Origin of the sequence: Virgibacillus sp. 6R (assembly GCF_001895305.1) — a bacterium.
GTDB lineage: Bacteria > Bacillota > Bacilli > Bacillales > Amphibacillaceae > Virgibacillus > Virgibacillus pantothenticus.
In genome coordinates this window covers 1095760-1211102 of record NZ_CP017762.1, presented here as the reverse complement: position 1 = coordinate 1211102, position 115343 = coordinate 1095760, and the positions used below count along the sequence as shown (strand labels likewise).

At 37.1% G+C, this 115343-nt stretch carries 76 protein-coding genes, 14 tRNA genes, 3 rRNA genes and 4 pseudogenes (2 of these 97 only partly in view); 67 read left to right on the top strand and 30 right to left on the bottom strand.

Going from position 1 to position 115343, the window contains the following annotated elements; genetic code table 11:
• A protein-coding gene (gene kynU / locus BKP57_RS05500) for a kynureninase (RefSeq protein ID WP_072741127.1) crosses the window boundary here: on the bottom strand, positions 1-1017 show its 5' portion. The gene continues 255 nt to the left of window position 1, outside the view; 1017 of the gene's 1272 nt are visible here — the first part of the coding sequence; it begins with the start codon at positions 1015-1017; the stop codon falls past the left edge of the window.
• A 365-nt stretch (positions 1018-1382) separates the two neighbouring features.
• Between kynU and BKP57_RS05495 the strand changes: the two genes are divergently transcribed.
• From BKP57_RS05495 to BKP57_RS05465, 7 genes are all read left to right on the top strand, one after another.
• Positions 1383-2942, top strand: a complete 1560-nt coding sequence (locus BKP57_RS05495) for a Na+/H+ antiporter NhaC family protein (RefSeq protein WP_072741126.1) — start codon at positions 1383-1385, stop codon at positions 2940-2942.
• 137 nt (positions 2943-3079) lie between these two features.
• Positions 3080-4249, top strand: coding sequence for an aminotransferase class I/II-fold pyridoxal phosphate-dependent enzyme (locus tag BKP57_RS05490; protein WP_050351598.1), 1170 nt, complete (start codon positions 3080-3082; stop codon positions 4247-4249).
• A gap of 4 nt (positions 4250-4253) precedes the next feature.
• The gene (locus BKP57_RS05485; protein ID WP_072741125.1) at positions 4254-5918 is read left to right on the top strand and encodes a thiamine pyrophosphate-dependent enzyme; all 1665 of its coding nucleotides are present in this window, start codon (positions 4254-4256) and stop codon (positions 5916-5918) included.
• Positions 5919-5936: 18 nt separating this feature from the next.
• Entirely contained in the window at positions 5937-7430 is a 1494-nt protein-coding gene (locus BKP57_RS05480) for an aldehyde dehydrogenase family protein (protein ID WP_072741124.1), read from the top strand.
• Positions 7431-7598: 168 nt separating this feature from the next.
• The gene (locus BKP57_RS05475; RefSeq protein WP_050353449.1) at positions 7599-8789 is read left to right on the top strand and encodes a saccharopine dehydrogenase family protein; all 1191 of its coding nucleotides are present in this window, start codon (positions 7599-7601) and stop codon (positions 8787-8789) included.
• Positions 8790-9054: 265 nt separating this feature from the next.
• Entirely contained in the window at positions 9055-9807 is a 753-nt protein-coding gene (locus BKP57_RS05470) for an IclR family transcriptional regulator (RefSeq protein WP_072741123.1), read from the top strand.
• 286 nt (positions 9808-10093) lie between these two features.
• Positions 10094-10405, top strand: a complete 312-nt coding sequence (locus BKP57_RS05465) for a DUF3870 domain-containing protein (RefSeq protein WP_050351594.1) — start codon at positions 10094-10096, stop codon at positions 10403-10405.
• 89 nt (positions 10406-10494) lie between these two features.
• Here BKP57_RS05465 and BKP57_RS05460 read toward each other — a convergent pair whose 3' ends face one another.
• The 7 genes from BKP57_RS05460 to mreBH form a co-directional block, all read right to left on the bottom strand.
• Positions 10495-10920 carry a hypothetical protein gene (locus BKP57_RS05460; RefSeq protein ID WP_232231328.1) on the bottom strand — a complete coding sequence of 142 codons (426 nt, stop codon included), beginning with the start codon at positions 10918-10920 and terminating at the stop codon, positions 10495-10497.
• Positions 10921-11042: 122 nt separating this feature from the next.
• Positions 11043-11309, bottom strand: a complete 267-nt coding sequence (locus BKP57_RS05455) for a CPCC family cysteine-rich protein (RefSeq protein ID WP_050351593.1) — start codon at positions 11307-11309, stop codon at positions 11043-11045.
• Between the two features lie 92 nt (positions 11310-11401).
• Positions 11402-11572, bottom strand: a complete 171-nt coding sequence (locus tag BKP57_RS05450; RefSeq protein WP_050351592.1) for a hypothetical protein — start codon at positions 11570-11572, stop codon at positions 11402-11404.
• A gap of 1256 nt (positions 11573-12828) precedes the next feature.
• Positions 12829-14289: an NAD-dependent succinate-semialdehyde dehydrogenase gene (locus BKP57_RS05440; RefSeq protein ID WP_050351590.1), complete on the bottom strand. Its 1461-nt coding sequence runs from the start codon at positions 14287-14289 to the stop codon at positions 12829-12831.
• 253 nt (positions 14290-14542) lie between these two features.
• A complete protein-coding gene (locus BKP57_RS05435) occupies positions 14543-15748 on the bottom strand; it encodes an acyl-CoA dehydrogenase family protein (RefSeq protein WP_050351589.1) in 1206 nt (401 codons plus the stop codon).
• Positions 15749-16766: 1018 nt separating this feature from the next.
• Positions 16767-17900, bottom strand: a complete 1134-nt coding sequence (locus tag BKP57_RS05430; RefSeq protein ID WP_050351588.1) for a CaiB/BaiF CoA transferase family protein — start codon at positions 17898-17900, stop codon at positions 16767-16769.
• A gap of 881 nt (positions 17901-18781) precedes the next feature.
• Positions 18782-19789 (bottom strand): rod-share determining protein MreBH, encoded by a 1008-nt coding sequence (gene mreBH / locus BKP57_RS05425; protein WP_050351587.1) that lies wholly within the window; start codon positions 19787-19789, stop codon positions 18782-18784.
• 548 nt (positions 19790-20337) lie between these two features.
• Here mreBH and BKP57_RS05420 point away from each other — a divergent pair.
• From BKP57_RS05420 to BKP57_RS05410, 3 genes are all read left to right on the top strand, one after another.
• Positions 20338-21180 (top strand): CAP domain-containing protein, encoded by an 843-nt coding sequence (locus tag BKP57_RS05420; protein ID WP_072741122.1) that lies wholly within the window; start codon positions 20338-20340, stop codon positions 21178-21180.
• Between the two features lie 709 nt (positions 21181-21889).
• Positions 21890-22651, top strand: coding sequence for a lysophospholipid acyltransferase family protein (locus BKP57_RS05415; protein WP_072741121.1), 762 nt, complete (start codon positions 21890-21892; stop codon positions 22649-22651).
• A gap of 108 nt (positions 22652-22759) precedes the next feature.
• On the top strand, positions 22760-23755 hold the full coding sequence (locus BKP57_RS05410) for a glutaminase (RefSeq protein ID WP_050351584.1): 996 nt from the start codon (positions 22760-22762) through the stop codon (positions 23753-23755).
• 157 nt (positions 23756-23912) lie between these two features.
• Here BKP57_RS05410 and BKP57_RS05405 read toward each other — a convergent pair whose 3' ends face one another.
• Positions 23913-25265 carry an alanine/glycine:cation symporter family protein gene (locus tag BKP57_RS05405; protein ID WP_072741120.1) on the bottom strand — a complete coding sequence of 451 codons (1353 nt, stop codon included), beginning with the start codon at positions 25263-25265 and terminating at the stop codon, positions 23913-23915.
• A gap of 241 nt (positions 25266-25506) precedes the next feature.
• Here BKP57_RS05405 and BKP57_RS05400 point away from each other — a divergent pair, with 241 nt between their 5' ends.
• The 5 genes from BKP57_RS05400 to BKP57_RS05380 all read left to right on the top strand — a co-directional run bounded on the left by BKP57_RS05400 (position 25507) and on the right by BKP57_RS05380 (position 28523).
• Complete coding sequence (locus BKP57_RS05400) at positions 25507-25980, top strand: low molecular weight protein-tyrosine-phosphatase (RefSeq protein WP_050349976.1); 474 nt, start codon at positions 25507-25509, stop codon at positions 25978-25980.
• A 12-nt stretch (positions 25981-25992) separates the two neighbouring features.
• Positions 25993-26289, top strand: a complete 297-nt coding sequence (locus tag BKP57_RS05395) for a hypothetical protein (protein ID WP_050349977.1) — start codon at positions 25993-25995, stop codon at positions 26287-26289.
• 116 nt (positions 26290-26405) lie between these two features.
• Complete coding sequence (locus BKP57_RS05390; protein WP_050349978.1) at positions 26406-27230, top strand: YihY/virulence factor BrkB family protein; 825 nt, start codon at positions 26406-26408, stop codon at positions 27228-27230.
• 112 nt (positions 27231-27342) lie between these two features.
• Positions 27343-27756: a YhfM domain-containing protein gene (locus tag BKP57_RS05385; RefSeq protein WP_050349979.1), complete on the top strand. Its 414-nt coding sequence runs from the start codon at positions 27343-27345 to the stop codon at positions 27754-27756.
• Positions 27757-28286: 530 nt separating this feature from the next.
• Positions 28287-28523, top strand: a complete 237-nt coding sequence (locus BKP57_RS05380) for a hypothetical protein (protein ID WP_050349980.1) — start codon at positions 28287-28289, stop codon at positions 28521-28523.
• A 66-nt stretch (positions 28524-28589) separates the two neighbouring features.
• On the opposite strand, the gene BKP57_RS05375 is transcribed toward BKP57_RS05380, so the two are convergent.
• Entirely contained in the window at positions 28590-30488 is a 1899-nt protein-coding gene (locus tag BKP57_RS05375) for a heavy metal translocating P-type ATPase (RefSeq protein WP_050349981.1), read from the bottom strand.
• 736 nt (positions 30489-31224) lie between these two features.
• Here BKP57_RS05375 and BKP57_RS05370 point away from each other — a divergent pair.
• Positions 31225-32103 carry a transporter substrate-binding domain-containing protein gene (locus BKP57_RS05370; RefSeq protein WP_050349982.1) on the top strand — a complete coding sequence of 293 codons (879 nt, stop codon included), beginning with the start codon at positions 31225-31227 and terminating at the stop codon, positions 32101-32103.
• A gap of 119 nt (positions 32104-32222) precedes the next feature.
• Positions 32223-32921, top strand: coding sequence for an amino acid ABC transporter permease (locus BKP57_RS05365; RefSeq protein ID WP_373314170.1), 699 nt, complete (start codon positions 32223-32225; stop codon positions 32919-32921).
• Positions 32922-32997: 76 nt separating this feature from the next.
• Here BKP57_RS05365 and BKP57_RS05360 read toward each other — a convergent pair whose 3' ends face one another.
• Positions 32998-34173 (bottom strand): MFS transporter, encoded by a 1176-nt coding sequence (locus BKP57_RS05360; protein ID WP_072741119.1) that lies wholly within the window; start codon positions 34171-34173, stop codon positions 32998-33000.
• Positions 34174-34664: 491 nt separating this feature from the next.
• Here BKP57_RS05360 and BKP57_RS05355 point away from each other — a divergent pair, with 491 nt between their 5' ends.
• The 12 genes from BKP57_RS05355 to BKP57_RS05300 all read left to right on the top strand — a co-directional run bounded on the left by BKP57_RS05355 (position 34665) and on the right by BKP57_RS05300 (position 48445).
• Positions 34665-35057: an OsmC family protein gene (locus tag BKP57_RS05355; RefSeq protein ID WP_072741118.1), complete on the top strand. Its 393-nt coding sequence runs from the start codon at positions 34665-34667 to the stop codon at positions 35055-35057.
• A 67-nt stretch (positions 35058-35124) separates the two neighbouring features.
• A complete protein-coding gene (locus BKP57_RS05350) occupies positions 35125-35925 on the top strand; it encodes a YfkD famly protein (protein WP_072741117.1) in 801 nt (266 codons plus the stop codon).
• 305 nt (positions 35926-36230) lie between these two features.
• Positions 36231-37538, top strand: coding sequence for a Na+/H+ antiporter family protein (locus tag BKP57_RS05345; protein WP_072742374.1), 1308 nt, complete (start codon positions 36231-36233; stop codon positions 37536-37538).
• A 254-nt stretch (positions 37539-37792) separates the two neighbouring features.
• Positions 37793-38587 carry a delta-lactam-biosynthetic de-N-acetylase gene (gene pdaA, locus BKP57_RS05340; RefSeq protein ID WP_050349987.1) on the top strand — a complete coding sequence of 265 codons (795 nt, stop codon included), beginning with the start codon at positions 37793-37795 and terminating at the stop codon, positions 38585-38587.
• 340 nt (positions 38588-38927) lie between these two features.
• Positions 38928-40505, top strand: coding sequence for an acyl-CoA synthetase MbcS (gene mbcS, locus BKP57_RS05335; protein ID WP_050349988.1), 1578 nt, complete (start codon positions 38928-38930; stop codon positions 40503-40505).
• Between the two features lie 349 nt (positions 40506-40854).
• Positions 40855-42987: an ATP-dependent Clp protease ATP-binding subunit gene (locus BKP57_RS05330; RefSeq protein ID WP_050349989.1), complete on the top strand. Its 2133-nt coding sequence runs from the start codon at positions 40855-40857 to the stop codon at positions 42985-42987.
• Positions 42988-43726: 739 nt separating this feature from the next.
• A complete protein-coding gene (locus BKP57_RS05325) occupies positions 43727-44599 on the top strand; it encodes a ComEC/Rec2 family competence protein (protein WP_050349990.1) in 873 nt (290 codons plus the stop codon).
• A gap of 66 nt (positions 44600-44665) precedes the next feature.
• Positions 44666-45511 (top strand): SPFH domain-containing protein, encoded by an 846-nt coding sequence (locus BKP57_RS05320; protein ID WP_050349991.1) that lies wholly within the window; start codon positions 44666-44668, stop codon positions 45509-45511.
• A gap of 16 nt (positions 45512-45527) precedes the next feature.
• On the top strand, positions 45528-45707 hold the full coding sequence (locus tag BKP57_RS05315; protein WP_050349992.1) for a type II toxin-antitoxin system antitoxin: 180 nt from the start codon (positions 45528-45530) through the stop codon (positions 45705-45707).
• A gap of 810 nt (positions 45708-46517) precedes the next feature.
• Positions 46518-46895: a GntR family transcriptional regulator gene (locus BKP57_RS05310; RefSeq protein ID WP_050349993.1), complete on the top strand. Its 378-nt coding sequence runs from the start codon at positions 46518-46520 to the stop codon at positions 46893-46895.
• Entirely contained in the window at positions 46882-47760 is an 879-nt protein-coding gene (locus tag BKP57_RS05305) for an ABC transporter ATP-binding protein (protein ID WP_306423704.1), read from the top strand. Before BKP57_RS05310 ends, BKP57_RS05305 begins: the two co-directional genes overlap by 14 nt.
• Complete coding sequence (locus BKP57_RS05300) at positions 47744-48445, top strand: hypothetical protein (protein ID WP_072741116.1); 702 nt, start codon at positions 47744-47746, stop codon at positions 48443-48445. Before BKP57_RS05305 ends, BKP57_RS05300 begins: the two co-directional genes overlap by 17 nt.
• A gap of 92 nt (positions 48446-48537) precedes the next feature.
• Here the strand turns inward: BKP57_RS05300 and BKP57_RS05295 are convergent, their stop codons facing one another.
• From BKP57_RS05295 to BKP57_RS05270, 6 genes are all read right to left on the bottom strand, one after another.
• A complete protein-coding gene (locus BKP57_RS05295) occupies positions 48538-49317 on the bottom strand; it encodes an ABC transporter permease (RefSeq protein WP_072741115.1) in 780 nt (259 codons plus the stop codon).
• A complete protein-coding gene (locus BKP57_RS05290) occupies positions 49314-50222 on the bottom strand; it encodes an ABC transporter ATP-binding protein (protein WP_050349997.1) in 909 nt (302 codons plus the stop codon). Before BKP57_RS05290 ends, BKP57_RS05295 begins: the two co-directional genes overlap by 4 nt.
• A gap of 3 nt (positions 50223-50225) precedes the next feature.
• Entirely contained in the window at positions 50226-50426 is a 201-nt protein-coding gene (locus BKP57_RS05285; RefSeq protein WP_050349998.1) for a PLDc N-terminal domain-containing protein, read from the bottom strand.
• Positions 50427-50440: 14 nt separating this feature from the next.
• Positions 50441-51532, bottom strand: coding sequence for a DUF1648 domain-containing protein (locus tag BKP57_RS05280; RefSeq protein ID WP_050349999.1), 1092 nt, complete (start codon positions 51530-51532; stop codon positions 50441-50443).
• A 2-nt stretch (positions 51533-51534) separates the two neighbouring features.
• On the bottom strand, positions 51535-51924 hold the full coding sequence (locus tag BKP57_RS05275) for a GntR family transcriptional regulator (protein ID WP_050350000.1): 390 nt from the start codon (positions 51922-51924) through the stop codon (positions 51535-51537).
• Between the two features lie 472 nt (positions 51925-52396).
• Positions 52397-52810: a helix-turn-helix transcriptional regulator gene (locus BKP57_RS05270; protein WP_050350001.1), complete on the bottom strand. Its 414-nt coding sequence runs from the start codon at positions 52808-52810 to the stop codon at positions 52397-52399.
• A 152-nt stretch (positions 52811-52962) separates the two neighbouring features.
• On the opposite strand from BKP57_RS05270, the gene BKP57_RS05265 reads away from it, so the two are divergent.
• A complete protein-coding gene (locus BKP57_RS05265; RefSeq protein ID WP_050350002.1) occupies positions 52963-53271 on the top strand; it encodes a hypothetical protein in 309 nt (102 codons plus the stop codon).
• A gap of 212 nt (positions 53272-53483) precedes the next feature.
• Here the strand turns inward: BKP57_RS05265 and BKP57_RS05260 are convergent, their stop codons facing one another.
• On the bottom strand, positions 53484-54383 hold the full coding sequence (locus tag BKP57_RS05260) for a TIGR01777 family oxidoreductase (protein ID WP_072741114.1): 900 nt from the start codon (positions 54381-54383) through the stop codon (positions 53484-53486).
• Positions 54384-54711: 328 nt separating this feature from the next.
• On the opposite strand from BKP57_RS05260, the gene recX reads away from it, so the two are divergent.
• Positions 54712-55533 carry a recombination regulator RecX gene (gene recX, locus BKP57_RS05255; RefSeq protein WP_072741113.1) on the top strand — a complete coding sequence of 274 codons (822 nt, stop codon included), beginning with the start codon at positions 54712-54714 and terminating at the stop codon, positions 55531-55533.
• A gap of 154 nt (positions 55534-55687) precedes the next feature.
• Positions 55688-56032, top strand: coding sequence for a YfhH family protein (locus tag BKP57_RS05250; protein WP_072741112.1), 345 nt, complete (start codon positions 55688-55690; stop codon positions 56030-56032).
• A 129-nt stretch (positions 56033-56161) separates the two neighbouring features.
• Here the strand turns inward: BKP57_RS05250 and BKP57_RS05245 are convergent, their stop codons facing one another.
• A complete protein-coding gene (locus BKP57_RS05245; RefSeq protein ID WP_050350006.1) occupies positions 56162-57148 on the bottom strand; it encodes a metal-dependent hydrolase in 987 nt (328 codons plus the stop codon).
• Positions 57149-57748: 600 nt separating this feature from the next.
• Between BKP57_RS05245 and mutY the strand changes: the two genes are divergently transcribed.
• Entirely contained in the window at positions 57749-58828 is a 1080-nt protein-coding gene (mutY, locus tag BKP57_RS05235) for an A/G-specific adenine glycosylase (protein WP_072741110.1), read from the top strand.
• 324 nt (positions 58829-59152) lie between these two features.
• On the opposite strand, the gene BKP57_RS05230 is transcribed toward mutY, so the two are convergent.
• Positions 59153-59359 (bottom strand): hypothetical protein, encoded by a 207-nt coding sequence (locus BKP57_RS05230; protein WP_050350008.1) that lies wholly within the window; start codon positions 59357-59359, stop codon positions 59153-59155.
• 364 nt (positions 59360-59723) lie between these two features.
• On the opposite strand from BKP57_RS05230, the gene BKP57_RS05225 reads away from it, so the two are divergent.
• The 3 genes from BKP57_RS05225 to BKP57_RS05215 all read left to right on the top strand — a co-directional run bounded on the left by BKP57_RS05225 (position 59724) and on the right by BKP57_RS05215 (position 63357).
• The gene (locus BKP57_RS05225; protein ID WP_050350009.1) at positions 59724-59900 is read left to right on the top strand and encodes a gamma-type small acid-soluble spore protein; all 177 of its coding nucleotides are present in this window, start codon (positions 59724-59726) and stop codon (positions 59898-59900) included.
• An 817-nt stretch (positions 59901-60717) separates the two neighbouring features.
• On the top strand, positions 60718-61245 hold the full coding sequence (ntdP, locus tag BKP57_RS05220; protein WP_050350010.1) for a nucleoside tri-diphosphate phosphatase: 528 nt from the start codon (positions 60718-60720) through the stop codon (positions 61243-61245).
• Positions 61246-61602: 357 nt separating this feature from the next.
• Positions 61603-63357 (top strand): ABC transporter ATP-binding protein, encoded by a 1755-nt coding sequence (locus BKP57_RS05215; RefSeq protein ID WP_050350011.1) that lies wholly within the window; start codon positions 61603-61605, stop codon positions 63355-63357.
• 53 nt (positions 63358-63410) lie between these two features.
• On the opposite strand, the gene BKP57_RS05210 is transcribed toward BKP57_RS05215, so the two are convergent.
• From BKP57_RS05210 to BKP57_RS05185, 6 genes are all read right to left on the bottom strand, one after another.
• Entirely contained in the window at positions 63411-63656 is a 246-nt protein-coding gene (locus tag BKP57_RS05210; protein WP_050350012.1) for a hypothetical protein, read from the bottom strand.
• 131 nt (positions 63657-63787) lie between these two features.
• The gene (locus BKP57_RS05205; protein ID WP_050350013.1) at positions 63788-65083 is read right to left on the bottom strand and encodes a glutamate-1-semialdehyde 2,1-aminomutase; all 1296 of its coding nucleotides are present in this window, start codon (positions 65081-65083) and stop codon (positions 63788-63790) included.
• A gap of 282 nt (positions 65084-65365) precedes the next feature.
• On the bottom strand, positions 65366-67288 hold the full coding sequence (locus BKP57_RS05200) for an ABC transporter permease (protein ID WP_050350014.1): 1923 nt from the start codon (positions 67286-67288) through the stop codon (positions 65366-65368).
• Complete coding sequence (locus tag BKP57_RS05195) at positions 67263-68039, bottom strand: ABC transporter ATP-binding protein (RefSeq protein WP_050350015.1); 777 nt, start codon at positions 68037-68039, stop codon at positions 67263-67265. The genes BKP57_RS05200 and BKP57_RS05195 overlap by 26 nt, the downstream gene beginning before the upstream one ends.
• A 142-nt stretch (positions 68040-68181) precedes the next feature.
• On the bottom strand, positions 68182-69183 hold the full coding sequence (locus BKP57_RS05190; protein ID WP_050350016.1) for a sensor histidine kinase: 1002 nt from the start codon (positions 69181-69183) through the stop codon (positions 68182-68184).
• The gene (locus BKP57_RS05185) at positions 69180-69881 is read right to left on the bottom strand and encodes a response regulator transcription factor (protein WP_050350017.1); all 702 of its coding nucleotides are present in this window, start codon (positions 69879-69881) and stop codon (positions 69180-69182) included. The genes BKP57_RS05190 and BKP57_RS05185 overlap by 4 nt, the downstream gene beginning before the upstream one ends.
• Before the next feature lie 471 nt (positions 69882-70352).
• Here BKP57_RS05185 and BKP57_RS05180 point away from each other — a divergent pair, with 471 nt between their 5' ends.
• From BKP57_RS05180 to perR, 5 genes are all read left to right on the top strand, one after another.
• Positions 70353-70778 carry a potassium channel family protein gene (locus tag BKP57_RS05180; RefSeq protein ID WP_050350018.1) on the top strand — a complete coding sequence of 142 codons (426 nt, stop codon included), beginning with the start codon at positions 70353-70355 and terminating at the stop codon, positions 70776-70778.
• Between the two features lie 56 nt (positions 70779-70834).
• Positions 70835-71302 (top strand): thioredoxin-dependent thiol peroxidase, encoded by a 468-nt coding sequence (gene bcp / locus BKP57_RS05175; protein WP_072741109.1) that lies wholly within the window; start codon positions 70835-70837, stop codon positions 71300-71302.
• A gap of 933 nt (positions 71303-72235) precedes the next feature.
• Positions 72236-78286: a discoidin domain-containing protein gene (locus tag BKP57_RS05170; protein ID WP_072741108.1), complete on the top strand. Its 6051-nt coding sequence runs from the start codon at positions 72236-72238 to the stop codon at positions 78284-78286.
• Positions 78287-78708: 422 nt separating this feature from the next.
• Complete coding sequence (locus BKP57_RS05165) at positions 78709-79257, top strand: cob(I)yrinic acid a,c-diamide adenosyltransferase (protein WP_072741107.1); 549 nt, start codon at positions 78709-78711, stop codon at positions 79255-79257.
• A gap of 223 nt (positions 79258-79480) precedes the next feature.
• Positions 79481-79939: a peroxide-responsive transcriptional repressor PerR gene (perR, locus tag BKP57_RS05160; RefSeq protein ID WP_050350021.1), complete on the top strand. Its 459-nt coding sequence runs from the start codon at positions 79481-79483 to the stop codon at positions 79937-79939.
• A gap of 323 nt (positions 79940-80262) precedes the next feature.
• Here the strand turns inward: perR and BKP57_RS05155 are convergent, their stop codons facing one another.
• Complete coding sequence (locus BKP57_RS05155; RefSeq protein ID WP_050350022.1) at positions 80263-80655, bottom strand: YgzB family protein; 393 nt, start codon at positions 80653-80655, stop codon at positions 80263-80265.
• 1059 nt (positions 80656-81714) lie between these two features.
• Between BKP57_RS05155 and BKP57_RS05150 the strand changes: the two genes are divergently transcribed.
• The 19 genes from BKP57_RS05150 to BKP57_RS05055 all read left to right on the top strand — a co-directional run bounded on the left by BKP57_RS05150 (position 81715) and on the right by BKP57_RS05055 (position 91387).
• A complete protein-coding gene (locus BKP57_RS05150) occupies positions 81715-82584 on the top strand; it encodes a nucleotidyltransferase-like protein (protein WP_050350023.1) in 870 nt (289 codons plus the stop codon).
• A gap of 877 nt (positions 82585-83461) precedes the next feature.
• Positions 83462-85026, top strand: a 16S ribosomal RNA gene (locus BKP57_RS05140).
• Positions 85027-85443: 417 nt separating this feature from the next.
• Positions 85444-88361 (top strand): 23S ribosomal RNA (locus BKP57_RS05135).
• A 155-nt stretch (positions 88362-88516) separates the two neighbouring features.
• A 5S ribosomal RNA gene (rrf, locus tag BKP57_RS05130) occupies positions 88517-88632 on the top strand.
• Together the 16S, 23S and 5S rRNA genes with 14 tRNA genes alongside form the textbook arrangement of a ribosomal RNA operon.
• Positions 88633-88655: 23 nt before the next feature.
• Positions 88656-88730 (top strand) — tRNA-Asn (locus BKP57_RS05125).
• Positions 88731-88732: 2 nt separating this feature from the next.
• Positions 88733-88824 (top strand) — tRNA-Ser (locus BKP57_RS05120).
• A 21-nt stretch (positions 88825-88845) separates the two neighbouring features.
• Positions 88846-88920: transfer RNA gene (locus tag BKP57_RS05115), tRNA-Glu, on the top strand.
• 5 nt (positions 88921-88925) lie between these two features.
• Positions 88926-89001: transfer RNA gene (locus BKP57_RS05110), tRNA-Val, on the top strand.
• A gap of 82 nt (positions 89002-89083) precedes the next feature.
• Positions 89084-89160 (top strand) — tRNA-Met (locus BKP57_RS05105).
• A 24-nt stretch (positions 89161-89184) separates the two neighbouring features.
• A tRNA-Asp gene (locus tag BKP57_RS05100) sits at positions 89185-89261 on the top strand.
• A 37-nt stretch (positions 89262-89298) separates the two neighbouring features.
• Positions 89299-89374 (top strand) — tRNA-Phe (locus BKP57_RS05095).
• An 18-nt stretch (positions 89375-89392) separates the two neighbouring features.
• Positions 89393-89477 (top strand) — tRNA-Tyr (locus BKP57_RS05090).
• A 12-nt stretch (positions 89478-89489) separates the two neighbouring features.
• A tRNA-Trp gene (locus tag BKP57_RS05085) sits at positions 89490-89563 on the top strand.
• Between the two features lie 10 nt (positions 89564-89573).
• Positions 89574-89646: transfer RNA gene (locus BKP57_RS05080), tRNA-His, on the top strand.
• A 12-nt stretch (positions 89647-89658) separates the two neighbouring features.
• Positions 89659-89733, top strand: a tRNA-Gln gene (locus BKP57_RS05075).
• Between the two features lie 4 nt (positions 89734-89737).
• Positions 89738-89812: transfer RNA gene (locus BKP57_RS05070), tRNA-Gly, on the top strand.
• A gap of 14 nt (positions 89813-89826) precedes the next feature.
• A tRNA-Cys gene (locus tag BKP57_RS05065) sits at positions 89827-89900 on the top strand.
• Between the two features lies 1 nt (position 89901).
• Positions 89902-89986: transfer RNA gene (locus BKP57_RS05060), tRNA-Leu, on the top strand.
• Positions 89987-90208: 222 nt separating this feature from the next.
• A complete protein-coding gene (locus BKP57_RS05055) occupies positions 90209-91387 on the top strand; it encodes an ISL3 family transposase (RefSeq protein WP_072741105.1) in 1179 nt (392 codons plus the stop codon).
• Positions 91388-91478: 91 nt separating this feature from the next.
• On the opposite strand, the pseudogene BKP57_RS05050 reads toward BKP57_RS05055, so the two are convergent.
• The 3 pseudogenes from BKP57_RS05050 to tnpC form a co-directional block, all read right to left on the bottom strand.
• Positions 91479-91958 (bottom strand): annotated as a pseudogene (locus tag BKP57_RS05050) (tyrosine-type recombinase/integrase); the annotation flags it as partial.
• 58 nt (positions 91959-92016) lie between these two features.
• Positions 92017-93585: pseudogene (locus BKP57_RS21605) on the bottom strand (IS3 family transposase).
• A gap of 96 nt (positions 93586-93681) precedes the next feature.
• Positions 93682-95211 (bottom strand): annotated as a pseudogene (tnpC, locus tag BKP57_RS05035) (IS66 family transposase); the annotation flags it as partial.
• Positions 95212-95851: 640 nt separating this feature from the next.
• On the opposite strand from tnpC, the pseudogene BKP57_RS05030 reads away from it, so the two are divergent.
• The 7 genes and pseudogenes from BKP57_RS05030 to BKP57_RS05000 all read left to right on the top strand — a co-directional run.
• Positions 95852-96640 (top strand): annotated as a pseudogene (locus BKP57_RS05030) (IS110 family transposase); the annotation flags it as partial.
• Between the two features lie 263 nt (positions 96641-96903).
• Positions 96904-97632 carry a 4'-phosphopantetheinyl transferase family protein gene (locus tag BKP57_RS05025; protein WP_198035020.1) on the top strand — a complete coding sequence of 243 codons (729 nt, stop codon included), beginning with the start codon at positions 96904-96906 and terminating at the stop codon, positions 97630-97632.
• A gap of 6 nt (positions 97633-97638) precedes the next feature.
• A complete protein-coding gene (locus BKP57_RS05020) occupies positions 97639-100851 on the top strand; it encodes a non-ribosomal peptide synthetase (RefSeq protein ID WP_072741102.1) in 3213 nt (1070 codons plus the stop codon).
• A complete protein-coding gene (locus tag BKP57_RS05015) occupies positions 100848-103994 on the top strand; it encodes a non-ribosomal peptide synthetase (protein WP_072741101.1) in 3147 nt (1048 codons plus the stop codon). The genes BKP57_RS05020 and BKP57_RS05015 overlap by 4 nt, the downstream gene beginning before the upstream one ends.
• Positions 103972-113556 (top strand): non-ribosomal peptide synthetase, encoded by a 9585-nt coding sequence (locus tag BKP57_RS05010; protein WP_072741100.1) that lies wholly within the window; start codon positions 103972-103974, stop codon positions 113554-113556. The genes BKP57_RS05015 and BKP57_RS05010 overlap by 23 nt, the downstream gene beginning before the upstream one ends.
• Before the next feature lie 5 nt (positions 113557-113561).
• Positions 113562-114875: a beta-ketoacyl synthase N-terminal-like domain-containing protein gene (locus BKP57_RS05005; protein ID WP_072741099.1), complete on the top strand. Its 1314-nt coding sequence runs from the start codon at positions 113562-113564 to the stop codon at positions 114873-114875.
• Positions 114876-114931: 56 nt separating this feature from the next.
• On the top strand, positions 114932-115343 hold the start of the coding sequence (locus tag BKP57_RS05000; protein ID WP_072741098.1) for an acyltransferase domain-containing protein. The gene runs 2621 nt beyond the window's last position; only the first 412 of its 3033 coding nucleotides appear in the window; the start codon lies at positions 114932-114934; the stop codon falls past the right edge of the window.

Here is a 115343-nt window from a genome sequence, read left to right as displayed (position 1 = left end):
TGTAAAGCCGTATTCGAAAAGCTCCTTATCAACAAGCTCCATTAAATATGCAGTTAACTGTAACGATTTCCCCCTAATTGCTTCTATCCCTATTTCGGATATCATCTCTAGAGAGCCAAGCAATGGAGCGGCACTTAATACGTGCGGTGTGCCAATTTGATAAGCGCCAGCATTATTTGCTGGAGATAAGCTATGTTCCATATCAAATTGTTTAGCTTTGTCAGAGCTGAACCAGCCAGCGAGTCCAGGCTTTTTGCTAAAATTTTTTTTATTCACATATAAGCCACCAACGCTCCCTGGTCCACCATTTAAATGCTTATACGTACACCAAAAAGCAAAATCCACCTCCCAATCAGATAATTGATGCGGAATTGCGCCAATCGAATGACATAAATCAAATCCGATTTTGATGCCTTTTTGATGCGCTGCTTTAGTAATTGTTTCCATATCTAAAATTTGACCACTACGGTAAAGCACTCCCGGAAGAATGATTAACGCAATTTCTTCTGTCATCGCTTCCATAATTGCAGAGGTTTGCAATGTGTTGCCATCTGTACTTTGAACTTTTACGAGGTGATCTGTTGGGTCGAATCCTTTTAACTGTAGTTGGCTTTGTAGTGCATAAATATCGGACGGGAAATTCAGCTCATCGGCAAGGATTTTGGTTCTTTTTCCTTCTGGATGAAAGAAACTTGCGGTAAGTTGATGTAAATTCGTTGTTGTTGAGCCAGTAATAATTACTTCTTCCGCATGAGCACCTATTAACGGTGCTGTCATAGCGCCTAGTTTTTCCGATAAATAAAACCACGGGTGCTCCCCCTCTGTCCAGCCATCGATCCCATGTTGTTTCCAGGAAGCCAATAAGTTGTGTAGTGCTGCTTCTGCCCGAGTGGATAACAGGCCTAAAGAATTGCCGTCAAAATAGATCTGGTCGGATGAAGTGTAGAATTCTTCTCGGTATTTGCTTAATGGATCTTGTTCATCGAGTCGTTTTGCTTCGCTAATATCTGTTTTCATCTTTCTCCCTCCATCACATAAATAAAATGCTCACGTATTATTTTAACAAATTTCTGTATGTTTTGGCTTTTTTTTTGAGGTTTTTTAAATTTGGATAGCAAAGGCAGATTTCAGTTATGAAACAATGGATCAAAAAATAAAATAGAATATTAACAATTATCACAAAAAAGTGTAACGTTTTTTGTACTATATTAAAGTGTAAGATTTTTTGGTTTTAAAAAAACGAAGGCATTCGCCATAAGACTTGGCGACAAGCCAAGTTTTTCTAAAAAAGGAGGGGGTGATGAGTTGAATGGCGCTGCTCTTAGATATTTAAAATAAGGCGCAAGTTAAGGTTTTATCTAACATACGAAAGGAGAATCTAAATGGAAGAGACAGTATGGTCATTAATACCGCCGATTATAGCAATTGTCATGGTTTTATTAACGAAGCGGGTACTATTGTCATTGGGAGTTGGTATCCTCGCTGCCGCATTGTTCCTAGGTAAGTTTCAGGTTGGAGATTCTTTAAAGCTCGTTTGGGAGGCGTTTAAAGGGGTGTTTGTTGTAGATGGCGCATTGGATACGTGGAATGTTTTTATCTTGCTGTTTGTGCTAATGCTAGGTATGCTGACGGCTCTAGTAACTATGATGGGCGGGACGCGTTCATTTGCAGAATGGATGATTCGCAGAGTAAAAACAAGAACTGGTGCACAACTGATGACGGTTCTATTTGGAGTCATTATTTTTGTGGATGACTATTTTAACAGTTTAACTGTAGGACAAATTGCTAAGCCGGTTACTGATAAGCAACGCATATCACGTGCAAAACTTGCTTATCTTGTCGATTCAACTTCAGCACCAGTCAGTGTAGTTGCTCCCGTATCGAGCTGGGGAGCTTATATTATTGGTATTATTGGCACTGTATTAGCGACACATCAGGTAACCGAGTACGGTGCTTTTCAAGCATTTTTACAAATGATTCCAATGAATTATTATGTTTGGGCAGCGTTAGGCGTTGTCGTAGTTATTGCAATCAAACAAATTGATTTCGGCCCCATGAAAGTACACGAACAACGAGCGCTGGAAACAGGAGAAGTGTTAAATCCAGCACAAAAAGAAACGATAGATGTAGCCTCTAAACTTCCGGTTAGTGAAGTTAGTAAAAGGCGTGACTTACTCCTTCCGATGATTACATTATTTATCGCTACGATTATCGCTATCTTTGTGGACGGTTTACGTAAAGTAGAGGGTGAAAAAACGTGGATTAATATATTAGGAAGTGCGGATGTATCGTTAGCGCTATTCGTTGGCGGTAGTATAGGTATGGTACTGACGATGATCTTGTTTTATCAGCATATTCGCGCAGGAAAACTTTCGTACAAAAATTTTATAACAGGCGCTATAACAGGCGCGAAATCAATGGTGCCAGCTTTTGGTATTTTAATTTTTGCTTGGGCGATTGCAGCATTAATTAGCCAACTCGGCACCGGTGTTTATTTGGCAAGTGTTGTCGAAGCAGCCAACTTAAGTGTTTATCTCCTTCCGTTGATCGTATTTTTAATGGCCGGGTTTATTGCGTTTTCAACAGGGACATCTTGGGGAGCGTTTGGTATTTTGCTTCCTATTGCTGGGGAAATAGCAGCAACAACGGATGTAACATTAATGTTACCGATATTGGCTGCAGTATTAGCAGGTGCTGTTTTCGGTGACCATTGTTCCCCGATCTCTGATACGACAATTCTGTCATCAACTGGTTCTAGCTGCCATCATATTGATCATGTTACAACCCAAATTCCTTATGCGCTTTTAGCTGCTTGTATAGCCGGTTTGGGGTATATTGTGTTTGGGTTTACAGAAAGTGTTTTATTAGGCTTAGTAATGGTACTTGTTAGCCTCATTGGCTTATTTATTGGGATGCGAAAGAGGAAAGTTACTGAAACATAGACAGAACTATTTTAATAAATAGAAAATTAATATTAAAGATAATTTCAGTATATTGCTAATTGGTAGAACATATCTTATACTGTTAGTAAATAAATGAAATACCATTTCGTATAATGAAATTTATAGGGAGGAATACAATGGTTTTTGTGTCTGAGAAGGTGAAAAATCTTCCCCCATATTTATTTTCTCAGTTTCAGCAACGAAAAGAACAACTTAAGCAAAAGGGCGTAGACGTGATTGATTTAGGAATCGGTTCTCCGGATTTACCAACACCGTCATTTGTCTATGAAGAATTGAAGGAGCAAGTGAACAATCCGCAAAACCATAGATATTCTCCTTACAGTGGGTGTGACGAATTTAAACAGGCAGTGGCATCTTTTTATGCAAAACGATATCAGGTTACTCTTGATCCCAACACAGAAGTTCTTACATTAATTGGTTCCAAAGAAGGGATAGCGAACTTAATTCAAGCAGTTATAAATCCAATGGATAAAGTGTTGGTTCCAGATCCAGGCTATCCAGCTTACCGAAAAGGGGTTCATTTGGCGGGAGGGGTAAGTGTATCATTACCGCTTGATGCTAATAATCAGTACGCACCTTTGTTTGATCAGATTTCCGAACAGGACGCAATAGCTGCGAAATTAATGTTCCTTAATTACCCAAACAACCCGACTGCTGCATATGGAGAATGGGGAACTTATTTGGAAGCGGTTTCTTTTTGTCGGCGATACAATATTTTACTCGCACATGATGCAGCTTATGACCTCGTAACCTTTGGCAATTATAAAGCCCCGAGCGCTTTACAAATTCCAGGTGCCAAAGACTATGTTGTTGAATTAGGGTCATTATCCAAAAGCTTTAATATGACAGGGTGGCGGATCGGGTATATCGTCGGGAATAAGGAAGTTATCGCTGCACTCGCCACTTTAAAAAGCAATATCGACACCTGTCAGTTTATGCCGATTCAAAAAGCAGCGGCAAAGGCGTTACAAAGTGATTTAACTGCTGTAAAGGAGAATAATCTTATTTATGAACAACGGATGGAAAAACTGCATACTGCTTTAGGGAAATTGGGGCTTCACGCTGAAAAACCAAAAGGCACGTTATATCTTTGGGTGCAAGTGCCTAGAGAAGAAAGCTCTCTAACATTTGCTAACCGGTTACTAGAAGAGACCGGCATTATTGTGACGCCTGGAACTGCGTTTGGAGCAAATGGGGAAGGCTTTATTCGGATTTCTTTATCGACACATGCTGAACGTTTAGATGAAGTCGTTCGACGTTTGAGCAAATTGGATGTAAAGAGGTGACAAGGTGGAAATGAGCCATAAAAAAGAAACTGCTGCACAGGCAATTATTCACTGCTTAAGGCAAGCGCAAGTTGAAAAAGTGTTTTGTGTTCCAGGTGAGAGCTATTTACCGGTTTTAGACGCTTTATATGATACCTCATCTATTCAAGTCATCTCAGCACGTCATGAAGGTGGAGCTGCGTTTATGGCTGAAGCGTACGCAAAATCCGCTTTAAAGCCTGGAATTGTGATGGCAACAAGGGGGGTAGGTGCAACTAATTTATCGATTGGTGTGCATACAGCATATCAAGATTCTACGCCAATGGTCGTATTTCTGGGGCAGGTTCATAGCAAATTTATTGGCAAAGAAGGATTTCAAGAGGTGGATTTGGCGCATTATTTTCAACCTATCGCCAAGTGGTCTGTGGAATTAACAGATGCAGATCGCACGGTAGAGATCGTCCAACGAGCATTTCATATTGCGATTTCCGGTAGACCAGGACCCGTAATTATTTCTTTACCAGAAGATGTATTGCATCAAGAAACAATCATAGCGTCACCGCAAACGCCGCTAAGACAAACACCAGTACCATCAGCAACAGAAGTGAAAAAAATGGAGGCGATGTTAAATCATGCAAAGCGACCTGTCATCATAGCTGGGGGAGGGGTGAAGAGTGCACAAGCGGAGGTAGCATTGAAGCATGTTGCGGAACTGTTTCATTTGCCAGTTTTATCCGCGTTTCGAAGGCATGATGTCTTCCCAAATGATCATTTACTTTATGCTGGTCATTTAGGGTTAGGAACACCGAAGTCCGTATTAAAAACAGTGCAACAGGCAGATGTTGTATTAGCTTTTGGTACACGACTATCAGAAGTGACTACCCAAGACTATTCGCTTCTATCTACAGATCAACAACTTATCCACATTGATATTGATTTCAACAGTATTGGGAAAAGCTATTTTCCTGACGTTGCCATAGTGGCTGATATGAAAGAAGCGCTTTTGCAATTACAAACGATGAAATTAACTCCAAATTGGGAAAGATGGGCTTCTGCATGCAATGCACGTTATATTCATGCAAGCAGAATCGATGAGACAGAATCTACACATATGAACACAGAAATTATTTCCTATTTATTAACAACACTGCCAGATAATGCGATAATTACAAATGATGCTGGCAATTTCGCTGGTTGGATTCATCAGTATTATACTTTTACACAGCCTCACACCTATGTTGGACCAACATCAGGTGCGATGGGATATGGATTACCGGCTGCGATAGGGGCTAAGCTTGCTTTTCCAAATCGGGTGGTTGTCGGATTTGCAGGTGACGGTGGTTTTATGATGACTTGTCAAGAATTGGAAACAGCTGTTCGCTATAATATTCCAGTCATATGTCTCGTTTTTAATAATAAGATGTATGGGACGATTCGCATGCACCAAGAAATGCACTATCCACAGAAAGTGATAGCTACGGATTTAGGCGAGGTTTGCTTCAAGGATTTAGCCATAAGTGTGGGGGCGCTTGGTTATCGCGTGACAACGATTCAGGAGTTTAAGGTTGCTTTTGCCGAAAGCTATCAAGCAAAAAAGCCAACTGTAATTGAAATAATGAGTGACCGAGAACAAATATCTGTGTCACAAACAATTACAGACATCCGTGATCGTAACAATCATAAAAAATAAAGTAGGAGGAGATTTGATATGACAACGATTTTACAAACAGATAAGCTGAAAAATTTTATTGCTGGAGAATGGCAGGAAGCAAATCCAACCGTGGCTGTTCATAACCCTGCTACGGGTGAGGAGATCGTACATGTACCTTTGTCAGGGAAAAAAGAAGTTGACCAGGCAGTGGCTGCAGCGAAGCAAGCACAAAAAGAATGGGCATTGGTCCCTGCACCACAGCGGGCTGAGGTTTTATATGAAGTAGGTAATATCATGAAGGAAAGAAAGGAAAGACTGTCGCAGTTATTAACGACGGAGAATGGAAAAGTGTTGGAAGAAGCAAGAGGCGAAGTACAGGAAGGCATTGATATGGCTTTTTATATGGCAGGAGAAGGACGCAGGTTATTCGGGCAAACGACGCCAGCAGAATTAAAAGATAAATTCGCAATGAGCCAGCGCTGTCCTGTGGGTGTAGTGGGAATTATTACACCGTGGAATTTCCCAATTGCGATTGCAACATGGAAGTCATTTCCTGCTATCGTTGCCGGTAATGCTGTCGTTTGGAAGCCGGCTACAGAGACGCCAATCATGGCTTATGAATTGGCAAAAATATTTGCCGAAGCAGGCTTACCGAAAGGGGTGCTTAATGTCGTCTTTGGCAGTGGCGCTTCCGTAGGTCATTCCATGGTTCATCATGACGATATACGCGTGATTTCCTTTACGGGATCAAACAATACAGGCAGAGATATTGCAGCTGCATGTGGAAGCCAATTAAAGAAAGTGTCTTTGGAAATGGGCGGAAAAAATGCGGTGATTGTGTTGGAAGATGCTGATTTAGATCTAGCAGCAGAAGGGATTATTTGGAGTGCTTTTGGAACAAGCGGGCAACGATGTACGGCATGTAGTCGGGTGATTGTTCATGAACATGTAAAAGAGCAGCTGGAAGAACGTTTACTTGTGAAACTGGAGGAATTAACGATTGGAAATGGATTAGATGAATCTGTTAAGGTTGGTCCAATTATTAATCGAGCTGGATTAGAAAAAATTAAAAAGTACGTACAGATTGGTAAAGAAGAGGGGGCTACATTACTAGCTGGTGGCGAAGAATGGGATACAAATGGTGAACTGGATGGCTACTTCTTTACTCCAACAATTTTTACTGATGCCAATGCTACGATGCGCATTACGCAGGAGGAAATATTCGGTCCTGTCGTTTCATTAATTCCAGTAAAGGATTTCGAGGAAGCGATTCAAGTAAATAATCAAGTATCATACGGTCTATCAAGTTCGATTTTCACAAACGATGTGAATCGAGTATTTCGAGCACAGCGTGATTTAGATACAGGGATTGTTTATGTTAATGCCGGAACAACAGGGGCAGAAATCCATCTTCCGTTTGGAGGGACAAAAGGAACTGGAAACGGTCACCGAGATTCAGGTGTGCAAGCACTAGATGTATTCACAGAATGGAAAGCAATCTATGTTGATTACAGTGGTAAACTACAGCGTGCCCAGATCGATATCGAATAACGTGAACGAGTTCAAGGCGGTTAGCAAAGGACAAACGAAAGTGTACCATGAATGGTTTTCCTAATGACACGTGGTCAGTGGAGGTAAGCTCCATCACCTTTAGGGAAACGCTTGTCAAGTTATCCTGGCATATTATTGGGCTTAGTTTTAGAAAAAGGAGTGAATGGAGTGAAAATAGGTGTTTTAGGAGCTGGGCTAATGGGGAAGGAAGCTGCCAGAGATTTGGTGGCTAGCGATGGAGTAACCGCAGTTGGATTAGCAGATATTGATTTATCAAGAGCAAGTAACATTTGTGCTCAATTGCAGTCTGTCAAGCTAACCCCATATCAAGTGAACGCAGCAGACGTTGTTGAATTAGCAAATTATATGAGAAAATTTGATGTGATTATTAATGCGCTGTTTTATTCATTCAATGAAGTAGTTGCTAAAACAGCTATAGAGGTAGGCGTTCATGCAGTGGATTTAGGCGGCCACATTGGGCACATGACTGATAAAGTGTTGGCACTGCATAAAAAAGCACAAGGCGCCGGTGTTACATTAATTCCTGATTTAGGTGTGGCTCCAGGCATGATCAATATTTTATCAGGTTATGGAGCTAGCAAGCTGGATAAGCCGAAAGAAATCAAATTGTACGTTGGCGGTATTCCTGTAAAACCTGAACCTCCATTGGAGTATAATCATGTATTTTCCATGGAGGGTGTATTTGATCATTATACAGATCCATCACTCATTATTCGAAATGGGGCGAAACAGGAAATTCCTTCTTTATCTGAGGTGGAAGCGATTCATTTTGACAGATTTGGTCCATTGGAAGCTTTTCATACTTCAGGGGGAACTTCAACGCTCTCTATTTCTTATCCAGAATTAAAAACACTGGAATACAAAACCATTCGTTACCCAGGACATGCGGAAAAGTTTAAGCTGCTTGTTGACTTGAATTTAACAAAAGCTAATTATCATGTCGATGTGAATGGACGTACCATTTGCCCTCGTGATGTATTATTAAAAGTTTTAGACCCGATTGTTGATTTAGGTGATAAGGAGGATGCTGTATTATTACGGGTACTTATTGCCGGCAAGAAAGCGGACATGAAAACGTCCTACACATATGAAATGACAACTTATAAAGATCCACAAACAAACGTCACTGCCATGGCCAGAGCTACAGCAAATACGATTTCTATCGTTGCACAAATGATTGCCAGTAAAAAGATTGATAGAAAAGGGGTCTATCCGCCTGAACAAATTGTTCCAGGGGATTCCTATATAAAGGAAATGGCAAAGCGTGGTGTGTATATTTCAGAGCGAGAGCAAGTTAATGAACAGAATACGGTTTATTCTCATACAAAAGGGAATTGAGTGTGCTTTGGTAAATGGGTCATATAACCAGTATGTTCATAGTTCAGTTGGATAAAAGAGATGATGGTAGATTTCAGTGGTGGCCTAATCCACCACTGAATCGCTATAAAATAATCCAGTTACACACAACTTAAAGCCTTATTCGTTGACTATGGTGATGAAGGTGCACTTTTTTCGCATGTAATGGTCGTAAAACATCCACGGATTACTAATTTTTAGCACATCAGTAATAATAGGTAGAGAAGGAACAAAGGGAGCTCAATTTATGAATCAAAGTGTTCTAAAAGCATTAACATTACTAGAGCTATTTCAGGATGATATAGAAGTATTATCCCTTAAAGACATAGCTGAACAGGCTGGGATGCCGAAACCGACAACGTATCGATTACTTACTGCTTTAGAACAAAAGGGATATGTATCGAGAGTGAAGGATGAAGAAGGCGGAAAATACCGTTTAGGATTAAAGCTATTAGAATTAGGTAGTTTAGTAGCGAACCGTATAGAAATAAGAGAGATAGCCTTACCATATATGCGAGCTTTGGCTAAAGATTTAAATGAGGTGGTACACTTAGTGGTTGTTAATCATGAACAGGCGACATATATTGAGAAAGTAGAGAGCACGCGGGCTTTACGTCTTTATACGAAGGTTGGAAAAAGTGTTCCGCTATATCTTGGCTCTGGACCAAAGCTGCTTTTAGCTTATTTACCCGAGGAAAAACAGCAGGAAATTGTCCAGCAATCCGAGCTTCGATCGATGCACCGGCTGGTAAAACAAGAAGAACTGTTACAAGAATTGCGGCAGATTAGAGAAAACGGCTTTGCTTATAGTGTTGGTGAACAGGACGAAGATACAACAGGTGTATCTTATCCCATTTTCAATCACCATAGCCAAATGATAGCTGCTCTAGCAATAAGCGGTTTATCCAGCCGTTTTTCAGGGGATAATTTACAACGGATAAAAGAAAAGACAAAACGGGCAGCTGAACGGATATCGAAAAAACTTGGCTATCGATCGTGAATACGAGGAAACCGAGAGGGATGGGAAGAAGGTATATTCCGTATATAAGGTGCTATAAGTCTTTCACTTTAAGAATTGGAGAATCCACACTACAACAAGTCTAAGTGGGAGATAACACTACCGCAATGCCTGCCGGATTCGTTTAAAGACCTTTAGGGCATGCCGTTACGGTACTAACGATCAGTGGGGGATAAATAAGAACTCTCACTGCTGGAAGATTCACTTTAAAACAGGCAAACGAAAAGTTGCTAACATTTAACGCATGATTCATAAGGAGGGGAAGACGTTGAACACTGTTTTTATTGCGGGGCATGCACGTCTACCTTCAGGGATGGCTGCTCAAAGTATTTATGAAACATTAACGATTACTGCTGAAATTGATAAAAAGTATGGTGTGATCGTTACAGCTGGCTGCACACTTGCTACGGATCATGGGAAAAATTTTGTACAGCATTTACTTCGTGGTCATAGTTTACAAGATGGGATTGACAAGCCCGTAGAGATGATTAAAGCACACTATTTAGGTAAGGCAGGAAATGCACTTGCATCTGCTTTAAAAGATTTATATAAACAATATGAGTCTAAAAAGCAAATATAGGCTTTTTAACTTATAGTACTAACAATCAGTGGGGGTGAATGAAAAACCCCACTGATGGAAGACTCACTTTATTTAAGAGTAGCATTTGTTTAATTTAATAAGTCTAAAACGATTTCAGAAATCCTATGTCTCAATACTAATTGAGCTTTTCTAGCTTTTATATTGAAGGATTCAATATCTTTTGTTTGCTCTTCCCAAGTTAATTCAGTTTCTCTTTCTAATTTAACAATTTCATCTTCTATCCAGTTTCTATAATTGCTATAAATATTTGCGGCTTTTAATTCACTGCTAAAAGGATCTGGAACCTGGTAATGTAAATTAGTAAGCCATTTTTGAAAACCTTTTTCTCCTTGTTGATTTATTATTTGATTAAATTCCAAAAGTATTTCTTCTATCAGCTTTTCCGGGAATTTTTCATCTTTCATTTTTTGTTCCAAATGGTGCAAAGTAATGCCAGCTAAATTATTACTTTCTATACCTAAAAAGCTATAAAAGAAATTATCTAGTTTACTCACAAAAAAATACCTCCGTGGATAATTCTAATTAAGATTAAATATAAAAAATGAAATCTGATTATTCGTAACCTGTCACTTTACTTCTTTAAAAGAAGTGCACTTTTTAACAGAGATACTCTCCTCTACAAAAGTCGTTTCCAATTAGTGTCTTTTATGTCTTTTTCATTCGGTATCCTTATAAACTCAATAAACCTTGCTTCACAAGCTCCTACTAAAATAAAGTTTTTTTGTGCTTGCCTTAATGATGGAGTATTAGCTCCTCCTTCATAATCGGGATCAACAAATTGAACAGGATCATCTTCCCAAAAACATATTTCACATAAATCATAAGTACCTGGTGGTTCTTCGTCTAATGTCATATATCCACAACATGGACAAGTATATTTCATATTATCTCTCCGTTACTTTTAAATTAGATAGTAACATCTGCTTATCATCAACTTGGTCTTATTCGAAATAAGATCTTGATATGGCGTAAACTTCAGTCACGAGCTTTAAAACAATCTTCACAGATAAACTTTCCTTCATTTATAAGATACCGTTTAATTTCCGTCATGCCTTTACGTTTTGGCCAACGCATCTTCACAAGCACAACATCCTCATCCCTTATTATTTTCTCGCATAATGAACATTTTGGCTGTTCTCCAAACATTCATTTCACCTCTTAATGATAAAAATGATGATTCAATAGTAACTGTCTATTGCCAAAAAACACGCTTATTAAAGAGAATTATCAAATGATTGACATAGCTTTATGGTGCTTCATTTTTCTTCCACATAAGATAATTGTAGAGTAATTGCCCAGCAAATAATATAGAGAAAAGCAACCCTAAGATAATATTTTCTATTATGCTGAAATCCGAGAAATAATAAATAAATATCATAGCTAAAATTACTATAGGAAATAATATTATTGTTCTAATCATTTTTTGCCGATATGATAATCTAAAGTAGTTGAATTTACATCCTTTATCCACTTTTCCCTTACCTTTAAAAAATACAGTAAATAGAATACAAACGGATAACGAAATAATAATGGGAATCATTAGTTCTCTTAACAACATCTAATACCACTCCAAGTTCATCAGTTTATTAATTTCAACTTATTTCTGCTGTTGGATACATCCTGAATTTATCCCATATATAGGTTGCTGTAAGACACCCGCTTCAGTAATTGGATAATCTTGTACTGCAACAAGTCTAAGTGGGAGATAACAGCACCTAAATGCCCTATTTCGTAACAAGCCTTTAGGTCATATCATACGGTACAAACAAGCCGTGGGGGATGAATAAAAACCACCACTAATTGAAGATTCACTTTATAAGACTGATTATAACATAGCAATAGAATGAAGTTAGAAAAATCTGGCTTGTTGCCAAGTTTTAATGGTGAAGCTATCGTTTTTCTTATACTAAAGCCTAAAGCTTTATACATTTTTATAGTACAAAAGAAAAAGCCCTCGAGCTATCGCTCAACCGAAATTCATCTCCCCCTTACTGTTGGGCTAAGCCCTTCACACACTTGGAGAGGGAGATTTCTTTCAGAGGACCGTTAAATTAAACCTTTTTTATTAGATAAGAAAGCATAAAATGAGGTGCTTGGGGATTACGAAATAACCGAATAGCCACGTCCGCGCATGAGCCCAGCAACGATGCGACTTTAGAAATGCGCCCTACGATAAGACATCATCGGTTCGTCGCAAAGAGGAAGGCCGACTAAAAACGGGCTTGCCGCTCAGGCGTCGGCATACCCCTGTTTTTAGTGGCATGATTCCTAAATCTTTAGTTGATTCGTTCCATTCGCTACGTTGCTAAACGGGCCCTTGCGCCTTTGTTCTTAGTGATTAGTATGCTACATTCATGGAGCTCAGGTTAATTCTTTGTTATATTGCTTGCGTGGGATGCTTTTTAATGGACGGATGATTTAATGCCAAAAGAAATCAGTTTCTTTTCCATGAATTCATCCATACCATGATGTCCGCCCTCCTTACCCAAACCAGACTGCTTTATACCACCGAAAGGCGCTTCTGGAGACGCAGGAAATACATCATTGACCCCAACAATTCCGTAATCAAGCTTTTCAGAGACACGAATAGCAATGCTTGTATTTTCGGTAAAAATATAAGCGGCTAAACCGTAATCGGTATCGTTTGCTTTAGCAATCACTTCTGTCTCGTCAGAGAAGGTTTGAATTGGCAATACTGGTCCAAACGTTTCTTCATGCATAATCTTCATGTCATCTGTTACGTTGGAGAGAATAGTTGGCTCGAAATAATATTCAGATAGCCCTTGTTGATGCCAGCGCTGTCCGCCATATTCGGTTACAGCACCTTTCTCAATCGCGTTATGGACATGTGCTGCTACTTTTTCGCATGCTTGCTGATTAATTAATGGACCGATATCCGTTTCCTTTTCTAACCCATTCCCCAGTTTTAAGTTGGCTATGTTGTGCTTTAATAATTGAACAAAATCAGAAACTACGGATTCATGAACGAATAGCCGATTTGTGCAAATACAAGTTTGCCCGTTATTGCGAAATTTGCTTGCGAGAACGAGTGATGCGGCCTTGTTTAAATCAGCATCTGGAAACACGATGCCAGGAGCATGACCACCCAACTCTAAGGAAAGTTTCTTTACATGTTCGGCGCTTTCTCGCATTAAATGTTTACCAACAGCTGTGGAACCGGTAAAAGTAATTAACCGGACATCTTTATTTGTAAGTAACTGATGACCAATAGCTTGTGCATCCCCTGTTACGAGATTAACTACCCCGTTAGGCATTCCAGCACGTGCAAATATTTTTATAATTTCAATTGCGGATAATGGTGTCTCGGGTGCAGGTTTTAGTACAGCCGTACACCCTGCTGCCAATGCAGGTGCAAGCTTCCTTGTAATCATAGAAGATGGAAAGTTCCATGGCGTTATAGCACCAACCACACCAACTGGCTGTGGAACGACAACCATTCTTTTGGATTTTAGCGACGAGGGAAGCCATTCACCGTAATTTCTGCTTGCTTCTTCTGCATACCATAGTAAAAATTGTGCCGCTCCTTTTACTTCGTCCATTGCTTCACGAAGAGGTTTTCCCTGTTCCATCGTTACGATTTCGGCAAGTCTTTCCACTTCCTCTAGCATAAGCTGATAAGCCTTGTATAGGAAAGTCGAGCGCTCTCTACCGGTTTTCTCACTCCACATTGGAAATGCTTGAAGGGCAGCAGCGATGGCTTGATCCGTTTCTTTTGCTCCTGCATAAGCAACAGATGTAATTGGACTTCCTGTAGCTGGATTATAAACCGTTTCTGTTGCATTTTCGTTGATCTCCTGCCAACTACCATTAATAAAAATACTTTTTGTATAAGCGTTGAACATGAACGTACCTCCTATAATTTTCTGGCTATCATTTGAGGGTAGCCAATGATTTCAAGAAAAGAAACAGGCTGTGAAAGTCCGTTTAGCGCAACTTTTATACCACCATTACGGTATGAAAGCTGCGTTTTTAGATCAGCTTCTAAAAACCATTTGAGTTATATGTGATTTAAGTGATTAACCATGATAACTAACTGGTTCGTTCCTATATATTGGGAACAGTTAACATGTGGTAACAGGTCTATCATATAAACCGTTACTTGATATGAACATTTTCTTCCCAAGCTGGCAGCATTTTATGGAGAGGTTTATCTTTTCGGTAACCAAGTACATATTCTGCCTGCATGATGGTATGAATTTCTCTTGTTCCTTCGTATATGACTGGTGCTTTAGAGTTACGCAAATAACGCTCCACAGGGTATTCATCAGAGAATCCATAAGCACCATGAATTTGCACGGCATCATCAGCTGCTTTATTGGCAAAGTCACAAGCTTGCCATTTAGCTAGTGAAGTTTCTCGAGTGTTTCGCTTGCCGGCATTTTTCAATTCACCTGCCTTGTAAACGAGTAGGCGACTCATTTGTAAGCCTGCTTCCATATTAGCGAGCATTTGTTGGACAAGTTGGTGTTTACCAATCTCTTTGCCAAAGGTTGATCGTTCATGACAATAGGATATACTTGCTTCCAAGCAGGCCATGATCTGTCCAACAGCTCCGGCGGCGACGGTAAACCTGCCGTTATCTAAAGCAGACATGGCAATTTTAAAGCCTTCTCCTTCTTCACCAAGTAAATTTTCCTTTGGAACTTTAATATGGTCAAAAAAGATTTCTCCAGTATTGCCTGACCGAATTCCCAGTTTTCCTTTAATCGCTTTAGAAGAAAAACCTTCCCATTCTCTTTCTACAATAAAGGCAGAAATTCCTTTATGCTTTTCCGAGCGATCTTTTGTGTAGGCAAACACGATAAAATTGTCTGCTGTATCGCATAAAGAAATCCAAGTTTTTTGTCCATTTAAAATATAATAGTCACCTTGCCGGTAAGCAGTGGATTCCATTGCAGCTACGTCTGATCCAGCACCAGGCTCTGTTAATCCAAATGCACCTATTTTTTCTCCTTTTGCTTGTGGGACGAGGTATTTCTGCTTCTGCGCTTCATTTGCCCATTGCAATAAAGTCATACTGTTTAATCCAGTATGGACGGAAACAGCAGTACGAAAAGCAGTGTCTCCTCGTTCCAATTCCTCACAAACAATGGCAAGCGAATTATAATCCATGCCACTTCCACCATATTCTTCTGGAATACATACGCCCATTAATCCTAAATCGGCTAGCTTCTTTATAATAGCTGGATCGAATTTTCCTTTTCGATCCCACTCGGAAATGTAAGGCATGATCTCATTATCCGTAAACTGGCGGACAGTGTTGCGTAACATGTTTTGCTCTTCTGTAAATTGAAAATCCATAAATAAACAGCTCCTTTTAATAAATGAAATAATTACTTGTCATATTTTTGCATTGTTTTTTTAGTAAGATAAGAAACCAGCATGGCTCGCCTAGAGCACAAGCCACCATCTATCATGAAAAAACTTTTGCTTTAATGTTTAGATTCTTAAAATACTGTCTAAAATAAATGAGTTAGATAAGTTAAATAGAGTTGTTTTTTCATACAAAAGTATAAAATGAGGTACTTAGGGATAACGAAATAATCGAATCGCCACGTCCGGCGCATGAGCCCAGCAACGATGCGACTTTAGAAATGCGCCCTACGATAAGGCCTCATCGGTTCGTCACTAAGAGGAAGGCCGACTAAAAACGGGCTTGCCGCCCCAGACGTCGGCATACCCCTGTTTTAGTGGCATGATTCCTTTATCTTTAGTTGATTCGTTCCATTCGCTACGTTGCTAAACGGGCGCCCCGAGCCTTTGTTCCACTATAGGAAAGTATAAGATTTTTTTGGTTTATAGTATAAGAAAAACAAAGGCTTCCGCCATAAGTCTTGGCGACAAGCCAAGTTTTTCTAAAAAGATAAGAAAGTATAAAATTTGTTGCTTTGGGATAAGGGAATAACTGAATAGCCACGTCCGGCTTCAGCGCCCAGCAACTAGGCGACTTCACGAAATCGCCCTACGATAAGTCATCATCGGTTCGTCGCTAAGGGGAAGGCCGACTAAAAACGGGCTTGCCGCCCGACGTCGGCATACCCCTGTTTTTAGTGGCATGATTCCTTTATCTTTAGTTGATTCGTTCCAATCGCTACGTTGCTAAACGGGCGCCCCGAGCCTTTGTTCATAAAATTTATCATTGCGTTCTTTTAATCAAATTATATTTTAGCTGATGTTATGTTTCAGATGCTTTTATTTTATCCCGTATATAAGTTGCTGTAAGACTTCCATTTCAGGAGCAGGATAATCTGTACTGCAATTAAGTCTAAGTGGGAGATAACACACTTTAATGCCCTATTTTGGAAGCGGCATATAAGTTCTAATCCATAATAATTTGATTATGTTCACCTGCATTTGGTGGATGATGACGATAAGAAACAGGGGTGCGTGATAGTTTTAACGGGCTTCCAATCATGTTAATTTCTCCTGCAGTTGGATGAGACATTTGGACGAACATTTCTCTTGCAGCTAGCTGAGGGTCAGCTGCTACCTCGGCAATATTTTGAATCGGACCACATGGGATGGACTGCTGTTTGCATTTCTTCAGCCAGTAGGCAGTCGGCTGTTGTGAAAACAATTGCTGCAGTCGCGGTATTAATTCTTTTCGGTGTGCTACCCGGTCAGGATTTGTTCTAAATTTAGGATTGTCTTTTAAAGACGGTTCGCCAGCAATATCACATAAGGCTTCAAATTGCCGATCATTCCCAGCGGCAATGACCATTTGTCCATCCTTTGTTCGAAAAGTCTGATAAGGGACGATGTTCGCGTGTTGATTACCAAGCTGAGATGGTATTTCTCCTGACATGAAATAATTACTTCCAACATTTACGAGTGCACTAACAGCTACATCGTATAACGCAATATCTAATTTTTGTCCTTGCTGTGAAATAGACCTTTCTAATAAAGCGGCTTGAATGCCAATACATGCATACATGCCAGTTAAGACATCCGTTATAGCAACACCCATTTTTTGTGGTCCTGTCTGTTCATCTCCCGTTATACTCATTAGTCCACTCATAGCTTGAATGATAAAATCATAACCAGGCATATCTTTATACGGACCTGTTTCACCGAATCCGGTAATCGAACAATAAATTAATTTAGGGTTAATTTTGGACAGCGTTTCATAATCTAACCCAAATCGCTCCATCGTCCCAGTACGAAAATTGTTAATGATGACATCGCTATCCTTTACTAGCTGTTTTATTGTTTTAACCCCTTCTCCGGATTTAAGGTCAATGGTAATGCTTTTTTTATTTCGATTGGTGCATAGATAATATGCACTAACCCCATTTTGAAACGGTGGACCCCATTTTCGGGTTTCATCACTTCCACCAGGTGCTTCGACTTTAATTATTTCTGCTCCTAAATCACCCAGAATCATCGTACAGTATGGACCGGCTAATACTCTGGACAAGTCAAGGATTCGAATATGTTCCAAGGCTTTCGCCATGCTTTCCCTCCTTTTACTTAATTAGAATATCTTGCAAAAGCTCTTGTCTTCTTCTGCTACAAATACGTTAAAGCTTCCTACCATTCGATAAAGTATAAAGTAAATCTTCAGTCAACAGGCTCTTTTTTTAACCACCAAAGGTAGTCCTTGTCGTAAGGGTGTGAACGAAAGACTTCTGAATAGAACCTGGCATTTGCACTTACAATTAACATCCATTTATCTTCTAAGCTTCGCCTTATAGCATAAAAAGACAACTATGGTGCCTTTTATATGGGAAGATAAAAAATAAACGTAAAAAAGCCAATTCAAAGTTAAATTACAGGTTAGTGCAATTTAAACATGAACTGGCTTTTACCTGTTGTAACAACTCTGGAATGGAGCTGTGAACAGATTAGGCAGTAAACTGATAGGTAAACGTTTGATAGGAATGTAATGATTTCTTATTTTTCAGTATACAATGAATTGTCGAGATTGTAAACGGTTGCTTTGGGATTTTTATAAACCATGAAGTGTATAGTGAGAAGATAAGCGGAATAGGTATACGCATCGATCATAAATTAAGGTTTTATTTTTATCGTTCCATTGTAAGTATGCAGGATAATAGTTTACCATGCTTAAAGATTCCCTCTGAGCATGGTAGGTTTACATAATAAGAAAGTGAAGTTTATCCCGTATATAAAGTGCTGTAAGACCCCCACTTCAGGTGCAGGATAGTCTGTACTGCACCTAAAAGCGGGAGATAACAGTGCCTTTTCATAAGACTTTAGGTCATACCACTACGGTACTAACGAGCCGTGGGGGATGAATGAAAACCTCCACTGATGGAGGATTCACTTTATACTCGTCTATTCTGCTACTATGCATGCAGAATACTAGATGCATTATTTTGCAGCTTTTTGCAGTTTATGGATCATTTTTAATGAGCGACCTGTTCCAATCGCTACAGACTCTAAAGGATTAGGAGCAAGATGAACAGGTACAATCAATTCATGTGATAACCATTCCTTCATACCGTGAAGCAAAGCTCCTCCTCCTGTAAGTACTATACCGTGATCCACAATATCACCACTTAATTCAGGTGGGCAATTTTCCAAGGTCAAACGAATGGCTTCTAACACTTGCTCCAACGACTCTTTTAACGCAAGGTGAATTTCCTTTGAAGTTATCGTGATGGTTTTTGGTAAACCAGTAACCATATCACGACCGCGAATTTCCATCGATTCTTCTTTATGATTCGGATGCGCATAACCAATTTCCATTTTTATATTTTCTGCGGTACGCTCACCAATAAGGACGTTATAGTTTTTGCGGATATGATGAATAATTTCTTCATCCATTTTGTCACCGCCGACACGAACTGAATTACAGGAGACAACCCCGCCGAAAGAAATAATGCCAACTTCAGAAGTACCTCCGCCAATATCAACGATCACATTAGCCACTGGCTCATCAACAGGTAAATCAGCTCCAATAGCAGCAGCAATTGGCTCTTCGATTAAGTGTACCTGTTTCGCACCATAACTTGATACAGCATTATGAATTGCTCTTCGTTCTACAGTAGTGCTACCTGATGGTGTACAGACAACAACTACAGGTTTACGCATGGACATACCAATTTGTTTACTTACTTTTTTCAGAAATGCTTTTAACATTTGCGATGTAACGTCATAATCAGCAATAACACCATCTTTTAGCGGACGAATGGGGATGATATTTTGTGGTGTTTTTCCTACCATTTCTTTCGCCTCTGCACCAACAGCTACTACTTGCTTTGTGTTAACATCAATAGCAACAACGGATGGCTCGTTTAATACAATTCCTTTTGATTTTGTGTATATTAAAATGTTTGCAGTTCCAAGATCAATTCCAACTTCTGCAGTAGAAAACATAATTGAATCCTCCAATGAATACATTTTTCCTTTTATAGCATTCTCTTTATTTTTAGCATTTTAGGGGGTTGCTGGACAAGTGTTAGTTTATGGTAGTTTTAAATTGTTAGATTGTGTCGTCGAAATAGATTGAAAAAATGATGGAACGACTTTCCTCGACGTATTTTCTATTATATAATCCGTTTGTTTAGCAGATCAACAACTGTGCAAGGTCCACTTTCCCTAGTGTTAAATATCAATTATACTATATTTTACAAAATTCAGGGGAGAGATAAGCGTAACAATTTGATTACAAAAAGTCAAAAATTGTAACAATACGTCTATGTTTTTAAGGTTGTCAATCCTAAATTTCATGAAATTTTTACCTTTAGATTGAAGATTTTCCATTGTTTGTGTCTGTGGGAAATTCTTCGCTCCTTTTATTTTAAGGCTTGCTTTTTTAGAACAGTTTGTTTGTCTGGGCTTGGAAATTGATGCCACAATTATTACAAAAATTCCATGCTATGATGAATTTGCACAAAACAAAACCAAAGGGAGTGTAGATCAACATGTTTAAAAAGGTAGCTGTAGTAACAGCACTATCATCAGCTTTACTTTTTGGAGGAGCATTATCAGCTTCAGCAGATACTGTCGCAAAAGAACCAGCAAGTGGTCAGAAATATAAAGTCTATTATTCTATTAACGGTAATTGGCAAAGCATTTCTGAAGATAATATAAATAGTATGCTTCAAAAACATATGAAAAATAGAAATTGTTATGGACAAAAGATAGATTGGAATCATGTTCATAAACAAAACCAAGGCAATAAGCAGGAAGAACAAACTCAACCAGCAGACAAACAAAAAATAGAACGTCCTGAAGCTAATCAACCAGCAGAACAAACAAAGCAAACAGAACAAACTCCAAATGGACAAAAACCTGCTGCAAAACAACCAGTACAACAAGAAAATCCAAATGAGCAAAAAGTTCAAGAGCAGGAAAAACAAGAACCTACTCAAGCTGATAAGAGTGAATTAAGTCAATTTGAGCAGGAAGTAGTTGATTTAACAAATCAAGAAAGAGCAAAACAAGGTCTTCCAGCTTTAAAAGTAGATAAAGAGCTTAGTAAGGTAGCACGTGAAAAATCAAGAGATATGGCAACAAATGGATACTTTGCGCACAACAGTCCAACATATGGTTCACCATTTGATATGATGAAGAAATACGGCATTAGCTATTCTGCAGCAGGAGAGAATATCGCTAAAGGACAACGCAGCCCACAAGAAGTAGTCAATGCATGGATGAACAGCCAAGGGCACCGCGAAAACATTATGAATGCTAAATTTACACATATCGGTGTCGGTTATGTTCAACAAGGTAACCATTGGACGCAACAGTTTATTGGTAAATAAAATTTAAAAACAATCCCTCGATTTTCAGCTTGTAGAGAAACTGTATGGTTTCCTGCAAGCTTTTTTATTGTGGAAACTATAAAAATAGGTGCTTGGGGATAACGAAATAACTGAATAGCAGCCACGTCCGGCGCATGAGCCCAACAACGATGCGACTTTAGAAATGCGCCCTACGATAAGGCCTCATCGGTTCGTCGCTAAAAGGAAGGCCGACTAAAAACGGGCTTGCCGCTCAGACGTCGGCATACCCCTGTTTTAGTGGCATGATTCTTTATATCCGTTGATTCGTTCCATTCACTACGTTGCTAAACGGGCGCTTGCGCCTTTGTTCAAGAATAAGAAAGTATAAAATTTGTTGCTTTGGGATAAGGGAATAACTGAATAGCCACGTCCGGCTTCAGCGCCCAGCAACTAGGCGACTTCACGAAATCGCCCTACGATAAGTCATCATCGGTTCGTCGCTAAAAGGAAGGCCGACTAAAAACGGGCTTGCCGCCCGACGTCGGCATACCCCTGGTTGCAGGGGCATGATTCCTAAATCTTTAGTTGATTCGTTCCATTTGCTACGTTGCTAAACGGGCGCTTGCGCCTTTGTTCAACAAATGCTTTTTGTAAAACAATGCCATTACCAGTAGAGCTCTGTTTCTTTATCTTGCTGTTTATCTGTATACAAAGGTATAATAGCTTGTGGTGAAAGGAGTTCATTTAAATGATTCGAACGATAGGAATATACATATATGCCGGGTTACTTGTTCTCGGTACGTTTTTTAAATTGCAAAAAACAAAGAAATTGCAACATCAACTTTCCAAAGAAGAGATTTTCGTTCAACCAAGTCTTGTCTCTAGAAAGGTGTTTCAACGAACAGGAAGCACTATTGAAGTAGAAGGACAAGACAAGTTGCCAGAAGGTCCTGCTTTGTTTGTAGCGAATCATCAAGGTTTATTTGATATATTAGTATTGCTTGGCTATTTGGGAAAACCAGTCGGCTTTATAGCTAAGAAAGAAATTAAAAAGCTACCCATTATTTCGTCTTGGATGGAACTTGTTCGTTGTGTGTTTATTGACCGAAAAGACCGTCGGCAATCTGTCCGTGCTATTGGTCAAGGTATTGATTATTTGAAAACCGGGCATTCGATCGTTATTTTTCCTGAGGGAACAAGGAGTAGAGGCAAGCAAATGAATTCTTTTAAATCAGGGAGCTTTCGTTTAGCGATCAAAGCAAAAGTACCCATTGTTCCTATTGCTATAGACGGAACCTATCGAGTGCTTGAAGAACCGGGTGGAAAGATAAGACCTTCATCTGTTCGTTTAACGATTAAAGACGCTATCTATCCAGAAGAATATATGTCGATGAGCAGTAATGAAATTGCGGCAAAAGTGGAAGAAATGATTAGGCTGCAACTAAAGACAAATGAATTAGAACAGACTAAGGAAAAGGAAAAAGCAGAGCAACTACTCTCACCTAGGTAGGATAGATAGAAGTGATCAGGTAAATCGAGGGAAGTTAAATGAACCAAAGCTCACGATTTCACGTTTTTAGTTTTAATTTCCGAGACATACTATAATTGAGGTGATAACATGGTGCAAGGTACGGTGAATTGGAATACAGAAATTACCAAAGAATGGTTGCAATCCTATGTTGATGACTGGGTGAAATTTTATAAAAAAGAGACGACACAAGGTAAAGTAGCTTCATATATTCCAGTTTTAAAGCAAGCTAATCCAAATCATTTAGGAATTTCCATTATCGGGAAAAATGGTATGACAGTTCATTCAGGAGACGTAGGAATTCCGTTTACAATTCAAAGTATTTCCAAGATATTTAGTTTCATCGTTGCTTGTATAGAAAGAGGAGTTGCCTATGTTCTTGATCGCGTGGATGTTGAGCCCACAGGAGAGGCATTTAACTCCATTATGCATTTGGAGATGCGTAAAATAAAAAAACCGTTTAATCCGTTTATTAATGCTGGGGCGATAACCGTTACGTCGCTATTGAATGGAAAAAATTCCTCAGAAAAACTCGAAGCCCTTTTTGAATTGTTTACGAAAATCCTTGGTTACCGTCCACATATAAATAAAGATGTATATGTATCTGAAAGGGAAACATCAGTAAGAAATCGGGCTATTGGATATTATCTTGTAGAACTTGGATATTTGGAATCAGAGTTAGAATTAACACTGGAGACGTATTTTAAACAATGCTCAATAGAGGTAACTACAGAAGATTTAGCTAAGCTTGGATTAGTTTTAGCTAATGACGGGATGAATCCACATACAAATGAAGAAATTATTCCGAGAAATGTCGTTCGCCTTGCGAAAGCTTTAATGTTAACTTGCGGCATGTATGATGCTTCAGGTAAGTTTGCTGCATATGTCGGTATCCCAGCGAAAAGTGGTGTTTCAGGTGGAATAATTGCAACTGCTCCTCCGAGAGTTCGAGATGAAGTGCTCCCGTTTGTTGAAGGGTGTGGAATTGGCTTATATGGACCTGCTTTGGATGATAAAGGAAATAGTATAGCAGGTATTAAATTGCTGAAGCATATTGCAACAAAGTGGGATTTAAGTATTTTTTAGCAGCATTTTGGATACTTCTGGTCAGAACAAGATCACATTGATAAAAACGCTTGGATGGCAAGAAAGTCATTTAAGCGTTTTTATCTGTTGTGAGATGTAGTCCGTCCGTAATGATTGCTTTTGCGTACAAAACGAACCTGTAGTTTGCTTTATTTTATTATCCTGTTTCAGCTTTCGCCTGTTCTTTTTCTTCTTTAGCTACTTTAAGGAATTTTTTCGTTTCATAAACGACAACGCCAGACAGACCTAATAAACCAATTAAGTTAGGTAAAGCCATTAAAGCGTTCATAATATCTGAAATACCCCAAACGATATCTAGTTTCTCCGTGGATCCATATAATAGGGCTAAGACGAAAGCAACGCGATAATAAGGAATAGCTTTATCACTAAATAAGTATGAAAAGCATTTCTCACCGTAATAGGACCAGCCGATAATAGTCGAAAAAGCGAATAAGATAATCCCAATGGTAACAATATATCCGCCTGCGTCACCGAGGAAAGCAGAGAAAGAAGCTGTTGTTAAATCTCCACCGGAAAGTTCACCTTGATACATATCAGCCATAATAATGGTAATTGCTGTAATGGAGCAGACGATAATCGTATCAAAAAACACTTGTGTCATAGATACGAGAGCTTGACGACCAGGATAGTCCGTTCTAGCAGCTGCAGCTGCAATGGGTGCTGAGCCTAAACCAGCTTCATTTGAAAATACACCTCGAGCTACCCCGTAGCGAATAACGGTTCCTAGAACGCCTCCCCCTAATGCACTCCCTGTAAACGCATCGGTAAAAATAAGTTCAAAAACACCTGGTACGATATCCAGATTCGTGAAGACGATAATGAAACCACCAATCACATAAAATAATGCCATAAACGGGACTAAAAGTGCTGTAATGCGCCCGATCCCCTTAATGCCCCCAACAATAACTAAACCGACTAATAAAGTTAAAACTATTCCAGTCGCTAAAGGTGGAACTTGAAATGTATTGGCGAGAGCATCAGAAACAGCTTTTGATTGCACCATGTTGCCAATACCAAATGCAGCTATCGAACCAAAGATAGCAAAAATGACTCCGAGCCATTTTGCACGTAACCCTTTTTCTAAATAATACATAGGTCCGCCAGACATTTGTCCCTTGCTATCTTCAACTCGATATTTCACTGCAAGAATAGCTTCAGCATATTTTGTCGCCATCCCAAATAACGCCGATACCCACATCCAGAATACGGCACCAGGTCCACCGAGTACAACAGCTGTTGCCACACCAACAATATTACCGGTACCAATTGTGGCGGCCATTGCTGTTGTTAATGCTTGATAATGACTAATATCGCCTTTTGATTTTTCATCCTGTTTACTAGGACTAAAGGTTAATTTCAATGCGTAGGGCAGTGTTCGAAATTGAAAAAAACCTAACCGAATAGTGAGAAATAACCCTGTCCCGAGTATGAGCACTAAAGTTGGCGGACCCCAAACAAAATGACTAATTTGTTGAATAATGTCCATCATCAATTTCTTTCCTCCTTTTGGTTTGTAAATAAAATATTCCGAAAAATGGAGTTATCTGTCAAGAGTAAAATTATTCCTTTTTCTTTATAATAAAGTTGTAACTCCGCATAAAAAAACGTTAAATTGACTTTATGGTAACTTTTGGATTTATTAAGGAAGTGAATTTAATAGAAACTTTTGCTGTTAGGAGTGAAGTTGCTTATAATAGAATAGAACAATTTGCAAAAAAGTGGGTGGTCGGATGATCCGGGTAATTTTTGTTTGTCTTGGTAATATTTGTCGCTCGCCAATGGCTGAAGCAATTTTTGCTGATTTATTAAAAAAAGAGAATCTCACAGACAAAATAGAGGTAGATTCTGCTGGAACCGGTAGTTGGCATATAGGAAATCCACCTCATGAAGAAACGATAGCGATTTTAAAAAAACACGATGTGGCAGCGGACGGTTTAAAAGCGCGGCAAATAACTGCGCACGATAAAGGGAATGCTGATTATATAATTGCCATGGATGAGCAAAATAAACAAGATGTATTGCAAATGTTTGGTGAAGACGAAACAGTTCGGATAGCAAAATTGATGGATTTTGTTGAAAGAGCTGAAGAAGCAAATGTTCCTGACCCTTATTTTACAGGTAATTTTGCTTATACATATGAGTTGGTATCTGAAGGATGCTACCAACTCTTGCAGTATTTAAAACAAACACATTCTATAGTCTAAGGAGCGAAAATGATGGGAAAAAGAAAATTAGTCACAGGTGTAGTAATTGGCGCAGCAGCAGGGGGATTAATGAGTTTGTTGGATAAGGAAACAAGAGCTTATGCTAAAGAAAAAGTTACATCGGCTAGGTCTGGAGCAAGCTACTTAGTGAAAAATCCTTCTGAAGCTATCCGCAAGGTTCGGACTGCCTTTGATACATTTAATCAAGCGTTCGCAAAAGGTGCAGAAAATACGATAAACGCACTAGATCAAGCTGAAACAACGCTTGATAAAATTACGAATAAGCGCCAGATAGATCGAATAGAATAGATTAGCTACTTGTAAAAGGCATGAACGATCCAAGAGTGGAAAGTGGTTATAAAGACATTAACCGATGTTTAATAAGGGCTTATTAAACATGAGGGAACAAGTTTGGGAGTAGGACAATGGTAAATAAAGTTATTTTATTTGGAAAGCAGGTCTATCAACGGATGATAGATATAGATCTGTTTGGCTTGGCTGCTCAACTGGCTTTTTTCTTTCTGTTGTCACTGTTTCCTTTTCTATTATTTTTAGTGACACTTGTCGGATATTTACCAATGGATGAGTTAGCTGTGTTGGACATTATTTCTTCCTACGCTCCACCTCAAATTGTGGAATTGATTTCGACAAATGTTACCAATTTGATTCGTCAAAGAAATGGCGGATTGCTTTCATTTGGTATTATAGCTACGTTATGGGCAGCATCAAATGGAGTTAATGCTTTAATGCGCGGCTTTAATTATGCTTATGAAGTTGATGAAAACCGTTCTTTCATTGTATCAAGGCTCATCGCTATTGTGCTTACAATAGCGATGATGGCAATTATTATTATAGCATTATTATTACCGATTTTCGGGAAGTTGGTAGGGACTTATTTATTCTCATTTGTCGGTTTATCAGAAGGGTTTATTACCGTTTGGGAAGCTTTGCGCTGGGTTGTTTCTTCCATTGTTTTCTTTATTGTTTTTCTTGCGTTATATAAGCTTGCCCCGAATAAACGCATTTATTTAAAAAATGCTGCCGCTGGAGCTTTATTTGCGACAGTAGCATGGCAGTTAGTTTCACTCGGTTTTTCTTATTATGTAAGCAATATTGGGAATTATTCAGCAATGTATGGTAGCCTCGGTGCCGTAATTGCACTAATGATTTGGTTTTATTTATCAGGAATTATTATTCTTACCGGTGGCTTAATAAATGCTATTATTCGAAAAAATAAGCTGATGAAGTAATTGCTAAAGAAGGGTCTTTGACTTAGTTATTTACATTTCATTTCTTTGCCTGTGAATGTTATAATAGATGTTAATACTTTCAATTTATTGTAATATTATGGAGGGTAGCTGATTGAAAAAATATTTACTATTATCGATCCTTTTCTTAGCTTTTTTATTAAATGGATGTTCTGATGAAAAAATCCCCTTATCTGAACAAGTAGAACAAATAAAAGAAATAAAAATATCCAATACAAAAGAGGATTATAGTAAGTCATTTTCCGATTCAGAAGAAATAAAAATATTTAAAAGTGCAATTAAACAAGCTAAAAAACAAGCAACCAATACAGAAGAATACGATTATGATATGGCAATAGTCTTTAATGATAAGTCAGATGATTTTTATGAAAGGCTTCTACAGATAACTAGAAATGATGAAAATGAAATTGTTTTAAATTACCTTGGATATGAAGAAGATACTTATGTTATAGATAAAACTAACTCAAGTAAAATAATTGACCTAATTTACGGACATAATAAACAATAAACTGAAAGATAAAAAATTTTAATGCTAATCATAACATGTCTAACAAAAAATGCGATTCGTTATATAGGATATTTTTCCTGACTCTTACACTCATGATTTCAGGTTTTGTTATTGTTACAATTGCTAAAGATTTAAGTGATTGTCCTTTCCGATACGTTATATGAGCTAGTGTTGTATGTATTGTTTCGACTATTAAAATGCTTAAACTATTTTTTTTAAAAAGACTTTGCTTGTCGCCAAGTCTTATGGCGAAAGCCTTTGTTTCTTATACTATAAACCAAAAAATCTTATACTTTCCTGGTGTGAAAAAAGCCAGTTGCTTTGTGGTATCCATAACTCAGCAACTGGCTTTTTTCTTACATTCAAGCACCTCTGACTTTTTCAATTCCTTATAGCTTTTTCACCAATTTGACGATGACCATTTTCCATATTCCCAATAATTTCAGCGGACTGGCTTTCAACAGTATAGCAGGTAATTTTCTGCACCACAAAAAGAGTTCGTTTTTTCTTCCGTCATGATACGTTAATAGTTGATAGCAAAAGCAGCAATTATTGCTGGACGTTTTGAAGTACAATATGAGCATGACAAAATAAAAGTTGAAATTGACGAAAAAAATAAACAAGCAGTAAAAAAAGATAACAAGGGAGAATATCAAGGTGTAATAGAACAAAATATAAAAAAAATAATGGGCGCGGATGGTCATGAAGATAATAGTTTTAAATATGCTATTGCTAAGGTGAAAATGGGTGTAAAAGATCGAGGATAAGTGATACTTTAATGCAAACATATGCCTTAGGGAAATCATCTGTCTCTAAAGCATATGTTATAGAAGTTATTTTAACAATCTTAAACCATTTAAAATAACCAAAATAGTACTTCCTTCGTGTCCTATAACGCCTAATGGCATGTCAAGGACTTGTAAGAAGTTGGATGCGATAAGTACAGCAATGACTGCGAGCGAAAAGAATATATTTTGCTTTACAACTCGATTCATTTTTTGTGAAGTATGAATGGCATTGATAATTCTGCTAAGATTATTTTTCATGAGTACCACATCTGCTGTTTCTAAGGCAACATCTGTCCCTTCGCCCATAGCGATGCCAATATTAGCGGTTGCTAATGCAGGACCATCATTAATGCCATCACCGACCATTGCTACGTGCTGATAGGCTTCTTTCAGTTTCTTAATCTCCTCCACCTTTTCATGAGGCAAACAATTCGCTACATATTCATCAATTCCTGCTTCCTCAGCTATCGCTTTTGCTGTAAGCTCATGATCTCCTGTAAGCATCAACGTATGGATTCCTTGCTGTTTTAAAAGTTTGATAGCTTGAATACTATCGTTTCTTACAGTATCTTTGAGCGCAAATAAAGCAACGACTTGGTCGCCCTTTTTAACATATACAATCGTTTTGCCTTCAGCGGCAAGTTGTTTGGTTGTATGTTCGAAATAAGCTTCAAAACCAATATAGTCTGGTTTACCAATTTCCCATGTTACATTTTGGATAATGGCTGAAATGCCATTTCCCGCCAAAGTAAATACAGATACCTGAATGTCTTGCGGAAGAACATCTATCTTATTTTGTCTACAAAAAGTAACGATGGCATGAGCTAGTGGGTGAGTAGAATCTTGTTCCATGGCCATTGCAATTGGCAATATTTCCTCTTTAGTATAATCTGGATGGATATGGAAATCTGTCACTTCGGGCTTTCCGTTGGTTAACGTTCCTGTTTTGTCGAAGGCGATCGCCTGAATATGTCCAATATTTTCAATATGTACGCCACCTTTAAATAGCACACCTGCTCTGGCGCTTTTGGAGATAGCAGATAGTGTTGCTGGCATTATTGAGGCAACAAGGGCACATGGAGAAGCGACAACTAATAGAATCATAGCTCGATAGATACTTTCCTGAATCGTCCAGTCAAATAAAAAATACGGAATAAACATCATAAAAAAGACAACCACTAAAACAATTTTTACATAGGCCCCTTCAAATTTTTCAATAAATAACTGTGATGGAGATTTTTCCTCCTGAGCTGATTGGATCATTTGAATGATCTGTTGAAATAATGTTTGGTTTGCTGGTTTCGTGATTTGAATATATATGGAACCATCTAATGCCACTGTGCCTGCAAGCACTTCGTTACCTTCCGTTTTTCTAACTGGAATAGCTTCGCCGGTAATGGCACTTTCGTCAATCGACGTTTCCCCGCGGTCAATCTCTCCATCTGCTGGAATACGCTCTCCTGCTCGTACATAAATGATATCATTTATTTGCAAAGAGGAAACAGGAACAATTTCTTTTTCTTCCCCATCTATTCTCAATGCTTTTTCAGGCTGTAATTTCATCAGCGAAGAGATTTCTTTGTTACTTTTATTCATAGTATATGTTTCAAGTGCACCGGACAAAGCAAAGATAAAGATTAGAATTGCTCCCTCTGTCCAATAACCGATAGCTGCAGCACCAATAGCAGCAAAGATCATTAGCATCTCTACATTTAAGTCTTTATTACGAATGGTTTCTGTAATGCCTTCTTTTGCTTTTGCATAGCCCCCAATTATAAATGCAATCAAATGGAGAATCACCCAAAGAGGCTGAGAGAGATAAGCTTCCAACGACCAAGTGACTGCAATTAATAAACCACTAAATAAAGCTGCAATAAGTTCTTTGTGTTCAGAAATTTTTTGAATTGTATTAGAGGGGTGTGGTGAGCTAGTTTTGGCTGACATGTTCCGTCTCTCCAATCATTATTCTCTTTTTTTTAAAGTAATTATTAAATGGTATTTATTATTATATTAGCATTTTATAAAGTGAAGTCAAGATAAAAATATGGATCTATGATTATTTTATCATGAAATGGAGATGAAAAGGTCTTTTTCATGTTAAATATATGCAAAATCAGCGCGAATGTTACTGTTTTTTGAATTTCACATGACTTGTTGTTTGGTAACTGAATAATAATAATTAGTGTTAAAAGATATGAAATGTTATATTGTAATTTTCTAATTAAAATAGATAAGGAGGTTGTCAGTGTTTTTGAAGATAAGAAACCAGCATGGCTCGACTAGAGCGCGAGCCACCATCTAACATGAAAAAACTTTTGCTTTATAATGTTTAGATTCTTAAAATACTGTCTAAAATAAATGAGTTAGATAAGTTAAATAGAGTTGTTTTTTCATACAAAAGTATAAAGCGAGGTGCTTTTGGATAAGGAAATAACCGAATAGCTACGTCCGGATCCATTGTCCAGCAACGATGCGATTTTAGAAATGCGCCCTAAGATAAGGCATATCGGTTCGTCGCCTGATTCTATTCCAAGACCTTTAAGTCATTGCCCTCTGGTGCTAATCATCATGTGGCGAATAAAAGAGTAAGTACCAATGATTGAAGTTTCACTTTATTTTATCCTTGCATTCTGTTACAATCCGATATGTAATTATAAATATAACAGATAGGAGAATGGCTATGAAATATCTTAGAATAGCTTTCATATTTATTGTTTCAATAGTATTATTAAGCGCTTGTTCCAGTGACTCCAATGATGATAACAGTAAGGATGAACAAGAAGTAACAGGTGAAAAATGGCAAGAAATAAAAGATAAAGGAGAGCTTATTGTTGGAACTTCTGGCACACTTATAGCAGCATCCTATTACGATGGAGATAAAAAAAGTGAAGACCAGCTTACTGGTTATGATGTAGAAGTAATGCGAGAAGTTGCTAAACGACTGGATCTCGATATTTCGTTTGAAATTATGGGGATTGATAGCATGTTACCAGCAATAAAAAGTGGAAGAATTGATGTCGCCGCTAATGATATAGAAGCAACAGACAAGCGAAAAGAGTCATTTAATTTTAGTGAACCATACAAATATTCCTATTCTACGATGGTAGTACGAAAAGATGATAATTCCGGCATTGAATCTCTTGAAGATTTAAAAGGGAAAAAAGCTGGTGGAGGAGCGACAACGATTTACAGTCAAATCGCGGAGCATTTTGGCGCAGAAGTCGTTACGTATGGAAATGCGCCTAATGAAGCGTATTTACGCGATGTTCACAATGGAAGAACAGATGTTATTGTGAATGACTACTATCTATCTAAATTTGGTGTAGCAGGTTTTCCGGAGTTTGATATTCATCTTCATCCTAACTTGAAATTCCATCCTACAGAGCAGGCGGTCGTGATTCCACAAGGAGCAGATACACTTACAGAAAAAATCAATCATGCTTTGAGCGAGATGCGAGAAGATGGAACATTAACAGAATTAGCAACCAAATTCTATCAAGAAGATGCTTCTCAAAAGCCTGAAGGTGATATCGAGCCAATCGAAGGGTTAGACTTATAACAATTTAATTCTATCATTCGAGAAGTAGACGAAACTGATTAGACGAGCTGCATGCATTTAAAACCATCCATGGGAAATCCTGTGGATGGTTTGTTGAATACATGATTGGAGGGATTATATTGACTATTCAAGGAATTAATTTGAATGAAATATTTGATGTTCAATTGGCAGTAGAAAATCTTCCATTTGTATTAAGTGGCTTACCGATGACATTGCTTGTCTCAATTATTGGTATGTTGATTGGGCTCGTTTTAGGTCTATTACTTGCTTTAGTCCGAAATTCAAACTATTCTTTCCTAAAATTTCCAGCTAGACTGTACATATCGTTTATGCGTGGAACGCCGATGCTTGTTTTTTTATTTATTCTTTACTTTGGACTTCCTGTTATTGGTATTAAATTAACGGCATTAATGGCAGCGTGTTTAGGGTTTGGTCTCAATAGTGCTGCTTATATTGCAGAAATTGACCGAGCTTCGTTAAATAGTATTGATAAAGGACAATGGGAGTCTGCTAAAGCATTAAATTTAACCTATTGGCAGACATTGCGAAAAGTGATTTTGCCACAAGCTGTCAGAATAGCCATCCCTCCATTGACGAATGTTTTTATGGATTTAGTAAAGGCTACCTCTTTAGCAGCGGTTATTACTGTACCGGAACTCTTCCAAAAAACACAAATTGTTGCAGGAAGAGAGTTTGATGCAATGACTATGTATATTCTTGTAGCACTTATTTATTGGCCAATTTGTATTGTCATTGCTTTTATACAAGAACGTTTAGAAGCACATTATAGTAAGTTTATTGTACATGAAATGGTCTAAAGGTTGATTTGCTCTTTAGCTATAACAGTAATCTGACAGGATATTTTCATTGTTTATTCTGTCAGATTACGTACGATTATAAATTAAAGCCCCCTATTTGTTCTTGCTGCGTTCTTTTAAATAGCATAGCTATCGTAATCAACATAAGGATTGAAGTAATAAAATAAAAAAATGACACTCCTTGGAAAACGTCAATAAAATACCCACCGATAAAAGGCCCACTAATGCTACCAATACTGAACATGATTCCAACCATTAAATTTCCCGCTGGAAGTAAGTTTCCTGGCAACAGATCTGTCATATATGAGATGCCTAATGAGAATAAGGAACCTACACACATCCCTGCTAATGTAAACAGGATAAATAAAGCGACGATAGAATTCTCCCATAGTGCAGCAAGCAGAAAGCATAAAGAACCGAGCAGTAAAACCGTAATGAGTATTGACTTTCTCCCGAATTTATCACTTAACGCACCAAGTGGAAATTGCGTAATCAAACTTCCTGCTGCAAAACAAGGAATGATAAGGGCTAGAATGTCTACATGATGACCAATCCGTAATCCATAGATGGGAAAAATACTATGTAAGGAAGCTTCTAAAAAGCCATACCCAAAACCTGGTAACATGGCAACCCAAGCTATTTTTATGGTTTGTTTAAAGCGTTGTACGGAACTTGTCGGATATACAGGATCTACAGAGTGCTCAGGCCATTGATTACGAAGCAACAATAATAATGACCATACCAATAAACTTAGAACAGCAGAAACGAGAAAAGGAACGGATTGATGAATTGAGAGAAGTCTTGTCATCAACGGACCTAACGCAAAGCCTGCTCCGAATGATAAGCCATAGAGGGCAATGCTGCGTCCTCTTGTTTCTACTGTAGCTGTTGCAGTAATCCATGTTTGTGTTCCAAAATGTAGCATTTGGTCACCGATGCCTATCGTTAAACGCAGGATAAACCAAAACCATAAAGACTCCCATACGGGAAATATAGCGAGTGATAGAATGACCAGCAGACCACCAATAAAGATAATTGGCTTAAAGCCAAATTTTCGCATCGGCTTTTCCATAAACGGAGAGGCTATTAAAACTCCAATATACAAACCGGTGGCATGTAAACCATTAATGGAAGAGGAAAAACCATTTTGTTCTAATATGATGGAAAGTAAAGGAAGCAACATTCCTTGAGAAAAACCTGATATAAAAACAAGCGCAATTAATATCCAGAAACGATAATTTGTGATTTGCATGATGTTCTCCTTTCTTAGCAGCTCTAGCCTTTTTGTAGATTATTGTATGACCTTGCTCATTAAATGGAGTGTGTACTGAGGGGGCTCCACCGTTTGCACATGTCACGCTGATGTCCGAGCATCCTTCGCATAATTTCTCGCATGTCACGCCGAGGTTCGATCAACCTCCTGTTTTTCGTGCATCCCCACTGGAGTCTACATATAGTTTCGAAGCTAAATTAACGCTTCATTCGCCTTTAGAGTTAATATTTTCGTTATGTCTGTCCTAGCCTCACAAAAATACTTTTGCTGTAAGAGTAATGGTAATATGTTAAAACATGTACTTAGTAATTGGATTGAAATGGATCTAACAGCATATGGGTATTTGGATAAACCTAGAAACAATTTACTAATAATCTATGAAAAGGTCAATTATTGTGAATAAAGTAACGATATCGTTTATGATAAAAGTAGTAAGGTTAGTTAAAAAATAAATGGGAGGGGAATTATTAATGAAATTACATTTAAAAGAACATGGGTTTAGAACAAAATTAGACTTTGGACAGCTGGAAATTTCAGGAGATGAGGAATTTGGCTTTCGTCCATACCAGTTGATGGTTGCCTCAATTGCAAGCTGCAGCGGATCCGTGTTTCGGAAAATCCTTCAAAAGCAACGGATAGACGTTCAAGACATGCAAATAAATGCAGAAATAGAGAGAAATAAAGCAGAGGCAAATCGTATCGAAAAGATAGTGCTTACGTTTATCATTAAAGGAAGTCGTTTAGATGCAGATAAATTATACAAAAATCTGCATGTAGCACGGAAAAACTGTTCCATGGTACGGTCGGTAGAAGACAGTATTGAAATTGTAGAGAAGATAGAGATCATTGAATTAAGTAGATGATTTATCAGCAGGGGTATAAAATTCATATGTCAGAAAAACACTAAAGAAAAAAGAAAGGGTATGACATATGAATAGACGGAAACATTATTTTTTACTACTCCTTTGTATTGCTTTATTAGTAGCTGCTTTTTGGCCAAGCAATATGATAGCTAAAGAAAAGAAAAAGAACGCTTTTGATATACCAAGCCATGTACTAAATATTTCAAAAGATAACACTTTTCCCAACTCAACAGAGGACGAGGAAGTGATTGAGCCGAGTGAATTGACAAAGGAATTGATGGATGGGTTAGACATTAAAATTGAAAATCCAGTTTTAATTAAAATGTTCAATGAGACTAGCTTGAATCCTTCACCGGTCGCATTTGGATATCGAGGAATGGTTTATTTAGGACGTTGGCCGTTGAATTATGAGTCTTTAGAAACGACCATTAATTGGGAGTATCAGCAAGTAAATAAGAATGAGCTAAATAACACAGGAGCTTCAGAACCCCAGGAGATAAATTATGTACAGCAAGAACAAAAGGAAATTAAAGGGGCGCTCACGAACAAAATTACTAATCCGTCGGATGTAAAAAAGATGATGCTGTTAAAAGCAAAAGAAAAAACCAAGCTCCCTCTCTCCTATAAGACAGTCATTGGGAAAAATACGAAGAAAGACAATACGTACAAAGTTCCAGACGATAAGTATGGGGTGCTTCAATCCTATGCGCCTGCAGTAAATGAAAAGGGACAAGTTACTTTTGGTGAAGTGTATGTGAAATTAAAGGGCTCCAAAAAATCCATCGCCGTAAAAAATGTCACTAAACAAGGAATAGGAGCTTGGATACCGATTCAAGATCATGTCTCATTTTCTTATCAATTAAAATAGTTTTGGTATGAGAACTTGTTAAACGAATTGGATTTTGAAGTACTTCCTATTTACTTGCCCGAACCGCTAGGGAATGGTTACGTTAGCTTTGTATTTTTTACACATGTACACAATAAAGCTGTCGGACTTCCCGATAGCTTTTTAGCTTGTAGAGCCATACTATTCCTTATTTCCATATCTTACAACAATAACGTAGCTAAATAAAAAATGACCGAATATATTGGAAATGATAAATAAGGTTGATTTTTTCACTTTATTACTTTATCATAATGAAGTATTAAAGAGAGAGGAAAGTGGGGAAGGAAATGGAATGGGTCGTTCTTATATCTGTTCTTATACTTACTATTTTAAGTTTATTACGCGTAAATGTAATTATAGCTATTATTGCGGCAGCAGTTAGTGCAGGCTTAATGTCTGGATTGAATATAAAAGAAGCAGTTGAACTTTTAGTTAGTGGAATGGGCGGTGGAGCAAATACTGCACTGAGCTATATTTTATTGGGAGCTTTTGCTATAACGATTAGTTATACAGGGATTACATCGTTATTGGTTACCTACCTTATTCGTGTGTTAACAGGCAAAAAAACGCTGCTTTTACTTGTGATCGCGGCAGTTGCATCACTTTCACAAAACGTGATTCCTGTCCATATTGCTTTTATTCCAATATTAATCCCACCCCTATTGCCATTATTTGATAAAATGCGTATGGATCGGAGGGCAGTAGCAACGGCTCTAACTTTTGGTCTTAAAGCTCCGTATATATTGATACCTGCAGGATTTGGTTTGATTTTTCATGAGACAATTGTAGAGAATATGAATCAAAATGGTACGAATATAACCGTCAACGAATCGGTGTTAGCGATGCTTATTCCAGGCTCTGGGATGATTGTAGGTTTGCTGATAGCTATTTTTTTCACCTATCGTAAGGATCGAGTAGTAACCGATAATAATATAGAAACAAGCGAGACATCAGAGGTCGAAGCAAAGTCCGTTCATTTTAGCAAACAACATTTACTAACACTTATAGCTGTGGCGGGAGCTTTGACTGCTCAAATTTTAACAGGAAATTTAATTATTGGCGCGCTTACAGGGCTTGTACTCATGTTTGCTTTCGTTGTTATTCCATTTAACAAAGCAGATCAGGTCATAAGTGAAGGTATTGGAATGATGGGAACGATTGCCTTTGTCATGCTTGTTGCTTCAGGATTTGGGAATGTGTTAACAGAAACTGGTTCTGTAGAAGCGCTTGTAGAAATGGCATCGGGATTCTTAGAACAAAATAAAGCTTTGATTGCTTTAATTCTCTTGTTTGTAGGTCTTGTAGTAACAATTGGTATCGGTTCTTCTTTTGGTACCATACCGATATTAGCAGCACTATATGTACCAATTTGTTTAGCTGCTGGTTTTTCGCCACTAGCGACAGCTGCTTTAATTGGAACGGCAGGTGCGCTTGGTGATGCAGGTTCACCAGCTTCTGACAGTACATTAGGGCCAACCTCAGGTCTGAATGCTGACGGAAAGCATCATCATATTTGGGATACTGTAGTACCTACGTTTATACATTATAATATACCATTATTTATCTTTGGGTGGGTGGCAGCAATCATCCTGTAAGATAAGCTTGTATCGTGCGCTAATTTCCATTGTAAGCAGCAAGCCACTATATTTTTTTCTGGTTCAGACCTCCAGTAAGTAGAGGTTAACGGTGATTTTACTCTGCTGGACAAAGATAATGGTAGCAACAGGCTCGGGAGGTATCCATTAATCGAAGTGGTTGGCTTTGCAACATCCTGTATGCATAAAATCGATCAATGAGAATAAAACATCGGAAACGGAGCATAGTAAGACCAAAAAACAGGTGATCATCAATGAGAAAAAGACTTCCTATTTATGCAGTCATTGCTTTATTGGCTATTCTATGCATGCCATTATCGGCTGCTGCAGCATCTGGCTATGGATGGGGTTACAGCAAAAATAAAGAACATAAACTCCCTGATATTGGAAAATATGCAGATATGCTTAAAAAGTACAATGCTTATTACGCCGATGACTCAGGAGAAAAAAATGTATATGTAACGTTCGATAATGGTTACGAACAAGGGTATACTTCAGATATTCTTGATATATTGAAAAAGTATCACGTTCCAGCCACTTTTTTTGTAACAGGACACTATGTGAAAAGTGAACCAGATTTAGTGAAACGTATGGTGAACGAAGGACATATTGTCGGGAATCACTCCTATCATCATCCAGATTTTACAATTATGAGTAAGGAGAGCATCCAAAAGGAACTAGAGTCATTGGAGGAGGCAGTTGCGGCCATAACAGACCAAAAAGAGATGAAATACTTGCGTCCGCCAAGAGGGATGTTTAGTAAGGATACATTAAAATGGGCAAACCAATTAGGCTATATTCACGTGTTTTGGTCGCTTGCTTTTAAGGATTGGGAGACAAGTAAACAAAAAGGCTGGAAGTATGCTTTTGAACAGGTAAAAGAGCAAATCCATCCAGGGGCGATTATCTTGTTACACACCGTTTCATCGGATAATGCCAAGGCACTCGAAAAAATGATTCAGGAGCTAAAGAGACAAGGTTATACGTTTAAAAGCTTAGATGACCTAGTGTTAAAAAGCAAGCTACCTAAAGCCATATATGGTCTTTAGTTTAGAACGCTACTTATATAGATGAAGACAGAGAAAGTAACAACTAAGACCCTCGGAAATAAACGCTGAGGGTCTTTTGGGTTCTATAGGTATTTATCCCGTATATAAGTTGCTGTAAGGGGAGTAGGATAATCTGTACTGCGACAAGTCTAAGTGAGAGATAACAGCGCCTAAATGCCCTATATCGTTAAGGTCTTTAGTTCATACCATTACGGTATAAACGAGCCGTGAGGGATGAATGAAAACTGAAACCCTTTTATTTACTCGTTTACAAGTTGTTATTTAAAATTTTCTTAATTTTTGATATGATTAAAAATAAACGAACAAGGAGTTGGGTTTTGTGAAAAGAGAAGCATTAATTGCTCCAAAAAATTACAATATCGCTATGGAAATGGAGCGCCACGCCAATAACAAGAATCAGGTAGCCCTAATTATGGAAAACCACCTTGGGGAAACGTATCAGCTTACATACAACGAATTACTGAAGCGAGCCAATCAAATTGGCAACGCTTTCCTGAGAGCGGGATTAAAAAAAGGTGATAAGATGTTAATTATGGTGCCACGTTCTTTTAAAGCATATGAAGTTTACTTAGCTGCGTTAAAGACAGGGATCATTATTATCCCAAGTTCTGAAATGCTAAAAACAAAAGATTTGCAATATCGTATATCCCATGGGGAAGTAAATGGCGTTGTTAGCTATTATTCATTTGCAAATCAGTTCAACGGCATTGACCAATATAATCATTTATATAAATTTTCTATTGGTAATTCTATGGACGGCTGGATCTTTTTAGATGAAGTAATGGAAGAAGAAAGTGACCAATTAGATATCGTCGCAACTAATAGAGATGATATTGCGTTTTTGCCATACACTTCTGGTACAACAGGAAATCCAAAAGGGGTCGTGCATAGTCACGGCTGGGGATATGCTCATCTGCAAACGGCAGCATATAATTGGTTAGCTATTCAAGAAGGAGACAGAGTGTGGGCAACAGCTGGTCCAGGTTGGCAGAAGTGGGTATGGAGTCCGTTTTTATCCGTTCTTGGTACAGGCGCGACGGGATTTTTTTACAGCGGCAAATTCAGTGCTAAAAAGCATTTACAATTATTAGCTGACTATCAAATTAATGTGCTATGTAGCACACCAACAGAGTATCGGATGATGGCTAAAGTAGATAATCTTCAAGAGTACCAACTACCAGCACTGCATAGTGCTGTATCAGCAGGAGAACCGCTAAATGTAGAAGTGATCGACATGTTTAAACGTTATTTTGATATTACTGTCCGTGATGGTTATGGGCAGACAGAAAATACATTATTACTCGGATTTATGAAAAATATGGAAGTAAGACCTGGTTCAATGGGGAAACCAACTCCAGGGAATGAAGTAGAAATTATTGATGAAAATGGAGAACCACTAGCTGCAAATGAAGTAGGGGACATTGCTGTGAAATTAGATAGTCCTGCTCTCTTTTCAGAGTACTTTAAAGATATGGAGCGAACCAAGATGGCTAAACGAGGGGAGTATTATATAACCGGAGATCAGGCTTATAAGGATGAAGATGGCTACTTTTGGTTTGAGGGCAGAAGAGACGATATTATTATTAGCGCCGGTTATACAATTGGTCCTTTTGAAGTAGAGGATGCACTTGTTAGACATGCAGCAGTCCAAGATTGTGCTGTGGTGGCAAGTCCTGATGAAATACGAGGAAATATTGTAAAAGCATTCATTGTACTTCGGGAAGGATTTCAGCCAGATGATCAGTTAGTCAAGGAACTGCAAGACCATGTAAAATCGTTAACCGGACCTTATAAATATCCACGAAAAATTGAGTTTATTGATGAATTACCAAAAACAACTTCCGGAAAGACAAGAAGAGTGGAATTGCGAAACAAGGAAAAAATTCAAAGCAGTTAATCGCTAGCAGTAGGATCCATCTTTTGGGTCCTACTGCTTTTTATGATTTCACAGTTATATGAAAGATGGCTTGTTTCTGTAGCTTAATACGATGAAAAAGTTTCTCTCTGGACTAGCAAGAAAGATATTTGGAGGTTTTTCTTTCTATTTTCAAAACCTAAGTAAATAAGAAAAAATTTTAGTCATAATACTAGAGATAATAAGCTGTTTGCTGATATTTTTTTAAAAAAATTGTGCATACCTCTTGAAAGTCAAAGAAGGTCAGAGTATAATAACAATTGAAAGGTCAAATATAGTCAAAGTCAAACATTGATGAATATAAATTAAATAATTTGAAGGAGGAATCAATATGCTTTGTCAAAATTGTAAACAAAACGAAGCCAACATTAATGTTGCGATGCAATTAAATAACCAGCATATGCAAATGCAACTATGTAATGAATGCTTCCGCAAAATGCAAGGTCAAATGATGAGCGGTAATGATTTCTTTTCACAATCACCATTTAGCAATGCATATGGAGCATTTAGCGCATCGGGTAACGGTTCGCCAAAAATGGGAACACGAACCAAACAACATAGCAGAAATCAAGGCAATGGTTTACTTGACCAACTTGGTAAAAACTTAACAGATGAAGCAAGAGCTGGAGAAATTGATCCAGTTATCGGTCGAGATAATGAAGTGAAACGTGTTATAGAAACGTTGAATAGAAGAAATAAAAATAATCCTGTACTCATTGGGGAACCGGGTGTAGGTAAAACAGCTATTGCAGAAGGACTGGCATTAAAAATCATTGAAGGTGACGTACCAACAAAGCTCTTGAATAAAGAAATATACATGCTTGATGTAGCTTCATTGGTCGCAAACACTGGTGTACGCGGACAATTTGAAGAGCGGATGAAACAATTAATTCAAGAATTACAACAACGTCAAGATGTTATTCTATTTGTAGATGAAATTCATTTGTTAGTTGGTGCTGGCACAGCCGAAAGCTCGCAAATGGATGCTGGAAACATACTCAAACCAGCGCTTGCTAGAGGAGAAATTCAACTTGTTGGTGCAACTACATTAAAAGAATATCGTCAAATTGAAAAAGATGCTGCGCTTGAACGTCGGCTACAACCAATTATTGTTGAAGAACCAACACCTGAAGAAGCCGTTCAGATTCTAAAAGGAATAAAAGACCGTTATGAAAAATTTCACGAGGTACGTTATTCTGATGAAGCTATTGAAGCATGTGTGAACTTGTCCAAACGCTACATCCAAGATCGTTATCTACCAGATAAAGCGATTGATTTAATGGATGAGGTAGGTTCCCGATTAAACCTAGCTAATTCATCTAAGGATTCTGAATCTATTCGTCAACGCTTAGAAGAAATTACGAAAGAAAAAGAAGCAGCAGCAGAGCGTGAAGATTATGAACGTGCAGCCCACTTACGTTATCAAGAAATACAATTGCAAAAACAATTGGAAAAAGCGAAAGGTGAAGAGCAAGTAATCGATGTAGATATTTCCGATATTCAATTAATTGTAGAAGAAAAAACAGGAATCCCTGTAACAAAACTACAAGCCGATGAACAAGAGAAAATGAAAAATCTTGCTAAAAACCTAGCAGCTAAAGTAATTGGGCAAAAAGAAGCTGTGGATAAGGTAGCAAAAGCAATTCGTCGTAGTAGAGCAGGCTTAAAGTCGAAAGAACGTCCAATTGGATCATTTCTATTTGTTGGTCCAACAGGAGTTGGAAAAACAGAATTGACAAAAGTGCTTGCTGAAGAATTATTCGGCTCAAGAGATTCGCTCATTCGGCTTGATATGAGTGAATATATGGAAAAACATGCCGTTTCTAAAATCATCGGTTCGCCTCCTGGCTATGTAGGACATGAGGAAGCTGGTCAATTAACAGAAAAAGTACGTAGAAATCCTTACTCCATCATCTTGCTTGATGAAATCGAAAAGGCGCACCCAGATGTTCAAAACATGTTTCTACAAATTATGGAGGATGGTCATTTAACAGATTCACAAGGAAGAACTGTCAGCTTCAAAGACACAGTAATCATTATGACAAGTAACGCTGGAACAGGGGATAAAGCAATAAATGTAGGATTTAACAAAGATGGACATGAATCTGTTTCCACATTAGAGAACTTAAGTGATTACTTCAAACCAGAATTCTTAAACCGCTTTGATGCGATTATTGAATTTAATGAGTTGACGAAAGAAAACTTGATGGAAATTGTTGATCTAATGCTTCATGAGCTACAAGACACAATTGAAGAACATGAAATTTCCATCACGATAACAGATGAAGCAAAACAAAAATTGGTAGAGCTAGGTTATGATCCACGTTTTGGTGCAAGACCTTTACGTAGAGTAATTCAAGACAAAATTGAAGATCAATTAACCGATTTGGTTTTGGAAAATGATGATGTAAAAAATGTTCACGTAGATGTTGTTAATGACGAGATTGTTGTCAAACAAGCTTAAAACTACTGTTAAAAGCCGCAGAGCATGGTTAGTGCTCTGCGGCTTTTTTTATAAGATAAGAAAGCATAAAATTTGTTGCTTTGGGATAAGGGAATAACTAAATAGCCACGTCCGGCTTCAGCGCCCAGCAACTAGGCGACTTTACGAAATCACCCTACGATAAGTCATCATCGGTTCGTCGCTAAGGGGAAGGCCGACTAAAAACGGGCTTGCCGCTCAGGCGTCGGCATACCCCTGTTTTAGTGGCATGATTCCTAAATCTTTAGTTGATTCGTTCCATTCGCTACGTTGCTAAACGGGCGCTTGCGCCTTTGTTCTAAGATAAGAAAGCATAAAATTTGGCCCACCACAGTGTTTGTAACTGTAGTTTTTTTATTGAAATGTAGATATGCTGAATCTTCGGGATGCATAGGTGACTAATGGAGTTTACTGGAAAGTCGCCGGAGTTTACAATTTATCCTGCATGTAACTTCAGTAAGAATTTCCTTTTTTGTGGATAGTAAGTGAGGTTACTATTATAAACCAAATGATAAATTTTTCCATCACCTTTAATTCATACCATTGCAGTACTAATAATCATTTAGGAATGAAAGCAATGCCTACCGATTGAAGCTTCATTTATAGTATAAAAATAACGTATGTTATCTCCCAAAAAATGACTGGTGTTATTATTCATAAATGCTCTCTTTTTGCAAGAGAATAAACGTATATTCTAACTATGCAAAGGGTGCAGTTGGTTATGTTAAAAACACAGCAAATTTCAATAATTGTTCTCATTATTTTTTCCATTTTGTTTATTCACTTTCCGCCAGTACATAGCGCCAGTGGCAAGGATATGCAAGTACATTTCATTAATGTCGGTCAAGGGGATAGTATATTCATTCAAACACCGAATGATAAGCATATATTAATTGATGGCGGACCACCCCAAGCAGGAAAAAAAGTGGTTCATTATTTAAAGAAACACGGTATAAAAAAGCTGGATTTAGTAGTAGCAACACATCCAGATATCGATCATATTGGTGGTCTCATCACTGTGATGAAACATATTAAAATAGATAAGATTTTAGATTCTGGGAAATTGCATACAACGAGAAGATATGCCAAATATATTCAGGAAATTGTAAAGCAGGAAATTCCAATATCCATTACCAAGCTTCATGAAAAAATACCGCTTGATCCTTCCATTCATATTCAAGTGCTTAATACGTTTAAGAAATCAAGAACGAATAATCAATCCTCAATTGTCTTAAAAATGTCATATAATAATGTTGATTTTTTATTTATGGGGGATGTGGAGATGGAGCAGGAGCAAGAAATTATAAAAAAAGTGGATGAGCAGACAGAAATAGTAAAAGTAGCACATCATGGATCGAATACGAGTACTTCCCTGTCATTCCTGCAGGCTGTTCGCCCCAAAACCGCCATTTTAACTTACCATAAGGACAATCGGTATGGTCATCCTGTGGACCGTGTCATAGATCACTTATATCAAGTCGGTACTTCCATCTATTCTACGGGTGCACTAGGTAACATCGTCATTCGAACCGATGGGACTTCATATATGGTCGAGACCGAGAAGGAACCTTTAGACGTTTTATATGCTAGTTGATATTTACAAATATATACAAAAGTGATATCATTATAATATAAAAGTGATAGGGAAGGTGTAGACATGATGAAGGAGAAACCAGCATGGTCATTGAACGGTTATCTTGGAATTTTAATCATTGCAGTCTTGTTAGCAGGAACAGCTTTTAGTTTTATGGAACAACAATTTATCCTTGGCGCTATTTGTTTAATTATAGCTATTACTTTAGGAAGCGGAATTACCCTAATACAACCTAATCAGGCTGCTGTCGTTATGTTTTTAGGAAAGTACATGGGGAGTATACGCAAGGAAGGAATTGTAATTACGGTTCCTTTTTCCATTCGTAAAATGATTTCTCTGCGTGTTCGAAATTTTAATAGTAATCGCCTAAAGGTCAATGATGTCAATGGAAACCCCATTGAAATTGCCGCGGTTATTGTATTTAAAGTGATCGACAGTGCTAAAGCGGTCTTTGACGTGGATCGTTATGAGCAATTTGTGGAAATCCAAAGCGAAACAGCTATTCGTGCTGTAGCAACGAAGTATCCTTATGATTCATTTTCTGATGCGGAACTATCACTACGAGGAAACGCAGAAGAAGTATCGAATGAATTGAAGGTCGAGTTACAAGAACGGCTAAAGGTTGCTGGTGTAGAAGTAATTGAAACAAGGTTAACACATCTTGCCTATTCCACAGAAATCGCCCAAGCAATGCTGCAACGTCAACAAGCTAGTGCAATTATTGCTGCTAGGAAGCAAATTGTTGAAGGAGCCGTGGGAATGGTCCAAGATGCAATTGCTCAATTAGAAAAAGATGGTGCTGTTGAACTTGACGATGAGCGACGTGTTGCCATGGCAAATAATTTATTAGTATCGATTGTTGCTGACCAAGGCACACAGCCTGTTATTAATACAGGATCGCTATACCAGTAATTAAAAGAGGGGTTATATGTCAAAAAAGAAAAGCTTTCCGTTACGGATCGATCCAAAGTTGTATGAAATATTGCAAGTTTGGGCAAAGGATGAATTTCGCAGTGTAAATAGTCATGTTGAATTTCTGTTACGAGAAGCGGCCAAAAAAGCGGGGCGATTACCAAAAAGTCAAGATAAAAAAATAGGTGAAGATTAAAATCACAAAACTTGCAGAAAAATCCTTTGGTTCTTGCAAGTTTTTTGTTACAAATTCGTATCTAATTACAATAAGATTGTTTGCACGCTTTTAGGTATTTTTGTACTCGCGATCATGTAAATAGTCATATTCCACTCTGCACACTATCTCATCAATAACGCTTATTTCTCAAGTGATGATAAATAATTATTCGCCGTTAGGAAAATGGATAGGGGAATAAATAAACAAGTTACATGTAAAATCCTAAGTTAAATGCCCTTTTTTACCATGAATTAACTTACGGAAAGAATGGTCGTAAATAAAAAGAGAGTAATAACAGCCACAATAATAAAATATAGTGTAATTGCTATCCCGTTAATATTCTGCTCGTAAGGTGATAAGTAGGAATTCACCAAATAAAAATTAGTAAGTTATTTTTTCATCTACGTAGACTTTGAATCAAAAATAATATTTCTTTAAATATCTTCAAGATAGTATTTATCCCGTATATAAGGTAATGTAAGACCCCTGTTTCAGGTTGGATTATCTGTACTGCAACAAGTCTAAGCGGGAGATAACAGCACCTAAATGCCCTATTTCGTAAGAGGCCTTTAGGTCATGCCATTAAAGTACGAACAAGCCGTGAGGTATGAATGAAAATCCCCACTGATTCACTTTACCCCTACCAACCCAAAATCTTCTACGCTTCTTCTTTGTTCGCTGCCTACGCATGTATGTAAAAAATAATAAAGTTTTCCAAAACAGATTGACTCGTAGGTTACTTTGTTATATAGTTAGTCACATAAGTAATGAACCAATGAAGGTGATGCAATGAAACCGATTTTAGATGAAACCAAACCGATATTCCTGCAAATTAAAGAGCAGTTGGAGGATTCAATCATAAGCGGCTCCATTAAAACCGGAGAACGTGTGCCATCAACGAATGAATTTGCCAGTTATTATAAAATTAATCCGGCTACAGCTGCCAAAGGAATAAATGAGCTAGTAGATGAATCTATTTTGTACAAACGAAGGGGCGTAGGCATGTTTGTAACGGAAGATGCGAAGCAGATATTAATTGAAAAACGCAGGCAGTCTTTTTATAAAAATTATTTGCTGCCATTAAAAAATGAAGCGGAAAAACTGCAAATTAGTCAAGAAGAATTGAAAGAAATGGTAGAAAGGTTGGAGCAAGATGATGAAAATTGAAGTTCGTCAGTTGACGAAGCGGTACAAAAATCAATTTGCTTTAAATGATGTCACATTCACTTTGGAAGGACCAAAGATATATGGTCTTTTGGGAAGAAATGGGGCAGGAAAGACAACATTTATGGATATTCTAGCGGGAAATATTTTTCAAACCAGTGGCGATATTTTTATTAACGGAGAAAAGCCGTTTGATAATCGGAATGTACAAGCGAATGTCTGTCTGATTAAGGAAGGCGATAATTTTAAAAAAGAGTGGAAAGTAAAAGAAGTTGTTCGTCTTTATGGCTTTTTTTATCCAAATTTTGACCAACAATTAGCAGCATTTTCATTAAAAACATATAACTTAAATCCAAATGCAAAAGTGAAGACGTTATCTAAAGGGATGGAATCAGCGCTTGGCATTACAGTAGGATTGGCGAGTAAAGCACCAATTACGATCTTTGATGAACCATATATCGGATTGGATGCTGCGGCTCGTAAACAATTTTACGATGTAATGCTGCAGGAATATGAAAACGAAAAGCGGATGATTATTTTTTCCACTCATTTAATTGATGAAGTTAGTTTAATGTTTGAGGAAGTACTTATATTGCAACAAGGTAAACTGGCTTTACAAAAATCGGCTGACGTCTTACGAGAGAAAACCATCTCTGTCACAGGTCCCACAGAGAAAGTGCAGAAGTTTGTCAGCGACAAGCAAGTGATTAGTAAAAAAGAATTTATGGGAATGATGACAGCCTATATATTTGGGAACAGACAAGAAGCAGAAGGACAAGGACTTGAAGCCCAAAGCATCCCTACGCAAGACTTAATGATTCAGCTAACAGAAAAAGAAAGAGAGGATAGCCATGAAGCAATCATTTAGAGGATTAGTATATTTTTTTCTAGTGGAACTTCGTAGACCACTAATTATTTTTTGGACGATTTTATTTCCTATTTTAATTGTATCGCTCGCGTTTTCCTATTATCTGTCGCAAATAGAACAGGGACCTTTGTTTTTTAGTTTAACAGGACCATTATATGTGTTCTTCAGCATTTGGGGATTTATTTGTATAAAGGAGTTTATTCCATTTTCCATTAAGCTTGGCGCAACAAGGAAACAGATTTGGAGAGCGATCGGAGTATTTTTCCTTAGCTTAGCGGTTATCCAAGCAATATTTGCAAGTATCATCCAAGAAGTTGTCTGGAAATTAACGGATTGGGTTGGTATTGACGCGTTTCGTTTTTTACATCCAGCCCTCTTTGTTACCGATAACTGGTATACCCGGATTATGATCGATGTGGGAATCTTCACTTTCTTCTTTGCAATCTCATACTTGATTGGATTAGTATTTTATAAATACGGGCTACTTGGTGGCGGAAGTTTACTTGGAGCTATATTACTCGTTTTGCTGATGACGATAGCAACGGGATGGTTTGCAGAATTTGTGGGTAAAATTATATCTGATATGAGTGTTATCTTCTATATCCAAACGTTTGCAGTGGGAATAGCTCTTTATCTTTGTTCATTCTTATTTTTCCGCAAAATCACAATTGTAAAAGCAAGATAAATCTCTTAAGCGATAACCCCTTATCAGCCTTTATAAGATTTAAACAAGCTGATAAGGGGAGAAATACAGAAGCAAGCATAGTATATTTTTACTCATTCATTTCGGTTGTTAAATACTTGTTTAAAACTGTAAATTGAAGCGAGCAACACTATAATAATCAGCAATACACTCACAATTGCTGCATAAATTAACGCAGAAGGTATGTCGCCAGTAATTAGCAATTCCTGAAGATGTGTCGATAAATTAGCAGGACTCCATGCAGTACGAGTTCCAAGCAAACTTGTAAGTAGACTAATAACGAGGGTTGTACCGATCGTTAAAAAAGCAACTAGTCCGGGAGAGCGCGTTAACGTATTGTAAAAAATAGATATGGTACAAATAAATGTTAACCATAGACCGTAATAGAAAATAACGGCAAGAAGCATTGTAAACGCGATATCGCCATAAAGAAGGTTGGTATAATACCAGCTTGCCAGCATACCAATAATAAATGAAGACCAGATAAGTGAAAGCAAGGACAACCATTTGGCAACCACAAATTTCGTATACGAGACAGGTTTGACAAGCACGAGCTCTAATACACCACTTTTTCGCTCACCACTAATAGCACCCATTGACAATAAAACAGTAACTAAAACGCCTAACATAGAGTACTGGCTTAAGCTCATCATGATAGCATCAGCAGCCGAGAAATCAGGGAGCTCAATTACCGCACCGTCTGCCATGCCGCCGACAGCTTCCAAAATATCCGGTAGATAATAATTCGTTATTGGGTCCATAATGGCTAGCAGGATAAAAACGAGTGGCACCCAAATCCATTTTTTATTTCGCCAGTTTTCTAATAGTTCTTTTTTGAATAATACAGTCGTCATGAATGATTCACCGCCTTCATAAACATTTCTTCCAGAGAAGCTTGTTCCAGTTTAAACGTTAACAGAGGCCAATCTTCCTGCACCGCCTGTTGCAAAATTTCTTTACGCGCTTTCGTTATATCATTGGTAATCACTTGTACCGAATCTTTTTCCACTAAGGTGTTGCGGACATTTGCAAGTGTAGCTACTTTCTCCTCATAAAACGCTTGGCTTTCAGCAAACTGCAACGTTATTTTTGTCGTTTGATATTTTTGTCGCAATTCCTTCATTTTGCCGGATTCAATAATTTCTCCATTACGAAGCAGTATTAATTCATCACTGATCTCATCGGCATCACTTAAAATATGCGTCGAAAATAAGACAGTCATCTCCTTTTTCAGGTCTTCCATTAATGTAAGCACCTCTCTGCGCCCAATCGGATCAAGTGAGGATACGGGTTCATCGAGCATTAGCAGCTTAGGCTTATGAATAATTGCTTGGGCGATTCCGAGACGTTGCCTCATTCCACCAGAGTAATTGCTAATTCGTTTGTCTTTTGCGTCAATAATTCCTACTATATCAAGCAGTTCTTTGCATCTTTGGCGGGATTTTGCCTTTGACAACCCTCCCAATTGCCCACTATAGGTTAAGAATTCACTCCCTGTCATCCAAGAATAGAACACAGGATGCTGCGGTAAATAACCAATGAGCATTCGTCTATCCATGTTCTTGTTCTGCTCAAAAATGATGTTCCCAGAAGTTGGTTGTAAAAGGCCTGCGATCATTCGAAGCGTTGTTGTTTTACCAGCACCATTAGGGCCTATTAATGCGATGCATTGATGTGGTGTGAATTGATAATCCATATTTTTAACTGCGTGTGTGCCGTTGAATTTTTTGGATAAATCCGTAATAGAAAGAATCGTCATTTATTACTGCCTCCTTCCAAATATAAAGTACAGAATCGGTCCAATTATATTAAGAAATATAATGATGAACAGCCACATCCATCTTGGACCATTCGTATGCTTGTTTTTAGCCCAGTCTACTAAGCCAATAACCATTAAAATGCATTGAATAACAATAAACGGAGCAAGCAATGACCAGTTTATGGATTCGATTACCTCTAGCATATTTCACATCTCCTTTAGCGAGTTAATAGGATTAAACCAAAAACAACTAGTAAAGTTATGAAGATAATGATCCATGAGAGCGGCTTTCCCAGGTTTATTGTCCAACCAATGCCAAATCGTTTTTCTAAAAAGAGAGCTGGATCATTTTTATTGACGTAAAATTGTCCAAGTTTCCAATACTTATCATTATCCCGATCAATTACTTGTTCATTTCGTTCATCTGGAAACTTTACTCTGCTCCCACCTTGACCGGTAGAAAAAGCCAAATAAATAACACCAAGCAACAGGAGACCTTGAATAGTAATAGATGCAATGGTAAATAGCAGTTGTCCTTCGGGAATAAGTAAGATAAATTGCGCCATAGAAAGCCATATTGTGAGTAATATACTGCTAATAATCATGTACGAAGACCAGCGCTTCCGAAAAACCACATTTTGCTGTAGCGATTTGTTTGGATTTTCAGCACTAATTTGCTGCTTCACGTTGCCGATAAGAACATTTATAGCGAAAAATAAACCAGTTAATAAGAACTGTGATAATGGTAAAGCCAAAATAGATAGATACGATTTCGAGATAAAATTTGTAGCTTCCCCGAGAAAATCAAAATTGATTGGCAATTGATCTGGGAATTGGTCGTACCAAAAATACGACAGCGTGATTGTAACGATACTGATTATAAATGGAATGATAAACCATTTATGAGAGTACCTTAATTGCTGGTTGCGAAATTTTGTGTGAATCAATATTTTTTCTGTTTTTTCATTTGTCCAATTAGCAGTTTGTTTTTTTAACTTCATGGTCCGGTGAAAGTACAAATAAATGAAAAACTCAATAATGATATAGCCAATGATGACAGTGGGAAGAAATATCCCGACTTTCTTTTCTTCCATCATAGATGTTGGGGAGAAAAAGAAAATTAAAAAAACAATCATACTTACTATCGTTGTAGTTATAGCGTATTGTTTCCGTAATTGTTTCAATTCTGTTGATACGTAGATTTCTTCAGGTATCGATACACCAAAGCTTTCCGTTTTTCTTGTTAAATAAGGTGTGAAAATGAAAACAATAAACAATGGTATGAACGTAATTGCTAATATGGCATTCATAACTATTTCCCCCCTCTTGTAAAATCAGCATAGATTTGATTGCAAATTTTATAGAATTCTTCTTTCGATAAGTTACGACAAATACTTTCGGCAATGAAGGGGCGGAGATTTTTTGCTAATCCAGCTTTATACGTTTCCGTCGCTTTTGGAATGCCATCTGGATGGACCATGACTCCTTTTTGCCGGTGAATTTGTAAAAATCCTTCTTGTTTTAATTGTTGGTAGGCTTTATTAACGGTATGCAAGTTAATTCCGATATCAGCAGCAAGCGAGCGCACAGATGGTAAAGCATCTCCCGGAAGCAACTCACCTTTGGCAATTCCCTCGACAATTTGTCTAGTTAATTGTAAGTAAATTGGATCTTCTGATTCGAAGTCTAATTCAATAAACAAATATACACCCCCTTGAAGTTCTATCTGTTATATATAATGTATAACAGATAGAACGACATGTCAATATCTGTTCAACGTATTTGGATGAAGAACAAAGGCGCAAGCGCCCGTTTAGCAACGTAGCGAAGAACGAATCAACTAAAGAAAAAGGAATCATGCCACTAAAACAGGGGTATGCCGACGTCGGGCGGCATACCCGTTTTTAGTCGGCCTTCCTCTTAGTGACGAACCGATGATGCCTTCTCGTAGGGCGCATTTCTAAAGTCGCATCGTTGCTGGGCTCATGCGCCGGACGTGCTATTCAGTTATTTCGTTATCTCCAAGCACCTAATTTTATGCTTTCTTATCTTACAAAAAAAGAGAGCAATTGTTTAGCTCTCTAGTCTTTGTAGATAGGTATATTTTTAATACGGATTCAAAAGGGGAATGAGTATGCTGGGGAACTGGGATTACAGTCCGTTGTAGTAAAAGTTTATATTTGCTTGTATTGATGGATAATGTCGCCTAATAATTGGTGAATGGAGCGCTGTTTTTTAACGGATAGCTGTCGCAATTGGGATAACTTTTCCTTCAGTTCTGGAAATGTCATCACATATTCCATTATTTCCACTGCTTCATTATCAAATGAACTGTCAGAAGATCCGTAAATACGCTTAAATTCAGCTATTACATTTTCATGAAAAGAAGCATTGCCTGCTAAATGATCGAGGGATATGTGAAAAAGATCAGAAAGCTTCATTAAGGAAGAAATGTCAGGGGTAACATGGTTATTTTCCCATTTTGCTATCACAGAGCGTGAAAGTCGAAGCTTTTCTGCTAATTGCTTTTGAGTCCAACCATGCTGCTCTCGTAATCGTTTGATGTTATATGCAATTTGTTCGTTCATTTACTATCACACTCGATTGGTTAAAATTAGAAATGATTTCTATAGTAATTTCCATCCTATCATGATTTTTAATGGAAAATGATAATAAGATTGTTCTAAATTTGAACATATAGTAAAATGTTCCTATAGAGAAACAAGAGGAGGATATTATTATGATCTGTTGTCTAAAAATCTACCACCCAACGATCACAACGTTAACCAAGTGCAAAATCTTACGGTTTATTTTTAAGGATTATCCATTGGAGATTGAAGTGATTTCTAAAAACGCAGTTATTATATATGTGTGGGGTGTGCCGAAGAAAGAAGTGTGGCAAGCTGTTACCAACTTTGAAAGTACCAATGTCATTGCTGGGTATGGATTCAGTCAAGAAAAATCAGAAGCAAGATTACTGGCAGAAGCCATGGTAATAAAATGGTTAACAGTAATAAATGATAAGAGTAAGCACCCACAAGCTTTTTAATAAGGTGCGGTGAAAACTGGAGGAGGCAAAAGTTTATACAGTTTAGACAATACGTGGAATAAAGTTAAATGAATAAGTGTTACTTAAATTGGGCAACTATTCTATTTTGCTTACAGGGCGTATTTATCGAGGAACTGGCAGCGAATGGATATCCGAACAAACCATTATAAGACTGCCAGTGGATTTTTTATAATTGCGAGATAAGCACACAGTTATTCGTCAAAGGAATGGTGAAGCTGACGTAATGCCTCTTCTAAATAAGGAAAGGAAAAAGAAAACGAATGATCTAGCGCCTTTTTAGGAATAACGTACTGTCCTTTTGTGATTAGCTCAGCCATTTCTCCAAGGGCGGCATACATAAATAAAGAAGGGACAGGCAGCCAATAAGGTCGCTTTAATACTTTCGCTAACGTTCGCATGAATACCTTATTTTGCTTTGGATGGGGTGCGGTTATATTAACGGCTCCAGAAATAGCCGTGTTTTCCATACAAAATGTAATTAATCTTACTGCATCTTCGATATGAACCCATGAGATCCATTGTTCTCCAGACCCTATTTTCCCGCCTACCCCTAATTGTACAGGCAAACGCATCATTGGAAGAGCACCGCCGTGACCTAAAACAACCCCGAAACGAGTAAATACAATTCGAATACCGCTTTTTTCGGCTTGTTTCGCGATATTTTCCCACTTTGTTGCTACCTTTGCAAGAAAGTCTTCTCCAGGAGTGGTGGTATTTTCCGAAAACATTAGGTCATTTGATGTTCCATAATAACCTACAGCAGAACCACTAATGAATACTTCCGGAAGCTTAGGCAGTTTTTCTATAAACGTTACTATTTTTTCTGTAATTTGGATTCTACTGGAGAAAATCGCCTCTTTCTTCGTTTTTGTCCAATACCCAAATAAGGATTCACCAGCAAGATTAATAACAGCTTTCATAGGTGGCAATTGTTCAGCTGGATGATCGTAACCGATAAATGTTACCCCATTCGTATTTGTATGTTTTTGCGGGGAGCGTGTCAAAATATATACATAATAATTATGCTCCGATAAATAATTCGATAGCGCTTGGCCGATAAAGCCCGTCCCTCCTGTTAACAGTACATTCATTTGATTTGTCCTCCTTACCGTGCGTTTTATTTCTATTATATAGGATGCTCAAAAATGGTAGTAAGCATGACTAATGTTTTTCCATATGGTTCGATTAAAGAGTTGTTTCATGATTATTTATTTGTTGTCTGTAAATATTTACTATTTCTCGCAATTTCAACTATCCCTTTATAGAAGAAAAACTTCCACCCCAATCCTTTTGAAGAGACGAGTAGGAGATTTAACTGAACTGTAAGCCACACAAATTTCCTCTGATTGAAATTTCAATTTGTTCTTATCAAGACATGCGCCGCACCTTTTGGTATGATGAAGGAAAGGGGAGAGCGTAATGGCAAAAATTACCCGTATTACAACACAGAAAAGAGCAAACCAACGATATAATATTTTTTTGTCGGATGAAAATCAAGGCGAACGCTATGGTTTTAGTGTAGATGAATCTGTATTAATTAACTTCCAGCTGCGAAAAGGAATGGAAATTTCCGATGCAATGGCAGCAACTATTAAAAAAAGTGACAGTATGTACCAATCATATACCCTGGCTATTAACTATTTAAGCTTGCGAATGCGAACAAAAAAAGAAATGCTGGATTATCTAACAGAAAAAGAAGTCGATCCGAGCCATATTTCAAGTGTTATGGAGAGGCTGGTGAACGAAGGTCTTCTCGATGATCGTCAGTTTGCGGAAATGTTCGTACGATCGCGAATAAATACTTCATCGAAAGGTCCAGCTATGATTAAGCAAGAACTGATGAATAAAGGTGTAGAAGCATATATAGCAGACGATGCATTAAAGCAATTTTCGTTCGCATTACAATATGATAAAGTCCAGGGATTAGCTGAAAAAAAGCTGCAGCAGAAAAAGAAGCAATCGTTTCAAAAGCAACTGCAAAATATTCAAGCTTTATTACAGCAAAAAGGATATACGAAGGATGTTATTCAATCAGTATTCAATGATCTTCCATGTGCAAGAGATGATCATGCCGAATGGGAGGCAATTATCCATCATGGAGAAAAATTAAGAAAAAAACATACTGTGAAGCGATCAGGTTTTGAATTAAAGCAGAAAATAAAAGAAGGGTTATACAGAAAAGGCTTTTCCTTAGACTTAATTCAGCAGTACATAGAGACTTATTTGGAAAAGAAAGAGTAAGGGAAGGCAGTTGAGTTTCTTTTCTGTATTTTGGTTGGTAAAATAGAGAGGGTTTACTATGGTCCTACATAAGTCATCCCTATAAATGATTGGCTTGATACTTTGGAAAATGGGAAAAAATAGTTTATGGCTATATAAAGGGTGGAGAACTTTCATGAACAACAATTATCGTTACAGTGACTATTCAGTGGAGCAATTGCGTCAAGAAATAGGAAGGCTAAAAGAAAAAGCACAGAAAGCAGAACAACTTGGGAATATCTCGGAGGCTGCCGTAAATGAACGAAAGATGCAAGTTGCGTTAGCTTACACGTTAAACCCTGAAGACTTTACGGCAAATGAAACTTACGAATTTATCACAGATCCAGGCTGGAGTTTTAAGGTAGATTACATTAATGGAGTATTTGCTTGGGGGCATAGAGTGAATTTATTAGGAGAAGTATATAAAAAACAGGAAGCTGTTCCTATTTCGCTATTGGGTAAAATGGTGAAGGAAAAATAATAGTATCCTTTGAGGGGGATAGGTGATTTTTGGGAAATGTTTTGTAGTCGGCATCATTTCAAAAATGGGATATGAACTTTTTTAATAAAGAGAAAAACAGCAGGGATTGAGCCTGCTGTTTTACAACGCTTAAATGGGGTTCTCTTCTACATATAGCTTGTTCTGAAGTTTCCTTTCTGAAAAAATCCATCCTGTATAAGAACTTGTAATGCGAAGAGAATCGTCAATTTGGACGACAGCAACAAACGGGTAATGGCCTTTGGAACGGTAACGCAAGTCGATAAATCGCACTTCGGTATAATCCTTATATTCGTTGATTTCCCAACGATATACAGGAGAAAAAGATAGAAATGCAGCAATATTTTTATCGGTTTTAGCGACTTCAATCAGTTCTGTATCCGGCAATGGTACGCGATGAAATTCGTCGATAATTTCAATATGATTGTTATCGACGACACCAACATAGAACCTATCCTTTGTTGTAATAGCTACACGCCAATAATTTTGTTTAATGGTAGGAGAAGTAGTTATTTGTTCCACTTCAGAAAAATAGTCATGAATCTTTTTTACAATGAACCGTTTATCCATATAGCGTTTCACATAGTAAAGCAGGATCACGCTATAAATAACCACCCAAATAAAAGCAGGGTTTGCACCCAATGCCCATGCAGCGATGCCGGCAATATGCAGGAAAAATATATACGGATCAAATGTATTAATAAATCCATAAGCTACCCAGCGATTGGAGAACGGCCGATAGGCTTGTGTTCCATAAGCATTAAAAATATCCACTAAAACATGGATAATCACCGCTATAGCAGTCCATTGCCAAATATGAAAAAAACTTTTTTCCGGGACAAATAAATGAACGATGCTTGCAATTAAAACTCCCCACATAAGGACAGCGGGAATGGAATGTGTAATTCCACGGTGATGACGTATATAGGTTGCATTATTTTTTAATTTTAAAATTGTATCAAAGTCTGGTGCATGAGAACCAGCAATAGTTCCCACCAGAACGGCATTAAACAAAACAGGGTCCGTTTGTATAACTGGGTCGATGGTAGCTAATCCTCCCAGGGCAACCCCCATTACAATATGGGTACCAGTATCCATAATTGGTTTTCCTCCTTAAGCTGCGTCTATAGTTTGTATTATTCTATTGTAGAGGTTATTCAAAAAATACACTAAAAGTCACGTTTGGCTTGCTTCTCAGCTCTTGGAAAAGGACGTTTCCAGCATGAGAATGGTTTTTGAGGACGCCCATACTAGTGCTCATGTAGCAAAATACATACGACCTTCTACTTAAGCTGCCTACGTCTTCGTGGTAGCGCAGAAGCCAGTACATTTTGTACAAGCACTACTCGAACCTTCAACGCCTTGAGCTCAAACGCACAGGGACGTTTTAGTGTCTGTGCCGGAACAGGACAAAAAGCTGCATCAGCAACGCATCGCACGAGAAAAAGTGCTTTCGAGAACGTTGCGACTTCACCGCCCTTGATCTTTTTTACTTTTTTGAACAAGCTCTTGTAGTAAAATGGATGTTCAAAAAAAGTCAGGTAAAATCAACTATAATGGGAGATAGGCTTTATTTTGCTTTCGCTTATCTTCCGATTATAGAGCATTCGAGAACTGAACTTTGTTTTGAACACGCACTATAAAGGACAGGAAATAATCTTGGTTACGTTTTTATTGTACCATATAGGAAGTGATTTTATGAATGATGAAAAACTACAATCTATTGACATTTTGACATTTCGCCGCGATTTAGTGGAATGGTATAAGAACAATAAACGGGATTTACCATGGCGTCAAGATCAAGACCCGTATAAAGTGTGGGTCTCTGAAGTAATGCTACAGCAAACAAAAGTGGATACCGTTATTCCATACTTCAATCGCTTTATTAATAAATTTCCGACCATAGAAGCATTAGCTGAAGCTGATGAGCAAGAGGTATTAAAGGAGTGGGAAGGACTTGGTTATTATTCTCGGGCAAGAAATTTGCAACACGCTGTTAGAGAAGTAGCGACTACTTACAAGGGGCAAGTGCCTAATGATCCAGATGAGCTTGGTGCGTTAAAAGGAGTTGGCCCATATACCAAGGGGGCTATCCTATCGATTGCGTATAATCAGCCAGAACCAGCAGTAGATGGTAACGTGATGCGTGTCTTATCTCGAGTTCTAAAAATTGAAGATGATATTACACAGCAACGGACTAAAAAACAATTTGAAGCATGTGCACGCAAACTAATCGATCCACAAGATCCCTCTTCGTTTAATCAAGCAGTTATGGAATTAGGTGCTTTAATATGTACTCCGAAATCTCCAGCCTGTTTATTATGCCCGGTTCAAGCTCATTGCCAAGCTTTCGCTGTAGGTGTAGAAGAGGAATTGCCGATTAAGAAAAAAGCGAAAAAGCAAAAGAAAATCGCTTACGTCGTTTTACTGGTGGCGGATGAACAAGGTAATTATATAATAGAAAAGCGAAAAGATAGTGGTTTGTTAGCAAATCTATGGCAATTTCCGATGGTTCCTATTGAAGAAATAGGCTGGGATCATTTAGAAAATTGGGTTTATGGCGAATTTGGGTTTCGTGTGTCATTAGGGAAAAAACAGGGAGAGTTGAGGCATATATTTTCCCATTTAATATGGCAGTTGGAAATATATGAAGCAAGGCTGATAGGGGAAATAGTTGGAGAACAAAGACTGCAACTAGTAAATAAGGAAGAATTAGCAACATATCCTTTTCCTGTCCCCCATCAAAAAATCATGAAGACATTATTTGCGAATGAATAAAAGAGCGCCAAGAAATTGGTATGTCAGTGTTTCTGCTATGATAAAACTTTCCATTTACCAGCTTCACACATTGAAGCTGGGACAAAGCCTTTGGTCAAAGTAACATACAAACTATATAGAAAATAATGGATGTTGCATATAACCCGCTCGGAAATATACCACACACACTTTAGGACAGCTGGTGAGCCTCCAAGTGCTAACGCACTGCGGACTCTCACCGATGCCTTACCTCCAGCAGGAGTCATATATTTCTGGCTATATTACTACATCATTCGCCTTTGGAGTTAATACCATCAACCTTGTTTAAATTGAAGTAAATGCCTCTTATACAGGGATAATGGGGTGGTTATTTAAGTTTTCCTTCCTTTGATACATTTCTTTATTGATTTCATGCAAAATGGTTAATCCCTCTGGGTTTATATAAGGAAGAAGTTGTGACAGTGCATGCTGGAAATAAACTAATTCATGCTCACTCCATTCTGTTTTACTCATCATGGATAGTTCTGTAAAATCACGTTTGATTTGTTCCATTTCTCCATCCTCCAGAAAAGTACTACTTGATATCATCATGCATATAATGCTTGCATCTAGCCCCTTTTAAAACTGAATTAACGTAAGTGAAGATAATGACGCTCTAGCCCCTAATTAAATCAGTTTAAGGAAAAAGAAAACGCCTTCCTTAGACAAAGCGATTGTACCTTCAACAATATTGTATTCAACATTTAAACTGATTCTAAATTAGGGATGAAGGCGGTTCCCCACTTGTTTTATTATGTGGATTTAATCAATTACTATCCAATTGGAAAAAATAAACTTTAAATGATTATTTTACTAAAAAAATTACGGATAACCTATAGTGTAATGGGACAAATTAATTATTGCGGAGGTGATATTGATGGCTAAAAAACAACCGAACCAAACTACTTCTGGTACAAACATTCAAAAGGTTAAGCAACAGAATCAACAAGCCGCTCAAGGGCAAGGCCAGTACGGTACAGAATACGGTGCCGAACAAACCAATGCTCAGGAAGTAAGAAAGCAAAACCAAAAATCTCAGCAAAACAAACAGTAACTGTATACCCCCAATTATGCAGTAGATTATCCCAATAGCCGTTAAGGCTTTTGGGATAATCTTTTTTTACACTATAAGAAAGCATTCCTGTAATAGCAAAATGAGGTACTTGGGGATAACGAAATAACCGAATAGTCGCGTCCAGCGCAAGCGCCAGCAACGATGCGACTTTAGGAATGCTCCCTACGATAAGGCCTCATCGGTTCGTCCCTAAGAGGGAGGCCGACTAAAAACGGGCTTGCCACCCAGACGTCGGCATACCCCTGTTTTAGTGGCATGATTCCTTTATCTTTAGTTTATTCGTTCCATTCGCTACGTTGCTAAACGGGCGCTTGTGCCTTTGTTCGTGAGAAAAATAACAAGTGAACACCGTGCAGAAGCTGCCCTTTGCCTCCAGGTCAGCTTAAGAAGTCTGCTGCGGAAAGCGACGTTTATATTTACTACGAGTTCAGAAACGAAGATTCTTTAAAAATTTATCCCGTATATAAGGTGTTGTAAGACTCTCACTTCGGGAGTCGGATAATCAGTATTTAAGTGGAGATAACAGCACTTAAATGACTGCTTCGTTCAGAGGCCTTTAGGTCATGCCGTTGTGGTACTAACAAGCCGTGGGGGAATGAATGAAAACCTCCATTGATTGAAGATTCACTTTATGGTCCAATTGGCGTAATAGCTGAAAAAACCACAAGGTGCGAGTAGCTTATGTAAATATTTGACCCACGCTGTGAAAATGAATTACTTTATATTTCTATCCATTACCATTATAATAATATGCATGATTCGTCATGGAGGTATAGGTAAAAGAAAGGGAGATTAAATGGTTGCTCCGAGCCCAGGAACTAATGTACAAATACAAAGTTATAAGCATAGTGGACAGCTGCATCGTATGTGGAAAAGCAGTCTTGTCTTAAAAGGGACTGAAACCGTTGTTATCGGAGCAAATGATCGTACAGAAGTGAGAGAACATGATGGTAGAACATGGATTACGAGAGAACCAGCTATTTGTTATTTCCATGCAGAATACTGGTTTAACGTAATTGGTATGCTCCGAACAGATGGTATTCACTACTATTGTAATATGAGTTCTCCATTTATATATGAAGATCGTGCCATTAAATATATCGATTATGATTTAGATGTAAAAGTGAACCCGGATATGACATATATTTTATTGGATGAGGACGAGTATGATCAACATCGTCAAAAAATGCAATATCCTAGCAAGCTGGATTATATTCTACAGCAACAATTAAATATTCTATTAGGGTGGATAAGGCAAAAACAAGGACCGTTTTCCCCTGGATTTGTCGATGAATGGTACGAGCGTTACTTAACGTATAGATAATTTTAACTTGTGAGAGAACAAAAATGAATGATTACAACCTTGTTACAATCTGTAGCAAGGCTTTTCTTTGAAGACTAAGGTGTTCAAGCAAACGACATAACAGCTACTTAGTAAATTGCAGTGAATACTTACAGCGAATGATTTTCTTATTTATCCCTAATAAGGTGCTGTAAGACTCCAGCTTCAGGTGTAGGATAATCTGTATTGCAACAAGTCTAAGTGGGAGATAACAGCACGTAAATACCCTACTTCGTAAGAGACCTTTAGGTTATACCATTACGGTACTAACAATCAGTGAGGTGTGGATGAAAACTAACTGATTGAAGATTCAATTTATAGAAAAAGGACGTTTTCCGTATGAGTTCAATCAAGCAGTACATGCATTTTGTAAAGCCATATAAGTGGAAAATCTTTTGGACTGTTTTAGTAGGGATCCTGAAATTTGGTATCCCATTATTAATGCCATTAATTTTAAAGTTTGTAATTGATAATATTATCGGAAATGAAGCGCTTAGCCAGACGGAAAAAACAACGCAGCTAGTGTGGCTGATGGGGGCTGCTTTTATCATTTTTCTTGTTTTACGACCACCAATTGAATATATTCGACAATATTTAGCGCAGTGGGTTGGCAACAAGGTACTTTTCGATATTCGGGATCGTTTATTTGACCACTTACAACGTTTAAGCTTGAAATTCTATTCTAAAACGAAAACGGGCGAAATTATTTCCCGGGTAATACATGATGTCGAACAAACGAAGACTTTTGTTATTACAGGTTTAATGAATATTTGGTTAGACCTTATTACCATATTGATTGCGATTGGAATTATGTTGTCGATGGATATCGAATTAACGATTGTAGCAATTATTTTATTTCCATTGTTTGGTTTTTCGATTAAATATTTTTATGGCAGGCTACGCAAGCTCACACGTAAACGGTCACAAGCTCTAGCGGAAGTTCAGGGTCATCTGCATGAACGAGTACAAGGGATGCCGGTAACGAGAAGCTTTGCTCTGGAAGAATATGAACAAGAGCAATTCAACAAAAGAAACAGTAACTTTCTCACAAGGGCACTTGAGCATACGAATTGGAATGCCAAAACCTTTGCAGTAACGAATACAATAACTGATTTGGCTCCGTTGCTAGTGATAGCATATGCAGGCTATCAGGTTATTCACGGTACTCTGACGATGGGAACCATGGTTGCTTTTGTCGGTTATATGGAACGTGTTTATAGTCCATTACGACGACTAATTAATTCGTCGACAACACTTGTTCAGTCAATCGCGTCAATAGACCGTGTATTTGAGCTAATGAATGAAAAATATGATATTCAAGATCAGCCTGATGCCATTAAAGTAAAAGACTTACATGGTGAAGTGATTTTTGAAGATGTTTACTTTCAATATGAAGATGATGAGAATACTGTGCTAAAGGGTGTTTCCTTGCATGTGAAAGCAGGGGAAACGATAGCGCTTGTTGGGATGAGTGGTGGTGGGAAATCAACCCTTGTAAGTCTAATCCCGCGCTTTTATGATGTCACAAGCGGAACGATCAAAGTGGACGGAATTGATGTTCGTCATATGCAGGCACGCTCATTACGAGATCAGATTGGGATGGTACTACAGGATAATACACTATTTAGTGAATCAATTGCGATGAATATTCGCATGGGTAAACCCCACGCTACAGATGAAGAAGTGATGGAAGCCGCCAAGGCGGCGAATGCTCATGCGTTTATTCAGCAGCTGCCATATGGATATGATACACTTGTTGGTGAGCGCGGTGTGAAACTGTCAGGAGGACAGAAACAGCGGATTGCGATTGCCCGCGTTTTCTTGAAAAATCCCCCTATGCTTATTTTTGATGAAGCAACGTCAGCACTTGATTTAGAAAGCGAGCACACCATTCAGGAAGCAGTGGAAAAATTAGCTTCCAATCGAACAACATTTATCGTTGCTCACCGTCTAGCTACGATCACACACGCGGATCGAATTGTAGTCATGGAGGATGGGGAAATAAAAGAGGTTGGTAGACATGATGAGTTAATGCGACAGCAAGGTATTTATTATAATCTATATCAAGTGCAGCATCTAGATACTACGGTTTAAAACAATAAGAGCCTGAAAAAGGGGACACGATTGCCATTGTGTCTCCTGTTTTTTCAAGCCCGGTATTGTGCAAATTGAATAAACGTCTTTTCATCTTCAATGATACCACAAGCTGCGCACTGAATTTTATAATCTGGTCCTTGGTACTTCATATGAAATGCTTCTACTTGGTTTGTTTCGTACGACTCAACAATTTCCCCAGTTTGCGCATTCAATTTAATAGGGTGTGCTACTTGATCAATTCTATTAAATCTTGTTTTATTTGTTTTGCAATTCGGACAACAATATGGCGCTTGCATGATTACCCTCCTGTTTTAAACTGTTAGTTCTAGTTTTCTTTGAAAGACGTAAAAATATGCATGTGCATATAAAAAGGACTGTTCGTAAAACGTAAAAGCGTCACGAACAGTCCTTGTTTTCAATACACGTATTATTTTAGTTGCATTTGTTGAAATGCTTTTTCGACAGCATGAATGGTGTCGTCTATATCTTGCTCTGTATGAGCAATTGTCAAGAACCAAGCTTCATATTTGGAAGGAGCTAAATTAATTCCTTGCTCAAGCATCAGACGGAAAAACGTGGCAAAACTTTCCCCATCACTAGCCTCAGCCTGATCATAATTCGTGATTTCCCCTTCACCAAAATAAACAGTTAATGCTCCACAAAGCCGATTTACAGAAAGTGGGATTTCATATTGACGTGCTTTTTCTAAAATCCCTGCTTCCAACTTTTTACCAAGTTGATCTAATTTTTCATAAAGCCCTTCTTCCTGCAACACTTCTAGACATGCGATTCCGGCTGCCATGGAAGCTGGATTCCCAGCCATCGTTCCAGCTTGATAAGCGGGGCCAAGTGGAGCAACTTGTTCCATAATATCTTTTTTACCACCATATGCTCCAATTGGGAGGCCACCACCGATAATTTTCCCCATCGCTGTCATATCAGGTTCAACGTCATATAATTGCTGGGCGCTGCCGTATGTAAAGCGAAAAGCTGTAATGACTTCATCATAAATAACGAGTGCGCCAGCTTGATGTGTAAGCTCGTTCACAGCTTGCAGGAATCCTTCCTTTGGTTCTACAATTCCGAAATTGCCGACGATTGGCTCAACCAAAACTGCTGCTATTTGATCTTCCCAAATATCCAAGGCTTGTTTTAATGCTTCGATGTTATTAAAAGGAACAGTGATTACATCTTGTGCTACGGACTCAGGGATACCAGCAGAATCAGGTGTACCAAGAGTAGCTGGACCAGATCCTGCTTCGACTAGCACGGCGTCAAAATGACCGTGGTAGCAACCAGCGAACTTGATGATTTTGGTACGGTTCGTATAAGCACGAGCAACGCGAACAGTTGTCATGACTGCTTCTGTACCTGAGTTTACAAAACGGACTTTTTCCAATGAGGGAATGGACTGTTTCAGCATTTTAGCAAATTCATTTTCTAGTTTGGTTGGTGTTCCATATAATACGCCATTTGTAGCTGCATGCGAGATTGCTTTAGCAATATGTGGATGGGCATGTCCGGTAATAATCGGTCCATATGCGCCTAGATAATCAATATATTTATTGCCATCGACGTCCCAAAAATAAGCTCCTTCTGCCCGCTCCATATAAACGGGGGCACCACCGCCCACAGCCTTATAAGCACGTGAAGGCGAATTTACTCCTCCGACAATATGCTCTAATGCTTCCCGGTGAAGCGCTTCTGATGTTGAAAAATCCATATTTATTTCCTCCTAATTATTGGTGTGTTCAAAAAGTTGTTGAGACATATTCGGTTGTTATTAACTCCATTACATAAGGAATAGCCAAAATCGAGACAATGCGTTTACAAAAAACTATCTTTCTGAACACCGTGACGAAATTTTATCGCCATATCTTATCCTAATTTTCTACAAGGCTAAAAATTTGAATTGTATTCAGCAGTCTAGAGGTTTCACGGCTTTTCAGTAACCCTAAGACAAAAACGTTAAGTAAACACCTTCGTGTAACAAATAGCAAAGCTGTTACAAAGTAGAGGCGCGCCATGTTTTTTTGAGCTTAGAAAGATAAAAGTTACGGATAAAGATAAAATTGATAAAATGAACGATAAAATAAAACGAAATAATGTAGACGCTTGGTATGAAAACAGATGACACGAGCATATTTTGCAACGCTTTATATGCAAAACCAGCATGAATAACGGCTACTAAAAATGGCAGGAAGAAGAGAAACGCCAACTGTCTGGTAGCAATTTGCCTCATCTCTTTATCCGTTAAGCCAATTCGATAGAGCGAATAATAATGTGCTACATCATTATCGATACCTTGATACATGCGAAAATAGAGAATCGACCCAGCAGCTAAAAAGAATAGGACACTAATAAATATACCAAAAAAGAACAGATACGACATCGTTTTTTTAAAACTTGTGTACATGCCTGCCTTAGAATCTGGAAAGATATTAGGGCTTGTTACAGCAGCTTCTGCTTTTTCAATTTCATCAATATGCTGTATCCAATTTGGAATATGAGCTGTATAATAAAAAAACTGCTTCCCAGACTGTTTGAATTTAGTGAATACAGCATCCGGTACAATAAGTGCATTGGTCGCCAATATCGTTGCATTGATCGTATTTTTACCAGTTTTTATTTCAAGTTCTGTTTGATTTTTTCCAGAATTAAACCGTAATTTATTTGGTATTTGTGGTATATATGAACTTAAAATTGGTTGAGTAAGTAACAGTGCTTGATCATCCTCTATAGGTGAGGGTGGCTCTTGATCGTTTACTTCCATCATTTTTTGGTAATTTGAATAACTAAATGCAATTAGCTCCACATTATCCCAGTATGGAGAACTGGATACAGATGTTGTTTTTATAGCAGGTACCTTTAGTGACTGAAATGGTGTATTTGTCTCATGAAAGATCGTTTCGACTTGTTTTATACTTTCAATAAAAGTTTGTTTATTTTCTTCTCCTTCAGCGACAAGCGAGAAGTCATGAGGAACAAAACGTTCTGTCTCATCTTCAATGCTTTGAAAAAAGCCGTATAGCACACCAGAAGACGTAAAGGCAACCGCACTTAAAATGGTAACCATAGAAAGTAACCTAGCGTTATCCTTTAATTTATAGGTCAAATCGGAAATAATTAATAAATTTAAATGCTTATAAAAAATGCCCTTCCTTCGCTGTAGAAAGCTGGTTAAAGCGATACTAAACTGCGTAAATAAAAAATATGTTCCAGGAATAATAAGCGCTAAAATAATGAACATCCGGTACATTATGGAAATCATATCGGACGTATACGCTAAATAATAAGAATAGACCACAGCAGCTAGCGCAAGAATACTTAATATCCAGGAAAAGCGTGGTTTTTTCCTTGGTGCTTTTGCTCCACGGAAAACTTCCATGATAGACTTCGTTCGCAGCGTAAACACGACAAGCAGTGAATTGACTTCAAACATGATAAAGAATAGGAGCACTGTAATAGCAATGGCCTTCCAGGATAAATAAAATGAAAAAACTTCGCCCGTTCCCAAAATGAAAGAAAAAATCATTAAGAAAAGCTTCGTGAATAAAGCACCTACTAAAATACCTGCAAAAATGGATGCCAGACCGATGATCGTATTTTCCAAAATTAGCATTCGATTTAGCTGAAGTTTACTAATTCCTAATGTCGTTAAGATACCATATTCTTTTTTGCGGGATTTAATAAAAGCTGCTGTAGAATACAGCACAAATAAAAAAGAAAACAGATAGATAATAATTTCAGAGACGATGATCCCTAATTTTACGGCATCAATAAAGTCATATGTTGCTATTTGGGGATGAAAAATAACGACCGTATACATAAAAAAGACGATCACTGCAAACATACAACTTAAAAAGTAACTCAAATATGCACGTGTATTTCGTTTTACATTATTAAAAGCGAACTGTCTGAAGGTCATGGATATTTCCTCCTAATAATGACTGCATATTTAAGATGTCTTCAAAGAAGCTTTGCCGATTATCACCTTGATGAATCTCGTTATACAATTTACCATCTTTAATAAAAATGACTCTTTGGCAAAAGCTGGCTGCAAACGGATCATGTGTCACCATTAGAGTTGCTGTTTGATAATGTTTTTGCAGATGACTAAGCGTGTTCATCACTTGCAGGGATGCTTTGGAGTCCAGATTCCCAGTTGGCTCATCTGCAAATATAATAGACGGGTTATGGATAAGCGCTCTAGCTATTGCGGCTCGTTGCATTTGACCTCCAGATACTTCCATAATTCGTTTGTCTATAATGTCATTAATCTCCAATTGCTTGGTGATGAGGAGCAGCTTGTGGGTCATGTCTTTCACCTTTATTTTGTTTAAGGTCAATGGTAGTAAAATGTTTTCCCCGATGGTTAATGTTTCCAGTAAATTAAAGTCCTGAAAAACAAAGCCCATTTCTTTCCTTCTAAATTTTGCTAATTGGTGGCGAGAAAAAGACGTGACTGTTTTTCCATTGATGATGACTTTTCCTGAACTTGGTTTATCAATCGTAGATAATAAATTTAATAATGTCGTTTTACCACTGCCAGAAGGTCCCATAATACCAATAAATTCACCTTGCTTAACAGCAAGATTGAATTGATGCAATGCCTCATAAGAAATTCCACGTTTGCTACCGTACGTTTTGGACAAATTATTTGCTTCTAGTACATGCATTTCTACTCCTCCTTGTTGGTAGCTTTTGGTATACAAATTGATTGCTAATTTAACAATGCTATCCCCTATTATAAAGGAAAAACTAAGGTATCCTATTGGTTTTTCTTTCAGATTTGGGCATTAATCTTACAACTCTGTAAGTTTAATGCTGCTGAAAGTGGATGGATACTGTTGTTCCTTTTCCCTCTTCGGAAGAAATGGTTAATTCATGACCAAGTTCGATACAAACTTGTTTGGATAAATAAAGTCCCATCCCTGTTGATTCACGAAATTTTCTTCCGTTTTTGCCAGTGAAAAAAGGATCGAAAACTCTGTTAATGTCTTCTCGAGGTATCCCATAGCCTGTATCGGTAATTTGTAATGTAAGTTTATGATCGAATACTTTTGTACGAAAATAAATTTTTGCAGATTCCGGTTTTGAATATTTAATCGCGTTAGAAACTGCTTGATTGATTACAAATCGCAACCATTTGGAATCTGTTGTTACGATATAGTTTTGCGGGATTTCGAGTTCGGGATATACTTGATTACGAATAAAACTGGATTTAAATTCTTGAATAACCTCTTTAACTAGTGCCCTTAATTCAATTTGCTGTACTTGAAAATCTCGGTCAAATTTTTGTAAGCGGGATTGGTATAAAGCTAAATCTAAGCCTTGCTGCATCCGCTCTAACTCTTCATGCATATTATGCAAGAAACCCTGAGGTAACTGCAATTTTTCTTTTTGCAATGTTAAATGCATCACAGAAACGGGTGTTTTCATTTGATGGACCCATTGTTGAATAAAATGAAACTCCATTTGCTTTTGTTGTTTTAAACGTTCAATTTCTTCGGCATAGCGACTCGTTTGTGTATCATGTTGCTGTTTAATATTTGTCAATAACTGAGTAGGTGGGTCTGGGAGCCAGGTTACATTTTCTTTATCTTGATGAATCGTAACATAGTAATCACGTAATCGATAATAGCGATAAGCTAAAAATAGCAGTAAACCAAACGTTAACAAGATAAATAAATACGTAATTAAATCCCAGCCCATCGGCACAGATTTAATCCCATAGAATAGCTGAACGATAAATATGAAAACCAATAATTGGGCGTAAAAGAACAGCACTGTCGGAATACTATCTTTCAGAAAGTCTTTCATTGCCGTTCACTCCATGTATCAACCATTTTGTATCCTGCGCCACGAACGGTTTGAATGCTTTGACTAACACCAATATCTTCTAGCTTTTTACGCACCCGAGTAATATTGACAGATAATGTATTGTCATCCACAAAATGTTCGTCATCCCATAGCATTTCCAATAGATAAGTCCTAGATAATACTTGATTCAAATGCTCCATAAATGCCTTCAGCAAAATAAATTCATTCTTCGTAAGTAAGGCTCTGGTCTCATTCAGACTAACTTCCATTGCAGTTAGATGAAGGAATAGACCGTGAATTTCTATGCTATCAGCTGGTGTACTTGTGGCATATTCCCCATAGATTCTACGCATAATCCCTTTTATTTTTGCTTGAACAACATCAAAGTTAAACGGCTTTGTAATGTAATCATCCCCGCCGTTCTCTATTGCCATAACTTGATCCATTCCTGAATCCCGTGCGGAAATAAAGATTATCGGGCAGTTGGATATGCTGCGAATTTTTCGGCACCAATAAAATCCATCATAGCTAGGCAGATTTATATCGAGTAAGACAAGATGTGGATCGAAGCTTGAAAACTCTTCTAATATATGGTCAAATTCTTGAACGAGCTCAATATCATATTCGTATTTTTCCAGATAATCTTTTAATAAATCAGCGATTTTTTTGTCATCTTCTATAAGATATATTTTTTTCAATAGATACACCTTCCTTTACACTTTCACTGAAGACTATAGACCAGAGCTTATCACCATTTAGCTCAACTGACGATGACTTGATTGATAATTCCATCGACTTACCTCGTCTATACAAGCTTCTATATTATTTTACTCTATCTCTTTTAGAATTTGAACTCCCCACCATTTATCCCATATATAAGTTGCTGGAAGACTCCTTACTTAAGTTGAATAATCTGTGCAGCAACAAGTCTAAGTGGAAGATAGCAGCACCTAAATGGCCTATTTCGTAAGAGGCTTTTAGGTCATACCCAGGGCGGTACTAACAAGCCGTGGGGATGAATGAAAAACCCCGCTGATTATAAATTCACTTGATCAACCTTCAGATCTGATTGAAGCGGGGGGATATCTCGCATAGATAAATAAATGACAAGCCTTCTTAACCATTTGCATAAACTCGTAATAGTATGTATGAAATGGAGAGATAGTGCTATGATAGCATGGGTGCTTGTTGGTTGTGTAATCTTTGTCATGGGGAGGAGCTTAGTTGATTTTATTTATGCTGGGAAAATGCAGCTTTATATGAGGCGAAGCGGGTTTTCTTTAGAATTTTTTTATATGCTTTTGCTTATTTATGGGATTGTTATCATCGGGTTTGGTTTAATTTATTTCGTCCTCTCCATGCAAAATATGGTTCTTGTTGAAAATGGAGAATTGAGACAAGGAGGGGTACTTGACTCCATTGGACACGCCGTTTATTTTAGCGGAGTAACGATGTTAACGATTGGTTATGGCGATATAACCCCTGTTGGTATAGGAAGATTCATTGCCCTCATCCAGGCTTTAATTGGTTATATTTTACCTACTGCTTTTGTACTCAGGCTCGTACAACATCAAGATCAGAGCAGGGATCAATGAATAGACGAGTAAATGTATGATATAGTAGAAGCTGAACATAGGATGGAGGGATAATGATGACTGTACAAGTTGGAGAAAAAGTAGCAGATTTTACGTTACCAAACCAGGATGGCGAATTAGTAAGCTTATCTGATTTTAAAGGCAAGCATGTTGTTTTATATTTTTACCCGAAAGATATGACACCAGGCTGTACAACAGAGGCTTGTGACTTCCGTGATGCGCATGAGAGCTTCAAAGATCTGGATGCTGTGATTATTGGTATAAGCCCGGATCCAGTAGCATCACATCAAAAGTTTATTGATAAACATGATCTACCATTTTTGCTGCTGGCTGACGAAGAAAAACAAGTAGCGGAGCAATTTGACGTTTGGAAGCTAAAGAAAAATTTTGGCCGAGAGTACTATGGGATCGAACGTTCAACATTTATTCTAGATAAAGAAGGCGTTCTACAAAAGGAGTTTCGTAAAGTAAAAGTGAAAGGGCATGTGGAAGCTGCACTTGAATTTATTCGTGAGCAATTGTAAGTGTCTGATTAAAAAGGACAAACAGACGTATGGTTGTACTCGGTCTATCATGTCATTTTTCTCTACCACATAAGGGCGTCTTGGATGTCTCGTGTATTGACTGGCAGCTTATAGCATATGGTGCACGAAGAGGAAAGAGATTATCTATTTCCACATTAGTTGAAATTTTTGACGTGGGTTTTAAGGTTACACAGGTAATCCTTATCCCAGACGTAAGTATAGTAAAAGACTTCACTTTAATTTAACGCTCATGAGAAGAGTTGACACATAATATAAAATTGTGATAACGTTAACGTAATAAAATATAGGTATCATGTGACTAACTTGATTAGGCATGGTGGTTTTAATAACGGGTGTGTACTTCCGTTATTGCCACCATGCCTTTTTACTTTTTAGACTTTATACTAGAAAGTGTGGCTCTCCACTTATGGAATAAAAGAGGCTCGATACTAAGTGTGGTAGTGTCTCTTATTAGAATAAGATGGTAGATCGTATGTTAAAAAGTAGACAATCCTTCTCTTTTGATAACTTTGAGTTGTTCGACAAAGGAAAGAGATGGAAAGGAAAGGCGATACTCGAGTACGTATCGTAAGGTTGATATATCATTATTCAAATAGTTTATGAATAAATGAATATGCCTATAAATGATATCGGTTTCATGCTGCTTATTTTCTCTACGGCATCGGTTTTCAATTTAAATAGATTAGAAGGTATTGTGCCTATATTAACATTCAAGCAAACTCATCAAGGAGGTGAGAAAAGCGCTTTCTTAATTATAAGTAACTTGAAAACCAAAATTATTTAATGAAAGTGAGGGGTATCTTTCTAGTGAAAAATAGTATTAGGTATTATTGATTCTTTCAATTCGACTATAAAAAATGGTCTTATAGTAGGTCCTATGGTTAAAAGTAATATGGAGGTAGGAGGATAAAGATGCGAACAAAAAGATTTTATTTTAGTATAATTAGCATTCTGTTTTTAGTCTTAAATATGTTTTCAGGAATAGTAGTAGCAGCTGAAGAAAATACACCTGTGACGTTTAAAAATGCAGAAGACGCCCTAAATTACATTGAAGCGTATAAGCCGAAAATTTCTAGTGATGGGAATTCAATTATACTGCCAGAAATACCGGATAAGAATTATGAAGTTACATTATATGGGTCAGATAATAAACAAATCATTGATATGAATCTTAATTATTATCAGCCGATTATGGATATGAAGGTTAATATTTTATATAAGGTTGCCAATAAAAATGATCGTTCTGATGTAGCTGTGTCAGCTAACGACATCCCAATAAACGTTAAAGGACAATATGAGAAAGAAGAAGGGGATAACTCTGTTCCTAACGTAATTCCAGGTCTCCGGGAATGGAAGGGCTACCAAGGCGAGTTCACTCTCTTAGAGGATTCCAAAATAGTAATAGATTCTGCTAATGCGGATGCACTTATAGGGGTTGCAACTACTATTCAAGGTTATATCCAAGAAATGGTTGGTAAAAAGTTAAATATTCACAAGGGTTCTAAAGCTGCTAAAGGCGATATTTACCTAACATTAAACCGTGCACAAGAGCATTTGGGTAAAGAGGGTTATACGTTAAATATAAAGGATAATATTGAAATTAGTGCACCTGAAATGAAAGGGATTCAGTATGGAGGAATTTCTCTTACACAAATCCTTTATCAATCAAAAAATCAAAATACAATACCAAAAGGATATGCGAGAGATTATCCAAAATATGAAGTTCGTTCTGGAATGCTTGATGTAGGAAGAATGTTTATACCTTTAGAAAAAGTTCAAGAAATGGCAGAGTATATGTCGTGGTTTAAGTTAAATGAATTACAAATGCATATTAACGATTACTGGGCATCCGCTGATTATCATGGATTCCGAGTAGAAAGTAAAAAATACCCAGAAATAAATGCGAAAGATGGTTATTACCCACAAGATGAATATATTGCTTTCCAAAAAGAGATGAAAAAACATGGAATCGATGTTGTTACAGAGATTGATACACCGTACCATGCTGAGAGCTTTAGAGCAGTTAATCCGGATATGATGTTGAAAAAAGGTGCTTTGGATATAACAACACCGGAAAAGCGTAAGTTGGTTTATCCATTCATCGAATCTCTGATGGATGAGTTTTTAGGTGAAAGTCCCAATGATAAAAATCGCGTAGTTCAAAGTGACAAATTTCATATTGGTACAGATGAATATGATAAAAAATATTCTGAAGAAATGAGAGCGTATACGGACCACTTTATCAAGTATGTAAACAATAAAGGATATGAAACGAGGTTATGGGGGTCACTTGGAAAAAATGGTTTTGATGGTGATACACCAGTAAGTAGTGATGCAACGATGAATATTTGGGCAACTCACTGGTCAGATGTAAACGAGATGTATGATATGGGATTCGATATAATTAATACAACTGGTACTGATTTATATATTGTTCCAATTGGAAATGCTGGTTACCCGGACTATTTAGATATTAAAGATAAATACGACAAATGGGAGGTGAATAAATTCAGGCCAAAATCATCAGGTGGAATAGGAGGAGCAACCATGCCGTTTGCTCATCCGCAAACTAAAGGTGCTGAATTTGCCTTGTGGAATGATGTAACATCATTTTCTGGCGGCTTATCAAGTTTTGACATTTTTGACCGGCTAAAGGATGCGGTTATGCTCGTGTCTGAAAAAACTTGGTACGGCGAAAAAACAGAAGGCCAGACTTCTGGAGAATTTATGGAACGGGTAGGTGCGGTTGAAAACGAAATTCCTATGTCCAATCCTGCCAGATTTATAAGATCAAATTCCGAAATTGTAGCAAAATACGATTTTAATTCCGTTGAAAACAACGTTGTAAAAGATTTATCTGGAAATGATTATAATGCGAAAATCAACGGCGGTACTATCGTTGATAATGGGAATGGAAAGGCGCTGCAATTAGATGGTAATGGATATCTTGAATTACCATTTGATTCTATAGGTTACCCATATAGTGTATCATTTGATATTAAACTAGATAAGGATTCACTTGAAAACGCAACCCTTTTTTCTGGTGATGAAGGGAATTTTTATCTCGACATTGACGGAACTGGAAAATTAGGCTATGAAAGAAACGAGAAAACATCTGAAGGAAGTAAATATAAGTTTGAAAACTATAAATTTAAGCATGATTATTCCTTAGAAGAAAATAAGTGGCAGAATATCATAATAACAGGAAATAATCGAGAAACAACTCTATATATTGATGGAAAGAAAGTTTCAACATCAACTCAAATTAATAAATTAGAGGGACGTACAGGTGATTCGTCAACCTTTGTCCTACCTCTTGAAAAAATAGGTAACCGCATAAAGGGAACGATAGATAACTTCATAATAACGAATAATAAGTTAGAAAATAGTTTGCAAGAAAATATTGCTTACCAGCAAAAGGTAACAGCTTCTTCTGAATATGATAGTTCTCAAGCAGCCTCCTTTATAACGGATGGTAATTTTGGAACAAGATGGGGTTCAAAGTACAACTATGATACGGAAGAGGAAAAAGATAATCAGTGGATAATGATTGAATTAGATGAAATATATGATTTGAGTACCGTTAAAGTTTTTTGGGAAAAGGCAAGGGCAAATAAATATGATCTTCAAGTATCAGAAGATGGAAAAAACTTTAAAACCGTATACTCCTATAAGGATAAGACGAGGAGTCAAATCGATACCATTAATTTGCAGGATGTAAAGGCTAAATATGTAAAAATAGTTATGTCGGAAAGAGCATCCAAATATGGCTACAGTATGTTTGAAGTAGAAATATACGGTAACCTAGATTTGAAAACAAGTGGTCAAAAGCTAGTAGAGCAAGTTGAAAAACTGTTGGGTTCTATACTAACTGATGCTGGGGATCAAAATGCAAGAAGTGAATTAATTGCGGCTAAAGATGAATTAAAATCATATTTGTCAGAAAAAAACTTAGATATTATCACATATGATAGATTGGCTGGGAAGGTAAAGGAAAAGCTTAAAAAGTTTAAAAAAACGGTAGACCAACCTAGGAATTTAGCTTATAAGCAAAAGGCAACGGCATCTTCCCAATATAATGACTCTCACAAAGCAGCAAATATTATAGATGGAGATTATGCAACAAGGTGGGGTTCTCAGTACAAAGTTGGTCCTGAAGAGAGAGATAATCAATGGATAATGGTTGAATTAGATGATGAGAAACAATTTGATACTGTAAAAATGGAGTGGGAACAAGCTAGAGCAAGCGAGTATGAAATATTTGTTTCTAAAGATGGAAAAGATTTTGAAAAGGTATATTCTTATTCCGATCATTCACCAAAAGGAAATCGGGATATTATTCATTTAAAAGATACGACAGCTAAATATGTAAAAATTTCTTTAACCAAACCAACTACCAAATATGGCTATAGTATGTTTGAGTTGGAGATTTACGATTACTCTAAAGTGAATAAGCTTAAGCAGGAAGGACAAAAGTTATTAAAAGAAATACCTAAAGAATCGGTCGGGAAAAGTGAACGAGAAGAATTAGTTAATGCGCTAAAAAAATGGGATTCTTTTGTTTCAGCAAGAGATAAAGCTGCAATTAGCTATCACCAGACATTAAAATTATTAAATCATACAATTGGTAATTTTAAAGCGTCTATTGTTCCTGTAACAAGCATAACTCTAGATAAAGAAAATATAGAATTAAAAGTTAATGAAGAAATTCAATTACATGCAAAAGTTGAACCTCAACATGCAGCAAATAAAGAGGTTAAATGGAGTAGTAGTAATGAAAAGGTTGCAACAGTTAATAGTGATGGTATGGTTACGGGTATTACTAGTGGAAATGCCACCATTACAGCTCAAACTGTAAGCGGTGGACATAAGGCAACTAGTAGCGTTACGGTTAAAGAAATGGTCCACAAAGAAGAACTTAAAAGTATAATTGATGATTCGCTACAGAGAGAGGAATCCAACTATACAGAAGCTAGCTGGAAAGTTTTTGCTCAAGCATTAGAAGAAGCAAAGAACGTCTTAGCCGATGAAAAAGCAACCCAGGATGAAGTAGATAAAGCAGCTAAAGCGTTAACGAAAGCTATAGAACAGTTAGAGCAAAAAGTAGATAAATCGATCTTGGAAGAAGTGATAGTGGAGGCAGAAACTAAAACGGAATCCAACTATACAGAAGCTAGCTGGAAAGTCTTTGCTCAAGCATTAGAAGAAGCAAAGAACGTCTTAGCCGATGAAAAAGCAACCCAGGATGAAGTAGATAAAGCAGCTGAAGCGTTAACGAAAGCTATAGAACAGTTAGAGCAAAAAGTGGATAAATCGATCTTGGAAGAAGTGATAGTGGAGGCAGAAACTAAAACGGAATCCAACTATACAGAAGCTAGCTGGAAAGTCTTTGCTCAAGCATTAGAAGAAGCAAAGAACGTCTTAGCCGATGAAAAAGCAACCCAGGATGAAGTAGACGATGTTTTTGCAGCCTTGACTAAAGCGATGGATCAACTTACAGAGAAAGTAGATAAATCAGTGTTAGAAGAAATCATAGAAGAAGCTGAAGTTAAGAAAGAAATAAATTATACGGAAGAAAGTTGGAAAACCTTTGTCGCAGCGCTAGAAGAAGCAAAGGCTGTATTGGATAATGAAGAAGCAACTCAAGAATTAGTAGCTGAAGCCATTGCATCATTGACTAATGCTATGGAGTCATTAGAAGTTAAGCCTGGGATAGTGGATAAATCGAAATTAGAATTCGCTGTGAAGCAGGCGGATACTAAAGACAAATCGAAATACATGGAAGATAGCTGGGAGGCTTTTGTACAAGCACTAGATATCGCCAAGAAGATTCTGGATGATGAGGAAGCCACCCAGAATGCAGTGGACGAAACTTTTAAAGCTCTAACGAAAGCAATGGATCAACTTGAAGAGAAAGTAGACAAATCAGCGTTAGAAGAAGTTATAGAAGAGGCAGGAACTAAGAGAGAAACGAACTATACAGAAACCAGTTGGAAGCACTTTGTTCAAGCGTTAGAAGAAGCGGAAAACGTCTTAGCTAACGAAGAATCCACCCAAAATGAAGTAGATAAAGCTTTTGAAACATTAATAAGGGCAATGGAACAACTAGAAGAAAAAGCTGACAAATCAGCTTTAGAGAAAGTCGTAGAAGAGGCTGAAGCTAAGAAAGAAGCGAACTATACAGAAGACAGTTGGAAATCCTTTAGTTTAATGTTGGAAGAAGCAAAGAATATTTTAGAAGATAAGGGAGCTACTCAAGGCGAAGTAGATAAAGCTGTTAAAAACCTAAAAGAAGCAATTAAAGGTCTAAAAGAAAAACAAGATGCAGTTGAAGTAGATAAGTCAGACTTAAAAGAAGTGGTGAACAAAGCAAGCAAGAAAGATGAGTCAAACTATACTGAGGAAAGCTGGAAAGTCCTAGTCGGAGCTTTAGAACAAGCACACAAAATTCTAAACAATGAAGAAGCCACCCAAAATGAAGTGGATGCAGCCGTTAAATCCTTAATGGATGCCATTAAAGGTTTAGAAGAAGTGAAAGTAGACAAATCAGCCTTAGAAAAAGCTATATCTAAAGCAAAGAAGAAAAATAAGTCGGATTACACTGCAAATAGCTGGAAGGTATTTACTCAAGCTTTAAAAGAAGCTCAGGATGTAATAGCGGATAAAGAAGTAACACAGGAAGAAGTCGACCAAGCACTTAACAACCTAGAGAAAGCAATTTCAGATTTGACGCAGCAATCCGATCATAATGGTTCCGAAGCAAATAATGACCCTAATACAACTGATGGCACGAAAGGTACAGAAGGCACGAAAAATGCAAAGAATCCACAAAGTTCTCAGGAGAGGTCTAAATTACCAAATACAGCAACAAATATCTTTAGTTTTATATTAATTGGTTCATTGATTTTAGCATTTGGATTATTGCTTTTCTTCCTTAAGCGGAAAAGTAATCAAAATGAATAATATGTAATTAAGGGGGCTGACCTGAAAGACCAATGGTTTGGTGGTCTTTTAGGTCCCCTTTTGTGTAACAGGGAACGGATACCGGGTTCTGTATTATGATTTAATCTTTAAGAGGTGTGATCTTCTGAAGCGGCACGGTTAAACGATTTTTATTTTATTGCTCGTTATAAGCAAACATCGGTTTTTATGCTATGCTTCTTTTGCCCCCATATTAGTGGTATTAAGCTTCCCTTTACTAGCGAATCGAATATATTCACTGTTTAAAACGATAATGTATGGAATTCCATATTCTTTTGTAAGGCTGATAATCGATTTCGGTTATCGACTTGTTGCATAGAAAACTTCATGGTATGGTTACGATTATATGTTGGAATTTGGGAAAACTATTCGTGTAACTTAAAATGAAGTGAGGAGGTAGATGCATGCGAATATATACTCGTTCTGGGGATAAAGGAAAAACTTCGCTAATATACGGAGAACGAGTAAATAAGAACGATCTTCGTGTCGAGGCATATGGAACTTGTGATGAGGTGAATTCCATGATTGGTTTGGCAATAAGTTTTTTGGAAGAAAAGTCATTTCCTAAAAAAACAACTGTCATTCAAGAACTTATTAGTGTACAAACATTGCTGTTTTATGTTGGCTCAGAGCTTTCCACACCAGCAGATAAAGAAGTTCCTTGGCAACTAAAAGAAGAGCATATTCAAACATTAGAAAAGCAAATTGATCATTGGGATGAGCAGCTAGAGCAGTTAACAAATTTTATTTTACCCTCCGGCGTCCAAGCAGCATCAGCCGTACATGTCGCAAGAACAGTAACGAGAAGAGCAGAACGTCTAGCAGTAGCTATTGAAGGTGTAAATCCATTAGCCATTGCTTTTCTTAATCGGTTATCGGATTATTTATTTGTCGCTGCACGATATATTAACCAATCACTTAAAGGAGAAGAACGTTCCCTACATATGACGTAATTCGAAAATGACTTAAACTAGAGTTATTCTAGTTAAAAATGGAATTAATTTCCTCAAGAAATGGTTTTCATTATTATGATATAGTACTTTACAATGAAAATCATTTTAAAATAATAAATAGTGTGCTATTATTGACAGAATGCGGTTGTAGGGATTAAACTAATTATAAAGATTATAATTTAAGAATGAATTATTTTTGTATAAACTACTGAAAGCGAGGTGGATGAGGGTGTCTGAAAACAGATTGCAAGAGGCTATTAATACATTGAAAGCTTCAGGCGTCCGTATCACTCCACAACGACATGCGGTTCTTGAGTATTTACTCAATTCGATGGTTCATCCTACAGCTGATGATATTTATAAAGCTCTTGAGGGTAAATTTCCAAATATGAGTGTAGCAACTGTTTATAATAATTTACGTGTTTTGCGTGAAGTAGGCTTAGTAAGAGAATTAACGTATGGCGACTCTTCAAGCAGATTTGATTGTAATACTTCAGATCATTACCATATTATTTGTAACTCATGTGGAAAAATTGTTGACTTTCATTATCCTTCATTAGATGAAGTGGAGGCATTAGCTGAACAGGTAACTGGTTTTAAAGTCAGTCACCACCGCATGGAATTGTATGGTGAATGTGAAGAATGTCAAAAGGAAGCAAAAAACAAACAAAAAAGTGGTTAATCATTGAAATCTCTATTGTGACTGCAATGGAGATTTTTCATCCTGGCGCCTGAGTTCAAGGTGGGGAAGTTTTGAGTACCGTTTGTACAGGATGTACTGATATCTACGCCTGTCACAAGGACGTGGGCAGTTTGTACGAGCATTAGTATGGGCTTCCTCGAAACCCATTCTCATGCAAGGAAAGGATATCCCTTTTTCAAGAGATGTAGGAGCAAGATAATGCAAAAATTCGATGTATCTATTTTAGTGCACTTGTTAAACAATCTCTTAAATGGAGCCTATCAAAACCATTGATGTAGTGGGAAGATCCACTACATCAATGGTTATTTTTTATTTTGATTCTCTTCCGACTTCTTTGTTTTGCTATAACGTCTTGTGTTGTATTTTTCATCAAATTCTTTTCCTTCTAGATCTTTATCTAGGGTTAGCGGTTGTTTACAATGCATACAAGCGTCAACGCGTCCAAGCATCTTCGTTGGTTTTTCACAGCTGGGACACATGATTGGTACAGCTTTTAGCGATAAGGTCCCAATCCAAAGATAAACAACACAACTTAATATAACCATTAAAACACCTAGAATAAAAAAGGTAACCATTAACCAAGGAATTTTTTTGGTTAGTATTCCCCCATACATAAGAAGAATCCCGGCAAATATAAGAATCAATGCAAAGGATCTAATTTTATTAATTTTGCTTGAATAAACGATTTGTGCCATGTTAATCCCCCTAATCCTTCAATAGGTAGTATAGCATATATTTATATAAAGTGAATCTTCAATCAGTAAGTGAGTCTACTATCTCTCACTGATGTTTAGTTGTTCAAAGGGATGGGCTAAAGAGATTTTTAATAGACTTGGATATTTATCCCGTATATAAGGTGCTGTAAGGCTTAGGAGTTGGATCTGTACTGCAACATTTTAAGTTGGAGATAACAGTACCTAAATACTCTATTTCGTAAGAGGACTTTAGCTCAACCATTACGTTACTAACCATCAGTAAGGAGGGATGAACCCCCCAATAGATGAAGATTCACTGTTATAAGCAATTGAATCTTCCGTTTTACCCCGTATTTTTTTCGCCTCTAAGTACTAAGTAAAAGCTTTACTAATGATAATATTTGAGCTGAACAAAGGCGGGGGCGCCCGTTTAGCAACGTAGCGAATGGAACAAATCAACGAAAGATAAAGGAATCATGCCACTAAAAAGGGGGTATGCCGACGTCTGGGCGGCAAGCCCGTTTTTAGTCGGCCTTCCTCTAGCGATGAACCGATGAGGCCTTATCGTAGGGCGCATTTCGTGAAGTCGCACCGTTGCTGGGCTCATGCGCCGGACTTGGCTATTCGGTTATTTCGTATCCATAAGCACCTCATTTTATAGTTTCTTATCTTATAAAAAAGGATTTTACCCTTTTACAGCGAATGTAATATAATACGACAATTTATGCAAATCATTGTGTAAATCTTTGTCAATTGTCCATGCAACCCATTGACAATCTTTCGTTTTGATTATAAAAATACAGAAGTAGCTTACAAATAGCAAAATGAAAAAATATCCCGCATATAAATTGCTGTAAGACTCCTACTTCAAGATATGAGATTCACACTACAACAATTCTTAAGTTGGAGATAACAACATCTAGTCAATTTAGTAAGAGACTTTTAGGTTATACTTAAGTAGTACTTTCAATCAGTAGTGGATAAAAGAAAACCCTCTGATTACTTACAAAATTTATCATGTTTTTACAATAGAGCGAAATGAAAATGGAGGAAATAATAATGGAGCGTTTCCTACGATCAATTTATCAACATCATGCCAGTGACTCAAATGTATTAGGCATATTAACAGTAGAAAAAACGAAACCAGACAGTCCGATTACGGATAATTTCGATGTAATTCTTCTTATTATTGTTCAGGAAGCTGAAAAAGTGTGGAATGTGAAACATTACGAATTTGCAAACAAGGCGTGTGCTCTTCATATAGTGGCGGAAGAACTGTTAATGGAGTGGATTGATACTAGCGGTTATCGAAATGCAGTGGAATGGATTATATATGGAAGAGTAGTCTTTGATCGAAATGAATTTATTCAGGAATTAAAAAATACGTTACAAGATTTTCCTGATTCTAAGCGAGATTTACGTAAAATAATAGAGTTTGGAAAGCTAATAAAAAGCTATAACGAGGCGAAAGAGTTGTTAGTAGCTGGAGAGTATATGGATTCAAACAGCAAGATTTTATATTCGCTTCATTATTTGGCAAGATTGGCTGTTATTGAAAAAGGATATTATCCTGAAGTGACTGTTTGGAACCAAGTAAAACAAATAGATATCGAAGTTTATAAACTATATGAAGAATTTATCGAGAATAAAGAAGAACAGAAAAAGAGAGTACAATTAATGCTACTAGCAATGGATTATGTTATTAATGGGAGAGCAGAGATGGCCGTGAAACATTTATTGGATATTATGAAGTCTGAGGGCGGATCTTGGTATTACGGTGAACTGCAAGCATTACCGAAACTACAAGCCTATTCTTTAGATTTGTCTGCAATAATGACTTATTTAGTTGAGAAAGGGATGATTATGATTGATACAGAGCCAACAAAAGGAGAAGGCGTATATCATAGAAAATATACTGTAGGTAAATAGTGTAACGATTGTTGGTGATTTTCATATAGTATAGAGGCAATTATTTTATGGCTTATATGCGTGTTTGCTTCTGTCTTGTTTGCTGGAGAGTCTTATTGCTGAACAAATTAAAGAAGATATACTACTCAGGGCTCTGAAAAGTGTTGTCCTATGCTAAGAAACCATTTGTCAAAGGGTATGAAGAAGGTGTTTCGTTTTACAAAAAAATAAGGACGCATTGTTGGTATGGCATTTCTGGTATGGCATTTCTGGAGCAATATTATAGTAAAAAAAGTCTTTATGAAGGTAATGGAATGGAGAGTGTATGTTTAATAGTACAATTAAGTAAGGTGACATGAGGAAAATAATCATACTTCGTTTAACGAATAGCAGATATTTCCCTTCTTCTTTTTAATGTACAGGAGTTGCAAGTGTAAGATAAAGCAAGGCTTTATTCCTGATCCGTTGAATGATATGTCATAGAGGCTTTTTATATGAAATGTATCATTTAGAAAAAAATATTATAAATTAGGATTGACTTTAGAATGAAGCCATGATAGAGTGATAAGCGTCGCAAAAATTCCAGTGAATTTAACGACAAACATTTTTTTAAAAAAAGATATTGACTTAACTATAAGTGATATGTTATATTAAGAAAGTCGCCAATTTGAAGCGGAAAAACATCTTGAAAAAAGTTGTTGACAAAGTAGTTTCATAATGGTATAATAAAGAAGTTGTGTCGTAAAAAAAAGGCGCTAACAAATTTGCTCTTTGAAAACTGAACAAAACAACCAGTATGTCAAGAAAAGCAATCTCTGTTTTTCTTTTAAAAAATCGACCGAGAGCAATCTCGGAAGAAGCTAAGAATGACGAAGAACGGTGTTCATCATCACAAACTTTTATGGAGAGTTTGATCTTGGCTCAGGACGAACGCTGGCGGCGTGCCTAATACATGCAAGTCGAGCGCGGGAAGCAAGCAGATCTCCTTCGGGGGTGACGCTTGTGGAACGAGCGGCGGACGGGTGAGTAACACGTGGGCAACCTACCTGTAAGACTGGGATAACCCCGGGAAACCGGGGCTAATACCGGATGATACATATCGTCGCATGACGAGATGTTGAAAGGCGGCATATGCTGTCACTTACAGATGGGCCCGCGGCGCATTAGCTAGTTGGTGAGATAAAAGCTCACCAAGGCGACGATGCGTAGCCGACCTGAGAGGGTGATCGGCCACACTGGGACTGAGACACGGCCCAGACTCCTACGGGAGGCAGCAGTAGGGAATCTTCCGCAATGGACGAAAGTCTGACGGAGCAACGCCGCGTGAGTGATGAAGGTTTTCGGATCGTAAAACTCTGTTGTTAGGGAAGAACAAGTGCCATTCGAATAGGTTGGCACCTTGACGGTACCTAACCAGAAAGCCCCGGCTAACTACGTGCCAGCAGCCGCGGTAATACGTAGGGGGCAAGCGTTGTCCGGAATTATTGGGCGTAAAGCGCGCGCAGGCGGTCCTTTAAGTCTGATGTGAAAGCCCACGGCTTAACCGTGGAGGGCCATTGGAAACTGGGGGACTTGAGTACAGAAGAGGAGAGTGGAATTCCACGTGTAGCGGTGAAATGCGTAGAGATGTGGAGGAACACCAGTGGCGAAGGCGACTCTCTGGTCTGTAACTGACGCTGAGGTGCGAAAGCGTGGGTAGCGAACAGGATTAGATACCCTGGTAGTCCACGCCGTAAACGATGAGTGCTAGGTGTTAGGGGGTTTCCGCCCCTTAGTGCTGAAGTTAACGCATTAAGCACTCCGCCTGGGGAGTACGGCCGCAAGGCTGAAACTCAAAAGAATTGACGGGGACCCGCACAAGCGGTGGAGCATGTGGTTTAATTCGAAGCAACGCGAAGAACCTTACCAGGTCTTGACATCCTCTGACGCCCCTAGAGATAGGGAGTTCCCTTCGGGGACAGAGTGACAGGTGGTGCATGGTTGTCGTCAGCTCGTGTCGTGAGATGTTGGGTTAAGTCCCGCAACGAGCGCAACCCTTGATCTTAGTTGCCAGCATTTAGTTGGGCACTCTAAGGTGACTGCCGGTGACAAACCGGAGGAAGGTGGGGATGACGTCAAATCATCATGCCCCTTATGACCTGGGCTACACACGTGCTACAATGGATGGAACAAAGGGCAGCGAAGCCGCGAGGCCAAGCAAATCCCATAAAACCATTCTCAGTTCGGATTGCAGGCTGCAACTCGCCTGCATGAAGCCGGAATCGCTAGTAATCGCGGATCAGCATGCCGCGGTGAATACGTTCCCGGGTCTTGTACACACCGCCCGTCACACCACGAGAGTTGGTAACACCCGAAGTCGGTGAGGTAACCTTTTGGAGCCAGCCGCCGAAGGTGGGACCAATGATTGGGGTGAAGTCGTAACAAGGTAGCCGTATCGGAAGGTGCGGCTGGATCACCTCCTTTCTAAGGAATAGATAGGAAGCTTTGGCGTTGTTTGAACGTTGAAGCTAGACTATGCGGAAGACATACTTGGTTGTTTGGTTCAGTTTTGAGAGAGTAAATTATACCTCTCAAGGATAAAAGGATTTTCTGTTAAAATCCGTCACGTCCTGTGACGAACACAGAAGTCACGACATCCTGTAGAAACTTTGTACCTTGAAAACTAAATAAGAGTAACAACGACATCAAACTAAAAGCGGAAGCGAATGTGTAGCGATGTACAGACTGGACTGACTCGAAGGAGATAAAGGAACACGGTGAACGCAAGTGAATCGATGTTGACTTATCGTATGGAGAGGAAGGAAGTCATGCTATTGCTATGAGCTGAAGCTAGAAAACCAAAAGCTGAAAAGTAATATGCTTATTCATAAATAGAAAGTTAGTTAAGTGAATAAGGGCGCACGGTGGATGCCTTGGCACTAGGAGCCGAAGAAGGACGGGACTAACACCGATATGTCCCGGGGAGTCGTAAGTAGACGTCGATCCGGGAATTTCCGAATGGGGGAACCCACTGCTCGTAATGGAGTAGTACTTTTATCTGAATTCATAGGATAGAAGAGGCATACCCGGGGAACTGAAACATCTCAGTACCCGGAGGAAGAGAAAGCAAATGCGATTTCCCAAGTAGCGGCGAGCGAAACGGAAACAGCCCAAACCAGAAGGCTTGCCTTCTGGGGTTGTAGGACACTCCATAGGAGTTATCAAGAGATTCTTTAGATGAAGCGATCTGGAAAGATCCGCCAAAGAAGGTAACAGCCCTGTAATCGAAAAGGAATCTCCTCCGGAGTGTATCCTGAGTACGGCGGAACACGAGGAATTCCGTCGGAATCCGGGAGGACCATCTCCCAAGGCTAAATACTCCCTAGTGACCGATAGTGAACCAGTACCGTGAGGGAAAGGTGAAAAGCACCCCGGGAGGGGAGTGAAAGAGAACCTGAAACCGTGTGCCTACAAGTAGTCGAAGCCCGTTAATGGGTGACGGCGTACCTTTTGTAGAATGGACCGGCGAGTTACGATCGTATGCAAGGTTAAGTGGAAGACACGGAGCCGCAGCGAAAGCGAGTCTGAATAGGGCGATATAGTATGCGGTCGTAGACCCGAAACCGTGTGATCTACCCATGTCCAGGGTGAAGGTCAGGTAACACTGACTGGAGGCCCGAACCCACGTATGTTGAAAAATGCGGGGATGAGGTGTGGGTAGGGGTGAAATGCCAATCGAACACGGAGATAGCTGGTTCTCTCCGAAATAGCTTTAGGGCTAGCCTCAAGGAAAGAGTACTGGAGGTAGAGCACTGATTGAACTAGGGGCCCTCATCGGGTTACCGAATTCAGTCAAACTCCGAATGCCAGCTACTTATCCTTGGGAGTCAGACTATGGGTGATAAGGTTCATAGTCGAAAGGGAAACAGCCCAGACCGCCAGCTAAGGTCCCAAAGTATACGTTAAGTGGAAAAGGATGTGGAGTTGCCCAGACAACCAGGATGTTGGCTTAGAAGCAGCCACCATTTAAAGAGTGCGTAATAGCTCACTGGTCGAGTGACTCTGCGCCGAAAATGTACCGGGGCTAAACGTATCACCGAAGCTGCGGATTGTTCTACGAACAATGGTAGGAGAGCGTTCAAAGTGCAGTGAAGTCAGATCGTGAGGACTGGTGGAGCGCTTTGAAGTGAGAATGCCGGTATGAGTAGCGAAAAAAGAGTGAGAATCTCTTTCACCGAATGCCTAAGGTTTCCTGAGGAAGGCTCGTCCTCTCAGGGTTAGTCGGGACCTAAGCCGAGGCCGAAAGGCGTAGGCGATGGACAACAGGTAGATATTCCTGTACCACCTCATGAACGTTTGAACGATGGGGGGACGCAGTAGGATAAGGAATGCGCACGGATGGATGTGTGCGCCCAAGCAGTGAGAAAGTCGGATAGGCAAATCCGTCCGATAATTTCAAGCTGTGACGGGGAGGGAAATAGAGTACCGAAGTTCCGGATTTCACACTGCCAAGAAAAGCCTCTAGTAAGTTCATAGGTGCCCGTACCGCAAACCGACACAGGTAGGCGAGGAGAGAATCCTAAGGTGAGCGGGAGAACTCTCGTTAAGGAACTCGGCAAAATGACCCCGTAACTTCGGGAGAAGGGGTGCTCCTTTAAGGAGGAGCCGCAGTGAATAGGCCCAAGCGACTGTTTAGCAAAAACACAGGTCTCTGCGAAGCCGAAAGGCGAAGTATAGGGGCTGACACCTGCCCGGTGCTGGAAGGTTAAGGGGAAACGTTAGTGCTTCGGCACGAAGCGTAGAACCGAAGCCCCAGTAAACGGCGGCCGTAACTATAACGGTCCTAAGGTAGCGAAATTCCTTGTCGGGTAAGTTCCGACCCGCACGAAAGGTGCAACGACTTGGGCACTGTCTCAACGAGAGACCCGGTGAAATTATACTATGCGTGAAGATGCGCATTACCCGCGACAGGACGGAAAGACCCCGTGGAGCTTTACTGTAGCCTGATATTGAATGTTGGTACAGCTTGTACAGGATAGGTGGGAGCCATCGAAGCGTGAGCGCTAGCTTACGTGGAGGCAACCGTGGGATACCACCCTGGCTGTACGAACCTTCTAACCCAGGGCCGTGATCCGGTCCGGAGACAGTGTCAGGCGGGCAGTTTGACTGGGGCGGTCGCCTCCCAAAAGGTAACGGAGGCGCCCAAAGGTTCCCTCAGAATGGTTGGAAATCATTCGCAGAGTGTAAAGGCAGAAGGGAGCTTGACTGCGAGACCTACAAGTCGAGCAGGGACGAAAGTCGGGCTTAGTGATCCGGTGGTTCCGCATGGAAGGGCCATCGCTCAACGGATAAAAGCTACCCCGGGGATAACAGGCTTATCTCCCCCAAGAGTTCACATCGACGGGGAGGTTTGGCACCTCGATGTCGGCTCATCGCATCCTGGGGCTGTAGTCGGTCCCAAGGGTTGGGCTGTTCGCCCATTAAAGCGGTACGCGAGCTGGGTTCAGAACGTCGTGAGACAGTTCGGTCCCTATCCGTCGTGGGCGCAGGAGGTTTGAGAGGAGCTGTCCTTAGTACGAGAGGACCGGGATGGACACACCGCTGGTGTACCAGTTGTTCCGCCAGGAGCATAGCTGGGTAGCTACGTGTGGCAGGGATAAGTGCTGAAAGCATCTAAGCATGAAGCCCCCCTCAAGATGAGACTTCCCATCACTAAAAGTGAGTAAGATCCCTCAGAGATGATGAGGTTGATAGGTCCGAGGTGGAAGCGTGGTGACACGTGTAGCTGACGGATACTAATCGATCGAGGACTTAACTAACCATTTTGGAAGATGAATCGTTGGATGATCTCTTATTTAGTTTTTGAGGTATAAATCAGGAATCGATTTTTTTCAACAAAAACCTTGATTTTTTCTCGAAAACGCTTATAATAAGATTTGTGCCTATTTTTTAGCACACAACGACAGAAACTTTGTCTGGTAGTAATGGCGGAGAGGTCACACCTGTTCCCATGCCGAACACAGAAGTTAAGCTCTCCAGCGCCGATGGTAGTTGGGGCTTTGCCCCTGCAAGAGTAGGACGCCGCCAGGCATTGTAATTCTAATTGGTATCATTCCACAGTAGCTCAGTGGTAGAGCAATCGGCTGTTAACCGATCGGTCGTAGGTTCGAATCCTACCTGTGGAGCCAATGGAGAGCTGTCCGAGTGGCCGAAGGAGCACGATTGGAAATCGTGTAGGCCGTTACCGCGGCCTCGAGGGTTCGAATCCCTCGCTCTCCGCCACTATCATATAAATTTCATATTGGCCCGTTGGTCAAGCGGTTAAGACACCGCCCTTTCACGGCGGTAACACGGGTTCGAATCCCGTACGGGTCACCATTTCAGGAGGATTAGCTCAGCTGGGAGAGCACTTGCCTTACAAGCAAGGGGTCGCAGGTTCGAGCCCTGCATCCTCCACCAGTACGAATAGTCTAAAACGCTTGAAAATTCATTTTGTATCTTATATACTGTCTTATAGGCGGTTTAGTGGATATAATTATATCGCGGGGTGGAGCAGTCTGGTAGCTCGTTGGGCTCATAACCCAAAGGTCGTAGGTTCAAATCCTGCCCCCGCAACCAATATTATTATAAGATAGATGTTTTGGTCCGGTAGTTCAGTTGGTTAGAATGCCTGCCTGTCACGCAGGAGGTCGCGGGTTCGAGTCCCGTCCGGACCGCCACTTTAAAATGAGTTTGACTTTTATACATAAAACAAATGGCTCGATAGCTCAGTCGGTAGAGCAAGGGACTGAAAATCCCTGTGTCGGCGGTTCGATTCCGTCTCGAGCCACCATTTTTGTTTCAACATAGTGGAGGGGTAGCGAAGTGGCTAAACGCGGCGGACTGTAAATCCGCTCCCTCAGGGTTCGGGAGTTCGAATCTCTCCCCCTCCACCATTTTTTGCATATAGGGGTATAGTTTAATGGTAAAACGAAGGTCTCCAAAACCTTTGATGTGGGTTCGATTCCTACTACCCCTGCCAAATAAATATGGCGGCCGTGGCGAAGTGGTTAACGCACCGGATTGTGGCTCCGGCATACGTGGGTTCGATCCCCACCGGTCGCCCTTTTTGTATATTGGGCCATAGCCAAGCGGTAAGGCATCGGGTTTTGATCCCGTGTACCCTAGGTTCGAATCCTAGTGGCCCAGCCATTAAGCGGAAGTAGTTCAGTGGTAGAACACCACCTTGCCAAGGTGGGGGTCGCGGGTTCGAATCCCGTCTTCCGCTCCAATTTTATATTTAATGGCGGTATAGCCAAGTGGTAAGGCAGAGGTCTGCAAAACCTTTATCACCGGTTCAAATCCGGTTACCGCCTCCATGCCGGTGTGGCGGAATTGGCAGACGCGCGGGACTCAAAATCCCGTTCCCTTTTTGGGAGTGTCGGTTCGACCCCGACCACCGGTATCATTAACGTTGATATGACGACGTTCTAACGGAATTTATTCGTTAGGATGTCGTCTTTTGCGTTGTATTTAACGTAGAACGTGCGAAATTTAGGGCTCTATACTAAATGTGGTGGTACTCCTTATTGTGCCAATGCACAGAAAGATGCAAAAAAATACACTCACTCCCCTCTCTTTTGATAACCTTGAGTTGCAGACACAAAAGGTAAAGGAGAGGGAAAGAGTGCAATATCATCTTATCATAGATTTATTGGGGATAAAAGATAAACAAGTAGAAGTATGGGATATAAAAGAAGAACCCGCGACATGGTTGGTAGAGCTTTATACGAAGGTTAAAAAGCAAACATGTCCATCCTGTAAAGCGAAAACAAAGCGAGTGCACAGCTACCGAAAACAGTTGATTCAAGGGCCAAATCTATCCCATACATCCGTGAAAATTTCTCTGCGAAAAAGAAGATATCTATGTACCCATTGCCACCATACCTTTTATGAACATTTACAAATGGTGGATCGGTATCAAAGGTGCACCAATTCGTTACAAATGAGCGCACGAACTTACTCGGCAATCGGTTCATTTACGGATGCAGCCCGTTTATCTGGTATGACAACGAATCGATTAATCCGTTTGTTTGATCGTCATCCCCTGCAAACAAAGAAGGTTCTACCACGTGCTATAGCTATTGATGAGTTTAAAGGAGATGCAGGAGGAGAGAGGTTTCAAACAGTCATTGCAGATGTGGAGAACAAAGAAATCATCGATATTTTACCGGACAGAAAAGTAGATACCATAAAAGAGTATTTACAATCCCGTGATACGAGTAAAGTCCAAATAGTTGTTATGGATTTGTCAAAATCCTTTAAACAAGCTGTACAAAAAGCATTAGGCAATCCATTGATTATTGCCGATCGATTTCACTATATGAGGCAAGTATATTGGGCACTGGATGAAGTACGCCGAGAAGTTCAGAGGGATTTGGATAAAAAGCCACGTATCCAGATGAAACGTAGTAAAAAACTGTTATGGAAATCGGTATATAAACTGGATGAAGAAGAGTCAGAAAAGGTACAAAAGCTTCTTGATATTGATCCCAGATTACAAAAAGCATATGAACTTAAGAATAAGTTAGATCAATGGTTTAAGGAAAGCGATAAAGATACAGCTAAAGCTGGATTAGAAGCATGTATGCAGACATTAAAAGAATCAGGTATGGATTCATTTCAACGCGTTTATTATACGTTTCAGCGATGGAAAACAGAAATCCTTCCATCATTGATGTATCCCCCTTTTAACAATGGATACATAGAAGGGACAAACAATAAGATAAAGGTGTTAAAACGTAAGTCCTATGGAATTAAAAATTTTTCAAGATTGAAGAATAAAATACTGGCAACAAGAGGTTAACGAATTAATTTAAAATCAGTTAAAAAGAGATCTACACTTGGTACAAAATTGGTACAAGAATTACCCTTCCTAATCCCGCTTGTGTCTTGACTTAGCTTACTTTTCTTGTTTTCGGATTATTTTTTGAAGCACTGTTTAAAGCATTAAGCACTCTAAGCGTATTTTCTTCCTCTTTATTTCGCATTTCTTTTAATAAATGAACATAAGTCTTCCTGGTAGTATCAATATGTCCCAATCTTTCACTGACATAATCAAGAGATACTTTTTCATAAATCAAATAACTGGCATGGGTATGCCGCAACCCATGAGAGGTTATCGTCTCAATACCTAAATCAGACAAAACTCTCCTCAACACTTTATTGAGATTATTGTTGCTTATTACATGATATTTTGACTGCGAACTATAAAAAACCAATTGTTTCATGTTTGTCGGAGTACTTTCAAATAACTCTTTAAATAGCATAACCGGTTCAATCATTACAATTTCTCTCGTCTCATGATTTTTGGTAGGTCCAAAATCAGGTTCTTTATCTTTTTCGATTAACCAGGTTTTATCAATGTTGATTAGGTTATTTTGAAAGTCAAAGTGAACTGCACCCTGTCAAGTAGACAGTGAAAAAATAAAAAAATTATGCCACAACCTGGTGCCGGTATTCTAATGGTGCTAGGCTGTTTAATCTCTTTTGGTATCGTTCCTCATTATAGAATGTAATGTACTTATCAATATCTTTTTCTAGCGCCTCAAAGTTCTTGTAATTCTTTAAGTCATAGCTTTCACATTTAAAATGACCAAAGAAGCTTTCAATTGGTGCGTTATCAATACAATTGCCTACACGTGACATACTGCGTTTCATCCCAGCTTCCGTCGTAAGATAACGATATTCCTTTGATGTGTATGGTGAACCACGATCGCTGTGAATTAAAGGGGTTGCGTCAGGATTTGCCTCTATCGCTTCTTTTAGCGTGTTCATAACCAAAGGATTGTCATTATAGCGCCCAACCTGATAGGCGACAATCGAACCGTCATAAAGGTCCTTAATGGCACTTAAATAAGCCTTGTTACCAAAGCCATACGTCACATGCGTGATATCCGTTACCCACTTCTCATTCGGCTTCCCCGCAGTAAATTCACGATTCAAAATGTTTTCTTCAATATTGATATAGCTTGTCTTCGTGGAATAGCCATTGGAGCGACGAATATGCGATTTTAAGCCCATTTGAATCATGAAGCGTCGAATTCTTTTCTCGTCATATTGCTTCTTATATTTGCGATTGATCGCCATGGTTATTCGACGATAGCGAAGTTACCGTTATACTTTCTGAATTCCTCTTTCACTTTTTTCATGAGCCATTCATTTTCCCTTTGTCGTTCTGTAGGTTTATGTTTCAACCATTTATAGTACCCAGATCGGGATACATCTAAAATGTCACAGAGTAATAGAATGGGTATTGTTGTCTCCTTGTGATAGTCATGAATCGCTTGAAATTTAGCTAGATGTTTACCTAGTCGCGCTGTCCCATCCCCCTTTCGATTTCCTTCAACTTTTTTAATAAGCCATTCTCCGCCTCTAAATACTGATTACGGTGTTCCAGTTCTTTAATACGAAGTTGTAATTTCTCTTCTTCGGTAAGGCTAGCCTTTGATTCTAGCGTTTTTCCACGACGATCCTGAAGACCCTGTTTCCCATCTTTTTCATATTTACGTATCCAGCTATATACTTGTTGATAAGAAACGTTATACTTTTTAGCCGCCTCATGATAATTGTGTTTGTTCGCAATCGTATATTGGACAATTTCAATGCGTTCTTGAAGCGTGGTTTTACGCCCTTTTGTCATGGGTTCTCTCCCTTTACTAGTAGATTTTATCTCTTTCCCACTAGTATACTGGTTTATCCATTGACGTAAAACCGAACTAGATGAAATATTAAACTTCTCACAAGTCATTCTCAGACTGCCTTTTCCATTTAGATAAAATTCAACAGCTTCCCTTTTCAGTTCGCTGGAATACTTCTTCCATGCCCTCGCTTCCTTTAAACCATCCACACCATCTGCTTCGTATTTACGCACCCATAAGTTAATCTAGTACGGTCAACTGAGTATTCTTTAGCAATCGTACTGACAGACGCCCTCCCCTCCATTACACGTAATACCGCCTCGATTCTTTCATCTAACGTATGCTTACTCCTTCTTTTATACATAAGAAAATGCCCCCAATATAGTAGTAGAGATTTTTTATTATTTCTCTGTCTACCATATTGGGAGCATATCACATAGATGTGGGCATGTGTTATGATCTAATTAGATTTAGTTGGAATGCGGCACTCTTGAGGCAGTGTAGTTGACCACGGCAAGGGTTGGGCTAGTTGTTCTCTATTTGTTGTATCTATATTGGGAAGCTTTTCAAACAAATAGCTGAGATAGTGGAATGGATTTAATCCGTTTTCCTTGGCTGTTTCTACTACACTATAAATGATCGCACTGGATGTAACTCCTTTTGCGGTATTGCTAAAAAGCCAAGCTTTTCTCCCCATCACAAAAAAGGCTTGATCAATCGTTCTGCACGGTTATTGTCTATCTCCAACCGTCCATCTTTTAAAAATCCTTCTAAACGATCCCACTGGTTACGGCAACACTTAATCGCTTTGCAAAGGGCACTTTTAGGAAGTACTCTTGGGGTTTGTTCTTTCAGCCATGCTGAAAAAAGCATCCAGCACGGGCTGACTGCGCCTCCAAACGTTGTTTCTAACGTTCCTGTGGGCTAACGCTCTTTAGTTCGCGTTCGATATCGAATAATTGTTTACAAAAGTCTAAGCCTTCTTTCGCTTTTACAGCTGTAGTGGACGAAGACTCCGGAAGCGCCTGTAATGCTTCTGTAAATTTGCGGCGCGCATGTACCCAGCACCCGACCAAGATGACATTTGGCAATCCATTATAGCCAGGGTAACCGTCCACCATAAGGTATCCTTGAAATCCTTCTAGAAATTTCCGCGGATGTTTGGCAGCTCGGGTTCGCTGATAATTGTATAGAACAATGGGCACATCCGTGTGTCCAGAACGATACAGCCACGTATATGAATTGGAAGTTGCCTTTCTACCTGGTTCAGATAAAACTTGTACAACTGTTTCATCCGCATGGATGGCATCGAGTCCCAATAGCTTGGCGTCCATTGCATTGTAAATGAGTTCAAGCCAAGTGGTCGCACCATATATGACCCAATTGGACAGGGTTTGTCGGGAATAAAGATACCAAAGCGTTCAAATTGTTTCTCTTGGCGATACAACGGCATTCTTTCCACGTATTTTTGCGTCAAGGCTATGGCTGAAGGAGATGCTAAACTACCTGGATATACAGGCTCGGGCATCTTAGCCGTCTGAATAGGTGTTTTTATTTCGTGTTGTTCACAATGACGACAGCTATAGACGTACTGTACGTGTTCCACCACTTTTACCTGCGCTGGAATCACCTTTAATTCTTTGCGCACTTGAGTGCTCATTTCATGTAATTCTCCAGCGCAACACGAACACACCTGTTCCTCAGCAGGTAAACGGTATTCTACCGTTTCCGTAGGCAGGTTTTCTAATTGTTTATCGCGCTGGCCTTTTTGCTTTTTGCGCTTATATGTAATCGTCTCAACCGTAGGTTCTTCTTGTTTGGAATCGGAAGTATCCTCTGCTTCATTGAAAAGGGATAGCTGATTGGAATCTGTTTTCTCACTGGAAGCACCGAATTTTTGTTTTTGAAGCAACCGAAACTGTTCCTCATACCATTGTAATTTCGCTTCTAACTCTTCTTTTTCCATTTCAAGCTTTTCGTTGAGCTCTTGATATCCAAAAACAAAGTGTAGACAAGCATATTAAGAATCTCTTTAATGTGGATATAAAATAAAAATGATCGAAAAATTTTAAAGTTATCGTACTTCACTTTATCTAATCTGTTTTTTCTTCAACCTGGCTGCTTGTTTTGCTGCTGCTTTCGTGTAAAACCCGTGTGTTTAATAAACTGTTTTGAATCAAAATTTATGATATACCTCACTTTTCTCCGTACTTTCTAATGATAACCATAAGAATACTCCTTTTCTCACGAGCTTTGCTCCTTAAATTTTTGATATCTTAAAAAGGCTATAAATGCTACTCTAAGAGTTAGTCTGCCATAAACATACCCAAGTAGTTGGATATACTTTCGGGTTCATGAGATATATATAAATACACAATATTTCTTGAATTAGGAAATATGATGAAAAAAACGCAAAATAAACTGGTAGAATAATGTCGAATACTAGCGAAAAGTCATATATTTTCCCAATAATATTTATTTACTTGTCATGTTAAGATTAAGATACAAATATAAAAGGAGCATTCCTGTAATGAAGAAATTTGAGGATTGAACAAAAAAAGTCTCTTGGTATAGTACAGGGTGTCATGATCATGACACCGAAATTAATAAATACCAAGGAGGACTCACCAATGAATTATAACCAAAATCACAAAATATCGCAAATCACACCATCTACCCTAGTCATAGGGGTAGATATTGCGAAAGACAAACATGTGGCGCGAGCACAGGACGACAGAGGCTATGAATTTGGGAAAAGATTGATCTTTGAAAATCGAATAGAAGGCTTTGAAGTCCTACTGGAATGGATTTTTAAGCTCCAGAAAGAAAATGATAAAAACCATGTGATCATAGGTGCTGAGCCAACAGGTCACTACTGGATGAGTTTAGGTTATTATCTGACCAGCAGGGATATTGATTTTGTATTGGTTAACCCGATGCATGTGAAGAAGTCAAAAGAACTGGATGACAACTCGCCAACAAAAAATGATACCAAGGATGCCCGTGTGATTGCGCAACTGGTGAAGGATGGGAGATACTCCGTACCAAATCTTCTCAATGGCATATATGCTGAGTTAAGAGAAGCGATCAAATTACGAGATCAACTCATCAAACAGCAGATTGTCACAGAAGGACGCATTCAAAATAATATGCAGCGCTATTTTCCAGAGTTTCCGGATGTATTTAAACAATGGGATGGAAAGGCCGCATTATATACATTGCGTAAATTCCCCTTCCCATCTGACATTCGTGATAAAATGCCAGAAGATATACTGACAGAATGGAAAACCGTTGTAAAGCGTGGAGTCGGCATCCAACGTGCAACCAAATTGGTAGATAAAGCGAAGAAGAGTGTTGGAATTGAAATCGGCTTAAGCTTTGCCAAGAAAGAACTACACAGCTTATTAGACCAATATGAACAGAAAATCTATTGGGTCTGAGTTAGTAATTCTGGGCTACAAACAGAAATGGCAGTGTGACAATCAGGAAGAAAAAAGCAAAAAATAATTAATTATGAAATTGATTTTGTTGACTAATTGAGCTGCAGAATTCGGTTTGATATTTATCGATCTTAAATTGAGAAGAAGATTATTAAAGATCTGGAACTACTTAACACCACGTAAGAAATTAGCTCCAATAAAACGCGCTAATGTGCTATTATAACGACATGTTGAAGGAATGTATGATTATGCATATAAGTTCTTATCGTTCAAAACCATATATTTATATAGTTAAAGTTCCAGATTCTATTGAAGAAAAACAAATTCAATCGTTTCTACATATCTTACCTAAAGAGGAAAAAAGAAGGTTGTTAAGAATTAAAAATAAAAAAAGCTTTTATCAATCACTTTTAGGAAAAATATTAATTAGATATGTATTGATAAAAAACTATAACTATACTCTTAATAATATCAATATTAGATTAGGTGAATTCGGTAAACCATACTTAGCTGACACAAATAATATAAACTTTAATATTGCTCATTCCCACAATTTAGTAGCTGCAATATTTGATAATCTTCATACAGTCGGTATTGATATAGAAAAAAAAGTTAATATTGATTTAGGTATTATTGGTGGTGTATTTTGTGATTTTGAAAGAGACGTATTCGAAGCTAAAAGTGTTAATGAAAAATTAGACTACTTTTATGATATATGGACATTAAAAGAATGTTATCTAAAAAACATTGGCAAAGGTTTATCCGTTCCTTTAACCTCCTTTGGATTTAAAAAAATAAACTCAAACTATGTAATTGATAATCGTGATGAGGAGTCTTATAAGTTTGAAAATTATGATGTTAATACTAATTATCTACTGTCTACATGTGTTAACAATTTAGACTTCAACTCTTCGGAACTATTGCACTTAAATATTGATATTTTTAAAAATTTTATTATTAAGGAGTTGTAGTAAGCTGTGAAAAGTAAATTTGCATATTCTAAAATTAATTGTATTCACAGGCTGTTTGAATATCAAGTCAAAATAAGCACGTATAAAATTGCTTTAAGACTTCATAGCGATAGTTTAACTTATAATGATTTAAATAAGAAATCCAATCAATTAGCGAACTATTTAATTGATAAAAGAAGAAATAAGGGCATAGTTATAGGTTTATATATGGAAAGATCTTTCGAAATGATTATTTCTATGCTTGCAATTTTAAAAACTGGTGTTGGATATTTACCTATTGATCCATCTTTTCCCAAAGAAAGAGTCAAACATATTATTAAGGATTCTGGTGTAAAATATATTCTTGGCAATAAAAAGATAGACTCAGATATCCTTGATGATTTAACTTTTGAGAATTATGATGAAGCAATTATTACAGGGTATTCAGATGATAATATTGATATTAACTCAGGTATAGATGATCTAATGTCTCTTCTCTATACCTCAGGTTCTACTGGTTTACCAAAAGGAGTCCCTATTAAACATAAAGGGATCTCTAACTATTTATTATGGATGAAAGATACATTCACAATTAATGAAGAAGACAAAGTAATATTTAAAGCTCCCTACACTTTTGATGCATCGATTAGAGAAACTTTCTTACCATTAATAAGTGGGTCGGAGGTGGTAATAGCTAGACCTAGTGGCCAAAGAGATATTGATTATTTAGTTAGACTTATAGTAAATAACAAAGTTACAAATATAGTGTTTGTGCCTTCTATCTTAAAGCAGTTTTTAAACCATGAAGAGGTTACTCAGTGTAAGAGTTTAAGGAGAGTGTTTTCTTCTGGAGAAGCGTTAACTATAAAAATAGTTAACGAATTTAGAGAAAAGATGACTAAGTCGACATTAGTTAATTTATATGGACCTACCGAAGCGTCTTTAACTGTTTCAGCTTGGGAAGATGATGGAGCGGAATTAAATAATTATGTACCTATTGGACAACCAATTGATAACGCTAACTTATATCTATTGGATGATAATCTAAATAAAGTGTCTCACGGTAACGAGGGATATATATATATAAGTAGTATTGGATTAACTGAGGGGTATTGGAATCTACCTGATAAGACAATGAACAGTTTTATTCCAAATCATTTCGATGATTTAGGAGAGTATTTATTTAAAACAGGAGACATTGGAAGACTACATAAAAATAAGCACATTCAATTTATTGGGAGAGATGATTTTCAGGTTAAGATAAGGGGTTATAGAATCGAATTACTGGAGATAACAAATATAATAGATAAAATAACAAGCGTTCAAGATTCTATTGTTACTAGCTACAGTTTTGATGAGACTGACAAACGTATTGTAGCTTACATTAAATTAAAAGATGATAGCGCAATGACAGAAAAAGATTTGAAAAATATTTTGTTACAAAAATTACCTACTTATATGGTACCTTCTAAAATCATGATAGTAGAAGAATTTAAACTAAATAATAATGGGAAGATTGATAGAAATTTGCTCCCGAAACCAGATTACAGTGAGAAAAACTACATCAAACCAACAAACAATATTGAACAAAAAATGGCTGAAATTTGGAGAAAATCTTTAAAACTAAGGGATGTAGGTTTGGAAGATAACTTTTTTGAATTAGGCGGAGATTCTATTCTTGCGATTCAAATTGTTAATACAGCAAAAAGAGAGGGAATAACTTTAACAGTAGACCAAATATTTGAATTCGAGACAATAAAGGAAATATTAAATAATTGTTCTAACACAAACAAAAATCAAATTTTTTTACCTGAAGAATATAAAAATGAACATCAGTTATTAACACCCATTCAAAAATTATTTTTTGAGAAGGAACTTTTTAACCCATCATTTTACAACATGTCGCTACCTTTAGTAATACTTAAACCTCTCAATCTAAACTTACTTAAAAAAACATTGAATTTATTATTAGATAAGCATGAAGTTCTTAAATCTAACTTTATACAAATAAAAAATAAATGGGAACATCGTTATAATAAAAACCTCAAAGAGATTCCATTCTACATCCATGATAGATCAAAAGCTTTAAAACATACTTTAAAAGATGAAATACAAAATATAATTCAAAATGAACAAAGTAATTTAGATTTGGCTGAGGATTCCCTTATTAAGGCGATATATATAAAATTGCCAGATGGAAATAAAGATAAACTGGTACTTATTCTTCATCATTTGATAGTAGATGGGCTTTCTTGGCGTATTTTAGCAGAAGATATTGAGGAAATTTATACTAACCTACAAAATAAAGAAATATTTAATATGAAACCTACAACTTCTTACAGGCTTTGGAGTGAAGAAATTAATGACATTATAGAAACAGACTCGGACTCGTTTAAAAAGGATAAAATATTTTGGAGTAATTTCACTTTACCTTCCACTAATATTTTAGTGGATAACTATGATGGAAAAAATTTAATGAAAAATGAGATGATGTTTTTAGATAGTTTATCTAAAGAAGAAACTGATAGACTGCTTAGATCCGTTCCAAAAGCGTTTGGATGTCATATAAATGATATTCTACTTACAGCTTTATTAATTTCATTTAACGAGTGGAGTGGTAGAAATTACTTATGTTTAGACTTGGAGGGACATGGTCGTGAGTCTATAGGCACAAATATTGATGTTTCTGAAACGATTGGATGGTTTACGAGTATTTTTCCTGTTCTTTTGCAAACAAGAAAAAAACGAGAAGATATAAGTGAAACAATAAATAATGTTCATAATACTTTGCGTAAAATACCGCATCGAGGGTTGTCTTATGGCATGTTTAGATATCAAGAAAAAGACACTAAGTTAAAGCTGAATTTACTAAATCTTCCCAAAAGGCATGTGAAATTCAATTACTTAGGTCAATTTGATCAAATTTTTAATAATTCTCTATTTAAATTAGAAAAATTCCTAATTAATAAAGAAATAGGCGATAACGAAAAGCGATCTCATTTAATTGATATTACCGCATTAGTTACTAATGATAGATTTAACATACAATGGAAATTTAGCTCAGATATCCATTCATGTGAAACTATAAAAAAAGTTTTGCAAAAATATAACGACACTTTAAAGGAAATAATTAATTTATCAATGGATTACACAAGATATAATGCATACTCTGCTAATAGCATATCAGGCAAAGAGATTGAAAAAGTTATTAGTTTAATAATCAAGGAGAATCATAAATGATAAATAATATTGAAGATATTTTTGAACTTTCACCTTGTCAGGAAGGTATACTTTTCCATTCTGAATTTGATAAGAAGGAAAATCTATATATAGTCCAAAGTGTTATAAATTTTAAAGGAGACCTCAATGTCAACAAACTTAAACAATGTATAGATGTAATGATAGGTAAATATCAAGTATTTAGAACGGAGTTTGTTTGGGAAGGATTAGAGAAGCCATATCAAGTTGTGCATAATAAGCTATTATTGCCATGGTATTTTAATGATCTAAGTCAAGAAATAAAAAAAGATTATAACCTCAATGAATTAATGGACTTTGACAAAAGACAAGTATCATTAGAATTTCCCTTATTTAGATTTAGATTAATTAAAATTGCGGAAGATACTTTTAAATTGATTTTTACCAGGCATCATCTTCTGTTAGATGGATGGAGTCATTCTATATTCTTAGAAGAATTAAGAAGAAGATATATTGATTCTTTTGATCTAAAGAAAAATGAAGAAAGTATAAAATTTAGTGATTATGTAAGTTGGTTGAATAAAAAAGACAATTCAGCAGCAGAATTATTTTGGAAATCCAAACTAAATAAAAGTAGTAATATAACCAATCCTAATTTTTTTCCTAATAATAAAAATACCAACCAAGCACAAATTTTAGAGGAGTCAATAGATATTCAAGAAAATTTAACAAAAAAACTTTTAGAATTGGGCAGAAAATATCATTTTACTATGAATTCTCTATTTCAAAGTATTTGGGCATTACTATTAAATAGATATACATCGGAAGAAGAGATAATTTATGGCTCCGCATTTTCTGGACGACCAACAGACTTACCTGGTAGTAATTATTCATATGGTGCTTACATTAATACTATTCCAATAAAATTAATATTAAATGAATCGATGATATTTTCTGATTGGATTTTAAAGAATCAGAAAACAATAAGTCAATTTGAAAAAAATCAATTTAGTTCATTACTTAAGATTAGAGAATGGGCCGGAATACAGAATGATAGATCCCTTTTTGATATACTTTTTGTTTATGAAAAATACCCCTCTTCCTTAGAAAAACAAGACTGGGGAAATATCGGTATTGAAAAAGTTCAGACATATGAAAAAAATAACTATCCTATTACAATAATTGTGAGAGAAGAAAAAGAATTAAATTTAACTATAAAATACAATTGTAAAAATATTTCATCAGAATATTCGAAGCTAATACTAAATCATTTCTTTAATATCTTAAATAATATTGAAGATTATTTAGATGATAAGATTTCTAATATTAATATTTTGACATCCAAAGAACAGAGGGATATATCAAAAATTTCTTCTGGCGAAATAGTACATTTACCAAATGATGTGTATATTCATAATTTATTTGAAACCCAAGTAAAAAATACACCATCTAATATTGCAGTAGTTGATTCTGAAAGTGAATTAACATACAAAAGGTTAAATGAATTATCTAACCAATTTGCTAATTACCTTAAAAGAAGAGGAGTTAAATCAAACACTTTAATTGGAGTATTTATGGAGAGGTCTGTAGATTTATTGATTTGTTTACTGGGAATAATTAAAGCAGGAGCTGCTTATATTCCTTTAGATTCTTCTATACCTCCCAAGAGAATGAACTATATTATAAGTAATTCGGATTTAAAATGGTTAGTGTGTGATAACTTGACATATAGTTCCTGTGAAAATCTGTCTTTAAATATGATTAACATCTCAAAAGCCTCTTATGTAAAAGAGTTAGATGTTATCGATATATGTAAATTTAATCCATCTGATACCGCTTATATTATCTACACCTCGGGTACAACTGGAGACCCTAAAGGAGTAGAAATATCTCAAAGAGGGATCATGAATTATTTAAAGTGGGGTATGGAGAATTATATGAACAATGAAGGTATTGGTTCAATTGTTCATTCATCAATTGGGTTTGATTTAACAATAACCAGTTTGTATTTACCTATACTTACTGGTAAAACTACATTCATGAGTAAAGACAGTTTAGGTATTGAAGGATTTATTACAAATCTGAAAAAATATCCTAATCAAAGTATTATAAAAATAACTCCTTCTCATTTCAGATTACTATCTAATATCCCCAAAAATGAGATAGACGTTAAAACGTTTATAATAGGAGGCGAGCAACTAACCCAAAATAATATTTCTAATTGGATTAATAGAAAAGTAAATTTAATAAATGAATATGGCCCAACAGAAACAGTTGTGGGTAGCGCAGTCTACAAATTAGGAGATACTGAGCATGAAGAGCATATTCCTATCGGTAAACCAATATTCAATACACAGATTTATATTCTAGACAAAAAATTACGTCCTGTGCCAAAGGGAATAATAGGCGAATTATATATAGGAGGATTAGGTGTAGCGAAAGGTTATATAAATAATCCTAAATTAACGAAACAAAAATTTATAAATAACCCTTTTAACAAGTCAGAAAAAATTTATAAGACTGGTGATATGGGACGGATTCTACAAAATGGTAACTTAGAATTCATTGGTAGAGATGATAACCAAGTAAAAATTAACGGTTATAGAATAGAAATTGATGAAGTTGAACGAATTTTAAATAGACATCCAAATATTATTCAGTCCAAAGTGATATTAGAATCTAAGAACGTAAAAGACCAAAAAGGATTAGTAGCTTTTATTACGAGTAATAACAATGTAGAAACTAGTAAAGTAATCACATGGCTACAAGAATATTTACCACATTATATGGTACCTTTAGAAATCATTACTATCGATAAATTTCCTGTTAACAGTAATGGGAAAATTGATATTGATGAATTATATACTATAAAGAAGGATCATTTGCTTAACTTTGAAAGTGAAAGCAAAACTGAAATGGAGAAGTTTATAGGAGATCTATGGTGTAATGTTATAGGTGTAGACTCTATCGAAAGTTATGATAATTTTTTTCTTATTGGAGGGCATTCTCTCTATGCTATGAGAATGATTTCTGAAATAAACGGGCTTTTCGATTTTGATTTGTCAATAAGTAGTATATTTAATTCCCCCACACTAAAAATGTTTTCATCTATAGTAGAAGAAAAACTACTAGATTCTGAAGGTTATAAAGGAGAGAGTGATAATGAAGAAAGCAATGACAGTTGACCTGAATAGAAGTCAGATAATTAGGAATAGGTTAAATGATTTAAGAATACGCAACTCAAATAGAGAAGAAGCAAATGTAATTACTTCTAATGAGTTTCCACTATCATATGCGCAAAAAAGATTATGGTTTAGTCAGCAATTGGAACCTAAAGATACGACATATAACATAACCAGAGTTTTTAAAATAAAAGGAAGCTTAAATATTAATGCATTAACTAATTCGATAAGACTTATAATAGATCGTCATGATATTTTTAGAACATGTATAGTAAACAGAGATGATGACGAACCAAAACAAATGATATTAGAAGAAAGCAATTATAACATCAAATTTAGGGATATTAGTTCTGATGAAAACCCAGAATTTAAAGCTAATTCTATTATTAAAGTAATTGATAGCCATTCTTTCGACTTATCAAATGGCCCATTATATAAAATTGAGATACTAAAGTTAAATGATGCTTATCACTATCTAATATTAAGTGTACATCATATTATTTTTGATGGTATGTCAGCAACTATTTTTTTCAATGAGCTAAATTCGTTATACTTGAAATTTTTAGAGGGAAGAAATCATAACTTAGCTACAGTTGATTTTCAGTATTCGGATTACTGTCTATGGGAACAAAAACAGAAAATAACTGACAAACTCGACTATTGGTCAAAGAAGTTATCTGGTGTAGATCCAATGATAGATTTAATTACCGATAAAATTAGGCCAATGGTAAAGTCAAATAATGGTGATTCAATATTCGTAGATATACCTGAAAAGGTCTATAACAGTATTAAAAGTATTTCGAAAAGATCTAATTCAACAATTTATATAACTATGTTATCAATTTTTAAAATTTTATTATCTAAATATACTAATAGGGACGACATTATTATTGGTACTCCAATTTCAACAAGAACTTCAGATGCTAAAGACTCAATAGGTTTCTTTATAAATGTTGTAGCAATACGCACGTATTTAGAAAAAGACATGAATTTTAATCATGTTGTGAATCTTGTGAAGAATAATGTGTTTGAGGCTATGGACAATAATCTTGTCCCTTTTGAGAAAGTTGTTGAGACAGTTCAGCCAACAAGATACCCTAGTTTTTCACCAATTTTCCAAATTGAGTTTCAAACAGAAGTCCCACTTAATACTAATATTAAAGGTTTGGATATAATTGAGGAGAAAAGAGAGAATGGAAAATCTGAATATGATTTAACATTTTCGGTCACTGAGCACACTGATTCTTTGAGTGTACAATTTAAATATAATTCCGATTTATTTAACTCGGAAACAATTCATCGTATAATTAACAGTTATTATGAATTAGTTTTAGATGTAGATCAGAATCCAAAAAAGAGTATCGATAACTTAAGAGTAATATCAAATACGGACCAAAATAGAGTAACTAAACTGTGGAATAATACAGAGAAAGTTTTATCTACAGATAAATTAATTCACCAACTGTTTGAAAAGAAAGTACAAGAAACTCCCGATGCTATTGCTATCTTCACAGATAAAGAGAAATTAACTTACGATCAGTTAAATAAAAAATCTAATCAATTGGCTACTTATTTAATCAAACAAGGTGTAAGACCTGACGTTCCTGTAGTAATCCATTTAGAAAGATCTTTAAATATGATTGTCTCTATTTTAGCGGTACTTAAATCTGGGGGTGCATTCTTACCAATTGATACTGATGCCCCAAAAGGAAGAATACAAAAGATTATCAATGATGCAAATCCACTAATATGTATATCTCAGAAAAATATTTATGATAATCTGCCGGATTTGGATATACCGACATTACTTGTGGATACATTCCCTTTTGAAGAATATAATAATCAAAATCCAAATGTAACAATAGAGGATGATAACTTAATATCAATTTATTACACCTCTGGTTCAACAGGCTCTCCAAAAGGTGTTGCGAGTACACAAATTGGTTGGTTAAATAGGGTTTTATGGATGCAAAACTACCATAAATTACTGCCTTCTGAAACTGTATTACAAAAAACTGTACTTTCTTTTGATGATTCTGCAGTCGAAATATTGTGGCCTTTAATAGTTGGATCTCGTATCTCAGTCCTTGGACCTGAATTGCATAGAGATGTAGAAGCTATTTTAAAAAATGCCATAAAAAATAATGTATCAGTAATTCAATTTGTTCCCAGCGTATTTAAGATGTTCTTAAAGGAAATAAACCAAGATAATGCAAAGTACCTGAATAATCTTAGAACAATCATTTCAAGTGGGGAAGAATTAAAACCCGAGTTAGTTAACCTCCATTTCTCTAAATTACCTGAAGTGGATTTATTTAATCAATGGGGAGCAACTGAGGTTTCAATAGACTCGACTGTCTACAAATGTAAAAAGACGGATGGCGATAGAAGAGCTATCCCAGTTGGTAAACCTATCGATAACAACGGGGTATATATATTAGATAAATCTTTAAATCCAGTACCTATCGGAGTGGTCGGATATATATATATAGATGGAATTGGACTAGCGAAGGGTTACCTAAATGATGATGAAAAGACTAATAATGCTTTTATTGGTCATCCTTTTAATAAAGGAAAAAGAATCTATAAAACTGGTGACAGAGGATATTATGAAGCTGACGGTAACATTATTTTTTATGAAAGAAAAGATGCTCAAGTAAAAATTCGAGGTATTAGAATTGAGTTAGGTGAAATAGAGAGAATTTTAAATCAGCATCAAGATATTAAAGAGTCAGTAGTAATACCCCATAATGTAAATAATTCTAAACAATTGGTAGCATTTATTATTGATGAAGTTGAAGAACAGAAAATTGAATTGGAAGAAATACAGAGTTATCTAATTGATAAATTACCAACTTATATGATTCCGAGTAGCGTAATAAATATAAACGAAATCCCAACTACCGTAAGTGGTAAAGTCCATAACAAAGCTCTTTTAGAGATTTTGGTAAGCAAAGAGATAAAGAAGGATGATTATAAGAAGCCTGCAAATATGTATGAAAGAAAGCTAGTCGAAATATGGGAATCGGTTTTAGAAAGAGATTTGATTAGCGTCACAGATAATTTTTTTGAAATAGGTGGACATTCTCTTTTAGCTGTTAAAGTAATAAATAAAATTAGAAAAAAATTAGATATTGATATCAACCTAAGAGACATATTTAAGTATTCCCAGCTTGAACAATTAGCAAGCTATATATCCAAGAAAGAAAATAATAATTACAGTAAAATCGTAAAAAACAATCTAAAAACTAGTTACCTTTCTCATGCTCAATTAAGGCTTTGGTATCTATATAAACTAAACCCTAGTAGTACATTTTATAATATACCTATAGTTAAGCAGATAATTGTTAAGCAACGGGACTTCTTAAATGTAAGTAAGTTTGAAAAGGCCATTAAAAAGGTTATTGAAAGACATAATATTTTTAGAACTATTTTTTATGAAGAAAACGAAACACCGAAACAAAAAGTTTCAGATACAACTTACTTTCCATTTAAGTTTTGTGACATCTCTTCCCACTCTGCTCACGATAGAGAAGATGTCTTAAAAATGGAGTTAGACCATGAAAATGATGAAACATTTGATTTAACAAAAAAGCCGCCATTTAAAATAATTCTATATAAAGTTAATGCATTAGATTATAGGTTATATATTAATATTCATCATATTATTTTTGATGCTTGGAGTACAGATATTTTCTTCAATGAACTTACTTCTATTTATGAGGATTTACTTAATGGTGCTGATAGCACTGATCTGCAAGATGTGATTGGTTATTCGGACTACTCGGTTTGGCAAAGAAAAGAATTAAATAACGGAACCTGGAAAGACCAAGAAGAATTTTGGGTAGAAAAACTACAGAAACCATTACCATTATTAAATTTACCTTTAGATTATAGTAGACCAAAGCAATCTTCCTATAAAGGTAAGTTATTAAAGTCCGATTTATCTAATGATTCATCTAAGAAAATAGGTGAAATTTCAAGGAAATTAAACGTATCAATTAGTTCCGTTTTACTTTCATCGTATGTAATTTTATTAAATAAATTAACGAATGATACAGACTTTATTATTGGAACACCAGTATCAGGAAGGAATCAAATTGATTTAGAGAATACGATTGGTTTTTTTGTAAACACATTACCGCTTCGCATAAGCATAAACGAAAATGATACTTTAAATGAGTTAATAGAAACAGTTAATAATAACTTGTTTGAGGCTTTTTCTAATCAAGATGTACCATTAGATGTTCTTGTTCAGAAAGTTGAACCTGAAAGGGATGCTAGTAGGTCCACATTATTTGATACAATGTTTTATTTTACTGAACATATAGACGAAAAAAATAATGATAAAAAGCTGCAGTTATCATCAATTGATGATTCTGTTGAACACAATAATTCAAAAATGGACCTAACATTATTTACAATTAAAAATGGTAATGATATCGAATTTTCTTTCGAATATAATACTGACATTTTTAATACCCAAACTATTAATAGATATAAAGAAATTATGCAAAAAATTTTTAATGATATGTATTCAAATTTAGAAATCCAAATAAACTCATTCGAAGTAATTACAGATGATGATAAGAAACTATATACAACTATTAATGATAATAAGCAAAGTCTTTTGAATAGTTCAATAGATGCTATGTTCCAAAAACAGGTTGAAACCAATGGCGATAGAATTGCCATATCATCTAAAGATAAAACACTAACTTATAATGAATTAAATAATGAAGCAAATATAATTGCTGGAAATGTAAATAAACTAAATAATAATAAACCTATTGGAATTATGATGGAAAGAGGCATCAGTTCAGTTGTTGCAATGCTTGGAATACTTAAAACAGGTCAAGCTTATGTTCCAATTGATAGTAATTACCCTCCAGAAAGAATTAAATATATAATTGAACAATGTAATATTAAATATGTGCTTACGAAAAGTAGTGTGTCTATTGATAATTGTCAAACTGTAAATGTCGATAAGTTTGACCGGAAAATATGTAATTTAAAGAATAATGAAAACTGCCTTTCTTCATTAGCATATATATTATTCACATCTGGATCTACTGGTAAACCAAAAGGAGTAATGGTTAATCATTCTGGGGTAATTAATTTGGTAGAAAATTGGGCTACAAATCAAGAGAATAATGAAAGGAATTTAAAGCAAGAAGTGTTTTTACAATCCTCATCACATACATTTGATGTATCTGCCGGGGAAATATGGTTATCACTATTGAGGGGATCTCACTTATATATTCTGTCTGATGAGGAGCGATTATCAGTTGATAAATTTACTTATATTGCGGAAAAACTAGATGCTGATATGACAATAATGCCTACTGCCATGTTCCATGAATTTGCAAAAATAGTAAGTAAAGATCAGGTTGAGCGTATAAAAAATTGGAAGAAAATCGCTGTTTGTGGTGAAGCTTTAAAACTAGAATACGTTAATGAATGGTGGAACAAAGGAGCTAATTTTGATGTCGTAAACTTGTATGGCCCTACTGAAGCGACAATTTATGTTTCATCATTCACTGTAAAAAAAGAAGACTTTAGTTGTTTATCACAAAGCAAGATTCCAATTGGAAAGCCTATTAATAATGTTTCTTTCCACATTTTAAATGACAATATGCAACTTTGTCCGATAAACGTTCCAGGTGAATTATATATCGAGAGTAGTAAAAATTTAGCAAGAGGGTATATAAATCAAAAACAAAAAACAGAAGAATCGTTTGTAAAACATCCCTCTAATGATACTATAACTTTGTATAAAACAGGAGATACTGCAAAATTATTACCAAGTGGGAACATAGAGTATATAGGTAGAAACGATGGACAGTTAAAAATTAGAGGTCAAAGAGTTGAAATCGGAGAAGTTGAGGCAAGTATTTTAAAGTTTCCAGAAGTAAAAACAGTAGCAGCTATTCCTATTTCACAAGGTGAGAATATCCAAAATATAGTTGCATTTTATAGTATTGATTGTACAGAGAATAAAAATCAGGAAATAATGGATTATTTAAAAAAGACACTCCCGAATTACATGATTCCAACTAAATTGATTGAAATTGATGAGTTTCCACTAAATTCGAATGGAAAATTAGATAAGAAAAAGCTAAAAGAGAAGTATAAAAAGTCTTATGAAAACAGTGAGCAACTTAGTACTGAATTATCAGTAAATGAAAATAAACTAATGAACATATGGAAAAATTTACTTAATATTAATTCTCTGAATAAAAATAATTCATTCTTCGAACTAGGTGGGCATTCTTTATTAGCAATTCACCTAGTAAATCGGATAAATAAATTATTTTACATCGATATTGGTATGAACGATATATTTAATAATCCAACTTTTAATGAATTATATCGATTAGTGGAAAGTAATTTAAAAAATAAAGAAAAAATTGAACAGAATATACCGAAAATTGAAGAAGAAAATGATTATGAATTATCTCACTCTCAAAAAAGAATGTGGTGGTTGCAAAATATTTCAGAAAATAAAACTAGTTATGACGTTGCTATGATGTATCAGTTTAATGGTAACTTAGATTTAATAAAACTTGAAAAAGTAATAGAAAAAATTATTAATAGCCATGAGGTCTTAAGAACCGTTTTCATAGAAAGAAACGGAGAGATTAGACAAAAAATATATAAAGAACTACCGTTTAAATTAGATTATCGTGACCTTTCTGGTCTTGATACAGATAATATTGATGAGTTCATAAATTTGAAGCTTAAGGACTTAGAAGGGACTCCATTTAAATTGGATAAGTTACCTTTGTATAAGATTGCTGTATTCAAATGCAATAATGAGGAATATAAGTTATACCTAAACATGCACCATATCATAACAGACTTATGGAGTATTGATTTATTTCTAGAAGAGATTGAATATTATTATTTTGATAACAATAAAGGTTTAGTAAAGGAACCTATATCAGTGACTTATAAGGATTATGCGTATTGGCAGAACAAGATAATAATAGAAGGTAAATTAGAAACGCAAAGAAAATATTGGTTAGATACACTATCAATCCCTTTGCCATCACTTGAATTACCATTAGATAGGAAGAGAGGAAAAGCAAAAGGTTTTAATGATACTTTAAAAGTAAATATACCGATTACTAGTGTAAATAGAATCTGTAAGGAACAGGATGCTACACTTTTTAATGTATTATTCTCGGCATATGTGTTGATGTTAAGTAAGGTTATGAAATCAAAAGATATTATTGTTGGTACACCGGTAAGTGGAAGAAATAATAGTAATCTAGAAAATGTAATGGGATTTTTCGTTAATACTCTACCTATCAGATTAAATTTAAATGATGTTAAATCATTAAAGAATCTTCTTTATCATTGTCAAAGTAAAGTATTAGGAGCTTATAAAAACGCAGAATATCCATTCGACCTAATAGTTGAGGATATAAACCCAGAGCGAGAAATCAATAAAAACCCAATCTTCAATGTGGCTTTCTTATTTGAAGATAAGTCTAGAACTAATGAAAATAAAAGCATGTTTACTAAACTTATTAGACAAGGTGAAAACAGCGCATCAAAATTAGATTTGAATTTGCATATTCAAGCGAATAAGGATCATTTATCCCTATCTTACGAGTATGATAGTTCTATTCTAGATAAACAAACAATTTCTAGGTTTCATAATATGTTTGAACAGATAATAACCGAATTTGTAAAAGGCATAAGTCAAAACGTTAATGAATTAAATTTGTTACCTAAATTTGATAAGTCTTTGTACAGTGAAATAAACTCAACTCAACAACAAACAATGGCCAAGAGAGTTAATATTCCATATTTATTTAACGAACAAGCATTAAAAAGGCCTTTGTCGTTAGCGGTATCTGATAATGTGTCTACATTGAATTATAAAGAATTAGACGATCGGAGTAACCAACTAGCTAATTGTTTGCATGATAATGGTGCTGAAAAGAAGAAGATAGCTATTTTTATCGATAGAAATATTAGTAGTATAGTTGCAATGTTGGGTGTATTAAAAACGGGTAGCTGCTACGTTCCTATAGACCCAACCTATCCTAAAGAAAGAATTAAATATATGATTAATGATAGTAATATAGACTTTGTAATCACTGATACAACCAACAGCGAAGCATTGATTAACTTAGTTCCTGATAATAAAGTAGTGCTCATAAACGATATTAAAAATTATCCTATCAACTATAAAATAAACGACTCAATTACTTCTGAAGAATTAGCATATATTATTTACACTTCAGGATCAACAGGAAAACCAAAGGGTACAACACTTAGACATTCGGGAGTAATTAATTTAAGTGAGCATATGACTACATTTTTTCAAGACGATGAGAATATTTTACAGTTTTCTTCTCATAGTTTCGATGCTTCTGTTTGGGAAATTTGGCCAGCTTTGTTAAAGGGTTTGCACCTTAATTTAATTGATAATTCTTCAAAAAAACTAGATAGATTCATTGATTTTATATCGGATAATAAGATTACAATAATGACTTTACCAACAATTTACTTTAAACAAATGGGATTGTACTTTAGTAAGGAGGATCTCAATAAACTCTCTTCAGTAAAAAGAATATTTATTGCTGGGGAACAATTAACATACAATATGTTTAATAACTGGGGATATTCCAAAGATAAAATAGAGTTTATAAATGCATATGGACCAACTGAATCTACTGTATGCGCAACTACTTACTCTGTAGATTTAAATGATAAAACCCATATAATTCCTATAGGTAAGCCAATTAGAAATATAAAAATTAAAATAATGGATGAGTATTTGAATCCATGCCCTATAAACGTTATGGGAGAAATATTTATTGAAGCAGAGTACAGTTTAGCTACTAGTTATATTAATGAAAAAGAAAAGTATGATGAAGTATTTATTAATGACAGATATGGTCATAATAACACCCTTTATAGAACAGGAGATTTTGGTAAATTATTATACGATGGAAATATAGAGTTAATAGGGCGTAAAGATAACCAAGTAAAGATTTTAGGCCACAGAGTTGAAAAAAGCGAGATAGAAATTGCTTTACAAAAAATAAGGGGGTTAACTTATGCAATAGTTATTACTAAAAAAGATTCTCTAGAAAACGATAAGTTGATAGCTTTTTATCAAGGTGAAAATTTAAACTCTCAGTATATTCAAAGAGAACTTAAGAAAAAATTACCTGCTTATATGATTCCATCTGAAATCATTGAAGTAAATGAAATTCCTCTATTGCCAAATGGAAAAGTGGATAAAAATAGACTTTTAGATCAAAAAGAATATTCATTTAAAACTGATAATGCAATTGTAGAGGATTCTCATGGCGATGTCTTAAATAAATTATCGAGCATTTGGGCTGAAGTCTTGGAGATATCAGAAGAGCAAATAAATCATAACAGAAACTTTTTTGAGCATGGGGGCAACTCTTTATTATTATCAAAGGTAAGAAATTTGTTAGAACAAAGACTTGGTATAGAAGTATCACTATCAGAACTATTTCAATATCCAACTTTGTTAGATTTAAGCCAGATGATAGAAGGTGGCCAGGGAGAGTGATATAAATGAAAGATGAAGTTAATCATTGTAAAGCCCCCAACAATAACAACGATATCGCAATAATAGGGATAGGGTTAAGGTTTCCGGGTTCCGAAAATGCATTGGAGTTTTGGGGAAATTTGGCTAAAGGGAGAGATTTAATTTCAGACTTACCAATAAGTGGGATGTCTTACGATGTCGATAATTTAAGTGAAGAAGAAAGAGAAAGGCTAGTTCTCAGATACGGATATTTAGACAATATAGAATATTTCGACCCAGGTTTCTTTGGTATGAATATAAAACAGGCAGAGCAACTAGATCCTCAACAAAGACTATTCTTAATGTGTGCTTGGGAAGCAATTGAAGATGCTGGATATAATATAGATGATATCAAGTCAAGCACTTCTATTTATGCTGGCGGATCTGAGAGCGGGTATTCAAAAATTACTCCAAAATCTTCAGATGGGATGTCACAATTTCAGTCCGAGATGTCAACTATGAATAAATTTATTGCAACAAGAACTTCTTATACCCTAAACTTGAAAGGTGAAAGTATAGTAGTTGATACTGCCTGTTCGACATCGCTTACAGCAGTTCACTTAGCAAGTCAAAGCTTGTTGAATGGAAATTCAAATTATGCTCTCGCTGGTGCCTCGTGTGTGCAAGTGAACCAAGGAAATGGATATATTTATGAACCTAATTTTATTCTTTCTCCTGATGGAATATGCAGGCCTTTCGATTCGAATGCTGGGGGTACAGTTTTTGGTAACGGTGTTGGTATAGTACTGCTTAAGAGGGCGTCTGACGCAATAAAGGACAAAGACCCCATCTATGCAGTAATTAAAGGTATGGGAATGAATAATGATGGTAGTTCAAAGTTAGGATTTACTGCTCCTAGTTATGATGGTGTTTTTAAAGTAATTACTAAGACTCATAATGACTTCAACATTGATCCCAACAGTATATCTTTTATAGAAGCGCATGGTACAGGCACTTACCTTGGAGATCCACTTGAAGTATCTGTATATAATAATCTGTATAAAAACACTAAACAAAAATGTGCAATTGGATCTGTGAAATCGAATATTGGTCATACAGATTCTGTTGCAGGAGTTGCAGGTCTAATTAAAACAGCATTATGCTTGAAGCATAAAGAGCTAGTGCCAACTATAAATTATAACGAACCAAATCCGGAATGTAATTTTGATAAAGGAAACCTGTACGTTAATACAGAAAATAAAGAATGGATTTCAGAAGACAGCCCATTAAGAGCAAGTGTTACTTCACTAGGAATCGGTGGGACTAATGTATATATGATTCTTGAAGAAGCTCCAGAATAAATTTTATGATCAGGCAGCAGTTTTATTGTTGCCTGCTCATTTAAAGAGGTGATAGCATGAAAGAATTGAAATACTCTAATCATATAAGCGACTATCAAATAATCCCATTCTCGGCAGAATCATCAACTTCTCTATATTCATATACAAATAAATTGCTTAAGTTTATTAGTGATAAAAAGAATCAAAATATACTAAGAGACTTAGCTTACACACTTCAAATAGGAAGAAGGGATCATGGTTTCCGTACATCTTTAGTTGTAGAAGATGAAACAGAGTTATTTACTAAGCTAAAAAATTTAATAGATACACAACAAAATAATTTTAAAAGGGTCAGTCAGAAGTCTAAACCAAAAATTGCTTTTATCTACAATGGTCAAGGAAATCAATATATTGAGATGGGATTAGAGTTATATAATAAATTCCCTGCTTTTAGAAAGTCAGTTGATGAATGTTCAGATTTCATTAAAT

What these genes read in the sequence shown, in the direction of transcription:
- BKP57_RS05495 (WP_072741126.1), top strand. Translation starts at nt 1,383, where the DNA reads ATGGAAGAGACAGTATGGTCATTAATACCGCCGATTATAGCAATTGTC.
- BKP57_RS05490 (WP_050351598.1), top strand. Translation starts at nt 3,080, where the DNA reads ATGGTTTTTGTGTCTGAGAAGGTGAAAAATCTTCCCCCATATTTATTT.
- BKP57_RS05480 (WP_072741124.1), top strand. Translation starts at nt 5,937, where the DNA reads ATGACAACGATTTTACAAACAGATAAGCTGAAAAATTTTATTGCTGGA.
- BKP57_RS05470 (WP_072741123.1), top strand. Translation starts at nt 9,055, where the DNA reads ATGAATCAAAGTGTTCTAAAAGCATTAACATTACTAGAGCTATTTCAG.
- BKP57_RS05455 (WP_050351593.1), bottom strand. Translation starts at nt 11,309, where the DNA reads ATGAAATATACTTGTCCATGTTGTGGATATATGACATTAGACGAAGAA.
- BKP57_RS05450 (WP_050351592.1), bottom strand. Translation starts at nt 11,572, where the DNA reads ATGTTTGGAGAACAGCCAAAATGTTCATTATGCGAGAAAATAATAAGG.
- BKP57_RS05440 (WP_050351590.1), bottom strand. Translation starts at nt 14,289, where the DNA reads ATGTTCAACGCTTATACAAAAAGTATTTTTATTAATGGTAGTTGGCAG.
- BKP57_RS05435 (WP_050351589.1), bottom strand. Translation starts at nt 15,748, where the DNA reads ATGGATTTTCAATTTACAGAAGAGCAAAACATGTTACGCAACACTGTC.
- BKP57_RS05430 (WP_050351588.1), bottom strand. Translation starts at nt 17,900, where the DNA reads ATGGCGAAAGCCTTGGAACATATTCGAATCCTTGACTTGTCCAGAGTA.
- mreBH (WP_050351587.1), bottom strand. Translation starts at nt 19,789, where the DNA reads ATGTTTTCTACTGCAGAAGTTGGAATTGATCTTGGAACTGCAAACATT.
- BKP57_RS05420 (WP_072741122.1), top strand. Translation starts at nt 20,338, where the DNA reads ATGTTTAAAAAGGTAGCTGTAGTAACAGCACTATCATCAGCTTTACTT.
- BKP57_RS05415 (WP_072741121.1), top strand. Translation starts at nt 21,890, where the DNA reads ATGATTCGAACGATAGGAATATACATATATGCCGGGTTACTTGTTCTC.
- BKP57_RS05410 (WP_050351584.1), top strand. Translation starts at nt 22,760, where the DNA reads ATGGTGCAAGGTACGGTGAATTGGAATACAGAAATTACCAAAGAATGG.
- BKP57_RS05405 (WP_072741120.1), bottom strand. Translation starts at nt 25,265, where the DNA reads ATGATGGACATTATTCAACAAATTAGTCATTTTGTTTGGGGTCCGCCA.
- BKP57_RS05400 (WP_050349976.1), top strand. Translation starts at nt 25,507, where the DNA reads ATGATCCGGGTAATTTTTGTTTGTCTTGGTAATATTTGTCGCTCGCCA.
- BKP57_RS05395 (WP_050349977.1), top strand. Translation starts at nt 25,993, where the DNA reads ATGGGAAAAAGAAAATTAGTCACAGGTGTAGTAATTGGCGCAGCAGCA.
- BKP57_RS05390 (WP_050349978.1), top strand. Translation starts at nt 26,406, where the DNA reads ATGGTAAATAAAGTTATTTTATTTGGAAAGCAGGTCTATCAACGGATG.
- BKP57_RS05375 (WP_050349981.1), bottom strand. Translation starts at nt 30,488, where the DNA reads ATGTCAGCCAAAACTAGCTCACCACACCCCTCTAATACAATTCAAAAA.
- BKP57_RS05370 (WP_050349982.1), top strand. Translation starts at nt 31,225, where the DNA reads ATGAAATATCTTAGAATAGCTTTCATATTTATTGTTTCAATAGTATTA.
- BKP57_RS05360 (WP_072741119.1), bottom strand. Translation starts at nt 34,173, where the DNA reads ATGCAAATCACAAATTATCGTTTCTGGATATTAATTGCGCTTGTTTTT.
- BKP57_RS05355 (WP_072741118.1), top strand. Translation starts at nt 34,665, where the DNA reads ATGAAATTACATTTAAAAGAACATGGGTTTAGAACAAAATTAGACTTT.
- BKP57_RS05350 (WP_072741117.1), top strand. Translation starts at nt 35,125, where the DNA reads ATGAATAGACGGAAACATTATTTTTTACTACTCCTTTGTATTGCTTTA.
- BKP57_RS05345 (WP_072742374.1), top strand. Translation starts at nt 36,231, where the DNA reads ATGGAATGGGTCGTTCTTATATCTGTTCTTATACTTACTATTTTAAGT.
- pdaA (WP_050349987.1), top strand. Translation starts at nt 37,793, where the DNA reads ATGAGAAAAAGACTTCCTATTTATGCAGTCATTGCTTTATTGGCTATT.
- BKP57_RS05330 (WP_050349989.1), top strand. Translation starts at nt 40,855, where the DNA reads ATGCTTTGTCAAAATTGTAAACAAAACGAAGCCAACATTAATGTTGCG.
- BKP57_RS05325 (WP_050349990.1), top strand. Translation starts at nt 43,727, where the DNA reads ATGTTAAAAACACAGCAAATTTCAATAATTGTTCTCATTATTTTTTCC.
- BKP57_RS05320 (WP_050349991.1), top strand. Translation starts at nt 44,666, where the DNA reads ATGAAGGAGAAACCAGCATGGTCATTGAACGGTTATCTTGGAATTTTA.
- BKP57_RS05315 (WP_050349992.1), top strand. Translation starts at nt 45,528, where the DNA reads ATGTCAAAAAAGAAAAGCTTTCCGTTACGGATCGATCCAAAGTTGTAT.
- BKP57_RS05310 (WP_050349993.1), top strand. Translation starts at nt 46,518, where the DNA reads ATGAAACCGATTTTAGATGAAACCAAACCGATATTCCTGCAAATTAAA.
- BKP57_RS05305 (WP_306423704.1), top strand. Translation starts at nt 46,882, where the DNA reads ATGATGAAAATTGAAGTTCGTCAGTTGACGAAGCGGTACAAAAATCAA.
- BKP57_RS05300 (WP_072741116.1), top strand. Translation starts at nt 47,744, where the DNA reads ATGAAGCAATCATTTAGAGGATTAGTATATTTTTTTCTAGTGGAACTT.
- BKP57_RS05295 (WP_072741115.1), bottom strand. Translation starts at nt 49,317, where the DNA reads ATGACGACTGTATTATTCAAAAAAGAACTATTAGAAAACTGGCGAAAT.
- BKP57_RS05290 (WP_050349997.1), bottom strand. Translation starts at nt 50,222, where the DNA reads ATGACGATTCTTTCTATTACGGATTTATCCAAAAAATTCAACGGCACA.
- BKP57_RS05285 (WP_050349998.1), bottom strand. Translation starts at nt 50,426, where the DNA reads ATGCTAGAGGTAATCGAATCCATAAACTGGTCATTGCTTGCTCCGTTT.
- BKP57_RS05280 (WP_050349999.1), bottom strand. Translation starts at nt 51,532, where the DNA reads ATGAATGCCATATTAGCAATTACGTTCATACCATTGTTTATTGTTTTC.
- BKP57_RS05270 (WP_050350001.1), bottom strand. Translation starts at nt 52,810, where the DNA reads ATGAACGAACAAATTGCATATAACATCAAACGATTACGAGAGCAGCAT.
- BKP57_RS05265 (WP_050350002.1), top strand. Translation starts at nt 52,963, where the DNA reads ATGATCTGTTGTCTAAAAATCTACCACCCAACGATCACAACGTTAACC.
- BKP57_RS05260 (WP_072741114.1), bottom strand. Translation starts at nt 54,383, where the DNA reads ATGAATGTACTGTTAACAGGAGGGACGGGCTTTATCGGCCAAGCGCTA.
- recX (WP_072741113.1), top strand. Translation starts at nt 54,712, where the DNA reads ATGGCAAAAATTACCCGTATTACAACACAGAAAAGAGCAAACCAACGA.
- BKP57_RS05250 (WP_072741112.1), top strand. Translation starts at nt 55,688, where the DNA reads ATGAACAACAATTATCGTTACAGTGACTATTCAGTGGAGCAATTGCGT.
- BKP57_RS05245 (WP_050350006.1), bottom strand. Translation starts at nt 57,148, where the DNA reads ATGGATACTGGTACCCATATTGTAATGGGGGTTGCCCTGGGAGGATTA.
- mutY (WP_072741110.1), top strand. Translation starts at nt 57,749, where the DNA reads ATGAATGATGAAAAACTACAATCTATTGACATTTTGACATTTCGCCGC.
- BKP57_RS05230 (WP_050350008.1), bottom strand. Translation starts at nt 59,359, where the DNA reads ATGGAACAAATCAAACGTGATTTTACAGAACTATCCATGATGAGTAAA.
- BKP57_RS05225 (WP_050350009.1), top strand. Translation starts at nt 59,724, where the DNA reads ATGGCTAAAAAACAACCGAACCAAACTACTTCTGGTACAAACATTCAA.
- ntdP (WP_050350010.1), top strand. Translation starts at nt 60,718, where the DNA reads ATGGTTGCTCCGAGCCCAGGAACTAATGTACAAATACAAAGTTATAAG.
- BKP57_RS05215 (WP_050350011.1), top strand. Translation starts at nt 61,603, where the DNA reads ATGAGTTCAATCAAGCAGTACATGCATTTTGTAAAGCCATATAAGTGG.
- BKP57_RS05210 (WP_050350012.1), bottom strand. Translation starts at nt 63,656, where the DNA reads ATGCAAGCGCCATATTGTTGTCCGAATTGCAAAACAAATAAAACAAGA.
- BKP57_RS05205 (WP_050350013.1), bottom strand. Translation starts at nt 65,083, where the DNA reads ATGGATTTTTCAACATCAGAAGCGCTTCACCGGGAAGCATTAGAGCAT.
- BKP57_RS05200 (WP_050350014.1), bottom strand. Translation starts at nt 67,288, where the DNA reads ATGACCTTCAGACAGTTCGCTTTTAATAATGTAAAACGAAATACACGT.
- BKP57_RS05195 (WP_050350015.1), bottom strand. Translation starts at nt 68,039, where the DNA reads ATGCATGTACTAGAAGCAAATAATTTGTCCAAAACGTACGGTAGCAAA.
- BKP57_RS05190 (WP_050350016.1), bottom strand. Translation starts at nt 69,183, where the DNA reads ATGAAAGACTTTCTGAAAGATAGTATTCCGACAGTGCTGTTCTTTTAC.
- BKP57_RS05180 (WP_050350018.1), top strand. Translation starts at nt 70,353, where the DNA reads ATGATAGCATGGGTGCTTGTTGGTTGTGTAATCTTTGTCATGGGGAGG.
- bcp (WP_072741109.1), top strand. Translation starts at nt 70,835, where the DNA reads ATGACTGTACAAGTTGGAGAAAAAGTAGCAGATTTTACGTTACCAAAC.
- BKP57_RS05170 (WP_072741108.1), top strand. Translation starts at nt 72,236, where the DNA reads ATGCGAACAAAAAGATTTTATTTTAGTATAATTAGCATTCTGTTTTTA.
- BKP57_RS05165 (WP_072741107.1), top strand. Translation starts at nt 78,709, where the DNA reads ATGCGAATATATACTCGTTCTGGGGATAAAGGAAAAACTTCGCTAATA.
- perR (WP_050350021.1), top strand. Translation starts at nt 79,481, where the DNA reads ATGAGGGTGTCTGAAAACAGATTGCAAGAGGCTATTAATACATTGAAA.
- BKP57_RS05155 (WP_050350022.1), bottom strand. Translation starts at nt 80,655, where the DNA reads ATGGCACAAATCGTTTATTCAAGCAAAATTAATAAAATTAGATCCTTT.
- BKP57_RS05150 (WP_050350023.1), top strand. Translation starts at nt 81,715, where the DNA reads ATGGAGCGTTTCCTACGATCAATTTATCAACATCATGCCAGTGACTCA.
- BKP57_RS05025 (WP_198035020.1), top strand. Translation starts at nt 96,904, where the DNA reads ATGATTATGCATATAAGTTCTTATCGTTCAAAACCATATATTTATATA.
- BKP57_RS05015 (WP_072741101.1), top strand. Translation starts at nt 100,848, where the DNA reads ATGATAAATAATATTGAAGATATTTTTGAACTTTCACCTTGTCAGGAA.
- BKP57_RS05010 (WP_072741100.1), top strand. Translation starts at nt 103,972, where the DNA reads ATGAAGAAAGCAATGACAGTTGACCTGAATAGAAGTCAGATAATTAGG.
- BKP57_RS05005 (WP_072741099.1), top strand. Translation starts at nt 113,562, where the DNA reads ATGAAAGATGAAGTTAATCATTGTAAAGCCCCCAACAATAACAACGAT.